This is a genomic window from Sphingomonas azotifigens NBRC 15497 (assembly GCF_002091475.1).
GTDB lineage: Bacteria > Pseudomonadota > Alphaproteobacteria > Sphingomonadales > Sphingomonadaceae > Sphingomonas > Sphingomonas azotifigens.
In genome coordinates, this window is sequence record NZ_BCTR01000021.1 from 1 (window position 1) to 113,728 (window position 113,728).

99 protein-coding genes and 1 tRNA gene (1 of these 100 cut by a window edge) are annotated in these 113,728 nt (G+C 68.0%); 58 read left to right on the forward strand and 42 right to left on the reverse strand.

The annotated features are described in order from the left end of the window. The 3 genes from SAZ01S_RS08930 to folK all read right to left on the reverse strand — a co-directional run. Nucleotides 1-6,109, reverse strand: a 6,109-nt coding sequence (locus SAZ01S_RS08930; protein ID WP_167693120.1) for a GLUG motif-containing protein, incomplete at its 3' end; no start/stop codon positions are given. A gap of 555 nt (nt 6,110-6,664) precedes the next feature. Continuing rightward, nucleotides 6,665-6,740, reverse strand: a tRNA-Lys gene (locus SAZ01S_RS08935). A 12-nt stretch (nt 6,741-6,752) separates the two neighbouring features. Further along, nucleotides 6,753-7,229 (reverse strand): 2-amino-4-hydroxy-6-hydroxymethyldihydropteridine diphosphokinase, encoded by a 477-nt coding sequence (gene folK / locus SAZ01S_RS08940; RefSeq protein ID WP_084581928.1) that lies wholly within the window; start codon nt 7,227-7,229, stop codon nt 6,753-6,755. A gap of 23 nt (nt 7,230-7,252) precedes the next feature. On the opposite strand from folK, the gene SAZ01S_RS08945 reads away from it, so the two are divergent. Continuing rightward, complete coding sequence (locus SAZ01S_RS08945) at nt 7,253-7,858, forward strand: uracil-DNA glycosylase family protein (RefSeq protein ID WP_084582077.1); 606 nt, start codon at nt 7,253-7,255, stop codon at nt 7,856-7,858. Here the strand turns inward: SAZ01S_RS08945 and SAZ01S_RS08950 are convergent. The 3 genes from SAZ01S_RS08950 to SAZ01S_RS08960 are packed head-to-tail and all read right to left on the reverse strand — an operon-like array spanning nt 7,845 to nt 12,237. Next, on the reverse strand, nt 7,845-8,750 hold the full coding sequence (locus SAZ01S_RS08950) for a flagellin family protein (RefSeq protein WP_084581929.1): 906 nt from the start codon (nt 8,748-8,750) through the stop codon (nt 7,845-7,847). The two genes, SAZ01S_RS08945 and SAZ01S_RS08950, sit on opposite strands and share 14 nt — an antisense overlap. A 12-nt stretch (nt 8,751-8,762) precedes the next feature. After that, nucleotides 8,763-10,868, reverse strand: a complete 2,106-nt coding sequence (gene flgK / locus SAZ01S_RS08955; RefSeq protein ID WP_084581930.1) for a flagellar hook-associated protein FlgK — start codon at nt 10,866-10,868, stop codon at nt 8,763-8,765. Between the two features lie 25 nt (nt 10,869-10,893). Continuing rightward, complete coding sequence (locus SAZ01S_RS08960) at nt 10,894-12,237, reverse strand: flagellar hook protein FlgE (protein ID WP_084581931.1); 1,344 nt, start codon at nt 12,235-12,237, stop codon at nt 10,894-10,896. 196 nt (nt 12,238-12,433) lie between these two features. Between SAZ01S_RS08960 and SAZ01S_RS08965 the strand changes: the two genes are divergently transcribed. From SAZ01S_RS08965 to SAZ01S_RS09015, 11 genes are all read left to right on the forward strand, one after another. Further along, on the forward strand, nt 12,434-12,835 hold the full coding sequence (locus tag SAZ01S_RS08965; protein ID WP_084581932.1) for a flagellar biosynthesis repressor FlbT: 402 nt from the start codon (nt 12,434-12,436) through the stop codon (nt 12,833-12,835). A gap of 13 nt (nt 12,836-12,848) precedes the next feature. Further along, nucleotides 12,849-14,216, forward strand: coding sequence for a flagellar protein export ATPase FliI (gene fliI / locus SAZ01S_RS08970; RefSeq protein ID WP_084581933.1), 1,368 nt, complete (start codon nt 12,849-12,851; stop codon nt 14,214-14,216). Continuing rightward, a complete protein-coding gene (locus SAZ01S_RS08975; protein WP_084581934.1) occupies nt 14,213-14,644 on the forward strand; it encodes a hypothetical protein in 432 nt (143 codons plus the stop codon). Before fliI ends, SAZ01S_RS08975 begins: the two co-directional genes overlap by 4 nt. After that, entirely contained in the window at nt 14,641-15,705 is a 1,065-nt protein-coding gene (locus SAZ01S_RS08980; protein ID WP_084581935.1) for a lysozyme family protein, read from the forward strand. The genes SAZ01S_RS08975 and SAZ01S_RS08980 overlap by 4 nt, the downstream gene beginning before the upstream one ends. A 237-nt stretch (nt 15,706-15,942) precedes the next feature. Then, nucleotides 15,943-16,995: a sigma factor-like helix-turn-helix DNA-binding protein gene (locus SAZ01S_RS08985; protein WP_084581936.1), complete on the forward strand. Its 1,053-nt coding sequence runs from the start codon at nt 15,943-15,945 to the stop codon at nt 16,993-16,995. A gap of 94 nt (nt 16,996-17,089) precedes the next feature. Further along, nucleotides 17,090-17,566: a hypothetical protein gene (locus SAZ01S_RS08990; RefSeq protein ID WP_245824733.1), complete on the forward strand. Its 477-nt coding sequence runs from the start codon at nt 17,090-17,092 to the stop codon at nt 17,564-17,566. 90 nt (nt 17,567-17,656) lie between these two features. Then, nucleotides 17,657-18,313 carry a dTMP kinase gene (locus SAZ01S_RS08995; RefSeq protein WP_084581937.1) on the forward strand — a complete coding sequence of 219 codons (657 nt, stop codon included), beginning with the start codon at nt 17,657-17,659 and terminating at the stop codon, nt 18,311-18,313. Between the two features lie 119 nt (nt 18,314-18,432). Further along, nucleotides 18,433-19,545, forward strand: coding sequence for a fumarylacetoacetate hydrolase family protein (locus tag SAZ01S_RS09000; RefSeq protein ID WP_084581938.1), 1,113 nt, complete (start codon nt 18,433-18,435; stop codon nt 19,543-19,545). 8 nt (nt 19,546-19,553) lie between these two features. Beyond that, nucleotides 19,554-20,351, forward strand: coding sequence for a D-xylose 1-dehydrogenase (gene xylB, locus SAZ01S_RS09005; protein ID WP_084581939.1), 798 nt, complete (start codon nt 19,554-19,556; stop codon nt 20,349-20,351). A gap of 1 nt (nt 20,352) precedes the next feature. Beyond that, nucleotides 20,353-21,246 (forward strand): SMP-30/gluconolactonase/LRE family protein, encoded by an 894-nt coding sequence (locus SAZ01S_RS09010; protein WP_084581940.1) that lies wholly within the window; start codon nt 20,353-20,355, stop codon nt 21,244-21,246. Nucleotides 21,247-21,418: 172 nt separating this feature from the next. Beyond that, nucleotides 21,419-23,191 (forward strand): retroviral-like aspartic protease family protein, encoded by a 1,773-nt coding sequence (locus SAZ01S_RS09015; RefSeq protein ID WP_084581941.1) that lies wholly within the window; start codon nt 21,419-21,421, stop codon nt 23,189-23,191. A gap of 16 nt (nt 23,192-23,207) precedes the next feature. Here the strand turns inward: SAZ01S_RS09015 and SAZ01S_RS09020 are convergent, their stop codons facing one another. From SAZ01S_RS09020 to SAZ01S_RS09035, 4 genes are all read right to left on the reverse strand, one after another. Continuing rightward, a complete protein-coding gene (locus tag SAZ01S_RS09020; protein WP_084581942.1) occupies nt 23,208-23,840 on the reverse strand; it encodes a TetR/AcrR family transcriptional regulator in 633 nt (210 codons plus the stop codon). A 248-nt stretch (nt 23,841-24,088) separates the two neighbouring features. Next, nucleotides 24,089-25,867, reverse strand: coding sequence for an IlvD/Edd family dehydratase (locus tag SAZ01S_RS09025; RefSeq protein ID WP_245824748.1), 1,779 nt, complete (start codon nt 25,865-25,867; stop codon nt 24,089-24,091). A 149-nt stretch (nt 25,868-26,016) separates the two neighbouring features. Next, nucleotides 26,017-27,423: a sugar porter family MFS transporter gene (locus SAZ01S_RS09030; protein ID WP_084581944.1), complete on the reverse strand. Its 1,407-nt coding sequence runs from the start codon at nt 27,421-27,423 to the stop codon at nt 26,017-26,019. 130 nt (nt 27,424-27,553) lie between these two features. Continuing rightward, on the reverse strand, nt 27,554-28,600 hold the full coding sequence (locus SAZ01S_RS09035) for a LacI family DNA-binding transcriptional regulator (protein ID WP_084581945.1): 1,047 nt from the start codon (nt 28,598-28,600) through the stop codon (nt 27,554-27,556). Nucleotides 28,601-28,766: 166 nt separating this feature from the next. Between SAZ01S_RS09035 and SAZ01S_RS09040 the strand changes: the two genes are divergently transcribed. Beyond that, on the forward strand, nt 28,767-31,166 hold the full coding sequence (locus SAZ01S_RS09040; RefSeq protein WP_084581946.1) for a glycoside hydrolase family 3 N-terminal domain-containing protein: 2,400 nt from the start codon (nt 28,767-28,769) through the stop codon (nt 31,164-31,166). A gap of 1,240 nt (nt 31,167-32,406) precedes the next feature. On the opposite strand, the gene SAZ01S_RS09050 is transcribed toward SAZ01S_RS09040, so the two are convergent. The 3 genes from SAZ01S_RS09050 to SAZ01S_RS09060 form a co-directional block, all read right to left on the reverse strand. Continuing rightward, complete coding sequence (locus tag SAZ01S_RS09050; protein WP_084581948.1) at nt 32,407-32,829, reverse strand: hypothetical protein; 423 nt, start codon at nt 32,827-32,829, stop codon at nt 32,407-32,409. Nucleotides 32,830-32,957: 128 nt separating this feature from the next. Continuing rightward, nucleotides 32,958-34,781: a glycoside hydrolase family 9 protein gene (locus SAZ01S_RS09055; protein WP_084581949.1), complete on the reverse strand. Its 1,824-nt coding sequence runs from the start codon at nt 34,779-34,781 to the stop codon at nt 32,958-32,960. 12 nt (nt 34,782-34,793) lie between these two features. Beyond that, nucleotides 34,794-36,950: an alpha-glucuronidase family glycosyl hydrolase gene (locus tag SAZ01S_RS09060; protein ID WP_084581950.1), complete on the reverse strand. Its 2,157-nt coding sequence runs from the start codon at nt 36,948-36,950 to the stop codon at nt 34,794-34,796. Nucleotides 36,951-37,068: 118 nt separating this feature from the next. On the opposite strand from SAZ01S_RS09060, the gene SAZ01S_RS09065 reads away from it, so the two are divergent. Then, nucleotides 37,069-38,226, forward strand: coding sequence for an endo-1,4-beta-xylanase (locus tag SAZ01S_RS09065; protein ID WP_084581951.1), 1,158 nt, complete (start codon nt 37,069-37,071; stop codon nt 38,224-38,226). A gap of 84 nt (nt 38,227-38,310) precedes the next feature. Then, nucleotides 38,311-39,318, forward strand: coding sequence for a P-loop nucleotide/nucleoside kinase family protein (locus tag SAZ01S_RS09070; protein ID WP_084582079.1), 1,008 nt, complete (start codon nt 38,311-38,313; stop codon nt 39,316-39,318). Between the two features lie 64 nt (nt 39,319-39,382). Here SAZ01S_RS09070 and SAZ01S_RS09075 read toward each other — a convergent pair whose 3' ends face one another. Next, nucleotides 39,383-39,733, reverse strand: coding sequence for a helix-turn-helix domain-containing protein (locus tag SAZ01S_RS09075; protein ID WP_084581952.1), 351 nt, complete (start codon nt 39,731-39,733; stop codon nt 39,383-39,385). Nucleotides 39,734-39,921: 188 nt separating this feature from the next. Between SAZ01S_RS09075 and SAZ01S_RS09080 the strand changes: the two genes are divergently transcribed. Next, nucleotides 39,922-40,530 (forward strand): alpha-ketoglutarate-dependent dioxygenase AlkB, encoded by a 609-nt coding sequence (locus tag SAZ01S_RS09080; RefSeq protein ID WP_245824734.1) that lies wholly within the window; start codon nt 39,922-39,924, stop codon nt 40,528-40,530. A 30-nt stretch (nt 40,531-40,560) separates the two neighbouring features. Here the strand turns inward: SAZ01S_RS09080 and SAZ01S_RS09085 are convergent, their stop codons facing one another. From SAZ01S_RS09085 to hemN, 3 genes are all read right to left on the reverse strand, one after another. Then, nucleotides 40,561-43,146: a TonB-dependent receptor gene (locus SAZ01S_RS09085; RefSeq protein ID WP_084581953.1), complete on the reverse strand. Its 2,586-nt coding sequence runs from the start codon at nt 43,144-43,146 to the stop codon at nt 40,561-40,563. 355 nt (nt 43,147-43,501) lie between these two features. Continuing rightward, nucleotides 43,502-46,819, reverse strand: a complete 3,318-nt coding sequence (locus SAZ01S_RS09090; protein WP_084581954.1) for a trifunctional glycoside hydrolase family 18/polysaccharide deacetylase/glycosyltransferase family 2 protein — start codon at nt 46,817-46,819, stop codon at nt 43,502-43,504. Nucleotides 46,820-46,952: 133 nt separating this feature from the next. After that, complete coding sequence (gene hemN, locus SAZ01S_RS09095; RefSeq protein WP_084581955.1) at nt 46,953-48,275, reverse strand: oxygen-independent coproporphyrinogen III oxidase; 1,323 nt, start codon at nt 48,273-48,275, stop codon at nt 46,953-46,955. Between the two features lie 90 nt (nt 48,276-48,365). On the opposite strand from hemN, the gene SAZ01S_RS09100 reads away from it, so the two are divergent. From SAZ01S_RS09100 to SAZ01S_RS09135, 8 genes are all read left to right on the forward strand, one after another. Beyond that, entirely contained in the window at nt 48,366-48,620 is a 255-nt protein-coding gene (locus SAZ01S_RS09100; protein WP_084581956.1) for a hypothetical protein, read from the forward strand. A gap of 156 nt (nt 48,621-48,776) precedes the next feature. Then, the gene (gene paoA, locus SAZ01S_RS09105) at nt 48,777-49,418 is read left to right on the forward strand and encodes an aldehyde dehydrogenase iron-sulfur subunit PaoA (RefSeq protein ID WP_084582081.1); all 642 of its coding nucleotides are present in this window, start codon (nt 48,777-48,779) and stop codon (nt 49,416-49,418) included. Beyond that, complete coding sequence (locus SAZ01S_RS09110; protein ID WP_084581957.1) at nt 49,415-50,365, forward strand: FAD binding domain-containing protein; 951 nt, start codon at nt 49,415-49,417, stop codon at nt 50,363-50,365. The genes paoA and SAZ01S_RS09110 overlap by 4 nt, the downstream gene beginning before the upstream one ends. 3 nt (nt 50,366-50,368) lie before the next feature. Beyond that, nucleotides 50,369-52,576 carry an aldehyde oxidoreductase molybdenum-binding subunit PaoC gene (gene paoC, locus SAZ01S_RS09115; RefSeq protein ID WP_084581958.1) on the forward strand — a complete coding sequence of 736 codons (2,208 nt, stop codon included), beginning with the start codon at nt 50,369-50,371 and terminating at the stop codon, nt 52,574-52,576. A gap of 208 nt (nt 52,577-52,784) precedes the next feature. Beyond that, nucleotides 52,785-54,125 (forward strand): chloride channel protein, encoded by a 1,341-nt coding sequence (locus SAZ01S_RS09120; protein WP_084581959.1) that lies wholly within the window; start codon nt 52,785-52,787, stop codon nt 54,123-54,125. Nucleotides 54,126-54,172: 47 nt separating this feature from the next. Beyond that, a complete protein-coding gene (otsB, locus tag SAZ01S_RS09125) occupies nt 54,173-54,931 on the forward strand; it encodes a trehalose-phosphatase (protein WP_084581960.1) in 759 nt (252 codons plus the stop codon). Next, nucleotides 54,928-56,721, forward strand: coding sequence for a glycoside hydrolase family 15 protein (locus SAZ01S_RS09130; RefSeq protein WP_084581961.1), 1,794 nt, complete (start codon nt 54,928-54,930; stop codon nt 56,719-56,721). The genes otsB and SAZ01S_RS09130 overlap by 4 nt, the downstream gene beginning before the upstream one ends. Beyond that, a complete protein-coding gene (locus SAZ01S_RS09135; protein ID WP_084581962.1) occupies nt 56,718-58,127 on the forward strand; it encodes an alpha,alpha-trehalose-phosphate synthase (UDP-forming) in 1,410 nt (469 codons plus the stop codon). The genes SAZ01S_RS09130 and SAZ01S_RS09135 overlap by 4 nt, the downstream gene beginning before the upstream one ends. On the opposite strand, the gene SAZ01S_RS09140 is transcribed toward SAZ01S_RS09135, so the two are convergent. After that, the gene (locus SAZ01S_RS09140) at nt 58,078-59,172 is read right to left on the reverse strand and encodes a mechanosensitive ion channel family protein (protein ID WP_084581963.1); all 1,095 of its coding nucleotides are present in this window, start codon (nt 59,170-59,172) and stop codon (nt 58,078-58,080) included. The genes SAZ01S_RS09135 and SAZ01S_RS09140 overlap by 50 nt on opposite strands. Nucleotides 59,173-59,407: 235 nt before the next feature. Here SAZ01S_RS09140 and SAZ01S_RS24000 point away from each other — a divergent pair, with 235 nt between their 5' ends. Then, the gene (locus tag SAZ01S_RS24000) at nt 59,408-59,566 is read left to right on the forward strand and encodes a hypothetical protein (RefSeq protein ID WP_167693121.1); all 159 of its coding nucleotides are present in this window, start codon (nt 59,408-59,410) and stop codon (nt 59,564-59,566) included. 88 nt (nt 59,567-59,654) lie between these two features. On the opposite strand, the gene cydX is transcribed toward SAZ01S_RS24000, so the two are convergent. From cydX to SAZ01S_RS09155, 3 genes are read right to left on the reverse strand one after another with little or no spacing between them, the layout of a single operon-like run. Then, a complete protein-coding gene (cydX, locus tag SAZ01S_RS09145) occupies nt 59,655-59,771 on the reverse strand; it encodes a cytochrome bd-I oxidase subunit CydX (protein WP_084581964.1) in 117 nt (38 codons plus the stop codon). Between the two features lie 12 nt (nt 59,772-59,783). After that, on the reverse strand, nt 59,784-60,929 hold the full coding sequence (gene cydB, locus SAZ01S_RS09150; protein ID WP_084581965.1) for a cytochrome d ubiquinol oxidase subunit II: 1,146 nt from the start codon (nt 60,927-60,929) through the stop codon (nt 59,784-59,786). Between the two features lie 21 nt (nt 60,930-60,950). Continuing rightward, complete coding sequence (locus SAZ01S_RS09155) at nt 60,951-62,540, reverse strand: cytochrome ubiquinol oxidase subunit I (protein WP_084581966.1); 1,590 nt, start codon at nt 62,538-62,540, stop codon at nt 60,951-60,953. Nucleotides 62,541-62,659: 119 nt separating this feature from the next. Here SAZ01S_RS09155 and SAZ01S_RS09160 point away from each other — a divergent pair, with 119 nt between their 5' ends. Genes SAZ01S_RS09160 through SAZ01S_RS09175 form a run of 4 tightly spaced genes read left to right on the forward strand, consistent with a single transcriptional unit; the run spans nt 62,660 to nt 68,386 of the window. Then, nucleotides 62,660-64,360: an ABC transporter ATP-binding protein/permease gene (locus SAZ01S_RS09160; RefSeq protein ID WP_084581967.1), complete on the forward strand. Its 1,701-nt coding sequence runs from the start codon at nt 62,660-62,662 to the stop codon at nt 64,358-64,360. Next, nucleotides 64,357-65,928, forward strand: coding sequence for an ATP-binding cassette domain-containing protein (locus tag SAZ01S_RS09165; protein ID WP_084581968.1), 1,572 nt, complete (start codon nt 64,357-64,359; stop codon nt 65,926-65,928). The genes SAZ01S_RS09160 and SAZ01S_RS09165 overlap by 4 nt, the downstream gene beginning before the upstream one ends. 49 nt (nt 65,929-65,977) lie before the next feature. Continuing rightward, entirely contained in the window at nt 65,978-66,331 is a 354-nt protein-coding gene (locus tag SAZ01S_RS09170; protein ID WP_084581969.1) for a hypothetical protein, read from the forward strand. Between the two features lie 60 nt (nt 66,332-66,391). Next, complete coding sequence (locus SAZ01S_RS09175) at nt 66,392-68,386, forward strand: TonB-dependent receptor (protein WP_084581970.1); 1,995 nt, start codon at nt 66,392-66,394, stop codon at nt 68,384-68,386. 157 nt (nt 68,387-68,543) lie between these two features. Here SAZ01S_RS09175 and SAZ01S_RS09180 read toward each other — a convergent pair whose 3' ends face one another. Genes SAZ01S_RS09180 through SAZ01S_RS09195 form a run of 4 tightly spaced genes read right to left on the reverse strand, consistent with a single transcriptional unit; the run spans nt 68,544 to nt 71,063 of the window. Next, on the reverse strand, nt 68,544-69,551 hold the full coding sequence (locus SAZ01S_RS09180; protein ID WP_084581971.1) for a nucleotidyltransferase domain-containing protein: 1,008 nt from the start codon (nt 69,549-69,551) through the stop codon (nt 68,544-68,546). Beyond that, nucleotides 69,548-70,399 carry an HprK-related kinase A gene (locus SAZ01S_RS09185; RefSeq protein ID WP_084581972.1) on the reverse strand — a complete coding sequence of 284 codons (852 nt, stop codon included), beginning with the start codon at nt 70,397-70,399 and terminating at the stop codon, nt 69,548-69,550. Before SAZ01S_RS09185 ends, SAZ01S_RS09180 begins: the two co-directional genes overlap by 4 nt. After that, on the reverse strand, nt 70,387-70,662 hold the full coding sequence (locus SAZ01S_RS09190; RefSeq protein ID WP_084581973.1) for an HPr-rel-A system PqqD family peptide chaperone: 276 nt from the start codon (nt 70,660-70,662) through the stop codon (nt 70,387-70,389). Before SAZ01S_RS09190 ends, SAZ01S_RS09185 begins: the two co-directional genes overlap by 13 nt. A gap of 11 nt (nt 70,663-70,673) precedes the next feature. Further along, nucleotides 70,674-71,063 (reverse strand): hypothetical protein, encoded by a 390-nt coding sequence (locus SAZ01S_RS09195; protein ID WP_084581974.1) that lies wholly within the window; start codon nt 71,061-71,063, stop codon nt 70,674-70,676. 84 nt (nt 71,064-71,147) lie between these two features. On the opposite strand from SAZ01S_RS09195, the gene SAZ01S_RS09200 reads away from it, so the two are divergent. The 11 genes from SAZ01S_RS09200 to SAZ01S_RS09250 all read left to right on the forward strand — a co-directional run bounded on the left by SAZ01S_RS09200 (nt 71,148) and on the right by SAZ01S_RS09250 (nt 81,658). After that, nucleotides 71,148-72,356, forward strand: coding sequence for an ATP-binding protein (locus SAZ01S_RS09200; protein ID WP_084581975.1), 1,209 nt, complete (start codon nt 71,148-71,150; stop codon nt 72,354-72,356). Between the two features lie 82 nt (nt 72,357-72,438). Continuing rightward, nucleotides 72,439-73,470, forward strand: a complete 1,032-nt coding sequence (locus SAZ01S_RS09205; RefSeq protein WP_084581976.1) for a substrate-binding domain-containing protein — start codon at nt 72,439-72,441, stop codon at nt 73,468-73,470. Nucleotides 73,471-73,531: 61 nt separating this feature from the next. Next, nucleotides 73,532-74,908, forward strand: coding sequence for a phosphate ABC transporter permease subunit PstC (gene pstC, locus SAZ01S_RS09210; RefSeq protein ID WP_084582082.1), 1,377 nt, complete (start codon nt 73,532-73,534; stop codon nt 74,906-74,908). Beyond that, nucleotides 74,901-76,211 carry a phosphate ABC transporter permease PstA gene (gene pstA, locus SAZ01S_RS09215; RefSeq protein WP_084581977.1) on the forward strand — a complete coding sequence of 437 codons (1,311 nt, stop codon included), beginning with the start codon at nt 74,901-74,903 and terminating at the stop codon, nt 76,209-76,211. The genes pstC and pstA overlap by 8 nt, the downstream gene beginning before the upstream one ends. Further along, entirely contained in the window at nt 76,211-76,987 is a 777-nt protein-coding gene (gene pstB / locus SAZ01S_RS09220; RefSeq protein ID WP_084581978.1) for a phosphate ABC transporter ATP-binding protein PstB, read from the forward strand. Before pstA ends, pstB begins: the two co-directional genes overlap by 1 nt. Then, nucleotides 76,987-77,688 carry a phosphate signaling complex protein PhoU gene (gene phoU / locus SAZ01S_RS09225; RefSeq protein WP_084581979.1) on the forward strand — a complete coding sequence of 234 codons (702 nt, stop codon included), beginning with the start codon at nt 76,987-76,989 and terminating at the stop codon, nt 77,686-77,688. The genes pstB and phoU overlap by 1 nt, the downstream gene beginning before the upstream one ends. A gap of 9 nt (nt 77,689-77,697) precedes the next feature. Further along, nucleotides 77,698-78,390 carry a phosphate regulon transcriptional regulator PhoB gene (gene phoB / locus SAZ01S_RS09230; protein WP_084581980.1) on the forward strand — a complete coding sequence of 231 codons (693 nt, stop codon included), beginning with the start codon at nt 77,698-77,700 and terminating at the stop codon, nt 78,388-78,390. Between the two features lie 126 nt (nt 78,391-78,516). Beyond that, nucleotides 78,517-78,792: a hypothetical protein gene (locus tag SAZ01S_RS09235; protein WP_084581981.1), complete on the forward strand. Its 276-nt coding sequence runs from the start codon at nt 78,517-78,519 to the stop codon at nt 78,790-78,792. A gap of 141 nt (nt 78,793-78,933) precedes the next feature. Continuing rightward, the gene (locus SAZ01S_RS24005) at nt 78,934-79,371 is read left to right on the forward strand and encodes a hypothetical protein (RefSeq protein WP_084581982.1); all 438 of its coding nucleotides are present in this window, start codon (nt 78,934-78,936) and stop codon (nt 79,369-79,371) included. Nucleotides 79,372-79,588: 217 nt separating this feature from the next. Then, a complete protein-coding gene (locus tag SAZ01S_RS09245; protein ID WP_084581983.1) occupies nt 79,589-80,479 on the forward strand; it encodes an SDR family NAD(P)-dependent oxidoreductase in 891 nt (296 codons plus the stop codon). Nucleotides 80,480-80,551: 72 nt separating this feature from the next. Beyond that, nucleotides 80,552-81,658 (forward strand): hypothetical protein, encoded by a 1,107-nt coding sequence (locus SAZ01S_RS09250; RefSeq protein WP_084581984.1) that lies wholly within the window; start codon nt 80,552-80,554, stop codon nt 81,656-81,658. A 218-nt stretch (nt 81,659-81,876) separates the two neighbouring features. Here SAZ01S_RS09250 and SAZ01S_RS09255 read toward each other — a convergent pair whose 3' ends face one another. Both SAZ01S_RS09255 and epsC read right to left on the reverse strand, forming a co-directional pair. Continuing rightward, nucleotides 81,877-82,215, reverse strand: coding sequence for a DUF2794 domain-containing protein (locus SAZ01S_RS09255; RefSeq protein ID WP_084581985.1), 339 nt, complete (start codon nt 82,213-82,215; stop codon nt 81,877-81,879). Further along, complete coding sequence (gene epsC, locus SAZ01S_RS09260) at nt 82,215-82,904, reverse strand: serine O-acetyltransferase EpsC (RefSeq protein ID WP_084581986.1); 690 nt, start codon at nt 82,902-82,904, stop codon at nt 82,215-82,217. The genes SAZ01S_RS09255 and epsC overlap by 1 nt, the downstream gene beginning before the upstream one ends. Before the next feature lie 154 nt (nt 82,905-83,058). On the opposite strand from epsC, the gene SAZ01S_RS09265 reads away from it, so the two are divergent. The 5 genes from SAZ01S_RS09265 (at nt 83,059) to SAZ01S_RS09285 (ending at nt 87,889) form a co-directional block, all read left to right on the forward strand. Beyond that, entirely contained in the window at nt 83,059-83,835 is a 777-nt protein-coding gene (locus SAZ01S_RS09265) for a sulfite exporter TauE/SafE family protein (protein WP_084581987.1), read from the forward strand. A 116-nt stretch (nt 83,836-83,951) separates the two neighbouring features. After that, nucleotides 83,952-84,332, forward strand: coding sequence for an avidin/streptavidin family protein (locus SAZ01S_RS09270; RefSeq protein WP_084581988.1), 381 nt, complete (start codon nt 83,952-83,954; stop codon nt 84,330-84,332). 268 nt (nt 84,333-84,600) lie between these two features. Beyond that, nucleotides 84,601-85,164 carry an alkyl hydroperoxide reductase subunit C gene (gene ahpC, locus SAZ01S_RS09275; RefSeq protein ID WP_084581989.1) on the forward strand — a complete coding sequence of 188 codons (564 nt, stop codon included), beginning with the start codon at nt 84,601-84,603 and terminating at the stop codon, nt 85,162-85,164. 134 nt (nt 85,165-85,298) lie between these two features. Then, complete coding sequence (gene ahpF, locus SAZ01S_RS09280) at nt 85,299-86,879, forward strand: alkyl hydroperoxide reductase subunit F (protein ID WP_084581990.1); 1,581 nt, start codon at nt 85,299-85,301, stop codon at nt 86,877-86,879. Nucleotides 86,880-86,935: 56 nt separating this feature from the next. Next, nucleotides 86,936-87,889 carry a hydrogen peroxide-inducible genes activator gene (locus tag SAZ01S_RS09285; protein WP_084581991.1) on the forward strand — a complete coding sequence of 318 codons (954 nt, stop codon included), beginning with the start codon at nt 86,936-86,938 and terminating at the stop codon, nt 87,887-87,889. Here SAZ01S_RS09285 and SAZ01S_RS09290 read toward each other — a convergent pair. From SAZ01S_RS09290 to SAZ01S_RS09315, 6 genes are read right to left on the reverse strand one after another with little or no spacing between them, the layout of a single operon-like run. Next, nucleotides 87,886-88,200, reverse strand: coding sequence for a type II toxin-antitoxin system RelE/ParE family toxin (locus SAZ01S_RS09290; RefSeq protein ID WP_084581992.1), 315 nt, complete (start codon nt 88,198-88,200; stop codon nt 87,886-87,888). The genes SAZ01S_RS09285 and SAZ01S_RS09290 overlap by 4 nt on opposite strands. Then, nucleotides 88,197-88,466, reverse strand: coding sequence for a ribbon-helix-helix domain-containing protein (locus SAZ01S_RS09295; protein WP_439951221.1), 270 nt, complete (start codon nt 88,464-88,466; stop codon nt 88,197-88,199). The genes SAZ01S_RS09290 and SAZ01S_RS09295 overlap by 4 nt, the downstream gene beginning before the upstream one ends. A gap of 28 nt (nt 88,467-88,494) precedes the next feature. Then, nucleotides 88,495-88,932, reverse strand: coding sequence for a molybdenum cofactor biosynthesis protein MoaE (locus SAZ01S_RS09300; protein ID WP_084581993.1), 438 nt, complete (start codon nt 88,930-88,932; stop codon nt 88,495-88,497). Beyond that, on the reverse strand, nt 88,929-89,186 hold the full coding sequence (moaD, locus tag SAZ01S_RS09305; RefSeq protein WP_084581994.1) for a molybdopterin converting factor subunit 1: 258 nt from the start codon (nt 89,184-89,186) through the stop codon (nt 88,929-88,931). Before moaD ends, SAZ01S_RS09300 begins: the two co-directional genes overlap by 4 nt. Then, the gene (gene pgsA, locus SAZ01S_RS09310) at nt 89,186-89,740 is read right to left on the reverse strand and encodes a CDP-diacylglycerol--glycerol-3-phosphate 3-phosphatidyltransferase (RefSeq protein WP_084581995.1); all 555 of its coding nucleotides are present in this window, start codon (nt 89,738-89,740) and stop codon (nt 89,186-89,188) included. Before pgsA ends, moaD begins: the two co-directional genes overlap by 1 nt. Nucleotides 89,741-89,795: 55 nt before the next feature. Continuing rightward, nucleotides 89,796-90,620: an APH(3') family aminoglycoside O-phosphotransferase gene (locus tag SAZ01S_RS09315; protein ID WP_084581996.1), complete on the reverse strand. Its 825-nt coding sequence runs from the start codon at nt 90,618-90,620 to the stop codon at nt 89,796-89,798. A gap of 89 nt (nt 90,621-90,709) precedes the next feature. Between SAZ01S_RS09315 and SAZ01S_RS09320 the strand changes: the two genes are divergently transcribed. Next, nucleotides 90,710-92,005: an MFS transporter gene (locus SAZ01S_RS09320; protein WP_084582084.1), complete on the forward strand. Its 1,296-nt coding sequence runs from the start codon at nt 90,710-90,712 to the stop codon at nt 92,003-92,005. A 7-nt stretch (nt 92,006-92,012) separates the two neighbouring features. Here SAZ01S_RS09320 and SAZ01S_RS24010 read toward each other — a convergent pair whose 3' ends face one another. The 3 genes from SAZ01S_RS24010 to rnr form a co-directional block, all read right to left on the reverse strand. After that, nucleotides 92,013-92,177, reverse strand: coding sequence for a hypothetical protein (locus SAZ01S_RS24010; RefSeq protein ID WP_167693122.1), 165 nt, complete (start codon nt 92,175-92,177; stop codon nt 92,013-92,015). A 107-nt stretch (nt 92,178-92,284) separates the two neighbouring features. Then, the gene (locus SAZ01S_RS09325; RefSeq protein WP_084581997.1) at nt 92,285-93,295 is read right to left on the reverse strand and encodes a LacI family DNA-binding transcriptional regulator; all 1,011 of its coding nucleotides are present in this window, start codon (nt 93,293-93,295) and stop codon (nt 92,285-92,287) included. A gap of 133 nt (nt 93,296-93,428) precedes the next feature. Further along, nucleotides 93,429-95,672, reverse strand: coding sequence for a ribonuclease R (rnr, locus tag SAZ01S_RS09330; RefSeq protein WP_084581998.1), 2,244 nt, complete (start codon nt 95,670-95,672; stop codon nt 93,429-93,431). Nucleotides 95,673-95,813: 141 nt separating this feature from the next. Between rnr and SAZ01S_RS24015 the strand changes: the two genes are divergently transcribed. After that, nucleotides 95,814-95,960, forward strand: coding sequence for a hypothetical protein (locus SAZ01S_RS24015; protein ID WP_167693123.1), 147 nt, complete (start codon nt 95,814-95,816; stop codon nt 95,958-95,960). Here the strand turns inward: SAZ01S_RS24015 and SAZ01S_RS09335 are convergent. Both SAZ01S_RS09335 and SAZ01S_RS09340 read right to left on the reverse strand, forming a co-directional pair. Next, a complete protein-coding gene (locus SAZ01S_RS09335) occupies nt 95,944-96,543 on the reverse strand; it encodes a TIGR02466 family protein (protein WP_084581999.1) in 600 nt (199 codons plus the stop codon). The genes SAZ01S_RS24015 and SAZ01S_RS09335 overlap by 17 nt on opposite strands. Beyond that, complete coding sequence (locus SAZ01S_RS09340; RefSeq protein WP_084582000.1) at nt 96,543-97,787, reverse strand: threonine ammonia-lyase; 1,245 nt, start codon at nt 97,785-97,787, stop codon at nt 96,543-96,545. The genes SAZ01S_RS09335 and SAZ01S_RS09340 overlap by 1 nt, the downstream gene beginning before the upstream one ends. 57 nt (nt 97,788-97,844) lie before the next feature. On the opposite strand from SAZ01S_RS09340, the gene SAZ01S_RS09345 reads away from it, so the two are divergent. Together SAZ01S_RS09345 and SAZ01S_RS09350 are read left to right on the forward strand one after the other, a co-directional pair. Beyond that, on the forward strand, nt 97,845-99,500 hold the full coding sequence (locus SAZ01S_RS09345; protein ID WP_084582085.1) for an amidohydrolase: 1,656 nt from the start codon (nt 97,845-97,847) through the stop codon (nt 99,498-99,500). A 5-nt stretch (nt 99,501-99,505) separates the two neighbouring features. Then, the gene (locus SAZ01S_RS09350) at nt 99,506-100,153 is read left to right on the forward strand and encodes an HPP family protein (protein WP_245824737.1); all 648 of its coding nucleotides are present in this window, start codon (nt 99,506-99,508) and stop codon (nt 100,151-100,153) included. A gap of 304 nt (nt 100,154-100,457) precedes the next feature. On the opposite strand, the gene SAZ01S_RS09355 is transcribed toward SAZ01S_RS09350, so the two are convergent. The 4 genes from SAZ01S_RS09355 to SAZ01S_RS09370 form a co-directional block, all read right to left on the reverse strand. After that, a complete protein-coding gene (locus SAZ01S_RS09355; RefSeq protein ID WP_245824738.1) occupies nt 100,458-100,862 on the reverse strand; it encodes a diacylglycerol kinase family protein in 405 nt (134 codons plus the stop codon). Nucleotides 100,863-100,968: 106 nt separating this feature from the next. After that, nucleotides 100,969-101,676 (reverse strand): response regulator transcription factor CtrA, encoded by a 708-nt coding sequence (gene ctrA, locus SAZ01S_RS09360; protein WP_084582002.1) that lies wholly within the window; start codon nt 101,674-101,676, stop codon nt 100,969-100,971. 135 nt (nt 101,677-101,811) lie between these two features. Beyond that, on the reverse strand, nt 101,812-102,882 hold the full coding sequence (locus tag SAZ01S_RS09365; protein ID WP_084582003.1) for an AI-2E family transporter: 1,071 nt from the start codon (nt 102,880-102,882) through the stop codon (nt 101,812-101,814). Continuing rightward, nucleotides 102,879-103,790, reverse strand: coding sequence for a LysR family transcriptional regulator (locus tag SAZ01S_RS09370; RefSeq protein WP_084582004.1), 912 nt, complete (start codon nt 103,788-103,790; stop codon nt 102,879-102,881). Before SAZ01S_RS09370 ends, SAZ01S_RS09365 begins: the two co-directional genes overlap by 4 nt. Nucleotides 103,791-103,903: 113 nt before the next feature. Between SAZ01S_RS09370 and SAZ01S_RS09375 the strand changes: the two genes are divergently transcribed. From SAZ01S_RS09375 to SAZ01S_RS09415, 9 genes are all read left to right on the forward strand, one after another. Further along, entirely contained in the window at nt 103,904-104,602 is a 699-nt protein-coding gene (locus SAZ01S_RS09375) for a pirin family protein (RefSeq protein ID WP_084582005.1), read from the forward strand. Nucleotides 104,603-104,657: 55 nt separating this feature from the next. Continuing rightward, nucleotides 104,658-105,260 carry an NAD(P)H:quinone oxidoreductase gene (gene wrbA / locus SAZ01S_RS09380; RefSeq protein ID WP_084582006.1) on the forward strand — a complete coding sequence of 201 codons (603 nt, stop codon included), beginning with the start codon at nt 104,658-104,660 and terminating at the stop codon, nt 105,258-105,260. Between the two features lie 169 nt (nt 105,261-105,429). After that, nucleotides 105,430-106,089 carry an RluA family pseudouridine synthase gene (locus tag SAZ01S_RS09385; RefSeq protein WP_084582007.1) on the forward strand — a complete coding sequence of 220 codons (660 nt, stop codon included), beginning with the start codon at nt 105,430-105,432 and terminating at the stop codon, nt 106,087-106,089. Next, nucleotides 106,082-106,483: an alternative ribosome rescue aminoacyl-tRNA hydrolase ArfB gene (gene arfB / locus SAZ01S_RS09390; RefSeq protein ID WP_084582008.1), complete on the forward strand. Its 402-nt coding sequence runs from the start codon at nt 106,082-106,084 to the stop codon at nt 106,481-106,483. Before SAZ01S_RS09385 ends, arfB begins: the two co-directional genes overlap by 8 nt. Before the next feature lie 174 nt (nt 106,484-106,657). Continuing rightward, complete coding sequence (gene msrC / locus SAZ01S_RS09395) at nt 106,658-107,146, forward strand: free L-methionine (R)-S-oxide reductase MsrC (RefSeq protein WP_084582009.1); 489 nt, start codon at nt 106,658-106,660, stop codon at nt 107,144-107,146. 160 nt (nt 107,147-107,306) lie between these two features. Beyond that, nucleotides 107,307-109,649, forward strand: coding sequence for an alpha-N-acetylglucosaminidase (locus tag SAZ01S_RS09400; protein WP_245824739.1), 2,343 nt, complete (start codon nt 107,307-107,309; stop codon nt 109,647-109,649). Then, nucleotides 109,646-110,794: an acyltransferase family protein gene (locus SAZ01S_RS09405; protein WP_084582011.1), complete on the forward strand. Its 1,149-nt coding sequence runs from the start codon at nt 109,646-109,648 to the stop codon at nt 110,792-110,794. Before SAZ01S_RS09400 ends, SAZ01S_RS09405 begins: the two co-directional genes overlap by 4 nt. 113 nt (nt 110,795-110,907) lie before the next feature. Continuing rightward, nucleotides 110,908-113,670: a cyanophycin synthetase gene (gene cphA, locus SAZ01S_RS09410; protein WP_084582012.1), complete on the forward strand. Its 2,763-nt coding sequence runs from the start codon at nt 110,908-110,910 to the stop codon at nt 113,668-113,670. Next, nucleotides 113,663-113,728: the 5' end (the start) of an isoaspartyl peptidase/L-asparaginase family protein gene (locus tag SAZ01S_RS09415; protein ID WP_084582013.1), read on the forward strand. The gene runs 831 nt beyond the window's last position; the window shows 66 of its 897 coding nt (coding positions 1-66); its start codon is at nt 113,663-113,665; its stop codon lies beyond the right edge, outside the window. The genes cphA and SAZ01S_RS09415 overlap by 8 nt, the downstream gene beginning before the upstream one ends.

Genomic DNA, 113,728 nt, shown 5'->3' on the forward strand with positions numbered 1-113,728 from the left:
GAACGCCCGCGTCGCTGGCCCAGCCGGCGGTGCCGGTGAGCGCATCGCCATTGACCAGACCATCCGCCGACACCGTGCCGGTGAGGGCCGGGTTCGCGTCGCCATAGGTACGGCTGGCGGTACCGGCCGCGTACGTGACGGTAAGCCCGCGCGGGTTGATCGTCAGCGCGGTGGCGTTGCCGTCGGCCTGCACGCTGGTCAGCGTGTAGTTGGACGAAGCGCCGATGCCGCTGCCGATCACGCCGTAGCTGCCGACATTGCTGCGGACCCCCGCATCGCTGGCCCAGCCGGCGGTGCCGGTGAGTGCGTCGCCGTTGACCAGACCATCGGCCGACACCGTGCCGGTGAGCGTCGGATTGGCATCGCCATAGCTACGGCTGGCGGTGCCGGCCGTGTAGGTGACGGTAAGCGCGCGCGGGTTGATCGTCAGCGCGGTGGCGTTGCTGTCGGCCTGCACGCTGGTGAGCGTGTAGTTGGACGACGCACCGATGCCGCTGCCGGTCACGCCATAGCTGCCGACATTGCTGCGGACCCCTGCATCGCTGGCCCAGCTTGCGGTGCCGGTGAGCGCATCGCCTGCTACCAGGCCATCGGCCGAAACCGTGCCGGTGAACGCGGGATTGACGTCGCCGTAGGTGCGGCTGACGGTGCCGGCCGTGTAGGTGACGGTGAGCGCGCGCGGCGTGATGGTGAGCGTGCTGGCGTCCCCTGCCACCAGGTCATAGCCGAGCGGACCCGAATAGAGGCCGCCGGTGTACCCGACCGAATAGCTGCCGACGTCGCGGCAGTTGCCCCCGGCGCACGAGGTCGTGGCGGTGCCGTACACCAGGTTGCGGTCGGCGCTGACGCCGCCGTCCAGCGTGATCAGCGTGCTGCCCGACTGGACCGTGCCGTCATAGACCGTCGTCCCGCCGCTGGTGACCGTCGCGCGGGTCAGGAAGCTCTTCAGCAGCGGCCCGGTCGCACCTTCATAGATGCGCCAGGTCGCGCTCTGCGAACCGCCGACGCTGTCGATCGACCAGTTCGCGAAGCTCGCCGCGCTGTGCATCTGTTCCGTCGTCAGCCCGGTCACGCCGGCCATCGAACCGCCCTGGGAGGCGGCCGTCTGGCCGGAGGCCGTCATGTCCCAGACATTGTCTTGATTGCTGATCGGGGCGTTCAGCTGCACCATGCCCGCGAAGCCGCCGACAGAGTCGCTCCCGCGCACGGCGCCGCTGGCATAGCTGCGAACGATGCCGCCGCCTTCCTGATCGCCGACGAAGCCGCCGACGCTGATGCCGGTCGATACCGCGCCGGTGGCAAAGGCATCGGAAATGCTGCCATAGCTCATCCCGACGAACCCGCCGATGCTCCGGCTTTGATCGCTGACGCCCGAAACCGCGCCAGTAGCGAAGGCCGACTGCACCGATGCTTCGTCGGACTGCCACCCAATGAGGCCGCCGACATAAGCGTCGCCCGTCACCGCACCATTGGCATAGGCATCGAGGATGCTCCCCCTATTGGCGATGCCGATCAGGCCTCCGACGTTAGCGTCTCCACTGACCGCACCGTCGGCATGGGCGTTGGTAATGTCGATACTGGAATAACCGACCAGTCCACCGATCGCATAGGTTTGTGAGGATGCATCCCCGCGGACCCCCGTCACCGTGCCGGTTGCAAAGGAATCCCGCAGTGAACCGCTGTCCGCATACCCGATCAGGCCGCCGACATATTGCTCGCCCGTTACTGCACCGCTGGCGTGGATACCGCTTGCCTGCACCTCGCCCCAATTGCCGGCAAAGCCACCGACCGCGGTACCGCCGGAAACATTGCCCGTCGCGAACGAATTGGAAATCGCGGCATCGGAAGCGCCGACGAATCCGCCGACCGCGTTGCTGCTATAGGTGTCGCCACCGATGGTGACCGCCACGCCCTCGACCCGGCCGGTCGCGGACGAGCCGGAGATCCGGGCGCCAGTGACAGCAAACCCGACCAGCCCGCCGAGGGACGACCTGCCGGTGACGCTGCCAGTTGCCGACGAATTCTCGATCGTGCCGCCCCCATCGAGGACGCCGACCAGGCCGCCGACCGTGTCAAAGCCGGCGACGGTGGCGTCCGAATGGCTGTTCGCAATCGTCCCCGAGCTCCCGCCAACCAGACCGCCGACCTCCTGGCCGCTGCCGTGGCCGTTGGCCGCGCCCGTCACGGAACCGGAGACCGCCACGTCGCGGATCGTGCCGTAATTGTATCCGGCGAGCGCGCCCACATAGTAAGCGCCGCGGATATTGACGTTGCTCAAGGTCAGGTTCGAAACCAGCCCGTCCCCTCCGATCGTGTTGAACAGGCCCACGCGGCTTCCGCCGTCCTGCGCAATCGTCAGGTCCCGGATGGTGTGGCCGGCACCGTCCAGCACGCCGGCGAAACTGCCGTGCGTGCCGATCGGCAGGAATCCGGCACCGCCGTTCCAGTCACGCGTGACGCTGGCATCGATGTCGTTGCCCAGCACATAGGATCCGTACAGGTTGCGATCGATGCCGCTGAGATGCGCGACCGTGGTGATCACGCCGTACAGCGGCTGGGCCAGCGGGCTCGGGCCGGACGAACCGGGCGTGCTGGACGGAGGCGAACCCGGCGTGCCGGAACCCGACGTATCGAACACCGCGTCGCGCAGGAACACCGGGCCGCCCGTCGCCATGCCCGCATGGCTGAGCAGATAGGGCGTCATCATGTTGCCGCCATTGGCCCAGGCGCCGGCAGAGAAGCCGGCGGGCAGCGCGCTCGCCATCTCGGCATTGGTGAGGCCGCTGATGCCGCTGGTACCGCCCGTGCCGACGCCGGTGTCGGTGCCCGACGCGCTGGTGTTCCAATAGGCTGCCGTCACGGCGGCACCGTCGGCACGCTCGCCGATCAGGCCGTTGAAGCTGCCGCCGCTGCCGTCGGGTCGGCTGAGCGAGAAGGCCTGGCTCAGCGTAGCATCACCGTCCATTTCGCCGATCAGACCGCCCACGCGAGCATAGCCGCCGACCGTGGCTGCGGCGTAGGATTGCGATACGGTACCTCCGTCATGACGGCCGACAAGGCCGCCGATCGCGTCGTATCCGCCCACCGTGCCGATGGCATAGGATTGCGCGATCGAGCCGCTGTTCAGGCCTACCAGGCCGCCCGCAGAAGATCCGGAAACACGGCTATCGGCATAGCTGACCGAAACCGCTCCGGTGTTTGCGCCCACCAGACCGCCGACGGACTCGGTGCTTGCCCGCACGGTCGTGCTGCCGAATACCGAACTCTGGGTGATGGTGCCGTCGTTGCTGCCGGCCAGGCCGCCAACCACCGAGAAACCTCGCACCGAGCCGTTCGAAACCGAGCTTCCGATGACGCCGCCGCTGTTCAGGCCCACCAGGCCCCCGACCAGGTTATTCCCTTCGACCGAGGCCCTTTCGAGCGAGACGTTGCGGATGGTGCCCTGGTTCCACCCGAACAGCCCCACCTTGTCGTCGGACCGCGCAATCACGAGGCCGCTGATGGTGTGGCCAAGCCCTTCGAACGTGCCCGAAAACGCGGTGTCCTGGCCGATCGGCGCGAAGTTGGAGCCGTTCCCCTGGGGATAGTCGAAGCTGAGATCGGTGCCGAGAACGAAGTTGCCCTGCAGGTTCTGGTTGACCGCCTGCAGCTGATCCACCGACAGCAGCATGTTGTACCGCATCGGCGTGGCGGACGCATCGTTGCCGAGCAGCACGCTGCCGCTGATCGGCGCAAAGCCGAAGCCGTTCAGATAGGGCGTGGTTGCATTGTTGGCGTTGCCCCAGACCGCCGAATCGAACCCTGCGGGCAGCGCTGCCGCGAGCTGGGCGGTGGTAAGCCCGCTCACCCCGCTGTCATTACCGCTGCCCACGCCGCTGGCGACGCCGGCGGTGCTGGTGTTCCAATAGGCGTTGGTGATCGTCCCGTTCCCGTTCTGCCCGACCAGTCCGCCCAGGGACGATGCCGAACCGGCATTGATCACGGTGCCGGTCGCGAAGACCTGGTCGATCGTGCCTGCCGGCATGCTGCCGACCAGCCCGCCCGCCCATCCGCCGGTGGCGGTGACGGTGCCGGTCGCGTAGGACTGGCTGAGCGTGGCTTGATTGAAGCCCACCAGGCCGCCGACAGTCTTCGTGCCCGTAACAGCGCCGCTGGCGAAGGCGTTACGGATGGGGCCGCCGTTCACGCCGACCAGGCCGCCGGTAAATTGATCCGAGCCGGCAACAGCGCCGGTGGCATAGACTTGATCCAGCGTGCCCCCATTCAGGCCCACCAAGCCGCCGACCTGTTTCGAGCCGCTGACATTTCCGGTCGCATAGGAGCGAGTGATGCTGCCGCCGCTCGCGGTGCCGACCAGACCGCCGGCGCTATAGCCGCCAGTGACGTTCACGCCCGCGTGCGACTGGTCGATCGTGCCTTGATTGTACCCGACCAGACCGCCATAGCTGCGGCCGCCGTTGACTGTGCCGCTTGCCGACACGTTCTGAATCACGCTGCCGGAAGCTGCCGAGCCGACGAGGCTGCCGACGTTGCCGTCGCCGGTGATCGCGACATCGGTGAGGTTGAGATTGCGGACCGTGCCCGCCAGATTCGCGAACAGGCCGATTTGGGCGCCGTTCGGCCGGTTGATCGTCAGCGACTGGATGGTGTGACCGAGGCCTTCGAAGATGCCCGAGAATCCGACGAACGGCTTGAAGCCGCCGTTCCAACCTGCGGTCGCCGACGCATCGATATCCGCACCGATTGCGATGTTTTGCGGGCTGTTGTCGACGAGCCCCTGCAGCGAGCCGTCGGAATAGGAATTTTCCTGGCCGAGGGCGGTGAGCACCAGCCAGTTGGTCAGCTGGCCGTCGCTGCCCAGCTTGGTGGTCAGCGTATTGCCCGCGGGCAGGTTCAGCTTGCCGCCGGCGCCGAAGGTCAGCCGCGCAGCATTGCCCGCCGCAGCCGCGCCCTGGCCGTAGAGCAGCGAAACGTTGCCCGTGGCGCCGGCGTCCACCACCGCGTTGATCGCGATGTTGTTCCAGGCGTTCAGCGTCAGCTTCGCGCTGCTGCTCCAGGCGACATTGCCGGTGACGGTGATGTTGCCGTCGCCGTAGTCGCCGTAGCCGTAGCTGCTGTCAGTGTCGTTGGTATAGATTTCAACGTCTGTCCCGCCGTTGAGCGACTGGGAAAGAGCATCTGCCATGCCCTGGGTGAGCGTCAGGTCGATGGGATCGAGCAGCCACTTGCCGCCTGCGGCCGTGACGCTGGCGGTGCCGATGTCGAGCACATGGCCCGAGGTCTCGACGAAGCCGCCCGTGCCGCCCGCCCCTTGCGCGGTGATCGTGCCCGCCACCTTGGTGGTGCCCGCATCGCTGACCAGCCACACCTTGCCCTGGCCGGCGCGCACGCCGGTGGCGTTGATCGTGCCCGCGCTGTTGCCGGCGAGCGCATAGACGTTGCCCTGCTGCGCGTGCAGCTCGGCGCTGGCGGCGCGGATCAGGCCGCCATTGGCGACGCTGGTTGCCGCATCGCCGTAAAGCACGCTGATCAGGCCGCCCGCGTCGTTGGCGGTGTCGCGCAGCAACACGCGTGACCCCGCGGCGAGCAGCGCGCTGCCATTGGCCGCGCCGATCTCGCCCTGGTTCACCACGGTCATGCCGATCAGCGCGACGTTGCCGCCCAGCGCGCCGACCTTGCCGAGGTTGATCACGCTCGCCCGCGCGGTGCCGGTGAATTCGAGCGAACCGCCGCGCAGGAACGCCGCATCCGCGACGTCGAGCGTCGAACCGACAAAGGTCCCGCCCGTCTCGACCACGCCGGTCTTGCCGACGACGATGCCGTTGGCGTTGATCAGATAGACCGAGCCTGTGCCGCTCAGCCGCCCGTCGATCTGCGAGATCTGGGTGCCGGTGACGCGATTCAGCGTCGCGCCGCTGCCATTGTCGAACGTGACCGCGCCGCCCTGGCCGATCGAGAAGTCGCTCCAGTTGATGATCGCGCGATCGGAGGTTTGGTGGATCGTGGTGGCGCCGTTTCCGGAAACGATCGAGGCGCTGCCCGCGACGACCGAACCGCCGCTCGGCAGCGTCTGTGCGTGCGCGGCCGGCGTTGCCAGACCAGCGAGCATGGTAGCGCACAGCAGCGCGGCATGCCGCCGCGAATGGGCGCGACGATGCGACACCGGCTTGGCGAAAGCCCGTCCAATTCCAACCATTTAGTCCATACCCCCTATGCAGAATGCGGCGGGAAATGGGACGCGCAGCACACGCGACGCCATCCCCCGATGCGCCGCTTGGCTATTTCGTATCTCTAGCGAAATGATTAACGATCAGCGGCAAGCTTGCCGCGTTGCCAAAGCTTGTCTTCAGGCTCGTTCAGCTAGATTCACAAAGGGCTGGAAGCAATTTCTCGATGAATCTGAATTATCTGAGCAGAAGACCAACAGGTTAACTACACGTGCAACTGGAGAGCGCGGCCGCTTCCCCTTTGCGTTTGCGATCAAAAATGATCGCCATCGACCGCGCCTCGGCGCCAATGCCGCTCAACCGGGCAATTATTCCGTGAAATAAACGACTTCCTATCCGCATAGCAGCGCATATGCGGGCGAAGAAAGAACGACGATGGCGCAGGCTGCAAGCGTCGAGGATCGGCTCGCGGCGCGGGTCTCGACGGAGAGAGGCGGTGGTGGGTCCGCCGGGATTCGAACCCGGGACCTCTCGATTAAAAGTCGCTTGCTCTACCGACTGAGCTACGGACCCACATCGCGCCACCTAGGCGCAGGGGCGTCGCCGGTCAACCGCGTGCAGTAAAGGAAGCGTCGCGCGGCCGGTCACCGGGTCCCGCCAGTGTGGCGCGATTTCGGCCAGCGGCGCCAGCACGAAACGGCGTTCGCGATAGCGCGGATGCGGGACGACCAGTCCGGGCGCGACCTGGCAGCCGCCCGACCACAGCACGATGTCGAGATCGATTACCCGCGCGCCCCAGCGCTGGCCCCGCCGCCGCCCGAAGGCACGCTCGATCGCCTTCAGCCTGACAAGCAGCGCCCCGGGCGTCTCGTCGCTGTCGATCCATGCGACGGCGTTGGCGAATCGGCGGATCGAGGGTCCTAGCGGCGCGGTCTCGTGCACCCGCGACCACGCGCGCACGCCACCGATCGCCGCCAGCGCCGCATGGACCTCCGCACGCGGGCTGCCGTGGCGGCCCCGGCGGTTCGAGCCCAGGGCGATGATGTAGCTTGAAGCAGGCACGACCGCGCGCCTATCGCGCCGCCATGTCCGCGCCAAGCCCAGAACCCGATCACGACTGCCCGCTCTGCCCGCGCCTGGTCGCGCTGCGCACCCAATTGCGCGCCGAGCAGCCCGACTGGTGGAACGCGCCCGTCCCGGCGCTGGGCGCGCCGGACGCGCCGATCGCGATCGTCGGCCTCGCCCCCGGCCGCCTCGGCGCCAACCGCACCGGCACGGCCTTCCACGGCGATGAATCAGGCGCGTTGCTGTTCGCGGTGCTGGAGAAGCTGGGTCTAGCCGAAGCCGGCGCGCCCAAGGACGTGCTGATCCTCAACGCGGTGCGCTGCCTGCCGCCGGAAAATCGCCCGGCCCCAGCCGAGATCCATGCCTGCCGCCCCTTTCTCGCCGGGCAGCTGCGCGCACCCATCGTCGTCGCGCTCGGTGAGATCGCGCACCAGTCCGCGGTGAAGGCGTTGGGTGGCAAGCTGCCCAAGGCGCGCTTCGCCCACGGCGCCGAACACCGCCTGCCCAAGGGACAGGTGGTGCTCGATAGTTATCACGTCTCGCGGTACAATCAGAATATCGGCCGGCTGACCGAACCGATGCTGACCGCCGTGTTCGAGCGCGCCATCGCGCTCAGAGATACTTGACCAGGCTCAGGCTGCTCAGCTGCGAGAAGACGGAGTAGCTCGCCTCGAGCACCGTCTTCTGCTGCGCCAGATCTACCGCCACCTGGCCCAGATCGGCATCCTCATTGTCCTGGATCACCTGCTGGAGCAGCAGCCCGCGATCGTCGCCGCGCTGGGTCAGGTCGTCGACCTGGTTCTGCTTGCGGCCATTGTCGGCATTGACCGCGTTGAGCTGCTTGGTGCCGTCGTCCAGCTGCGCGACCGCCTTTTGCAGCGCCGCCTGGTTGGCGGGCGTGAGGGTCGAACCGATCTGGCCTGCCTGGGCGAGCGTGCGGAATGCCTCGTACAGGCCCTTGCCGATCGAGCTGGCGTTGATGCCATAGGTCACGTCGACGCCGTCGGCGACGCGCGCAGTGGACAGCACATCGTCATCCCGGAAGGCCTGGTCCGCCGGCACATTGGCGGCATCGGCCAGCGTGTTGACGGTGAACGGGAACTGATCGGTCTGCGATCCGGCGAACATCGGCACGCCGCCCTCGGAGGCGTTGAGCGAGGCACGCATCTGCGCGAAGCTGCTTTCGATCGCCTCCTGCAGGCCCGCCGACTGGCCGGTGCCGATCGCGGTCATGATCTGCTTGCGCAGGTCGGTGGTCGAGGTGGAGATGCCCTCGATATGGCCCTGGTACAGCGACATCGTCGTAGACACGCGCTTCGACACGGTCGACTGCGCCTTCTGCTGCTCGAGCAGCGTGTGCGCGGAGAGGTTGCGCACGGTTTCGGTGCCGAGCGCCGCGAAATCGGCCGCCTTCTTGCCGGTGGACAGCTGCTTCTGGGTGATCGCCAGCTTTTCCTGCGCGGTCGAAATCGCGCTGGCCATGGTGCGCTGGAGCGGGATGGTAGCAACACGAGTCATGAAGGAGCTCCCTTAACGAACCATCTGGAGTAGCGTGTCGTACATCTGCGACGCGGTGCTCATCACGCGGGCAGAGGCCGAATAGCTGTTCTGCAGCACCACCATCTGCGACAGTTCCTCGTCGATGTTGACGCCGGAATAGCTGTCGCGCCGGTTCACGGCATCGGACTTGCGGGCATTGGCATCGTCGAACCGGCTCGCCGCCTGGCTCGCCTCGAGCCCCGCTCGGCCGAGCAACTGGGTGGAGAAGCGGTTCACCGTGGTGACGCCGTCCTTGCCCAGATCGAGCGGGGCGGCAAGCTTGTCGACGAACGCGGTGGCGCCGCGCGTGTCGCCGGCGCCGAGCGCCCGGGTGTTCACCGCAGCGGTGGCGTTGAAGCGCGCGAGCCCCAGCTGGTTCGGACTGGCGGCGATGTCGTTGCGCACCTTCGCGGTATCGAGGCCGCTGTTGACGCCGCTCAGACCCGAAAGCGAGGAGAAGCTGCGACCGCTGTTGAAGCGGTCGGTCGAATCTGCGGCGATCGACAGCGATGCGCCGGACAGGCCGCTGGCCGGATCGAACCGCATGCGCCCGCGGCTGTCCATCGAGAAGCTGCCGAAATTGCCGAGCGGGCTGCTGTTCAGCGCAGTAACGATGTCGCCCATCGTGCCGCCGGTCTGCGGCTGCAGCGTGTAGCTGGTCAGGGCCAGACCCGATGCATCGCGCAGCACGATGCGCGCGGTCTCGCCGGTCGTGAAGCCATGCGGGTCCGATGTATTGAAGCCGGTGGGCACCAGGCTGCTGGTGCCGCTGGTGACCAGATCGTTCATGCCGAAATATTGCGAAACGCCCACGCCGGCGCGCGAGCTGGGCGTGGTGGCCGGCTGCGCGATCAGCACGCCGTTGCCGGTGCCCGCTGCGGCGAAGCTCAGCACGCCGTTGTTGAAGCTCGCCGTTGCCGCGCCGCCCAGGCCGCTGTTGATGGCGTTGACCATGTCCGACACGGTCGCGGTCGACCCAAGTGCGTCGAAATCGATATCCGTCTTGGCGATGAGCGTGCCGTCGCTCTTGGTGACGGCAAAGGTAGCCTTGCCGGTAAAGCCGAGCCGGTCGCCGGCGACCAGCCCGGTCTGCCGGCCGGTCATGCTGGCGGGCGGCGGCACGGTGGTGCCTTCGTTCGACACGGCGTTGAGTGCCTCCGAGAGGCCGCTGAACACGGTGCCCAGCTGCTCGGAAAAAGCGGGCAGCGCGCGATCGCGCAGATCGAGCAGGCCGCCCAGCTTGCCGCCGACCGCTGCCGAGTCGAGCTTTTCCCCGGTCAGCGCGCCCATCGAGCCGCTCTTGTCGGCGAAGCGGATGCTGATGTCCGGATAGGTGGTCTGCGAGCTGCCGGTGCCGTTGCCGCTGTTCGGATAGTCGAGCTGCCGCAACCGCGAGTCGAGCAGCATCTGGCCGGAGGTGGTCTCGATATACACCTGACCGTTCGGCTGGTCGCGCACGTTGACCGAGAGCATGCCGCTCAGCTCTTCAATCGCGTTCATCCTCTGGTCGGCGGCGCCGCTGGCGCTGCGGCCAAGGCCGGTGGCCTGTGCGACGGTGCCGTTCAGGTCGTTGATGCGGCGAAGCAGCGTGTTGATCTTGTCGACCGAATAGCCGACCTCCGATTCCACGTCCGCGCGCAGCCCGTCCACGTCATGCGTGGTCTGCTGCATCGACGAGATTGCGTCGGAGACGTTGCCGACGAACACTGCCTGGGTCTGCGCCGACGACTGGGAACCCGTCATCGCGTTGGCCGAGGCGCTGATCGCGTCCAGGCGCGCCGGCAGGCCCGACTTGGAACCCGGCTCGCCGAGCAGCGCCTGCAACCGGTCGAGATAGCTGGAAGTCACCTCGGCGCGACCATAGTCGCCGGCCCGGCGATAGACCGTCGCTTCGAGGAAGCGGTCGGCGACGCGCTCGGGCTCGCCTACATTCACGCCGCTGACCTGCCCGGTCACCACCTGGGTGGAGAGCGTCACACGCTCGCGAGCATAGCCGGTGACGCCGACATTGGCGATGTTGTTCGATACCGCGCGCAATCCGGCCTGGGCTGCTGCCAGGCCGGAGACGGCGGTTCCAAGGATATCGTTCAGCGCCATGTCGTGCGTCCCCCGGCCTTAGTCGTCAGCGCTTCAGATCGCTGACTTCGCGCAGCATGTCGTCGACGGTCGTGATGATCTTCGACGACGCGCTGTAGGCGCGCTGGAAGCGGATCATGTTGGTGAACTCGCTCGCGAGATCGACCGTCGAAGCCTCGAGGGTGTTCGACAGGAGCTTGCCGGCGCCGAGCTGGCCCGGCGCGTTCATCGTCATCGTGCCCGAGGAACGGTTGCCGCTATAGGCGTTGCCCGACACGCGGGTGAGCCCGTTCGGATTCGGGAAGGTGGCGATCGGCAGCTGGAACACCTTGCGGGTCGATCCGTCGTCGAAGATCGCGCTGACCACGCCCTCCGGCGAGATGTCGGTTGCCGCGATGTTGCCCAGGATGCCGCCATCGGCGCCGCCGCGGATCATCGAGGACGGCTGGCCGAACGAGGTGATGCCGTTGATGCCCTTGTCGTCGCCGAGGGCCATGGTGATCGGAACGGAGGTGGCCCCGTTGGTGTACGAAACGTTCAGCGGCGCGAAGAGGGATGGCGACGAACCGGTCGTCGGCGTTCTATCGAGGCTGCCGTCGCCGTTGAACTTCAGGGTGCCGCTCGCCAGCAGGCCGTTCGCCGCGGTAACGTCGCTCGCGGGCGTCACATAGGTTTCTACCTGCCAGGTGTTCGGCGCGGTCTTCAGGAACGACATGTTGAGCTGGTGGCTGCCGCCCTGCGAATCATAGATCGTGAACGGACGCGAGAAGGTGGGCGCGACGCCCGTCGCGTTGTTCGCAGCATATGCTGCCATCTGGCCGGGAGCAGCGGGCGTATAGCTCGCCGCTGCGGTCGAGATATCGGCGTCCGACTGAAGGTTGATGCGCGCTTCCAGCTTGGTGGTCGGCGCCGCCGTTCCCACCAGATCGCTCAGGCGGACCGGCTGCAGCGCATCGACGCTGCCGGTGTTGGTGTAGTTGCCGGTCGCATCCAGGCGCCAGCCATACAGGTACATGCCCGACGGGTTGCGCATGAAGCCCTGCTCGTCCGGCTTGAACGATCCGGCGCGGGTATAGGCAACCGGGTCCGTGCCCGAGGTGCCCGTGCGGGTAATGAAGAAGCCGTCGCCGTTGATGGCGAGGTCGGTGCTGCTGCCGGTTGCCTGGGGCAGACCCTGTTTGGTGACCTGCGAAATCGGCGTCGCCGCCACACCACCGGCCGCATAGCTCGACGTGGTGCGACCATCGGTCACCAACGTGCGGAACTGCGCATCTACCCCCTTGTAGGCGACCGTGTTGATGTTGGTGATGTTGTCGGCAACCGTGGCCATGGCACTCGACTGCGCGCTCAGCCCGGAAACGCCAGCGTAAAGAGCGGAATAGAGGCTCAAGTTCAAAACTCCTCGAGATGCCCGCGCGATCCCACGCCGGCGACATCCCCATTGTAGAGGGGTGGCAGGGCCGTCCAAATCGAAGGGGCGATTTTGCCGCTTTCCGCGTCCCGGGCGGCAAAATTTGCCGGGTAATCGCCGCGGCGCCGGGAAACGCACCTATAAGTTGAGGAACGCTTATCGAAAGGCCCGTTCCATGTTGCGCATCACGCTTCGCGATGGCGAAAAGGCGATCGTCAACGGCGCCGTGCTGCGCGCCGTGGGGCGGACGCAGATCGCCGTGGAGAACAAGGTATCCATCCTGCGCGGCCGCGAGGTGATGCGGCCCGAAGAGGCGACCAGCCTGGCGCGCCAGCTCTATTTCGCGACGATGCTCGCCTATATCGATCCGGCGGGTCGCGATGCCCATCAGGACTCGGTCGTGCAACTGCTCGGCGTCCTGATCGCCGCGCTCGGCACGCCGGAGGCGAAGGATATCTGCGTCCGCTTCGCCAGCGAGCTCGCCCAGGGCGAATATTACAAGGCCCTTGCCGTCGCGCGCGAGGTGATCGCGCTGGAAGACGCCGCCGCCGCACCCGCGACGACGCAGGCCGCCTGAGGAGGGACGCGCGATGCAGACGCTCGCCAGTGCCGCCCGCGCGATCCGGGACATGGTCCCGGACCGTCGCTTCGGGCGCGTGGTGGCGGTGCGCGGCGCGCTCATCGAAGTCGAAGGGCTGACCGGCGTCGCCCAGATCGGCAGTCGCGTCGAAATCCAGTCCCCCACCGGCACGGTCGAAGCCGAAGTCACCGCACTCGATCGCGGCGTCGCGCTGTGCCTGCCGTTCGTGGATCCGCAGGGCGTCGGCCTCGGCGCGGTTGCCGAACTCGGCGCCGGCCAGTTCACCGTCCGCCCCTCCAAGGCATGGCTCGGCCGGATGATCAACGGCCTCGGCCGGCCGGTCGACGGACAGGGGCCGCTGGCCAATGGCGCGGATCCGCAGCCCATCAAGGCTTCCCCGCCGGCCGCTGCCGGCCGCGCCCGCGTCGCCGAGCGGATCGAGACCGGCGTGCGCTGCCTCGACACCTTCGTGCCGCTGTGCCGCGGCCAGCGCCTCGGCCTGTTCGCCGGCTCGGGTGTCGGCAAATCGGTGCTGCTGTCGATGCTCGCGCGCTGGACGCAGTGCGACGTCGCGGTGATCGGCCTGATCGGCGAACGCGGCCGCGAAGTGCAGGAATTCATCGAGGACGATCTGGGGCCCGAGGGCATGGCCCGCTCGGTCGTCGTCGTCGCCACTTCGGACGAACCGGCGCTGATGCGCCGCCAGGCAGCCTGGACCACCCTCGCCGTCGCCGAGCATTTCCGCGACCAGGGCCTCAACGTGCTCTGCCTGATGGATTCGGTCACCCGCTTCGCCATGGCGCAACGCGAGATCGGTCTCGCCTCGGGCGAGCCGCCGGCGACCAAGGGCTATACGCCTACCGTCTTCGCCGAACTGCCGCGCCTGCTGGAGCGCGCCGGCCCAGGCGCACCGGGAGCGGGCATGATCACCGGGCTGTTCACCGTCCTCGTCGATGGCGACGACCATAACGAGCCGGTCGCCGATGCGGTGCGCGGCATCCTCGACGGCCATGTCGTGATGCGCCGCGCGATCGCCGAACGCGGCCGCTACCCCGCGATCGACGTGCTCAAGTCGGTATCGCGTACCCTGCCCCACTGCCTCGAGCACGAGCAGAACGAGATCCGTCTCGCCGCGCGCAAGCTGCTGTCGACCTATGCCGACATGGAGGAGATGGTGCGGCTGGGCGCCTACAAGGCCGGCTCGTCGCCCGAGGTGGACCGCGCCGTCGCACTGGCACCACGAATCGAGACGCTCCTGAACCAAGGCAAAAACGACCAGGGCCATGCCGATGCGGCGTTCGCCGAGCTGGCGGCAATCCTCACGGGCGAAGCCTCGGGCGATCCGGGCCATGGCCATGACGTGGGTCTCGCCGCATGAGGACGCCGTTCGATACCGCGCTTCGCATGCAGCAGCGCACCGTCGACGACCTCAAGGTCGCGATCGGCGCGGCGATCGAGCGCATTGCCAGCTATGAGCAGCAGGCGCGCGACCTCACCGCGCGGACGCGCGAGGAGCGCATCCTCGCCCACGCCCTGCCCTTCGCCTCCGATGCCTGGCTGGCCACCGCCAAGCTCGCCCAGGCGCGGCTGGCCGAGGAGATCCAGGCGGAGCAGGCGCGATTGGTCGCGCTGCGCGAACAGGCGCGCGAGGCCTATGGTACGTTTCGCGCGATCGAAGGCGCCGCCGAACGCTTCCGCACCGATGCGGAACGCGAAGCCGAAGCCGCCGAGCAGGCGGCGATCGACGACATTGCCGCCGCGCGCTTCCTGCGCGAGCGCAAGCGGATGCCGGTGAAGGCAGCATGATCCACCGTACCGATCTTGCCGCGCTCACGCCGGCGCAGCGCGCCAACGTGATCTACGCGCAGGCGCAGTCCGAGCTCTCCACCCGGTTGTGGCGCGCCGCGATCGGCGATGGCGAGCGCGACTCGGCCAAGACGCGCAATCCGCTCGGCGGCGGATCGGACATGGCGATGGATTCGCTGCTCGAACTGCTCGGCACCCAGGCGCCGCGTTCGGCCAAGGGGCGCTGCAACTGCCAGTGCGCCTGTTCCTGCCACGACGAGGACGCCACCGACGAAGCGGCCGCGCTGTCCAAGGGCGCGCTGCCGACAGCCCGCACGAATGCGGTGGCCGATCGCGCTGCCCTGCCCGCTTCGGTACCGGGCATCCGCCTGCTTGCAGGCTCCGGCGGCTCGCAGGGCGCAAGCGGCGCCTCCGGCACGCTCTCGCTAGGCGCCAACACCCGCTATGCGGATACCCTCGCCGCCGCCGAGGCGCGCAGCGGCGTCCCCGCCTCTGCGCTCGCGGCGATCGTCGATGCCGAAGCCGGCAAGGGCCATGACGGCAGTTGGAACCCGCTGTCGCGCAACCCCCGCTCCAGCGCGGCCGGGCTCGGGCAGTTCCTCAGCGGCACCTGGCAGACGCTCGCCGAACAGAGCGGCACCTGGCTCAACGATGTTGCCAAGGCACGCGGCTGGTTGAAGGAAAACGGCAAGGTCGATCCCGCCCGCCGCAGCGAGCTGCTGTCGCTGCGTTACGATCCGCAGGCCTCGATTCTCAGCGTTGCCGACATGGCGCGCAACAACCTGCAGCATCTCGAATCGGCCGGCCTTGCCGTACGGGCCGATTCGGAAACCTTGGCCAAGGCGGCCTATCTCAGCCACCATCTCGGGCTGGGCGATGCAAAGAAATTTCTTGCCGGAAATATTGATGCAGCCCGCGCCCGCGAATTGCTCGCGGCACAGGTCGGCGGGTCCGCGGCCGAGCACCGGATCGCCACCGCTGGCGACGCCACCCGCGCCCACCGGCAATGGTTACTCGATTTCATCGATCGCCACGTCCAACCGGACAAATTTTCCTCGTAAAACTGCCGTTTTCGGCCATTCGAGGCGTGGTTAGCGATTCTGCTCACCGCCCGTTAACCATCATTTTTTCAAGCACTTGCCTCGCCAAGCGAATCGGCCTTGCTATAAGGTTTGGGAGCGTGCTTTCGGAAACTACCTAAGCCCCGGATTAGCACTCCCTTAAAGGTTTCAGACGAAATGTGTCCCCTGTCGACGGCGCCGAAACGATCGGACCGGCGCTGAAACAGGGGAATACGCATGTCGAAGATCACGATCGCTCTCGAGGCCGCAGTCCAAACCGTCATCGAGAACTCGCCCAAGGACAGCAAGCAGACTGCCCGTCAGCGCGCCGAAGTCGATCGGGCCTTCGCTCGGATCCTCAAGCTCATCGCTCCCCGCATCCGCCACTTCATCCGCCAATATGGCCTGACCGCGCACTGGGATGATGCCGAGCAGTGCTGCGCCATCGCCGTGCACCGCGCCATCCAGGCCTATGAGCCGGAAAAGGCCCAGTTCACCACCTTCGTCAACTGGCAGATCCGCGGCGAGCTGCAGAGCCTGCGTTTCCGCCTGATGACCGACCAGCGCCCCTCGGCGAAGAAGGTCGAAGCCACCACCGTTTCGCTCAGCGCGATGGTCAGCTCGGCGGACGGCGACGAGATGTCGCCCGAGGCGATGATCGAGGACGAGGACGCTCTGGAGCGCACCGAGAGCGCTGCTTCGGATTACCTCGCCGACGGTGCGATCGCCTCGCTGATCGAGGCCTATGTCGATCATCTCCGCAAGGTCGGCATCGAGCAGCTCCGCCGCCGCCCCCGCCCGAAGCGGGAGGAAGCCGCGATGCGCCGCGACGGCCCGCGTCTCCGCACCGCCACCCACGGTATCGATCCGTCGGAGCTGGAAAAGCTCGAAGCCAAGCTGGAGCGTGATCGCGAGATCGTTGCCCGCCGCGTGTTCCAGACCGCCACGCTCGACGATCTCTCGCTCGAGACCGGCGTCACCAAGGAGCGCGTCCGCCAGATCACCAAGCGCGCCGCCAAGGTGATTGCCGAGATCGCCGCTGCCGACCCGCGCTTCTCGGTGATGGCCGAATATGGCGCGCCTGCCGCAACCAAGCGCCGCCAGCCGGCCCCGATCAACGCAACGCCGATCCTGCCGGACGCCAACCAGCCGCACAACCTGCTCTCCAGCGTCGTCGCGATCCAGCCGGCGAGCATCGACACGGTCGTCGCCGCCGAGGCGAACCGCGAGACCATCGAAGCGATTGCAATCGTTGCAGCACCGGTGCCGAACAGCGCAGCACTGCATTGATACCACTCGGGGCGTAATCATTCTATAATGCGAGGGTAACCCTTCGCGGAATGACCCGATGTCCCGAGATTCCCAGCCTACCGGCCGAGGTGCGATGCAGATGCTGCCCCGGTCGAACTACAAGCTTACCGAACTGGCCGCGGAGATGGTGCGCTGTGCGCAGCCCTTGCTCCCGGCCGACGGTCGGCTCTTTCTGGGTCTCCAGCAGGAACTCGATGGTTCGTTGCGGATGATCTGGTGGCGCGGCGACGATTTCCGCGTGATCGCCGAAATCGATGCCAGCCCCGAAGGCTTCTGCCCCGAGGACAGCGACGAAGGCGCGCTGCAGGATGCGGCCTGTGCTTGCCTCACCTATCTCGCCGGTCGCTGGCCCAGCCCACCGCGGCGGCTGGGCGTGATCACCGACGGGATCGGGGTCGCCTTCTCGCCGCAGCGCCCCGCCATCGCCGAGCCCAACTGGCTGCTCGACCATGCCGGGGGCGCCGCCACGCTTACCGCGATCCTGCCGCTCGACGGCGAAGGCCCCTGCGCATTGCTCTGCACGCCGCCGGAGACGGCTTCGCTGCATTGACCGTCTAATCCCCCTCCCGCTTGCGGGAGGGGAGTTTAGGCGCCCGGGGAGTCTTGATGACAACCCGCCGCAGCATGCTATGGCGCCCGCATGGGTGAACTCATCGCGATCGAGGGTGCCGACGGCGTCGGCAAGAACACCGCCGCGCGCGGGCTGTGCGCGGCGCTGCAGGCATCGGGGCGCACCGCCACCGTGCTCGGCTTTCCGCGCTATGGCGAGACCGTCGCCGGGGTGACGATCGGCAAGATGCTCGCCGGCGAACTCCCCGTCCCCGTCACGCCCCACGCCGCCGCCGTGCTCTATGCGCTCGATCGGTTCGAGTGGCGCGACGCGCTGCTCGAGGCGCAGGCGACGCACGACGTGGTGGTGCTAGATCGCTACATCGCCTCGAACATGGCCTATCAGGGCGCCAAGCTGGGCGGCGGCGAGGGCCGCGCGCTGATGGACTGGATCCTCGCGCTGGAGACCGGCCAGTTCGCCCTGCCCCGCCCGCGCCTGTCGATCTATCTCGACACGCCCTGGGACCTCGCCCGCGAACTCATCCTGCAAAAGGCGCAGCGCAGCTACACCGATCGCAGTTTCGACGAATATGAGGCAGACATTGCCCTGCAACAGCGGGTGCGCGGCAACTACGAGGCAATCGTCGCCGCGAACCTGCTCGGCCCGTGGCGCGTGGTTCGTGCCAGCGAGGGGGGCGCGATGCGGGCGCCGGAGGTAATCGTGGCGGAAATCCTTTCTCACATTTGAAATCGCGGGACGGACGCGTATTTCGGATGCTTGACATTTGCGTTGGCGGAGCGGCAATGGTAGCGCTATCACAATCAGACACAAACTTGGCGAGAGGTCCCTTGGAAGCGCTTCGTGACATGCTGCCTGCCGATCATGCGCAGGCCATCCTGGTCGGCCGCGTGGCTACGCCCGCCGGCCCCAGCCCCGTGATCCTGCGCGACGGCCAGGTGATCGACGTATCGGCCACCGCCCCCACCGTCGCCGACCTGCTGGAGCGCGACGACATCGCCACGCTCAGCGGCGAGGTGCTGTGCAGCATCGAGGCGCTCGGCACCGACTCGGCGCCGGCGATTCTGGCGCCGGTCGACCTGCAGTGCGTGAAGGCCTGCGGCGTCACCTTCGCCGTTTCGGCACTGGAGCGGGTGATCGAGGAACGCGCCCGCGGCGATTCGGCCAAGGCCGCCGAGATCCGCGGCGACCTCGAAGCCAAGGTCGGCTCGGGCATCCGCTCGGTCGTCCCCGGCACGGCGGAAGCCGCCAGCCTCAAGGCCGCGCTGATCGATGCCGGCATGTGGTCGCAGTACCTCGAAGTGGCGATCGGGCCGGACGCCGAGGTGTTCACCAAGGCGCCGGTGCTGTCGTCGATGGGCTGGGGTGCCGAGATCGGAATCCGCTCGGACAGCGACTGGAACAATCCCGAACCCGAAATCGTCCTCGCGGTCGATCGCAACGGTACGATCAAGGGCGCGACGCTCGGCAACGATGTCAACCTGCGCGACTTCGAGGGCCGCAGCGCGCTGCTGCTCGGCAAGGCGAAGGACAACAACGCCTCGACCGCGATCGGCCCGTTCATCCGCCTGTTCGACGACCATTTCACCATGGACGATGTGCGCGGCGCGGTGGTCGACCTCACCATCGACGGGCCGGAGGGCTATCGCCTCTCGGGCACCAACAAGATGAGCGAGATCAGCCGCGATCCCACCGATCTCGTCCGCCAGACGCTGAGCGAGCACCAGTATCCGGACGGCTTCGCGCTGTTCCTCGGCACGCTGTTCGCGCCGGTGCAGGATCGCGACCACCCCGGCCGCGGCTTCACCCACAAGCCGGGCGACATCGTCCGCATCTCCACGCCGAAGCTCGGCACGCTCGTCAACCGCGTCACCACGTCGAAGGCCGCCGCGCCCTGGACGTTCGGCATCCGCGATCTGATGCGCAACCTCGCCGCGCGCGGCCTTCTCTCGAACGCATAAGGGTCTTCATGTCGCAAGCCGATCTCCAGCAGGGCCCGATTCCGGCCGCTGAGCGTGCCGTCTATCCGAGCCTGAAGGGCAAGCGCATCCTGATCACCGGCGGTGGTTCGGGGATCGGCGCCGGGCTGGTCGAAGGGTTCGTTCGCCAGGGCGCGGACGTGACCTTCTTCGACATCGCCGAGGACGATTCGAAGGCGCTGGTCGCCAGCCTGTCGGGCGCCGCCATCGCGCCGCGCTTCTACAAGGTCGACCTCACCGACATCCGCGGCGCGCAGGCGCAGGTACAGGCGCTGATCGAGGCCGAGGGCGCGTTCGACGTGCTGCTCAACAACGCCGCGAACGACGACCGCCACACGATCGAGCAGGTGACCCCGGAGTACTGGGACAACCGCATGAACGTGAACCTGCGCCACCAGTTCTTCATGGCGCAGGCGGTGATCCCGGCGATGAAGGCGAAGCGCGCCGGCGTGATCATCAACCTCGGCTCGATCTCCTGGCACCTCGCACTGGAGGAACTGACGCTCTACCAGACCGCCAAGGCGGCGATCGAGGGTCTCACCCGCAGTCTCGCGCGCGAGCTGGGTCCCGATGGCATCCGATCGGTCTGCATCGTCCCCGGCAACGTCAAGACGCCGCGCCAGATGAAGTGGTACACGCCCGAGGGCGAGGCCGAGATCGTCAAGGCGCAGTGCCTGCCCGGCCGGCTGGTGCCCGACGATATCGCCGCGCTGGCGCTCTTCCTTGCATCCGACGACGCCCGACTGATAACGAGCCACGAATTCTTCGTGGATGCAGGCTGGAGATAAGATGACCGACAAGGTGGTGGTTTCGGCGCCGGAGAGCGTGTGGGGGCTCGCAGCCCCGCTTCTTGAAGGCCCGGTGTGGGTGGAGCGCGACGCCGCGCTGTGGTTCGTCGACATCAAGAGCCACAAGATCCACCGCTATGATCCCGCCACCGGCGACAAGCAGAGCTGGGACGCGCCGGCGCAGGTGGGTTTCGCGCTGCCCTGCGCCAGCGGCGGCTTCGTCGCAGGCCTGCAGACCGGCCTCGCGCGGTTCGACCCGGCAGACGGCAGCTTTACCCCGCTGGTCGATCCCGAGCCCGGCCTGCCCGGCAACCGCCTCAACGACGGCACCGTCGATCCGCAAGGCCGACTGTGGTTCGGCACGATGGACGATGGCGAAAGCGATGCCACCGGCACCATCTATCGCCTCGCGGCGGACGGCAGCTGCGTGCCCTCCACCCCCAAGGTCTCGATCACCAATGGGCCGGCGGTCTCGCCCGACGGCAAGACGATCTACCATGTCGATACGCTGGGCGCCGTCGTCTATGCCTGCGACATCGCTGCAGACGGCACGCTGGCGAATCCCCGGGAGTTCGTCCGCATCGCCGAGGGCGAAGGCTTCCCGGACGGCCCGTGCGTCGACAGCGAAGGCTTTGTGTGGGTTAGTCTCTATGCCGGCTCCGAAGTGCGCCGCTATTCGCCCGCGGGCGAACTGGTCGAGACCGTGTCGTTCCCGGTCGACGCCATCACCAAGATCGCGTTCGGCGGACCTGACCTGAAGACGGTGTTCGCCACCACCGCCAACAAGCATCTTTCCGCCGAAGACAAAGCGGCTCGGCCGACCTCGGGCGACCTGTTCAGCTTCCGCGTGACGGTGCCGGGCCTGCCCGGCACGATGATCCGCGTCGGCGCCTGACCCCCCTTCCCTCCCCGACACCGTTCTGGGGAGGGCCCCTACCGGCGGCCTGCACTTTCACAACAATCGCGCCCAAACCCGCGATGCGTAAGGCTCGCGTCATCTTGCCGCCCTAGGCTTTCTCCTGCCAGAACCCGAAATCCGCGCGGGCGGGCACCAAGGGGGGAAGTCGATGAACGGCCAGCGTATCGCACGCCTGTGGGTTTCGGCATTGCTTGCGGCGAGCGGCGCGACCCCAGCGCTTGCCGGCAGTTGCCAATTCGCCAAGGTCGCCGAACTCAAGGTCACGATGAAGGGCCTGGAGCCGATCGTCGAGACTACGGTCAACGGCAAGCCGGCGCCCTTCCTGCTCGACAGCGGCGCCTTTTACAGCCTGATCCCCCAACCGGTAGCCAGGGCGCTGGATCTTCCGCTTTCTGCCGCTCCGCCGGGCTTCCAGCTTCGCGGCATCGGGGGAAGCGTCAATACTCAAGTCGCGCGCGTGGCGCATTTCGGCCTTGCCGGCGCAGACATTCCCAATGTGGAATTTCTCGTCGGCGGGTCCGACACCGGCCAGACCGGGCTTATCGGCCAGAACGTCCTCGGCCTCGGTGATGTCGAATATGATTTCCCGAATGGCGCGGTCCGGCTGTTCCGGCCGAAGAATTGCGGCAAGATCGCCTTCGCCTATTGGACCGAAGGCAAGCCGTTCTTCGAGATCCCGATCCAGTCCAAGGAGGAAGCGCGCAACCATACGGTCGGCACGGTCGAGCTGGACGGCGCGAAGCTGAAGGCGACGTTCGACACCGGCGCCGAACGCACCGTGATCTCGCTGCGCGCGGCCGCACGGGCGGGGGTGAAGCCTGGCGATCCGGGGGTAGAGCAGGCCGGCTGGTCCTTCGGTGTCGGCAAGCGCGCCCAGCAGGGCTGGATCGCCAGTTTCAAGCTGCTCAGGATCGGCAACGAGGAACTGCACAATGTGCGGCTGCGCATGGCCGACATGGGCGACCTCGATACCGACATGCTGCTCGGTGCCGACTATTTCGTCTCCCACCGGGTCTATGTCTCGAACGTCCAGCACCGCATCTACTTCACCTATACCGGCGGCCGCCTGTTCGACGCGAATGCGAAGCTGGACACCGCCAGCGGCTTCAGCACCCAGGGCGCCCCCGCAGCCGGTGCGACACTGGACGCGGAGGGCTATGCCCGCCAGGGCGCGATGTACCAGACGCAGCGCGACCTGCCGCACGCGATCGAAGCCTATTCGCAGGCCGTGACACTGGCGCCGAAGGATCCGCGCTATCTGCGGCAGCGGGCGCTGGTCTATCTGGCCGCGGGCCGGCCGATCCTGGCGATGGACGACCTCGATGCGTCGCTCGCGCTCGATCCAGCCGACACCGGCACTCGGCTCACCCGTGCCGAGGTGCGCGAGCGGGCCGGCAATGCCCGGGGCGCGATGGAGGACCTCGATCTGGTCGCCGGGCAGTTGCCGCGCGAGGCGATGCAGCGGCTGCGCGTCGCGCATCTCTACACCTCGCTCGACGCGTTCGATTCGGCCGTCGGCCAATATGACCTGTGGCTCGCCACGCACCGCGAGGATGGCAGCCGCGCCGACGCGCAGAACGGCCGCTGCTGGGCGCTGGCGCTGGCCAATCGCGACCTGAAGCGGGCCCGCAGCGACTGTGACGCGGCGGTGCGTGCGCTCCCCTCCAACGCCGCCTATCTCGACAGCCGGGCCCTGGTAGCGTTTCGCGAGGGCGATTGGGCAGCCGCGCTCGCCGACCTCAACGCCGCGCTGGCGATCCGCCCGCGCCAGGCCTGGACGCTCTATCTGCGCGGCGTGGTCGAGGCGCGGATGGGCCAGAGCGAGACCGCCGCCAAGGACATCGCCGCGGCGACCGCGATTGCACCGCGCGTCGCCACCCGCGCCGCCAAATACGGGATCGCGCCCCCGCCGAAAAGCTGAAGCACTACCCGTTGACCTATTGGTACATCGCCCGGGTGAGGCCGGCGATGCCACCGCGTACCCGCTCCCAGCCGGCGTCGTTCGACAGGTCGAGCCCCAGGAAGCGGCCGTTGGTCGCGCCCGAGAGCACGAGTTGCTGGATCGACGCGATCAGCAGCGCATTGAGCACCGGCGCGTCGATGCCCGCCGGCCGCTGCAGCGTGCCCCGCTCGCGCGCGATCCAGGCGCTCAGCGCCTTGCCCCGCGCTTCGGTAAAGGCGGTGGCGAGCTTGGAGGGGGCGGAGAGCTCCCAGGCGAGGATCTTCTGCGCCAGCGGGTCGCTGCGCAGCGCATCGAGCAGCGCGACCGCGACGCGCGCCATCATTTCGGCATAGGTCGCCGGCGGCGGCACATTCTCGGGACGGACCAGCGCGGTTTCCATCCAGGCGGAAACATCGGCGGCAATCGCCTCGGCGAGCCCGTCCATCCCGCCGAAATAGCGGTAGATCAGCTGCTTGTCATAGCCCGAAGCGCGCGCGATCGCGTTCACGCCCCAGCGGGCAAAGCCCTGTTCGGCGAGCAGCGTCTTGGCCGCCGCCAGAATCACGCCCCGCGTATTCGCCGCATTGCGCGGCCGCTTCGCCGGTGCCGTTTCGTCCACCCCGTCCATCCCCTGTTGTTGGCGATGGTTAACTATCACTGGCGGGTGACACTTTCCATCTCCGGAATGGGCCGGAGGGGGATTGAGTCTTAGACAAGCGGACGCCGCTCGCCACGCCACCATCGTCATCCCCGCGCAGGCGGGGATCCATTGGCGCTGATGCCGAGGCTCTTTCCCCCGGCGTCCTGGCAAATGGATTCCCGCCTGCGCGGGAATGACGGAGGACTGGTGGAAAGGGTGACCCCCACCCCACCCGATCAATGGTTGTGCCGCGGCACCTTCAGCCCAGTCCCGCGATATTTGGTCGCGAACTCGAGCACCCCGCCTTCGTGCAGCTGGCCCGACTTCTCGCGGTACAGCTCTTCCCACGGCGTATTGCTCGGCGGGATCGGCGGCGCGGGCTCGCCCTTCCGCCGCGCGATCTCGTCCGCCTCGACCAGCGCGTCGACGCGGCCCGCATTCAGGTCGATCCGGATCACGTCGCCGGTGCGCAGCCACGAAAGCCCCCCGCCCGCCGCGCTCTCCGGCGAGGCGTTGAGGATCGACGGGCTGTCCGACGTGCCCGATTGGCGACCGTCGCCCAACGTCGGCAGGCTCTGGATGCCCTTTTGCAGGATCGCGTCGGGCGGCTGCATGTTGACGACTTCCGCCGAGCCCGGCCAGCCCAGCACGCCCGCGCCGCGGATCACCAGGATGCAATTGTCGTCGATGGCGAGCGCCGGATCGTTGATACGGTGGTGATAATCGTCCGACCCGTCGAACACCACCGCGCGGACCTCGAACACGCCCTCCTGCCCCGGGGTGGAGAGGTAGCGCGCGCGGAACTGCTCGGAGATCACGCTGGTCTTCATGATCGCCATGTCGAACAGGTTGCCGGTGAGCACCAGGAATCCGGCCTTCTCCATCAGCGGCTTGTCGATCGGGAAGATGACCTCCTGATCGAGAACGCGCGCCTCGGCGACATTCTCCGCCATGGTCTTGCCGGTGCACGTCGCGACGCTGCCGTCGAGGATGCCGGCATCGACCAGCAGCTTGAGCACCGCGGGGATGCCGCCGGCGCGGTGGAAGCGCTCGGACAGATATTGCCCCGCCGGCTGCATGTTGACGATCAGCGGCAGGTCGTAACCGGTCTGCCAGTCCTCGGGGGTGATGGTGATGCCGGCATGCGCGGCCATCGCGTTGAGGTGCGGCTGGGCATTGGTCGAACCGCCGATCGCGGTGAGCAGCTTGATCGCGTTGAGGAAGCTCTGCTTGGTCAGGATCTTCGACGGGCGGAGATCCTCGTACGCCATCTCGACGATGCGCTTGCCGGTCTCGTAGGCGATCTGCCCGCGCTCGCGATACGGCGCCGGGATCATCGCGCAGCCGGGCAGCGACATGCCTAGGCCCTCGGCCATGCTGTTCATCGTCGAGGCGGTGCCCATGGTGTTGCAATGGCCCGACGAGGGCGCGCTCTCCATCGCGCGGCGGAGGAACTCGGCCTCGTCGATCTCGCCCGCCGCCATCTTGCGGCGCGAGCGCCAGATCACCGTGCCCGAGCCGACCAGCTCGCCTTCGTGCCAGCCGTCGAGCATCGGCCCGCCCGACAGGACGATCGCCGGGATGTCGACGGTGGAAGCGGCCATCAGCGACGAGGGCGTGGTCTTGTCGCAGCCGGTCGTCAGGATCACCGCGTCGATCGGATAGCCGTTGAGGATCTCGACCAGGCCGAGATAGGCGAGATTGCGGTCGAGCGCCGCAGTCGGCCGCCTACAATTCTCGAAGATCGGGTGGAGCGGGAATTCCATCGGAATGCCGCCCGCCGCGAGGATGCCCTCACGGGCGCGCTTCACCGTCTCCAGATGGATGCGGTTGCACGGCGCGATGTCGCTGCCCGACTGCGCGATGCCGATGATCGGCTTGCCCGAGGTCAGCTCCGCCGGCGTGATGCCGTAGTTCATGAAGCGCTCGAGATAGAGCGCGGCCATGTCGGCGCGGCCGGGGGCGGCGAACCATTCGCGCGATCGGAACGGACGGGCAGGCGTGCGGGTCACGATTTCAAACTCCCCAAACAAAATCCCCCCCCCGCTTGCGGGAGGGGTCGGGGGAGGGGCTGGAACAACCCCGCCCGCCAAGATCAAAACTCCCCTCCCCCAGCCCCTCCCGCAAGCGGGAGGGGAGCACAGAAGGAAGGGGCTGGAGGGTCTTACCCCTCCATCGCCTCCAGTTCCTTGCCCTTGGTTTCCTTGATGAACCGCAGGACGAGGAAGAAGCTGACCGCCGCGCAGACGGCGTAGAAGGTGTAGCTGGCAGCCAGGCCGAGCTTGGACGCCATCACCGGGAAGCTCTGCGCGATCAGGTAGTTGGCGAACCACTGGGCAAAGCCGCACACCGCCAGCGCCGAGCCGCGGATCTGGTTCGGGAACATCTCGCCGAGCATCACCCACATCACCGGGCCCCAGCTGATGTTGAAGAAGATCACGTAGAGATTGGCAGCAACCACGGCGGTCTTGCCGAGATCGGGCGAGAGCACCAGCTTGCCGGCCGGATCGAGCGAGCCATGGCCGAAGGCATAGACCAGCACGAACAGCGTCACCGCCATGCCCGCCGAGCCGATCAGCAGCAGCGGCTTGCGGCCGATCTTGTCGACCAGGCCGATGGTGACGAGGCAGGCGGCGATCGACACCGCGCCCGAGACGATGTTGATCAGCAGCGAATCCGCCTCCGTGAAGCCGGCCAGCTGCCACAGCGTCGAGCCATAGTAGAAGATCACGTTGATGCCGACGAGCTGCTGGAACACCGCGATCACCAGGCCCGCCCACAGGATCGGGCGGATGCCGCCGGTGCGCGGATCGATCAGGTCGCGGAAGCTCGGGCGGTGATCGGCGCTGAAGCTCGCGCGGATTTCCTCCAGCTTGGTGCGGGCGGTGTTCGGGCCGAACAGGTCGGTCAGCACCTTGGTCGCTTCCTCGGTGCGGCCCTTGGCGACGAGGTAGCGCGGGCTCTCCGGAATGAAGAACAGCGCGACCAGGAACACCGCGGCCGGGATCGACTGCATCAGGTACATCCAGCGCCAGGCTTCGAGACCGGCCCAGAAGGGCTGGGTCGAGGCGCCGGCGGCGGCGGCGAGGTAATAGTTGACCACGAACGCGGCGGTGAGGCCGGAGATGATCATGATCTGCTGCACCGTCGTCATCCGGCCGCGAATGTTCGCGGGCGCGACTTCGGAGATATAGGCGGGCGAGAGGACCGATGCGGCGCCGACCGCGATGCCGCCGGCGATCCGGGCGACGACGAACACGCCGTGGAGGTGCGCGAAGCCCTGCGCCAGCGCGCCGACGAGGAAGATGAAGGCGGCGAGCCGCATCACGTTGCGGCGGCCGATCGCGTCGGCCAGCGTGCCGGCGAAGAACGCACCGATGAAGCAGCCGATCAGCAGCGAGCCGACCGTGAAGCCGAGCCCGGCCTCGTCGAGCTGGAACGCGGCCTGCAGGCCCGGCTGGGTGCCGTTCACCGCGCCGCTGTCATATCCGAAAAGCAATCCGCCGATCGTGGCCACCGCCACGATCGCGCCGATCAGGCCGATATTGGCCTTCTCCGCTGTCTGGTTCATCCGATCCCTCTCCTAGTCGCCCCGGAATGTGGGGCGATTTGTTAGCGGTAACGCTGGCCCGTGCAACCCGGAAAAGCAAGGGGGCAGATGCGCAGGCGCAACTTTCTGCCAACGTTGTCGTCCGCCGTGGTTACGCCTTGGGCGGCGGGGCGCAGGATTCGCGCACGATCAGCTGATGTGCAAGCACTTGTTCGGCATGATCGGTGCGAACCGGCGCGCGCAGCTCGTCGAGCAGCATGGTCAGCGCCGCCTCGGCCATCGCCGCGATCGGCTGGCGCACCGTGGTCAGCTCGGGCCACATGGTGGTGGCGAGCGCGGTGTCGTCGAAGCCGACCACGCTCAGATCCTGCGGCACGTGCAGGCCGCGGCGATGCGCGACGCCCACGGCGGCCGCGGCCATGTCGTCGTTGCTGGCGAAGATCGCGGTCGGCGGCTTCGGCAGATCGAGCATCGCCTCGCTGGCGACAATGCCGGAGCGGAAGGTGAAAAAGCCCTGCTCCACCGGCATCGCGGCAAGCTCCAGCCCCGCCTCCTCGATCGCGGCGCAGAAGCCGCGGTAGCGCTCGGCGCTGGAGGTCTGGTTGGGGTTGCCGCGGATGAAGCCGATATGACGGTGCCCCATGTCGATCAGGTGCCTGGTCATCGCGGCGGCAGCGGCAAAATCGTCGATGCGGACGTTGAGGCTGCCCTCGGGCGGCAGGCCCATCGCGACCGACACCCAGGGGATCCCCGCCGCTTCCAGCTCGGCGCGCACCGGGCCCGATTCGGACAGCGGCGGCGGCAGGATCACGCCCTGGACATGCGTCTGCACGAAGCCGCGGGTCGCCTCCGCCTGCTCCTCGGGCCGCTCGCCCTCGCAGGCCTCCAGCACCAGATGGCAGCCCGCGCGCCGGGCGGCGGCAAGGGCGCCGATCAGGAATTGCGAGAGATAGGCAGCCGACGGGTTCGAGTAGAGCAGCCCGATCTGCGTCGCCTCGCCCGCGGCAAGGCTGCGCGCCGCGCTGTTCGGCGAATAGTTGAGCTTGGCGATCGCCGCGAGCACGGCCTCGCGGGTTGCCTCGCGCACATTGGTGCCACCGTTGACGACTCGCGAAACGGTCATCGCGGATACGCCCGCCTCACGGGCTACGTCCTGTACGGTGATGCTGCCCCGGCTACGCCGGCTAGGTTTGCTCATCCCCCCTCCTGCACAATCGAATAAGTGCGCGCCACTCCGAATGCAATCGTTCGCGAGCGCCCGCACGGCCGGTTGACCGGCATTGTTTGCGCCCCTTATAGCTGATAGCGCTACCATCATGGCAAGAGGCGACAGCAGATCGTCGCCGGCCTTCAGGGAGAGGAACATGCGCCATTTTCGCCGCTTCGCCGCGCTTGCCATCGCCGCGAGCGCCTTGACGCCTTTTGCAGCGGCCACGCCCGCCGCCGCCCAGACCGAACGCGCGGGCAAGCCGCTCTACAAGGACGCGACCCAACCGATCGAGGCGCGCATCGACGACCTTCTCGCCCGCATGACGCTGGAGGAAAAGGTCCAGCAGCTTCAGGCGCTGTGGCTCAACAAGGGGCTGATCCAGGACACCAAGGGCGAGTTCGATCCCGTCAAGGCCAGCGCCAACTTCCCCAACGGCCTCGGCATGATCTCGCGCCCCTATGACCGCCGCGGCGTCGCCGCCGGCCAGGGCGATGCGGCCGGCGCGGTGGCGGGCGCGGTCAACCGCAGCCCCGAAGAAACCGCGCGCTACATCTATGCCGCGCAGAAATGGGCGATGGAGAAGACCCGGCTCGGCATCCCGATGCTGATGCACGAGGAGTCGCTCCACGGCCTGGTCGCCCCCGGCGCCACCAGCTTCCCGCAGTCGATCGGCCTCGCCAGCAGCTTCGACCCCAAGCTGGTCGAGAACATCTTCTCGATGGCCGCCAAGGAAGCCCGCGCCCGCGGCGCCAACCTCGTCCTCGCCCCCGTCGTCGACGTCGCCCGCGATCCGCGCTGGGGGCGCATCGAGGAAACCTATGGCGAGGATCCGTATCTCGTCACCCAGATGGGCCTTGCCGCGATCCGCGGTTTCCAGGGCACCACGCTGCCGCTCAAGTCGGACAAGGTGTTCATCACGCTCAAGCACATGACCGGCCATGGCCAGCCCGAGAACGGCACCAATGTCGGCCCCGCCTCGCTCGGCGAGCGCACGCTGCGCGAAGATTTCTTCCCGCCGTTCGAGGCCGCGGTGAAGACGCTGCCCGTCCTGTCGGTGATGGCCAGCTATAACGAGATCGACGGCATCCCCAGCCATGCCAACAAATGGCTGCTCACCGACGTGCTGCGCGGCGAATGGGGCTTCCAGGGCGCCGTGGTCAGCGACTATTTTGCGATCCGCGAGCTGATCACCCGTCACCACATGTTCAAGGATCCGAAAGACGCCGCCCAGCGCGCGCTCGACGCGGGCGTGGACGTCGAGACCCCGGACGGCGAGGCCTATACCCATCTCGTCGAGCTGGTGAAGGCAGGCCGGGTCAGCCAGGGCGAGATCGACAACGCCACCCGCCGCGTGCTGCGGATGAAGTTCGAAGGCGGGCTGTTCGAAAATCCCTATCCCGAGGTGAAGCTGGCGGCGTCACGCACCAACACGCCGGAAGCGATCGCGCTCTCCCGCCAGGCGGCGCGGGAATCGATCGTGCTGCTCAAGAACGCGCAGGGCCTGCTGCCGCTCGACGCCAAGGGCATCAAGCGGATGGCGGTGATCGGCACCCACGCCAAGGACACCCCGATCGGCGGCTATTCGGACCTGCCCAACCATGTCGTCAGCGTGCTCGAAGGCATGCAGACCGAAGGCAAGGGCAAGTTCGCGGTCGATTATGCCGAGGGCGTGCGGATCACCGACCATCGCGAATGGTCGAAGGACGAAGTGCAGCAAGTCCCCGCATCGGTGAACGACCAGCTCCGCGCCCAGGCCGTGGAGACGGCGAAGAACGCCGATGTCGTCGTGCTGGTGCTCGGCGGCAACGAGGCGGTGAGCCGCGAGGCCTGGGCCGACAACCATCTGGGCGACAGCGAGACGCTCGACCTGCCGGGGCCGCAGGACCAGCTCGCCAAGGAGATCTTCGCGCTCGGCAAGCCGGTCGTCGTGATCCTGCTCAACGGCCGCCCCTATGCGGTGAACTATCTAGCGGAGAAGGCGCCGGCGCTGATCGAGGGCTGGTATCTCGGCGAGCAGACCGGCAACGCGCTCGCCGACGTGGTGTTCGGCCGCTACAATCCGGGCGGCAAGCTGCCGGTGTCGATCGCCCGCAACGTCGGCCAGCTGCCGATCTACTACAACAAGAAGCCGAGCGCGCGGCGCGGCTATCTGTTCGGCGACACCAGCCCGCTCTACCCGTTCGGCTATGGCCTGAGCTACACGAGCTTCGACATCGCGGCCCCGCGCCTCGGCACGCCGACGATCGGCATCGCCGACAAGGCGACGGTCGAGGTGGACGTGACCAATACCGGCAAGGTCGCCGGCGACGAGGTCGTCCAGCTCTACGTCCATGACGACGAGGCTTCGGTGACGCGGCCGGTGATCGAGCTCAAGCGCTTCGAGCGCGTCACGCTCAAGCCGGGCGAGAAGAAGACGGTGCGCTTCACGCTGACGCCGGACGATCTGGCGCTGTGGAACAGCGACATGCGCCATGTCGTGGAACCGGGCACCTTCACGATTTCGTCGGGCCCGGACTCGGCGACGCTGAAGAGCACCACGCTGACGGTGCGGTGATTGCCGCAGGGAGGCTGCGGGCAACCGCGGCCTCCCTGTCGACTTTGCCCGGGGCAGTTGGGCGGCACCAATGGTCTCGCGCTATTTCGCGGAACGACCTTGGGTGGAGGGCCGCGGCGGATTCCGCCAGCCGAAGTTTAGGAAGTTGAGGCCCGCGCGCGTTTGCGCGGCTTTCTCCAGGCGCCCCTGTACGGCTGCAAAGTTTAGGAAGTTTAGACCAGGCTGCATGGACACCGACTCCTCCAGCCTCTCTCCGTCATCCCGGCGAAAGCCGGGATCCATTCGCCTATCGGTCTCAGCAAATGCCGATAGCAAGACCCCAATGGACCCCGGCTTTCGCCGGGGTGACGATGTGGGGGCGAGGATGGGTTCTTCTCCGCGCAGGTTGGTATTAGGCGCGTGCACATTCTGCGCGTACTTCCGCCGAGGCAGGAGGCAACGATCTGCGGCGTGCCGCCCCGCGCGCGAAAAGGGGGTATCGAACGAGATCAAAGAGCGGCCGACCAAGGGCGGCCGACACCAGCACATATAGGGAACACCGTTGCCATCGCAAGGAAGAGAGCGCGGTCTTCCGAGGTGTGGACAACGATCGCCGTCAATGCCCGGATTTGGTGGGAATCGGACTGGCGGCTTTCCGTGTGACGGGGCGACAAGCGGACGTTAATCGAACCCTACCCACAATTTGGAAGCGGAAGAGCGCCACGGTCCTGGGGCACTTCGATGATCCGCCACCGTTTCGATAGCTCAGCCACGGCAGCGTTCGCGAATTCTCGCGCTGCCGCCGTATCATGACCGTTGAACCCGATCGCCATTTGCCGCGTAGGCAGGCCTAAGTTACCCGCCCCAAAGCTGAAGTCTCCGTTCCGGTCCGCACCGATGTTCACATGTGGATGCGCAATCTGCACGTATTTGTTCTTGATTGAGCGTAGCTCAGCCTCGCTTTGACCACTTCGATCCGTGAACTTCATCTGATGCTGTTGAGCGATGGCGTTCATGACGTTGACGAAAGCAGGGACCTCCTGCGAGCTAGCGAGGCAAAGCTGGACCGTTCTGAATGGCGCTTGCCCCTGCGAACACCCGTTAGTCAGGGCAGCGACAGCGACCATTGCACCCGCCATCCGAACGATCTCGCGCCTCGTCATCCATTGCTCCACGTCTGCTTTCGGGGAAGTTGCATGAAATAGCGAATGCCCGGAAGTGGGGCGGGAGCCGCAGTGGCGGAAAATGGTGGTTAGTTGCCCTATGATCGGCTCTGCCGCCGGGCCATTTGTTTGGCCGCCAGTGCCGAATAGTAAACTGCTATCACGACGACGGAGGAAAGCAGCGAGGGCATGATGGGTGCACCCAAGGTGCTGTCGAAATCGGAATCGACAACCGTTGACCCCATGATCCGCCAACCCGCCAGAAGAAGCGCATAGAGGCATGGAAGCAGCAGGAGATGCAGCAACCAGCCCTTTGGCTTTCGGTCCGCCCATCTCCAGAACACTGCCGCGACTAGGATTGGACCAAAGCTGGCGATCGCCCATCCCCCGATCGCCACTGGGATCTCCCGAGCGGTAATTTCCGGTGCGTACAAACGGAAGATCGGGCCTGTGGCAAACAAGACGCCTTGGCACGACATGATAATCGTTCCAGCCAAAGCCAGCGTGTCGCTTCGCCTCATCCAAAAGCCCCCTGTTCGTCGTCACCGCCCTGTCTATGAGATGAGACGCTATCACGATCCTTGGATCGTCCGCTATTGGGGCGCAAGCGGACACGTCGTCTTCGCGAGCCAACGATCCGGCGGTCCGCTCAATCGTTCATCCATGCCGCCACCCAGAACAGCGGCGCATTCCAGTTGATCGCGACTTCGTTCAGCGCATAGGCGTGGATATTGTCCACCCAGCAGGTCTGGGCGACGCACTTGCCCTTGCGCTCGGCCGCGACCGGGTCCGCGAACGCCGTGTCGTTCGGGCCGCCCGAGAGCACGCCCGGCGGCGGCCCCGGCAGCTTGGCGTCGAGCGAATGCGCCCAGAAACGATGGTGCGGGTTCTGCAGCGATCGCGCGCCATAGCCGCTGACATAGGACGTCCGCAGCGGGTTGCGACCCAGCAGATAGTCGAGCGCCGAGACGATCCCCGCACGGTATTTGGGCGCGCCCGTCAGGTCGCTGGCTACCCCCAGCAGCATCGCCTGGTTCATCAGGTCGCCGTTCGACCCCCAGGGATAGCCCTGCGCCTTGTAGGGAATGGCATAGCCGTTCTGGCGGCGCTGCTCGAGAAACCCGTCGGCCGCCGCGATCAGCGTGGCGCGCAGCTTCTGCACCTCGGCGTCGCTGAGGCCCGTCTTCACCGTCGCCAGCGTGATCGTGCCGAGCGGCGCGGTGAAGCTCCAGCTCGGCGCGCGCACAGCCTCGCCGAAGTGCGGCGAACCGGTCACCGCCTTGCGGAACGCGTCCTCGCCGGTGGTCGCGTAGAGTTCGGCGGCGGCCCAGTAGAATTCGTCGCTCAGGCTGGCATCGCCATAGCCGCCGCTGCCGGCAAAGCTGCTGGTGGCATAGACTTGCGGGTTGCGCTGCGCCGCCGCCCAGGCCCGCCGCGCGGCGGCGAGGCAGCGGGCGGCGAAGGCATCGTCCACCCCGCGCCACAGCCGGGCACACTGCGCCGCGGTCGCCGCGAGGTTGAGGGTTGCGCCGGTGGTCGGCGGATAGAGCAGCCGCGCCTCGCGATCGTTCTGCGGCGGGGTGGGCAGCGTCGTCCAGTTGCGGTCGGCGACCTTCTGGTGCGCCATGCCGCCGGCATCGATCTCGGCGAACGGCGGGACGCTCGGCTCCCAGGCCGGCCGCCCCGGCTTGGGCGCACCGAGCGGTCCCGAGGGCACCGTCGCGCGGGCGCCGTCCGGGATCTGCATGCGCAGCAGGAATTCCATTTCCCAGCGCGCCTCGTCGAGCAAGTCGCTCGTGCCGTTGCCGCTTTCGGGAATGCGCAGCGATCCGTCCGGAAAGGCCTTGGGGCGGCGCTCATAGGCGTTGAGCAGCGTCCACAGCGCGATGCCGCCATTGACGACATATTTGCCGTGGTCGCCGGCATCGTACCAGCCGCCGGTCACGTCGAGCGTGTAGCTGCACCCGGGCCAGTCGGTGCCGCGCTCGTCCTTGCCGGCGAAGCAGCCCGCCACCTCGTGCGGATGGCCCGCCGGCCGCGCCCAGGCGGCGCCGGCGAAGCGCGCGTCGATCGGCGTGCCCGCCCGCTGCTGGTAGAAGAAATTGGCGGCGTCCCGCGCCAGCGGCTTGTAGAGGTTCGGCGCGATCGCGAAGGCATCGCTCGTCACCCCCGCGACCGACAGCCGATAGCCCTTCCCCTCGCGGCGGAAGCCGGAAAAGTCGATCCGCTGGACCACCGCGCCCGAGCTCGCGTCCGGCCCGTAGACCAAGGTCGCACCCCTGCCGACAGCGTTGCCATCGGCGTCGAGCAACTGCCAGGCGAGGGGCGCCGTCCCCGCCTCGCGCAGCACCGCGAGCTTCACGTCGCCGGGCTCGAAGCCGATCTGGTTGAGGTCGATCACCGGCCGTTGCTGCGCCGCCGCCGGGCTCGCCAGCACCATGCCGGCGAGCAGCCACGCTGTTCCCTTGTGCATCCTGCTCCCCTGTTATTTTCCGTTGCCGGGCGCGTGGGGCGTCCGGATGGCTTCGTAATAACTTAGCGGATGCGGCGACGCCAGATGGCCGGCGGGGAGCGGCCGCTTCGACAGCGACTGCCAATAGGCGATCGAGGCATCGCGCCACCACTGCGCCTCCTCGCGCTGGATGGCGAGGAAGTCGCGCACCTCGGCCCAGCGGCGCGCATCGACCTTGCCCTCCAGCCCGGCCCAGCGGCGCTGCAGGTCCGCCACCGTGGCGAGGCCCGTGTCATAGTGCACGATCAGGCTGTTCCACAGCGTTTCGCCCGAGCGCAGGCGATAGTCCCAGGGCACGTGGTGGAACCAGAGCAGCAGCGTGTCCGGCACCGTCTTGAGGTCGCCCCAGCGCTTCGCCACTTCCGGCGCATATTGCCCGAGCGCGTTGGTGCCGGTTGGCGTGCGATCGAAGCCGATCCCATTGGCATCGGCGCGGTGGTAATAGGTCGGGTTCCATTCGGGCCGGGCGAGGTTCGACACCCAGGGCCCCGGGCCGTAGTGATGGCCGGTCGCCATCACATGGCCGAGCCCGAGCGGCGTCATGTAGTTCACCACCGCCTCGCGCGATTCGAGCATCATCGCGACGATGGGATCGACCACGGCGGGGTCCGGGCTCCAGGTCAGCCGCGCCCAGTCGCGGGCGATGTCCGCCGCCTTGGCATCCGGATCCCAGGCGAGCCGGCCGAAGGCGTACCAGTTCGCCTGGTCGAACTGCGATCCGCTCCAGTTGATGTCGGTACCGATATTGGCGACGCCCGCCATCCCGGTGAGCGCCTTGGGGGCGACCGGCGTCTCCAGCACCCTGGCGACGGTGCTGCCGGCGCGCGGGCGGAAGGTGTCGCTTTCCAGCACCTCCTCCCACATCGTGCCCAGATAGGCGAGGTGGGTGGCGAAGCCGAGATACTCCTTGGTGATCTGCACCTCGAGCATCAGCGGCGTCTTGGGCATCGCGCCGAACAGCGGGTGGAAGGGCTCGCGCGGCTGGAAGTCGATCGCGCCGTTCTTCACCTGGAGGAGGACGTTGTCGCGAAACGTGCCGTCGAGCGGCACGAACTCGTCATTCGCCTGCTTGTGGCGATCGGCGTCGTTATGCTCGGAATAGACGAAGGCGCGCCACATCACCACGCCGCCATGGGGGGCGAGCGCATCGGCGAGCATGTTGGCGCCGTCGGCATGGCTGCGCTTGTAGTCGGAGGGGCCGGGCTGGCCTTCCGAATTGGCCTTTACGAGAAAACCGCCGAAATCGGGGATCACCGCGTAGATCTCGTCGGCCTTGGCCTTCCACCAGGCGCGCACCGCCGGGTCGAGCGGGTCGGCCGACTTCAGCCCGCCGATCTCGATCGGGGCGGAGAAGCGCGCGGTGAGGTAGATGCGGATGCCATAGGGTCGGAAGACCTCGGCCAGCGCCTTGACCTTCTGCAGGTACGGCGCGGTGAGAATGTCGGCGTTCGCATTGACGTTGTTGGGCACAACCGCGTTGATGCCGATCGAGGCATTGGCGCGGGCATAGTCGGTATAGCGCGGATCCTTGTAGCCCGGCAGCTTCTGCCAGTCCCACAGCGACTGGCCGGCATAGCCGCGCTCGACATACCGATCGAGATTGTCCCAATGGTCGAGCACGCGCAGCTGCAGCTTGGGGGCGTCCATAACGTCAAGCGCGTCGATGGATGCGCGGAGCTGGAGCAGCTTGAGCAGGCGAAAGCTGCCATAGAGCAGCCCGGTGTCGCTGTTCGCGGCGATCAGCGTCACGCGTGCGCCGCCGATCACCGTCGAGCGGATCAGGAAGCCCTCGCGGCCGAGCGACGCCAGCGGCAGCGTCATCCCCGCGAGCAGCGGCGATCCGGCGGTGGCGAGCACCACCCCGCCCTCGCCCTGCACGGCGCTGGCATGCACGGGAGCCGCCCCGATCAGCCCGGCAAGCCCCCGATCGAGCTCGTCGACCGCGGCGCGGATCGTCGGACGGCTGCCATCCGCCACCAGGTAGCGGAACTTCGGTGACACGCGCTGCACGGTGCCCATATCGAGCGGCTGGTAGCGCAGCCACAGATCATAGCCGGTTTCCGCCTGCGCCTGAGTCGCGCCGGCAATTGCCGCCAAAATCCAAAGGAATGCCTGGAATGCCGCCCGCATTGCGCCCTCTCTCGTTCGCGACCGTTCGCCGTCGTTGACAATGAAGTAGCAGGCCGAACATGGTATCGCTACCAAGTACATAGCGCCACCAAGGCGCGTTCAGGAGAGGGCGACCGTCATGTCCATCAGCGGAGTTTCGATCGATCGCCGCGCGCTGCTCGCCGGTGCCGCCGCCAGTGCCGCGCTGCCGCTGGTTGCCCGGGCGGCGGCCCCCGCGCCGGGCCTCAACGCGCTTGCCGGGCAGAAGCACATGCGGATCGGCTCCGCGCTTTCCTGGAGTCCGCCGGGCGCGGATGCGGGATCCTTCGCCAATCCTGCCTATGCCGCGCTCCTCCAGCGCGACTGCGGGCTGCTGGTGCCGGAGAACCAGCTGAAATGGCAGGCCGTCCGCCCCGGGCCGGACCGTTTCGATTTCAGCCACTTCGACGCGATGCTCGGCTGGGCCGAGGCGCACCGGATGGCGATGCGCGGCCACACGCTGCTGTGGCACAAGAGCCAGTATTTCCCGCGCTGGCTGAACGACTACGACTTCGGCGCGACCCCGCGGCGCGCGGCGGAGCAGCTGCTCACCCGCCATATCGAGACCGTCTGCACGCGGTATGGCAGGCGGATCGGCAGCTACGACGTCGTTAACGAGACGGTCGACGAAAAGACCGGCGGCTTGCGCGAGACCAGCCTCTCGCGCGCGTTTGGTGGGACCGAGCCGATGCTCGATCACGCCTTCCACGCCGCCCGCGCGGCCGCCCCGCACGCCCAGCTCGTGTACAATGACTATATGAGCTGGGAGCCCGGCAACCAGGCCCATCGCGACGGCGTGCTCCGCCTGCTCGAGGGGTTTCGCAAGCGCGGCGTGCCGGTCGATGCGCTCGGCGTCCAGTCGCATATCGAGCCGGTCAGCGGCGAATCGGCCGGGGTGCTGGCGGCGCGACAGGAAAAGCCATGGCGCGCCTTTCTCGATGCGGTCACCGGCATGGGCTATGCGCTGCTGATCACCGAATTCGACGTCGCCGACCAGCATTTGCCGACCGATATCACCGAACGCGACCGGCAGGTGGCGGACTATGCGGGCGCCTATCTCGACCTGATGTTCGGCTATCCCCAGCTGCGCGACCTGCTCTTCTGGGGGATGTGCGACAAATATAGCTGGCTGAACGGCTTCAAGCCGCGCACGGACGGCAGCCGCCCGCGCGTCGCGCCGTACGACGCCGACTTTCGCGCCAAGCCGTTGCGCGATATGGTCGCATCCAAACTGATCGGAACCACGCCGCGGCAGTGACGCTCGGTACGCTCCCGTTCAGGTTTCGCGACTATAGGAATGCTCCCGGCGAGTTGATCGCCCGAGCGTTCGGGGAGCAGGATGATGGCGGCACGGGCCGCGACACAGGAAGGACCAGGCGGCGAGGGCAACCTGCCGGATGACATCGATGTCGCCGCGCTGCACGCGGAGGCCGGACGTCTGGTCGCCCTGCACGGCAAGGCCACCGTCACCGCGGCCGGCGCCGCCTTCCGCCACTATCTGATCGAGCGCGCGCGCACCGGCGCCCAGCGCAGCACGATCGCGCTGCAAGGCACCGACATCGAACGCCGGGCGCGCGCCGGCCGCGTCCGGCGCCTCGCCGACGACACACCGGTCGACATCCTGTTCGACCTCGCCCGCCCGCTTGCCGCCCTGCTGGCGAGGGGGCGCGCCGTCGACGCCAGCATCATCGCCAACCGCTATCTTGATCTGTCGCCCCAGGGTGCCAGCGGCTGGGCATTGCTGCCGCTGATGCTGTCGCTGCACACCGAGGATGCGGCCCAGGCCGACGCGTTGCTCGAACCCTCGGTGCCGCAGCTGATCGTGATCGGCGGCCTGTCCGGCACCGGTAAATCGAGCCTCGCCCGGCTGCTCGGCGCGCAATATGGCCGGCGACCCGGCGCGCGCGTGCTGCGCTCCGACGTGTTCCGCAAGCGGCTGGCGGGATTGCCGCCGGAGACGCGGCTGCCGCCCGCGCATTATACCCGCCGCAACGACGCGGCGACCTATGAGGCGCTGTTCGAATCGGCCGACGACCATCTCGCCTGCGGCAGCACGGTGATCCTCGACGCGGTGTTCCTCAACCGCAGCGAGCGCGAGGTCGCCGAGGCGCTGGCACTGCAGGCGCGGGTACCGTTCACCGGCATCTGGCTGGAAGCACCCGATCGCGATCGCGTCGCGCGCGTGTCCGCGCGGACCGGTGATGCCTCGGATGCCACCGCGGAAATTGCGCGCGATCAGGCGCGGCGGCCGGTCGGCGACCTGTTCGGATGGCACCGCATGCGCGCGAACCGGGCGATGGACCTGATCCTGCCGGCAGCACGCGCCGCGATCGAGCGCGCGCGGCGCTGATCACGGGACGCTTCGTATACGCCGGTAAAAGGTGCGGCGCCTCGCGACCGAGGCCCCGCGGTTCTCAAGCGTTCTCGGCGAGCGCGGCCTGGAACAGCAGGCCCGGCGTGCCGTCGGTGGCGCAGAACAGATCGTTCAGCGCCTCGAGCATGCGCCGCGCTTCGGGGCTGGCGAGCGAGTAGAAGATCATCTGGCCGGCGCGCCGCGCGGCCACCATCCCCTCGCGCCGGAGCAGCGCAAGCTGTTGGGAAACCGCGGTATCGCGAGCCCCCGTCAGCCGGGCCAGTTCGCCGACGGACTTCTCGCCATCGAGCAAATGGCAGAGGAGCAGCAAGCGGCTACGACCGGACAGCGCCTTCAAAAATTGCGACGCGTTGTCGATGACGTCGATCATTTCGTTCTTCACGGCCACCATGGCTATGCATGTATCCTATGGCACGCAAGCCGTCATGAGGGAAAATTCCTAGGATTTTCATAAACCTGGATTAATATGAGACACAATAGCTATGCAGATATGCGGACTCGTTTAGGAACCGCATGGCTATCCGATTGTCGTACCAGTGATTCTAACGGGACTCGATGATGGCTGCGCAACAGCAAGAAATGTTCGGCACGTATCGGCCGCGCGGCATCCGGTCGCTGGAGGATTTCCTCAGCCCAGGCGAGGAAGCGGACGCGATTGACGCGATCGACTCGCTCGACCTCCAGCCCTTCCAGTTCCAGGGCTGGACCGGCCATCGGCGGACCGCCAGCTATGGCTGGCACTATGACTTTGCCGGCGGCGGCCTTGCGCCTGCGCCGCCTCCCCCGCCCTGGCTGGCACCGCTGCGCGCGCGTGCGGAGGCCTTTGCGGGGCTTCCCGCCGGCGCGATCGTCCAGACACTGCTGATCCACTATCCGGCCGGTGCGGGGATTGGCTGGCACCGCGACCGCCCGGTGTTCGAGGAAGTGCTGGGAATCTCGCTCGGTGCGCCTGCCACCCTGCGCCTGCGCCGGCGCACCGGACTGCGCGCGTTCGACCGCGCCGAACTGCCGCTGCCGCCCCGCTCCCTCTACCTGCTCGCCGGCGAGGCGCGGCACCAATGGGAACACGGCATCGCGGCGATGACGGCGCCGCGCTGGTCGATCACCTTTCGCACCCTGTCCGCGCTGGGCCTGCGCCAGACGCAGAACGGCCCGGACGGAGAATTCCGCCCGGGCCGCCCCGATTGATCGTCCCGCCGCCGAAGCGGCGGGGAGGCATCAGAACTTCACGCTCGCTTCCACGCCCCAGGTGCGCGGCGGGTTGAAGTTGGCGTAGTCGCCCAGGATGCCGCCGTAGCTGGTCGAAACCAGCTGGCCGTTCGCGCCATAGTTGTAGACCGGCGACGAGTTGGCCGACGAACGGCGATAGATATAGGTCTGGTCGAGCAGGTTGCGGGCCCAGACCGCGAAGGTGACCTTGTTGTGCTCCGACACCGCGATGTCGGCAAGCGCGATGCGGCCGTTCATGATGAAGCTGGCATCGGTCTTGGTCGGCTCGAGCTGGAAGCTGTACTGGCTGCTCGCATAGTTGCCGTCCAGGTGGAAGCGGACGCTGGCATCACCGCCGCCGATCGGCAGGACATAGTCGATCGAGCCCGACGCCGCATTCTTCGGCGTGTAGACGATGTACAGCTGCTGCGGCGGCGCACCCGGGGTCAGCGGGTTCACGGCCGAAGGCGCGCGCCAGTAGGTGTAGGCGTAGGACGCGGTCAGCGTCAGGCCCTGCACCGGCGCCACGGTCAGATCGGCTTCGATGCCGCGGATCTTGCTCTGACCGGCATTGGTGGTCTGCTCGATATGGCTGCCGTTGGTCGGGCTCGCACCGTTCGTATCGAAATAGTCGAAGTCGAACTGGGTGTTGTCGCGGTCCATGATGTAGCCCGCGAGGTTCAGGCGCGCCTTGTGGTTCCAGAAGTCCATCTTGGCGCCGACTTCATACGACTTCACCGCTTCCGGACCGAAGGCGTTGAACTGGAGCGAACGATCGTTCGCGCCGCCGGCGCGGAAGCCGGTCGCGTACTTGGCGTAGAGGTGGATGTCCTGGGTCGCGTCGAACGCGACGTTGATCATCGGATCGAACCGGCTGACGCTGTTGCTGAAGGTGAACGGCACGAAGTTGGGCTGGAAGACGCCCGCGATATAGTTGTTGTTGATGACATAGAGCTGGCCGCGGCGCTTGTCCTTCGTCCAGCGGCCACCGAGCGTGACATGAACCACGTCGTTCAGCGCGGCCGGCGTGAAGGTCAGGTTGCCGAACAGCGAATAGTTGTGATCATAGGCTTCGCTGGCCCGGGTGATGAACTGGCAGCTATTCGTGAACTGCTGCGCCAGCGGATTGTTGGCGGAAGTGGCCAGCAGGTTGTTACAGGCCGGATCGAACTGCTGATAGCCGGAGTTGTTGCCCGAGTTGATCGTTCCCGGGAAAATCTGGCTGCGGATGGTGTACGAGGTGCCGTCCGCGTTCCACAGGTTGCTCAGCGGCGTCGCGGCATATTCGGTGGCGTGCTCGGTGTAGTAATAGGCACCGAAGACGTAGTCGAGCTGCGGCACGCTGCCGACCGCCTGGAATTCCTGGCTGAACTGGTGCTGGCGCAGGTACGACAGGCTGTAGCGGCTGAAGTTCGAGCTCGGCGCGAAGCTGCTGCGCTCCGGACCACCCGAATTGTCCCACTGGTCGGTGCTGACGCCGCGCCATGCGGTGATCGAACGCAGCTCGATCGCGGGCGACAGCGTGTACTTCAGGTTCGACGAGAAGCCATGCGTGATGTCGACGCTCGGCTGCTGCGGCACGCCGACATCGGCCACGGTCTGGCGATCGGGGTGGATGCCGACGAGCGGCGCCTTGGGCGCGATGCAGATCGGCTTGGTGCTGCCGGCAGCGATGGTGCCGCCGCACGCGGTGGTCGTGCCCGGCAGGACCAGCGTGGTGCCGTTGAACGCACCGACGGTGTAATTGTTCGGGTTGTAGTTGACCAGCTGGCTGTACTGCGGGGTGTTTTCGTCCTTCGCATAGTCATAGGCGAAGTCGGCGGTGAAGCCGCTGACCGGCTTCCAGCGCGCCGCGACGCGGCCGCCCTTGCGATCGTAATAGTTCCAGCCGGTCGAGCCCGAGAGCGGATCGGCGACGGTCGGATCCTGGTGCTGGTAGACGCCGTCCAGCTTGAGCGCGACGTCGTGGAACGCCGGCAGGTCGAGGTGCACGTCGGCGCTGCGGCTGCCGTAATTGCCGACGCCGGCGTTGACGCGGCCGCCGAACTCGCCGGTCGGCGCACGCGTGACGAGCGACAGCGCGCCGCCTTCGGTGTTGCGGCCGAACAGCGTGCCCTGCGGGCCCTTCAGGACTTCGATGCGCTCGATGTCGAACAGCGCGGCGTTGAGGCCCTGGGTCTTACCCAGCGCGACGCCGTCGATATAGACGCCGACGCCGCCGTCACGCGCGGTCTGGTTCTGGTCGTAGGGGACGATGCCGCGGATGCCGATCGTCAGCGCCGACTGGCGCGCCTCGAACGTCGCGACGCGCAGCGACGGGATCGTGCCGTCGGCAAGGTTGAACAGGCTCTGGACGTGGCGGTCCTGAATGCCCTGGGTGCTGAGCACGCTGATCGAGATCGGCGTCTTCTGCAGATTGGTCTCGCGCTTGGTCGCGGTGACGACGATGTCGGCGAGGCCGCCTTCCTGGGGGGTCGCATCGGCTACGGGGGTGGCGTCGGCGACCTGGGTCTGCGCCATTGCAGGCGCGGCGGCGAGCGCGGCGGCAGTGGCGCCAGCCAGCAGCGCGAGTCGGAAGGTAGAACGATTAAGCATGAAGCTTTCCCCGAGGTGGATTTAATTGGTTCGGGGGCGCCCCTAGGCACGGGATTTGGCAGGATTGTTACATCGCGTGCAACATAACATCCCGCGTAAAATCATTTTCGCTTCATGTTCAAGATGAAGCCCTGAAAAGTGCGCCCTTGCGATCTATCCACCACGATTTTCGTCTTGGTTAACACGTCTCAACTTATGTGCAGCTAGTCGGAAAAATCGAAAGTGGTACCCAAAAGACACAGAAGCATCTGCATCCAGATGCAGTTTGAACCGTGCAGGACGAAAACCGCCCGCCTGCCTTGGGAGGGCGGACGGGCGGCATGGTTCGGACGTTTTGCGTTGGCGTGGAGGCGGCCTATCCGGCCGGCGCCGCAGATCCGGCCGCCCCGACTCGACCCGTGCGCTCTAGCTTGCCCCAGCCGACCCACCAGCCGCCGACCGCCGAGCTGATCGCGCGCAGCACCACCCAGTACATCAGCTGGCGATAGACGAATCGCTGCGCCACCAGCAGCAGCGCGGGATAGCGAATCCGGCGGCTGTTGAGCCGATAGGCGATCCAGCCGCAGCCGACATCGATCGCGGTGAATGCCAGCCAGTAGATGCCCATGGTGCTCACATCGCCGCGAGTCTGCTCCCAGCCATGCTGGCCGATGCGCACCGCGGTAGCGACGATCGCCGAGATCAGCGCCAGGTCGATGAGCGGCGAGATCGCCGCAAAGAGGATCTGGAACACCCAGGCCTGGGGCAGGCCGATCCAGGCGAGACCGCGCGCCTTCTTGTCGCGATACAGCCCGCGATGCTTCCACAGGCATTGCAGCGTGCCGAACGCCCAGCGATAGCGCTGCTTGGCGAGCGCCCGGAAGCTTTCCGGCGCCTCGGTCCAGGCCACGGCATCGGGATCGTAGGTGACGCGCCAGCCGGCGCGCTGGATGGCGATGGTGAGGTCCTGGTCCTCCGCCAGCGTATCCTCGGGGTAGCCGCCCACCGCGTCGAGCGCGGCGCGGCGCCAGGCACCCACCGCCCCCGGCACCACCGTGATCGCGTTGAACCCGGCAAGCGCGCGGCGCTCGAGATTCTGCGCGGTGACATATTCGACCGCCTGCCAGCGGGTGACGAGGTTGACGCGGTTGCCCACCTGCGCGCTGCCCGCCACCGCGCCCAGCTGCGGATCGACGAACCAGCGGGCGAGCCGCCCGATCGTCTCGGGCTCGAACTGGGTATCGGCATCGAGCGCGATGATCACCTCGCCGCGCGCCTGCTGCAGCGCGCGGTTGAGCGCCGCGGCCTTGCCGCCATTCTGGAGGGTGAGCAGCGTCACGCGCGGATCATCGCCGAACGCGGCCGCGATGATCGCACTGGTGCGGTCCTTCGAGCCGTCGTCGGCGACGATCAGCTCGATCGCCGGATAGTCGCTGGCGAGCACCCGGCGTACCGACGATTCGATCACCCGCTCCTCGTTATAGGCGGGAATGATGACCGAGACGCTGGGCGTATAGACCGGCGGCGTGCCGCGCTCGCGCCGCCGCTGGCGCAGCGCCAGGCCGGCGAGGATCACGGCGCGCAGGATGCCGAGGGTGATCGCGATGAAGAACATCCAGCGCAGCCCCGAGGCGATCGCCGCAAGCACCACGAAGATCGCCACGTCCGCCCGCACCGCGAGCAGGTCGCTGCCGCGGATCGGCGGCATCACCGCGTCATAGGGCAGTCCGGCGAGCTTCGAGACCGGCACGAAGGTATAGCCGCGCGCGCGCAGTTCGCGGATGATCACCGGCAGCGCGGCGACGGTCTGCTCGCGGTTGCCGCCGCCGTCATGGAGCAGGACGATATTGGCCGAGCGATCGGGCGTCGCCGACTCGACGCCGTCGACCGCGCGTTCGATGATCGCCTGCGTGCCCGGCCGCTTCCAGTCGTCCGGATCGGCGTGCAGGCCGACCACCGTATAGCCCTGCTTCTGCGCCACCAGCGCCGGATCGAGTTCGTCGGCGGTGGTCGGCTCGGCGTCTCCGAAATAGGGCGCGCGGAACAGCCGCATGCCACGCCCGGTATAGGCCTGCACCAGCCGCTGGGTGGCGTTGAGCTCCAGCGCGGTGCTGCCGGCCGAGGTCGTCGCGAGATTGGGGTGGGTGTAGGTGTGGTTGCCCACCTCATGCCCTTCCGCCACCAGCCGCCGCAGCAGCAGCGGATGCTGCAGCGCGTTCTCGCCGATGATGAAGAAGGTCGCCGGCACATGCTCGGCCTTGAGGATGTCGAGGATCCTCGGCGTATAGTCGGGATCGGGGCCGTCGTCGAAGGTCAGCGCGATCTGCTTGGGCAGCGCGCCCGTCCGCACCACCACATAGGGGGTGGGCAGCACCGGATATTGCACGTCGCGGATCATCTTGGCGGCATCGAAGGTGATCGCGCGCTCGCCCACCGTCGGCGTGGCGGTGATGCGCAGGATCTCGCCATTGCCTTCCACGTCGACATCGGTAGCGGGCACGATGCGGCTGAGATCGGGCGTTCCGCCATGGCGATAGGCGAGCAGCGCGGTCCACACGCCGGCGTCCTCGGTGCCGAGCCGCCACAGGGCGACGCTGCCGACGCCCGCCGCGCGCACCGCCTGCAGCTGGTTCCAGGTCGCGGTGGCGTCCACCATCCAGATCTCGTGATGCTCGCCGCTTTCGTCATAGGCGAAGGCGCTGTTGCCGCTGGCCTTGTCGAAGGTGACCTTGGCGTCGCTGTCGTGCGCGGCGGACCAGGCCTCTTCGATGCTCATCGCCTCGGCGCCGCCGCCGTGATAATCATAGGCATAGCTGGCCAGCGCGACGATCAGCTTGTCGGTGCCGACCTCGGCCACCGCGCGGCGCAGTTCCTCGACGAACCAGGGCTGCGAGGCGATCGGCCCGGCGGTGCCGCCCTGCCAATGCTCGTCATAGTCCATCAGGATCACGCGGTCGGTGACGGCCGCGAAGCGCTTGAGGTTCCAGCTGGCATCGCCCCCGGGAACGGTGACGGCGAGCAGCTTGTCCTTCGGCATCGCCTTGTTGATCTGGTCGAGCAGCTGGAGATAACCCGGCAGCGCGCTGTCCGGCAGGCTCTCGAAGTCCATCACCAGACCGGTATAGTTGCGCTGCTTGACCATCGCCGCCAGGTCGCGGGCCAGCTTGGCGCGCGCCGCCGGGCTGGCGATCAGCCGCGCGGCACCGGCGCTGTCCCAGGCCTCGTCGGAGACGTTCTGCACCATCGGCAGCACCCGCGGCGGCCGGCGCGCGCCGGCGAGGATGCTCGCGAGCCGCGGATCGTCCGTCACCTGCATCGCATGGTTGGCGCCGGTGACGGAGACCATCGCCGGCACCACCCAGTCGAGATCGCCGATATTGCGGCGGAGCGAGTCGGCGCTCGCGCCGTCCCAGGGCACATAGAAGCCGACGGTGAGCGGCGCGCCGGGCTTTTTCGACGCGGTGCCGGGCAGCCAGCGCTGCCGGCGCGGTTCGCCGCGGGCGCTCAGCGAGCGCAGCGCCGCCGGCTTGGCATTTTCCCAGCGCACCGGCAGGTCCTGCGCGGGCGGCACGTTCACGATCGTGGCGGCGAAGACGATCGCCGCGAGCAGCACCCCTCCGATCAGCGCGAACAGCGTTCGCATGGTCCAGCGCCTGCGGCTGCCGGTGGGATCGAAGAAAACGGGACGCGACATCAATGCTCTTTCGGAACGCGCGCAAATACCCCCGGCGCGGGTCGGGCGGCCGCCTTATACGGGGCCGCCTTAACCGACGCTATACTACGATGGCTTGGTAGTTTCCCGGGTACGGAGGGCTCCGGACCCGCCCTCAGACCGCGCTGCTGAAGCGGGTGGCCGCCGGACCGCGATACCGGTCGAGCGCGCTCGCGATGACCCGCGCATAGGGCAGTGCCTCGGGGGCGAGCAGCAGCACACTGCCCTCCCAGCGCACCAGCTTCAGCGCGGCGAACCGCGCGAGCCGCAGCGCAATCTCGCCGCGGCCGGCGATTCCGCCCAGATCGGCGCGGCCCTGGCAGAGCAGTTCCTCGATCGCCGCCGCCCGCCACTGGTCGTCGGTGGAGCGGCGCACGCCGCGCGCGGCCGCCAGCCGGCCGGACGAGACCGCCATGTGCCAGCGCCCGGCATTCTTCTCGTTCTGCACCAGCAGATCCGGGAACTGGCTGATCGCACTCGCGCCCAGCCCGATCAGCACCTCGGCCTCGTCTTCGGTGAAGCCCTGGAAGTTGCGCCGCAGCCTGCCCTCGCGCGCGGCACGGGCAATGGCGTCGCCCGGCGTGGCGAAGTGATCGAAGCCGATCGCGGCATAGCCATCACTGACCAGCAGGTCGTGGGCGAGCGCCGCCTGCTCGAATCGGGCCGCCGCATCGGGCAGCGCGCTGGCGTCGATCCGGCGCTGGCGCGGAATCAGGTGCGGGACATGGGCATAGCCGAACACCGCGAGGCGATCGGCACCCAGCGCGATGCTCGCCTCGATCGAGTCGCGCAGCAGCTCGGCGGTCTGGCCGGGCAGTCCGTACATCAGGTCGAAATTGATCGAGTCGATGCCGGCGCTGCGCAGCAGGGTCACCGTCGCGACGATATCCGCGTGCGGCTGGACGCGGCCGATCGCCGCCTGGATCGCGGGATCGAAGGTCTGCACCCCCAGGCTCACCCGGCGCGCGCCGCTTTCCACCAGCGCGCTCGCCCAGGCCGCATCGAACCCCCGCGGATCGACTTCCACCGACACGACCGGCGCATCGGCGCCGAACGCCGCCCTGGCCTGCGCCACCAGCCGCACAAAGGCCTCCGGCGCGATCGCGTTGGGGCTGCCGCCGCCAAAGGCAATGCGCCCGACCCGCCCGCGCCCGTCGAGGCGGCGGGCGACCAGGTCGATCTCTTCGGAAAGCCGGGCGAGATAGGCGTCGAGGCGGGCCGTGCGGTTCGCGGCGCCGGTGTTGCACCCGCAATACCAGCAGATCTCCCGACAGAAGGGGATGTGCAGGTACAGCGACAGCTCGGTCTCGGGCGATACCCGATCGAGCGCGGCGCCCATCTCTGCCGGCCCGACGCCTTCGCCGAACTCGGCGGCGGTGGGGTAGCTGGTGTAGCGCGGCACCGGCGTGGCGAGCAGATCGGCGTGATAGGTCCACATGCGCTCTCGCATGGACCCGCTGCGCGCACGAGTCGCTTGGGAATGTCCCGTATCCTTGCCGCCGGCCCGGGAGCGGCGTAGGCCCGGGCCATGCAACTCGACGACCAGCTTGTCCGCTATTTCGGCACCGCCGACCTTGGCGCCCTCACCCCGCCCGCGCTGGCCGCGGGCATCGAGCGGATGAAGGTCGACCTGGGCCTGGAGACCGATCGTGCCCGCCGCTTCGCGCTGTGGGCGCTGCTGTTCATGCTCGGCAACGCGCCCGACCTCGACGTCACCTTCGAGGATCCGGCGGATCGCGAAGCCGCCCGCAACTTCATGGACTTGTCCGACCAGCAGGACTGAACAGCGACGTCCGCGCTTCCCCCGCGGACATTTGCTACCGCTCGGTAAAGCCGGTAGAGATGCCTGCCAATCACACAGCCGTGCAGATCGCCGCCGGAACCAGCAGGACGTTCAGGCGATGACCGTGCGGGAGCATGCAAACAGGGGATGCCCAAGATGGATAGTCCAGGCGATATCGGCGTATCGCGACGGGGATTGCTGACGAGCGGCGCGGCCTGTGCTGCCGCGTCGGCGTTCCCGGCGAGCGCCAGCAGCAAGGAACCGATCGCGCCGATGGAGACGCCTCCCACCCTGCCCGTCCAGCTCAAGGTCAACGGCAAGCCGGCCGAGCTGACCGTCGACACCCGCACCACGCTGCTCGATGCGCTGCGCGAGCATCTGCACCTGACCGGCACCAAGAAGGGCTGCGACCATGGCCAGTGCGGCGCCTGCACGGTGATGGTCAACGGCAGGCGGATCAACAGCTGCCTCAGCCTGGCGGTGATGCACGACGGCGACAACGTCACCACCATCGAGGGCCTGGGCACCCCCGAGGACCTGCACCCGATGCAGGCCGCCTTCGTCAAGCACGATGGCTATCAGTGCGGCTATTGCACGCCGGGGCAGATCTGCTCGGCCGTCGCGGTGCTCGACGAGATCAAGGCCGGCATCCCCAGCCATGTCGCCGCCGACGTCGCCGCCTCGCCCGCCTTCTCCGAAATGGAGATCCGTGAGCGGATGAGCGGCAATATCTGCCGCTGCGGCGCCTATTCCAACATCGTTGAGGCGATCCGCGAAGCTGCGGGGAGGCAGGCATGAAGGCGTTCGAATACACCCGAGCGAGCAGCCCGGCCGATGCCGCGGCGCTCGCCGCCAAGACCCCCGGCGCCAAGTTCATCGCCGGCGGCACCAATCTGCTCGACCTGATGAAGCTGGAGATCGAGACTCCGGCGCATCTGATCGACGTCAACAAGCTTGCGCTCGACCGGATCGAGGAGACGAGCGACGGCGGGCTGCGCATCGGCGCGCTGGTCCGCAACACCGATCTCGCCGCCGACAAGCGCGTCCGCCGCGACTATGCGGTGCTGACCCGCGCGATCGTCGCGGGCGCGAGCGGCCAGCTGCGCAACAAGGCGACCACCGCGGGCAACCTGCTCCAGCGCACCCGCTGCCCCTATTTCTACGACCCCAACCAGCCCTGCAACAAGCGCAAGCCCGGCAGCGGCTGCGCGGCGATCGGCGGGTTCAGCCGCCAGCTCGCGGTGATCGGCACCAGCAAGGCGTGCATCGCCACCTATCCGGGTGACATGGCCATCGCGATGCGGCTGCTCGATGCGACCGTGGAGACGGTGAAGCCCGACGGCAGCACCCGCAAGATCGCCATCGCCGACTTCCATCGCCTGCCCGGCGACACGCCGCACATCGACAACACGCTCCAGACCGGCGAGCTGATCACCGCGGTTACCCTGCCCAAGCCGCTGGGCGGCAAGCATTTCTACCACAAGGTGCGCGACCGCGCGTCCTATGCCTTCGCGCTCGTCTCGGTGGCGGCGGTGGTGCAGAAGGACGGCACCGGCCGGGTCGCGTTCGGCGGCATGGCGCACAAGCCGTGGCGCGTCGAAGCGGCCGAGGCAGCGCTGCCCAAGGGCGCTGCCGCCGCTGCCAGGATCGCCTTTGCCGGCGCCACGCCGACGCACGACAATGCATTCAAGCTGCCGCTGGCCGAGCGCACGCTCGCCGCGGTGCTGAGCGAAGCAAGGGGCTGAGCCATGAAGTTCGATACCCCCGCCACGACCAACCCGATCGACCGCCTCAAGGTCGTCGGCAAGCCCACCGACCGCATCGACGGCCCGCTCAAGACCACCGGCCGCGCGCCCTATGCCTATGAGCGGCACGATGTCGCGCCGGGCGCGGCCTATGGCTATGTGCTCGGCGCGGCGATCGCCAAGGGCCGGATCACCGGCATGGACCTCAGCGCCGCCAAGGCAGCGCCGGGCGTGCTCGCGATCGTCACCGCCGAGAATGCCGGCAAGCTGACCAAGGGCAATTTCAACACCGCCAACCTGCTCGGCGGGCCCGAGATCGAGCATTATCACCAGGCGATCGCGCTGGTGGTGGCCGAGACCTTCGAGCAGGCCCGCGCCGCCTCCTCGCTGATCCGCGTCGACTATGCGCGCGGCAAGGGCCGGTTCGATCTCGAAGCCGAGATGGCAAGTGCCACGCTGCCCAAGGAAGGGTTCGGCGGCCCGGCCGAGAGCAAGGTCGGTAATTTCGAGGGTGCGTTTGCCAGCGCGCCGGTGCAGCTCGACGCGCGCTACACCACGCCGGACCATTCGCACGCGATGATGGAGCCGCACGCCTCCACCGCCAAATGGGACGGCGACCAGCTGCTGCTCTGGACCTCGAACCAGATGATCAACTGGGGCAAGGGCGACGTGGCGCGCACGCTGGGCCTGCCCGAGGACAAGGTGCGGCTGATGTCGCCCTTCGTCGGCGGCGGATTCGGCGGCAAGCTGTTCGTGCGCACCGATGCGATCCTCGCGGCGCTCGGCGCCAAAGCAGCGGGGCGGCCGGTCAAGGTGTCGCTTCAGCGCCCGCTGATCGCCAACAATACCACGCACCGTCCGGCGACGATCCAGCGCATCCGTATCGGCACCAGCAAGGACGGCAAGATCACCGCGATCGGCCATGAGAGCTGGTCGGGCGACCTGCCGGGCGGCGGCCCCGAGACGGCGGTGAGCCAGACCCGCCTGCTCTATGCCGGCGAGAACCGGCTGACCGCGATGCGGCTGGCGGTGCTCGACCTGCCCGAGGGCAATGCGATGCGCGCGCCGGGCGAGGCGCCGGGGCTGATGGCGCTCGAAATCGCGATGGACGAGATGGCCGAGAAGCTGGGGATGGACCCGGTGGAATTCCGCGCGCTCAACGACACCCAGGTCGATCCCGAAGCCGCCAACCGCCCCTTCTCGCAGCGCCAGCTGATCCAGTGCATGCGGATCGGCGCGGACAAGTTCGGCTGGGCGAAGCGCGCCAAGGCGCCGGGGGCGATCCGCGAGGGGCGCTGGCTGATCGGCATGGGCATGGCCGCCGCGTTCCGCAACAACCTCAACGGCAAGTCCGGCGCGCGGGTGCGGCTCGACGGCAAGGGCGTGGTCACGGTCGAGACCGACATGACCGATATCGGCACCGGCACCTACACCATCATCGCCCAGACCGCGGCGGAGATGATGGGCGTGCCGCTCGATACGGTCGTGGTGCGGCTGGGCGATTCCAGCTTCCCGGCCTCGGCGGGCTCGGGCGGGCAATGGGGCGCCAACAGCTCGACGGCGGGCGTCTATGCCGCCTGCGCGATGCTGCGCGACAAGGTGACCGCGGCGCTCGGCTTCAACTCGGCCGATGTGGTGTTCGAGGACGGCAAGGTCCGTGCGGGCAACCGTAGCGTCGCGCTGGCCGATGCGGCCAAGGGCGGCGAGCTCGTCGCCGAGGACCATATGGACTATGGCGACCTCGCCAAGAAGTACCAGCAGTCCACCTTCGGCGCGCATTTCGTTGAGGTCGCGGTGGATGCCGCCACGGCCGAGGTGCGGGTGCGGCGGATGCTGGCGGTGTGCGCGGCGGGGCGGATCCTCAACCCGAAGTCGGCGCGCAGCCAGGTGATCGGGGCGATGACGATGGGCGTCGGCTCGGCGCTGATGGAGGACCTCGCGGTCGACAAGCGCTTCGGCTTCTTCGTCAACCACGACCTCGCCGGGTACGAGGTGCCGGTCCATGCCGACATTCCGCACCAGGACGTGATCTTCCTCGACGAGACCGACCCCACGACGTCGCCGATGAAGGCGAAGGGCGTGGGCGAGCTGGGCCTGTGCGGCGTCGGCGCTGCGGTGGCGAACGCCATCCACAATGCCTGCGGGGTGCGGGTGCGCGACTATCCGGTGACGCTGGACAAGCTGCTGCCGGGGATGCCCGCGTTCGTGTGACGTCGCTCCCCTCCCGCTTGCGGGAGGGGTCGGGGGAGGGACTGACGTGGTAGAAGCGCCGTAAGGTTTCCTCCCCTCCCCTAACCCCTCCCGCAAGCGGGAGGGGAACGCATGTGGCGAGCCCCCACCTTTGTGGGAGGATCAAGGCTGGCGCTCCCCTCCCCGCCCCGCTACAGCACCCGCGCCGGGGGGCAGGCTGAGGGAGTGCATGGACCACCACCGGACCACCCGCCGCGTCCGCGCGATCGTGCGCCGGCATGGCCCCACCGCGCAGACCTGGCGGCGCCGCGTCGCCTTTCTGGGCGGTGCGATCGTCGTCGGCGTCGTCGCCTTCGGTTTCGCGGAAGCCGCCGACTGGGCCGCGCGCCGGTTTACCAGCCTCGAAAAGACCTGGTGGTGGCTGCCCCTGCTCCTCACCCCCGCCGGCTTCGCGCTGTTCGCCTGGGCCACCCGCCGCTTTGCGCCCGATGCCGTGGGCTCGGGCATCCCGCAGGTGATGGCAGCGACGCGCGACCCCGACGACGCGATGAACAGCCTCACCTCGGCGAAGACCGTGGTGTTCAAGCTGATCCTCACCATCGGCGCGGTGCTGGTCGGCGCCTCCACGGGCCGCGAGGGGCCGACGGTGCAGGTCGCCGCCTCGATCATGGGCTATGCGCACCGCCTCGCCCGGGTGCCGATCCGCGCCTCGGTGTTCATCGCCGGCGGCGCAGCCGGCGTCGCGGCGGCGTTCAACACGCCGCTCGCCGGGGTAGCCTTCGCCATCGAGGAACTCGCCGCCGCCTATGAGCAGCGCATGGCGGTGCTGGTGATGGCGGCGGTGCTGATCGCGGGAATGACCAGCCTCGGCATCGCCGGCGACTATGTCTATTTCGGCGTGATGCGCGACACGCTGCCGCTGCGCCAGGCGATCCTTGCCGCGCCCGTCGCGGGCGTGGTGGGCGGCCTCGCCGGCGGGCTGTTCGCGCGGCTGATGCTCGCGGCGGGCGGATCGGACTGGCGGCCGCTGGTCGCCGTTCGCCGCCACAAGCTCGCCTTCGCAGCCGCCTGCGGGCTGGTCGTCGCGGTGCTGGGCGTGACGACCGGGCTCACCTGGGGCACCGGCTATGACGCCGCCCGCAGCGCGATCACCAACGGCGCCATCCCCTGGTGGTATGCCCCCGCCAAGTTCACGACGACGCTCGCCACTGCCATCGCGGGCATCCCCGGCGGCATCTTCGCGCCCTCGCTCTCGGTAGGCGCAGGCGTCGGCGACCTCGTGCGGCCCATGTTCCCGACCGCGCCGGGCGGAACGATCGTGCTGCTCGGCATGGTCGCCTATTTCACCGGCGTGGTCCGCGCGCCGCTGACCGCCGTCATCATCATCGCCGAGACCACCGCCAGCCGCGGGCTGATGCTGCCGCTGCTCGCCGCCGCGCTGATCGCCGACTTCACCGCGCAGATCGTCTCCAAGGAACGCCTCTATCACGGCCTGTCGCTGCGCTTCGGTACTGCGCAGGTGCAGCATGAATCCGACGAGGCGGGGAACGGATCGGTCCCGCGCGCGTAACGATCCTGTGGCGGGCGCCCCTTCCTGGCGCCCCGATGAGGAGTTGCATGCCCGACCGGGACCCCGTTCTGCTGATGCCGCCCCCGGCGGATCTGCTCGATTCTGCCAGCCTGTTCCTCGATTTCGACGGGACATTGGTCGAACTCGCCGACCGCCCCGATGGCGTCGTGGTCGCCCCCGTGCTGGTCGACCTGATCGGCGCGCTGGAGGAAAAGCTCGACGGCCGGCTGGCGCTGGTCAGCGGCCGGCCCGCTGGCGATCTGGCGGCGCTGTTCGGCGATCACTCTCCCTCGGTCGTTGGCAGCCATGGCATGGAGTTCCGCTGGTCCGACGGTCGCCGCGAACAGGCCGAGCGCCCCGCCGGGCTGATCGCGGCGCTGGCCGCGATGCGCGCCTTCACCGAGAGCAACGATGGCGCGATCCTCGAAGACAAGCCGCTGGGCGCCGCCGTCCATTATCGACTGAACCCCGCGCTCGAACCCAAGGCCATGGCGCTGGGCGAACGGCTGGCGGCTGAGCACGGCCTGTACCTGCAGCACGGCAAGATGATGGTCGAGGTCCGCACCGCGGGCGGCGACAAGGGCAGCGCGATCCGCACGCTGATGGCCGATCCGCGCTTCGCCCCGGGCCGCCCCGTCTTCCTCGGCGACGACGTGACCGACGAGCCGGGCTTCTCCGCCGTCGCGCTGCTCGGCGGCGCCGGCGTGCTGGTCGGTGATCCCCGCCCCACCGACGCGCGCTACCGCATCGACGACGTATCGGGCGTGCTCGCCTGGCTGGCGGCTGCAACCGGAGTCCATGCATGACCACGCTCGACCTCTGGCCGATCGGCAACTGCCAGGTCAGCGCGCTGATCGATCGCGCCGGACGCTTCGTCTGGGGCTGCGTGCCCCGCGTCGACGGCGATCCGCTCTTCTCCGCCCTCGTCGGCGGCGAGGAGCCCGATTCCGGCTATTGGGACATCGCGCTCGAAGGCGTGGTCTCGGTCGAGCAGCGCTATCTGCGCAACACCCCGATCCTGGTCAGCCGGCACACCGATGCCGCCGGCAACGCGATCGAAGTCACCGATTTCTGCCCCCGCTTCGCCCGCCTCGGCCGCGTCTATCGCCCGGTTTCCTTCGCGCGGATCGTCAAGCCGGTGGCGGGAAGCCCGCGCATCCGGGTGAAGCTGCGCCCCACCTGCGGCTGGGGCAAGGGCTGCAAGACGCGGATCGGCGGCTCCAACCATCTGCGCTACCTAGTCGAGCCGATGACGCTCCGCCTCACCACCACCGCGCCGGTCGGCATGGTGGAGGAAGAGCGCGTGTTTCGCGTCGAGAAGCCGTTGCACTTTTTCCTCGGCCCCGACGAAAGCTTCAGCGGCGACGTCGCCGAGACGGTCGACGACATGCTGCTCAACACCATCGCCGAGTGGCAGCATTGGGTGCGCGGCCTCGCCATCCCGCTCGAATGGCAGGAGGTGGTGATCCGCTCCGCCATCACGCTTAAGCTCTGCCAGCACGAGGAAACCGGCGCGATCGTGGCGGCGCTCACTACCTCGATCCCGGAGCATGCCGGCTCGCAGCGCAACTGGGACTATCGCTACTGCTGGATCCGCGACGCCTATTACACGGTGCAGGCGCTCAACCGGCTCGGCGCGCTCGACGTGCTGGAGACCTATCTCGGCTATCTCCGCAACATCGTCGACGATGCCCGGGCCGAGCCGCGCGGCGGCCATATCCAGCCGCTCTATGGCGTGCTCGGCGAAGCGACGCTGGAGGAGCGCGAGGCGCCCGACCTGGCCGGCTATCGCGGCATGGGACCGGTGCGTGTCGGCAACCAGGCCTATGAGCAGGTCCAGCACGACGCCTATGGCCAGATCGTCCTGTCCAACGTGCAGGCCTTTTTCGACCAGCGGCTGTATCGCATCGCCAGTGTCGAGGATTTCGAATCGCTGGAGCGCGTCGGCGAGCGCGCCTGGCAGTATCACGATTCCCCCGATGCGGGCCTGTGGGAGCTGCGTACCCGCCAGAGCGTCCACACCTATTCGGTGGCGATGTGCTGGGCGGCGTGCGACCGGCTCGCCAACGCCGCGCATGTGCTGAACCTGCCCGAGCGCCGCGACTTCTGGCAGCACCGCGCCGACACGATCCGCACGACGATCTTCGACAAGGCGTGGCGCGCGGAGACGGACCGCTTCTCCGCCACCTTCTCGGGCGACGATCTCGACGCCAGCCTGCTCCAGCTGCTGGAGATGCGCTTCCTGACGCCCGACGATCCCCGCTTCGTCTCGACGCTCAAGGCGGTGGAGCAAGGCCTGCGCCGCGGCTCGACCATGCTGCGCTACGATACCGAGGATGATTTCGGCCTGCCCGAAACCGCGTTCAACTTCTGTACGTTCTGGTTGATCGAAGCGCTGCACATCACCGGCCGTACCGATGAGGCGCGCGCCTTGTTCGAAGAGATGCTGGGCAGGCGCACCGCCGCCGGCCTGCTCTCCGAGGATATCGACCCCGTCACCGGGGAATTGTGGGGCAATTATCCCCAGACCTACTCGCTGGTCGGCATGATCAACTGCGCCGTCCTGCTGAGCAAGCCCTGGAGTTCGATCCGTTGAGCCGCCTTATCGTCATCTCGAACCGCGTTTCCGCGCCCACCGGCTCCACTTCGGGGGCGCAGGGCGGACTCGCCGTCGCGCTCGCCGCGGCGCTGCGCGAAAATGGCGGCATCTGGTTCGGCTGGTCCGGCGAGCAGACCGACCAGTTTACCGGCCAGATCAGCATGCAGCGCAACCAGGGGGTTACCACCGCCACGGTCGACCTCGAAGAGCAGGACATCGACGAATATTATAACGGCTATGCGAACCGTACGCTGTGGCCGCTGTTCCACTACCGGATCGACCTGGCCGAGTATGAGCGCGGCTTTGCGGGCGGCTATCAGCGCGTCAACGAGCGCTTCGCCGAGACCGTGCGGCCGCTGATCGAGCCCGACGATGTGGTGTGGGTGCAGGACTACCACATGTTCCCGCTCGGCCAGGAGCTGCGCCGCCGGGGCTGCAAGAACCGCATCGGCTTCTTCCTCCACATCCCCTGGCCACCGCGTCGCCTGCTCTCCAGCCTGCCCAAGGCGCATGAGCTGATCGAGACGCTGTTCGCCTATGACGTGATCGGCTTCCACACCCAGGAATGGATGGAATCGTTCATCGACTTCGCCCGCGCCGAGATGGAAGCGGTGGTGCAGCCCGACGGCGTGCTGCGCATCGGCCTGAAGAGCGTGAAGCTGGTCGCCTGCCCGATCGGCATCGACGCCAAGGAATTCGCGGCGCTGGCGGAGAGCGACTCCGCCCGCGAGACGTACGAGCAGATGCGCACCAGCTCGGTGGGCCGCGCGCTGATCGTCGGCGTCGATCGGCTCGATTACTCGAAGGGGCTGGAGGAGCGGTTCCTCGGCTATGAGCGCTTCCTCACCACCTACCCCGAGCAGCGCAAGGAAGTGTTCCTGCTCCAGATCGCGCCGCCCTCGCGGGCGAGCGTCGAGACCTATCAGCGCATCCGCAACACGCTGGAGGGTCTGTCGGGCAAGATCAACGGCGCGCATGCCGATCTCGATTGGGTGCCGCTGCGCTATGTCAACCAGGGCTATCCGCGCGATGTGCTGGCGGGCGTGTACCGCGCCGCCAAGATCGGCCTCGTTACTCCCTTGCGCGACGGCATGAATCTTGTCGCCAAGGAATATGTCGCGGCGCAGGATCCCAAGGATCCGGGCGTGCTGATCCTCTCCAAGTTCGCCGGCGCCGCCGCGCAAATGGAGCAGGCGCTGCTGGTGAACCCCTATAGCGCCGAGGAAGTCTCCGACGCGATCTGCCAGGCGCTCAACATGCCGCTGGAGGAGCGGATCGAGCGCTGGCAGGCGCTAAAGGCAGGCGTCGACGAACAAGACGTGATGTGGTGGCTCAAGAAGTTCACCGACGAGCTCAGGAGCGTCCCGATGGAGACGGAGACGCGGCTTCCGGTCGAGGCGTGAAGTCGAGCAGCCCGCGGGTGCGGACCAGCGCCTCGGGCATCTCCTGCCGGATATAGGCGAGCAGCCCTTCGCGGATGTCGCAGCGCAGGTCGAAGGCGGTAGAGGCATCCTTGGCCGTCATCAGCCCGCGCACCTCGATCGCCTCGGGCTTGGTGTCGGTCACCTGCAGGTTGCAGAAGCGGCCGTCCCAGCGCGGATTGGCCCTGACCAGTTCCTCCAGCTTGGCGCGCAGCCGGGGAATGTCGGCGGCGGGATCGAGGTACCAGAACACGCTGCCGAGCAGCTGGCTGGTCTCGCGCGTCCAGTTCTGGAAGCTGTTCTCGAGAAACTTGGAGACGGGCACCACCAGCCGGCGTTCGTCCCAGATCTTCACGACGACATAGGTCAGGCGGATATCCTCGATCCGCCCCCACTCGCCTTCGATGATGACGACGTCGTCGAGCCGGATCGGCTCGGAGAACGCCATCTGGATGCCGGCGATCAGGTTCTTGAGCGCGGGCTGGGCGGCGGCGCCCACCGCCAGCGCGGCGAGGCCGGCCGAGGCGATCAGCGTCACGCCGATGCTGCGCACGCTGGGGATGCTCATCAGCATCAGGCAGAAGGTGATCGCCAGCACAACGAACACGATGATGCGGTGGAGGATCGAGGCGCGCGTCCGCCGCCGTCGCGCGCGCAGATTGTCCGCCACACTGATGTCGGCACGCAGCAGCACCCAGTCGAACACCACACCGAGCAGGGCTACCAGCATCCAGCCGATCAGGCCGGGCACCAGCAGGCCCGCCGCCTGCGCCCAGGCGCGGGTGCCGCTCGCGCCCAGGTCCAGCCCCGGCTGCACGAACGACAGGGCGATCGCGACCAGCAGCCAGCGCGCCGGCCTGCCAAGCCTCCGGATCACGATATCGTCCAGCTGCCCCTTGGTATGCGCCGCCGCGCGCCGGGCGACGATGAGGGCGAATCGATGGACTAGCAGCGCGACGAGGATCGCGGCGGCGATCAACACGATGCTCGTCAGCCAGCCGGGAAGATCCGCAACTACCCGTTCCAAGACTTGCTCCCGCGCGATTGGCACAAGCCCCCCAAACGGTGGCGGCGCGGAGCAGGTTCCGGTTTGGTCCCTGCGTCGCCGGGACTCATCGGACATCCGCCGTTCCGCGCCGGTCAAGCGCAGAGCGACCAGTCCCGTAGCGGTACATACCGTGACTTCTACGGAATGGTCCGCGGCCGCGGCAGCCACGACAATGGTGTCAATGCAATCAGTTGCGAGAAACGAGACCGGGTCGATGACCACGCCGAACCAGGCCCCGCTTGCGAATCACTTCCGGTTTCGCGCCGAGCAGGAGCGCGAGCGTGCCAGCCGTGCGCCCAATGAGCGCCACAAGCGGCTCCATCTGGAGCTTGCCGCCATCTTCGAGCGCCGCGCCGCCGGCGAACCGATGTAGCCACGCGAAAAGGGCGGACACTCCCCGCAGGAGCGCCCGCCCTTTCGAAAGGAACGGGGCAGCCGCCATGCGGCCGCCCCGTTGGCTGTCAGTCGAGAACAGTGAGGTCCGTTGCGGGATCGGAGTGGAACTCGTGCCAGATGCCGTTGAGCACGGCGACCGATACGGCCAGGCAGGTTCCGAGGATCCAGGCGAAATACCACATGGGTCGTACTCCTCAGTAGAGGTCGGGGTTGAGCTGCAGCTCTTCCGGCGTCACCCGGCCGAACATCACCTTGTAGACCCAGGCGGTGTAGGCCAGCACGATCGGCAGGAAGATCAGCACGCAGACCAGCATGATGAACAGCGTGAGGTGGCTCGACGAGGCGTTCCAGGCAGTGAGGCTGGAGACCGGATCGATCGAGCTCGGCAGGATGAACGGGAACATCGACAGGCCGACGGTGGCAATGATGCCGACATTGGCGATCGACGAGCCCGCGAACACCAGCGTGCCGCTGCGGCTGCGGATGCCGATCAGCGCCAGCACCGGGCCGAGGAAGCCGAGCGCCGGAGCGATCAGCATCCACGGGTACTTGCCGTAATTGTCCAGCCATGCGCCCGGCGCCTTCACCGCGCCGAGCAGGTGCGGATTGGACGGGCCGTTGGCATCGGCGATGCCGGCGAGGCGATAGCCCATGTCGCCATAGGCAACGAAGGCGCCACCCACCGCGAACAGGACGACCGCGAGGATCGCCGCCACGGTGCCGAAACGCTGTGCGCGCTCCACCACCTTGCCTTCGGCCTTCAGGCTCAGCCAGCCGGCGCCGTGCAGCACCAGCATCGCGACCGAGAGCAGGCCGGCAACGAGGCTGAACGGGGTGAACAGGCCGAGCAGCGTGCCTTCGTAGAAGGAGCGAAGGTCGCTATCGAGGCGGAAGGGCGCGCCGAGCAGCACATTGCCCACCGCGACGCCGAACACCAGCGCGGGCACGAAGCCGCCGACGAACAGCGCCCAGTCCCAGCGCGCACGCCAGCCGGCATCGGCGTGCTTGGAGCGGTATTTGAAGCCGACCGGACGCAGGATCAGCGCCGACAGCACCAGGAACATCGCGAGGTAGAAGCCCGAGAAGCTGACCGCATAGACGAACGGCCAGGCGGCAAAGATGGCGCCGCCGCCCAGGATGAACCACACCTGGTTGCCTTCCCAGGTCGGGCCGACGGTGTTGATCACCATGCGGCGCTCTTCATCGGTGCGGCCCACGAACGGCAGCAGCGCTGCCGTTCCCAGGTCGAAGCCGTCGGTCAGCGCGAAGCCGATCAGCAGCACTCCCAGCAGCGCCCACCAGATGAGGCGCAGGATCTCATAATCGAGCGGGATGGACATGTTCTTTCTCCTTGCTCGCGCTCATTCCGCAGGAACGGCGTGGAGCGGCCGCGGCTCGGGTGCGGTCGGCACAGGGTCGTGGCGGGGTTGCCAGGGCTCGTAGGTCTCGGGCCCGTGCTTGATCGCCGCCAGCATCAGGCGGAACTCGATCACCGCCATCACGCCGTACAGCGCGGTGAAGCCGATGATCGTGGTCCACAGCGCCGGAACGGTCAGGCTCGAGGTTGCCAGGAAGGTCGGCAGCACACCGTCGACCGCCCAGGGCTGACGGCCCACTTCGGCGACGACCCAGCCGAACTCGATGGCGAGCCAGGGCAGCGGGATGGCCCACATCGCCGCGCGCAGGAACCACTTGCGGTGGAAGCGGCGCGAATTGGCGTAGTAGAGCGCGGCAGCGAAGAAGGCGATGAAGAAGAAGCCGAGACCCGCCATGCCGCGGAACAGCCAGAACACGGCCGGCACGTTGGGAACGGTCGACCAGGCGGCCCGGTCCTTCTGCGCTTCATTGGCCTGGCGCGGATCGGCGACCCAACGCTTCAGCAGCAGGGCATAGCCCAGATCACCCTTGGTCGCTTCGAACTTGGCGCGCGCGGCGACGTTCTTGTGATCGGTCTTCAGCGTCTGCAACGCGTCATAGGCGGTGAGGCCGTTCTCGATCCGCAGCCGGGCCTTGCCCACCAGCGGATAGATGCCTTCCACCTGGCCGGTCAGGCTACGCGTCCCGATCAGGCCGAGCACATAGGGCACCTTCACCTGGAACAGCGTCTCGCGACCCTGGTTCGAGGGGAAGCCGACGACGGTGATGCCCGCGGGCGCCGCTTCGGTGTGCCATTCGGCCTCGATCGCGGCGAGCTTCATCTTCTGGTTGTCGGTCAGCGCATAGCCGCTCTCGTCACCGAGCACGACGACCGACAGCGAGGCCGCGAGGCCGAACGCCGCGGCGACCGCGAAGCTGCGCTTGGCGAGTTCCAGGTGCCGGCCACGCAGCAGATAATAGGCCGAGATGCCGAGCACGAAAAGGCTGGCGCAGACATAGCCGGCGCTCACCGTGTGGACGAACTTCGCCTGGGCGACGGGGTTGAAGATCACCGCCGCGAAGTCGGTGACTTCCATGCGCATCGTGTCGGCGTTGAATGCCGCACCCGCGGGGTGCTGCATCCAGCCATTGGCGACCAGGATCCACAGCGCCGACAGGTTGGTGCCGAGCGCGGTGAGGAAGGTGACCATCAGATGCTGGCGCTTCGACAGGCGATCCCAGCCGAAGAACATCAGGCCGACAAAGGTTGCTTCGAGGAAGAAGGCCATCAGGCCTTCGATCGCCAGCGGCGCCCCGAAGATGTCGCCCACATAGTGCGAGTAATAGGACCAGTTGGTCCCGAATTCGAATTCCATCGTCAGCCCGGTTGCGACCCCGAGGACGAAGTTGATGCCAAATAGCTTGGCCCAGAAACGGGTGATGTCCCTCCAGATCGGGCGATCGGTGACGACATAGACGCTTTCCATGATCACGAGGATAAAGGAAAGGCCCAGCGTCAGCGGCACGAACAGGAAGTGGTACATCGCTGTCAGCGCGAATTGCAGGCGCGACAGCTCTACGACTGCCATATCCATAGTTGTGTCCTCAGCAAAGAGCCGGTGATCTGGGGCCTAGGCGTTGGGGTCGGCTGCGCCTATGCGGGATATCCCCTATTCCGTTGCAGTGCCGAAATCGCTTGTACAAATTGTCTCATATGGCTCTTCAAAAACAGGCCGGGCTCGCCTGGATCATCGACTTGGGCGGCGCCGCGCTGTTTGCCTGGGGCATCGCCGACGGCGTTGCTGCAGCGGCGAACGGGCACCCGATGCCGGCGGCAGCGCTTGCGGCGATGCTCGGCGGCGGGCTGGTGCGTGCCGGCACCGCCTGGGGCGTCCCGGTCCTGGCCGTGCGCGGCGCGCAGGCGAGCACCGCGCCGCTCCGCCGCAGCCTGGTCGAACGGCTGCTCGGCAGCGGCGCGGCGCCGTCGAGCGGGCAATCGGCGGTGCTGGCGATCGACCATGTCGCGACGATCGAAGGCTATGAGACGCGCTTCGTCCCCGCCCGGATGGCGGCGGCAGCCGCGCCGCTGGTGGCAGTGGGGATCATTGCCTGCGCGAGCCTGATCGCGGCAGGGATCCTGCTCGGGACGCTCGTCCCCTTCATCTTCGGCATGATTCTCGCGGGGACGGCCGCCAAGCGCGCCTCCGAACGCCAGCTAGCGGCGCTGGGCGAACTGTCCGACCTGTTCGTCGATCGCGTCCGCACCCTGCCGATCCTGCGCCATTTCGGCGCGGAGGAGCGCATCGCGCGGCAGGTGGGCCTCGCCACCCGCGAGGTGGCCGCACGCACGGTCGAGGTGCTGCGCGTCGCCTTCCTGTCGAGCGCGGTGCTCGAGTTCTTCTCGGCGCTCGCGGTGGCGCTGGTCGCGGTCTATTGCGGGTTCAGCCTGCTGGGGCTCCTCCCCTTCCCGAACCCGGAGACACTGACGCTGCGCGAGGCGTTCTTCGCGCTGGCGATGGCGCCGGAATTCTACCTGCCGATGCGGCGGCTGGCGGCGGCGTACCACGACAAGCAGCTTGGCGAGGCGGCAAAGACGGCGATTGCGGCGGTGCCGGAAGTGGCGCCGCCCGCTGCCGCGCCGGAGGTGTTCGCGGGCGTGGCGGCGAAGGAGCTGGTGATCGCCTGGCCGGGGCGGACGATCGGCCCGGTCGACGTGTCGATCGGGACGGCGGGGCTCGTGGCACTCACCGGCCCAACCGGGAGCGGCAAGACCAGCCTGCTGGCGACGATCGCGGGGCAGATCGTACCCAGCGCGGGCAGCCTGCACTTCCTGTCGCCGGAAGAAGCGCCCGGCGCCCTCCCCGCTGCGTTCCCCTCCCGCTTGCGGGAGGGGCTAGGGGAGGGTGAGTCGGGCGAGCGGGCGACGTCGTCGGGGCCAGCCCCCCACGTCGCACCCTCCCCCATCCCCTCCCGCAGGCGGGAGGGGGGAATAGCCGCCGTCCCCGACCACAGCCCCATCGCCTGGGCGGCGCAGCACCCGCTGATCCTGCCCGGTACGCTGCGCGACAACCTCGCCCTCGCCGCCCCGCACGCCACCGATGCCGACCTGCTCGCCGCGATCGACCGTGTCGGCCTCGGCCCGATGCTCGCCCGACGCGACGCTAGCCTCGACCTGGTCCTCGACCATCGCGGCTCCGGCCTTTCCGGCGGCGAGCGTCGCCGCCTCGGCCTCGCCCGCGCGCTGCTCGCCGATCGCCCGCTGCTGCTCGCCGACGAACCCACCGCCGATCTCGACCATGCCAGCGCCGCGTCGATCATCGCGCTGCTCCGCGCCGTCGCGGCGGAACGCGCGGTGATCGTCGCCACCCATGATCCCTACCTGGTCGCCGCCGCCGATGCCGAGGTGACGCTGTGAACCCCTTCCCCCTCGCCGCCCCCGAACGGCGGACGCTGCGCCAGGCGCTTGCCTGCGCGACCCTCGCCGGGCTCGCGGCGATCCTGCTGCTCGCGCTATCGGGCTGGTTTCTCACCGGCGCCGCGATCGCAGGCGCAAGCGGCGCGGCAGCGGTTGCCGCATTCAACTACCTGATCCCCAGCGCCGCGATCCGCGGGCTCGCGATCCTGCGCACCGGCGGCCGCTACGGCGAGCGACTGCTGTCGCACCAGGCCGCGCTCACCGCGATGGCGGACCTGCGCGGCCGCCTGTTCGGCAAGCTCGCCGCGCAGGACAGCCGCACCGCACCCGACCTCGCCGGCGGCGACGCCAGCGCGCGGCTGATCGGCGACATCGAGGCGCTGGAGGATCTCGTCGTCCGCCGGCCGAGCCGCCCCGCCAGCCTCGCCGCCGCGTGCTTCGCGGTCGCGCTGGTCGCACTTGCCGGTTGGAAAGCCGCGCTGGCGCTCGCCATCCTGCTGGCCGCGCTGCCGCCGCTGCTCACCCTCGCCGCGCGCCGCCTGACCACGCGCCCCGCCGCCGACGCCGCCGAGGCGCTGGGGGCGCTGCGCACCGCGTTCGTCGACTATGCCGCCGCCCGGCCCGAGATCATCGCCTATGGCCTCGCCCCGCGGGTGGCCGACACGATCGCCGAGCTCGCGCGGCCGCTCGACCGCGCCCGGGCGGCGCTGGCGCGCGGCGACGGCGTGGTGGCGGGCCTGCTCGCCTTCTACGGCACGCTCGCCGCCGCGTTGGTGTTCGCGCTGAGCGAAGGCGCCGCGCCGATCCGCGCGCTGGCACTGCTCGCCGCCGCCGCCTCGGTGGAGGCGATGGCCGCCTTTGCCCGCACCGCGCTGCGCCAGGCGAGCGTCGAACAGGGGCTTGCCCGGCTGGCGACGCTGTCGGCGCTGCCCGGCGATCTTGCCCCGTCCCCCAACACGGCAGCGACTCCGCTGCCGATCACCCTCGGCGCGGAGCAGCTCGCCCCCGGCGCCCGCGTCGCCATCACCGGCGCATCGGGCACCGGCAAGACGCGGCTGATCGAGGCGCTGGCCGGACTGCGCATGCCGGTCCACCCGCTCGCCCTGGGCGACACGCCGCTCGCGCGCTGCACCGCCGACGCACTGCGCCGCCAATCGGCCCTCGCGCCGCAAAGCGCGGTACTGATCGCTGGATCAATCGGCGACAATCTGCGCGTCGCCCGCCCCGGCATCACCGAAACCGAGATGCTGGCAGCGCTCCACACCGCGTGCCTCGACACGACCGTCGCCGCGATGCCCGCCGGGCTGGATACGCCGATCGCAGAAGCCGGCGGCACGCTGTCCGGCGGCGAGCGCAAGCGGCTGTCGCTCGCTCGCGCGCTGCTTGCCCGGCGGCCGTGGCTGCTGCTCGACGAGCCGAGCGAGGGCCTCGACGCTGCGACCGAGGCGGAACTGGTCGCCCGCCTGCGCGGCTGGCTGGATGCGACCGGCACCGGGCTGGTCCTCGTTTCCCATCGGCACGCCCCCCTGGCGCTCGCCGACCGCCGGATCGACATCGCCACGCTTTAGCCTCGATGATATATTGCCACATTCGCAATGCTGCGATACGGCAACGCGAATGCGCTGTTTCCGCGTTCCTGGTCTCCTTGTCCGGCTGCTGCCGGCGCTGCTGCTGGCGTTCGCGCTGTGCTGGCAGGCGGGGATCGTGCGGGCGCATGTGCATGACCCGGCCGGCTGGAGCGCGACTCCCCATGCCAGCCACGCGCCGAAGCACAGCGGCGACGACCAGGATTGCCCGCTCTGCGCCGAAGGCGCGATGGCGGGCGCCTATCTCGCTGCCGCCGGTCCGGCGCTGGCGCTTCCCGCGCCCGCCATTGCCTGGCACCAGCCGCTTGTCGCCGACCCCGCCGCGCATCTGCGCCGCTCGCATGCCTGGCGCAGCCGCGCGCCCCCTGCACTCCGCACCGCCTGATCAACGATACGCACCGCCGGCCTGCCGGCGCGTGCCCCCAGGTTCACGGAGTTTCCTTTCATGCGTACTGCCCTTCTCGCCGGCGCCGCGATCGTCGCGTTCGTCCCCCATGCCTTTGCCGATCCCGATCCGCAGCAGGCCAACGACAAGAACACCATCATCGTCACCGCCGCGCCCTATGCCGTTGCCAGCGACGAGGTGCCGACCATCGTCACCCATGTCGACCGCGACCAGATCCTGCGCACGGGCGGCGCCAGCATCAGCGACGCGCTGGCGCAGGAGCCCGGCATCGCCGCGACCAGCTTCGCCAGCGGTGCCAGCCGCCCGATCATCCGCGGCATGGACGCGACGCGCGTCCGCATCCTCGAGAATGGCGCGAGCAGCTCGGACGTGTCCGATATCGGCCCCGATCACGGCATGCCGGTCGATCCCTTCGCCGCGCAGAGCATCGAGGTCGTCCGCGGCGCCGGCACGCTGCGCTATGGCAGCCAGGCGATCGGCGGCGTCGTCAACGTGATCAACAACCGCGTGCCGATGTCCCTGCCGAAGGAAGCCCTGTCCGGTGAAGCGGTCGGCAGCTACGGCACGGTCTCGAACGTCGGCGAAGGCGGCGCGCTGGTCGATGCCAAGCTCGGCTCGGTCGCGCTCCATGCCGACGGCTTCTACCGCGATGCCGGCAATTACGACACGCCGCTCGGCACCCAGCAGAACAGCTTCTTCCGCGGCCATGGCGGCTCGGTCGGCGGTTCCTATTTCTTCGGCGGCGACGATGCGAGCCATGTCGGCCTGTCGATCAGCCAGTACAACTCGAAGTACGGCATCCCCAGCGACACCACCTATATCGACATGCGCCAGACCAAGGTGATGTCGCGCGACGTGTTTGCGGTGAACGCTGGCCCGCTCAAGACGATCAACCTCGATGCGAGCTATGCCGATTACACGCATGACGAGAAGGAGCCGGACGGCACGATCGACACGACCTTCCGCAACAAGGAGTTCGACGGCCACCTCGAATTCCTGCTGAACCCGCTGGGCCCGATCCGCAATTCGGCAATCGGCTTCGAGGTGCAGAACCGCAAGTTCTCGGCGATCGGGCAGGACAGCAGCTACCTGTTCCCCACCACCACCCAGAGCGAGGCGGCGTACCTGTTCACCGAGGTGCCGCTGACCGACATCCTCCACCTCCAGGCGAGCGGCCGCGTCGAGCATGTCCGCGAGGAGGGCACGCCGGCCTCCAACGTCTACACCGCCCGCGACTTCACGCCGGTGAGCGGCGCGATCGGCGCGCTGCTCGATGTCGGCAGCCATGTGAAGCTCGGCTTCACCGGATCGAGCACCGGCCGTGCGCCGGCGATCACCGAGCTGTTCGCGCGTGGGGGACATGACGGTCCCAACACCTTCGAGACCGGCGATCCCAACCTCAAGATCGAGCGGGCCAACTCGGTCGAGGCGACGGTGCGGGTGAACCTCGATCGCTTCCACTTCGACGGCAGCGCCTATTCGACCTGGTTCGACAACTATATCTATGGCGACCTGACCGGCCGCACCTGCGACGACGACGGCACCTGCGCGATCGGCGGCGACGGCGACCTGAAGGAGCTCAACTATCGCCAGCAAGGCGCGCATTTCCGCGGGCTCGAAGGCAAGGCGAGCTACGACCTGCTCCATGCGCAGGACAGCACGCTGCAGCTGACCGCGCTGGCCGACTATACCCGCGCGACGCTGGACAATGGCGGCAACGTACCGCGCATCCCGCCCTATCGCCTGGGCGGCGGCGTCAACTGGCTGAGCCCGATCTGGGATGCCTCGGTGCAGTTCACCCATGCCGGCAAGCAGACCAAGTTCGGCGCCTTCGACACCGAGACGCCCGGCTACAACAACCTGAACGCGCAGATCGCCTGGCGGCCGTTCAAGTCGCAGCCGGGAATCGAGTTCGCGATTATCGGCCAGAACCTGACCGACGAAGTGCAGCGCAACGCCGCCTCGCTCAACAAGGACCTGGTGGTCCAGCCCGGCCGCAACGTGCGGTTCATGGTCAAGGTCGCGACCTTCTGATTGTCGAGAGGGGCGGGGTCGACCGGCATCGCCTCCGCCTCTCCTCGCTGTCATCCCGGCGAAAGCCGGGATCCATTCGCCTCAGGGTCCGCGGCAGGAGCCGAGCCGGTGAAGCCAATGGATTCCGGCTTTCGTCGGAATGACGGCCATTGGAGTATCAGGCCGGCCGATAGCCCTTTCGCCACTTGGTCCAGAGGTGCCGTGCGAGCATCGCCGGCGGCATCCGCAACAGATGCGAGCGGATGTAGAAGCCGAGCTGCACCGCCTTGCGGGTCGAGCGGCCCCAGTGGTCCCGTGCCGTCAGCCGGCGGTGGAACAGCGGGTCGAGCGCGTCCCAGCCCTGCCAGTCGCGCGGTGCCTCGGTGCCGTAGAGCCGCACCGCCTGCCGCACCGCCCGGCGCATCGCGGCGCTGAGCCCATGGTGCGCGGCGCGCTCGGCCAGCCCGTCAAAGCCGAACTCGCCGAGCAGGCAGTGGATGTCCCACAGGTTGCGCATGCCGCCCGCAAGATCGCCGTCGGCAAACAGATGCGCGGCGGCGTGGCACAGCATGTCCTGCGGCCCGAGCATCCGCAGCCCGTTCGCCAGCGCCACGCTGTCCGCGAGCAGCGCGACCGCGTCCGGACGGATCCGCGCGGTGAGCGGCAGGATCGTGTGGTGCACGTCGATCATCTTGTCGCGGTCGCGGTGGATCAGCGGCGGCAGCTCGTGCATCCAGCGGCGGTAATAGGCGTCGTCATAGGGATCGGGCTTCACCCATTCCCAGCCGGCCGCGAGCAGCGCCGCCTCGACCGCCCCGATGGCATCGCGCGGCACGAGGATGTCGAGATCGCCGATCGTCCGCCCGACCGAGGGCGACAGCCCCGCCGCCGCGAACGCCGTGCCCTTGAGCAGCACCACCGGCACGTCGAGCCCGGCGAGCGCCCGTCGCGCCATCTCGGCTTCCCATAGCGCGGCGGTGCGGCCCTGCTCGGCCGAGGCGATCGCGTCCGCCACCAGCCGCGCCACCGCGCCGGGCATCGGCAGGCCGGCGATGCGATAGGCGAGCGTTCCCGCCAGTTGCTCGGCGCGCGCGACCGCCCAGAGCGCATTCCAGTCCGGTGCGGAGAGCCCCACGACCGCCGCAGGATCGCGCAACACCCGGACGAGGAGCAGTGCCGGGTTCATGCCAGCGCCTCCACCATGGCGATGGCGGTGTCGGCATCGGGATAGTCGATCGCGCGGGCGGGCACCGTCTGCACCAGCCGGGTCAGCGCATCGAATCCGCGCTCGGCCAGCGTCACATAGTTGGTGGACGACTGGGTCAGCCGCACGAACGCCTCGCTCGGCAGCACCGGCCGTTCGGCGGCCGCGAAACCGAAGCGCGGGAACAGGATCAGGCTGGGCTCGGCCGGCCGGTCCATCGCGGCGATCGCGCGCGCATCGGGCACCAGATGCCGGATCACCCCCTTAGGCGTCCCTTCCAGCAGCGGCCCGAACCGGGCGTTCGGCAGCGACTGCGCGACCACGTCGATCGCCTCGTTCTTCAGGCTGACCAGCCGCGGGAAGGCGTGGGCAAGCCCGGTCGCGCAATCGATCAGCGCGAATTCGTCGCCCATCAGCCGCCAGCCGCGCGCCATCAGCAGCGCGGCGAGCGTCGACTTGCCCGCCCCCGAGATGCCGGTCATCAGCACCGCGCGGCCGTCCCGCTCGACCATCGAGGCATGGAGCAGCAGGTAGCGCCGCAGCCCCAGCGCCATCTGCAGGTTCATCCCCATCTCGGCCGCGAGCAGCCCCTGCGCGAGCGGCAGCGGCGCGGCATCGGGAATCACGAAGTCGCCGGCGATGTGCACCGAGGGGCGCAGCACCCGCCGCCATGGCCGCGCCGCGAACAGATGGACGTTGAAGTCCGCGATGCCGGCGTCCGGTGCCGGGTAGTCGCGGTAGAGATCGTCCAGCACCGCGATCGGCGCGCGCCAGTGGCTGCCGATGCGGAAACCGATCGGACCGATGCGCAGCAGCTTCAGATGGCGCATGTCCGCTCCACCAGCCCCGCGGCGACCAGCTCGTCGAGCCGCACCGCCAGCGCCGCCGGATCGGGATCGGCAAGGTCGAACCGCGCGGCGAGCACCGCCAGCAGGCCGGCGACGTCGCGCGGGCCCTCACCCAGAATGTCCAGGATCTCGGGCACCGGCGCGTCGACGATATGGGTGATGCCCGAGGCGCGGTGGTAGACGAGCGTCAGCGCATCCAGCGGTACGATGCGCAGGGTCGCGGGGTCGGCGGCGCGATAGAACACCGCCGAATCGCTCAGCCGCGCGGCATCTGCAGCGATGCGAAGCAGGTAAAGCCGCTGGTCCCGCGCTGCAGGCGGCGGATGTAATTGGCGTAGGCGCGGCTGGCTTGCGGATCGGTGCCCGGCAGCGTGCCGCCGTTGAGCGCCCGCTTGACGTCCTGCGCCTTGAAGTTGCGCCCCGGCGCCGGGAAGGCACCGGCGGTGTGCGCGGGCACGACGCGGCCGTCGGACGCGATATAGCTGCCGGCGCGCGCCGGATCGGTCACCGGGATGTCGCACTGCAGGATCGAGGCATTGGTCTGCGCCAGCGCCGGACGGATCGAGACGATCGCCGCGGCACTCGCCGCGCCCAGCATCAGCGCACGCCGACGGGTCGGCTGGTCTTGGGGTGTAGGATCGTCCATGCCGCTATTGTTCTGCGCTCGCGCCCATTTCGCAATCGTAAATACAGGCTCGTCTTGGGACGATCGCGCGCTAGAAGGCGCCCCATGCTGTCGGCCACCCGCTTCCGGATGATTCTCGCAATCGGCGTCGCCATGCTGGCCGCGCTGGTGGGATATCTCCTGAACCAGGATGTGCAGGTCGCGCTGGTGATGCTGGTCGGCGCGGTGGCCGCGGTGCTGATCGTGTCGATCGGCGGCGATCCGCCGCCGCCGCCGCGCAGCGACGCGGTCGCCAGCGATCGCGATCCGGCGTTCGGCGAAGTGATCGAGGCGATCGCCGAGCCGGTGCTGGTGATCGCCGCCACGCGCGTCATCGCCGCCAACGCCGCCGCACGCGGTCTGCTCGGCGAGCATATCCTCGGCGAGGACGTCCGGCTGGCGATTCGCCATCCCGCCGCCGCCGAGCGGCTGCTCGATCCCGGCGAGGCGCACTCCGCCGCGCCGATCCATCTGGTCGGCCTCGGCACGCGCGAGCAGCGCTGGGAGATGCGGGTGCGTACGCTGGAGACGGGCGAGCGCGTCGTCCACCTGATCGATCGCACCGGCAGCTACACCGCGGACCGGATGCGCGTCGACTTCGTCGCCAATGCTAGCCACGAGCTGCGCACCCCCCTCGCCTCGCTGCTCGGCTATGTCGAGACGCTGGCCGACGGTGCCGGCGAGGAGCCGGAGATTCGCGCGCGCTTCCTCAAGATCATGCACGACGAGGCGCGGCGCATGGACCGGCTGATCAGCGACCTGATCTCGCTCAGCCGGATCGAGGCGGAGAAATATCGCGCCCCGGCCGAATCGGTGCAGCTCGCCGAGCTGATCCCGCAGGTCTGCGCCGAACTTTCCGGCAGCCCGCGCGCGGCGGACCTCGTGACCGAGATCGAAGCCGTTCCGCCGGTGCGCGGCGACCGCACCCAGCTCAGCCAGCTGCTCCACAACGTCATCGGCAACGCGATGAAATACGGCAAGCACGGCACCCCCGTCACCGTGTCGCTGCGCAGCGAAGGCGCGACGATGGTGCGCTTCGCGGTCAGCGACCAGGGCGAGGGCATTCCCTCCGAGCATATCCCGCGGCTTACCGAACGCTTTTATCGTGTCGATTCGGGACGCAGCCGCTCGCTCGGCGGCACCGGGCTGGGGCTCGCGATCGTCAAGCATGTCGTCGAGCGTCACCGCGGCCGGCTGGACATCGCGTCGTCGGTGGGAATCGGCACGACCGTCACCGTACGGCTGCCGATCGAGCCGACTGTCATAAAGGCGTAACCGGATTGCCGGATGGGGCATCGTGCGGACGAAGGGCACGCCCGCAATCCAATGCAGCAATTCCCGAGGACAGGAGGTGACGATGCTGGGTCGTCTTGCTCTGATCGCAGTCAGTGCGCTTGCGCTTTCCTCGTGTGACGGCAGCGCCACACGCGAAATCCGTGTGGTCGGCTCGTCGACCGTCTATCCCTTCACCACCGCGGTGGCGGAAGCGTTCGTCAACGCCAAGAGCGGCCGCAAGGCGCCCGTCGTCGAGTCGATCGGCAGCGGTGCGGGCATCCGCCGGTTCTGCGAAGGCATCGGCGCACAGTTCCCGGATATCGCCAACGCCTCGCGACGGATGACGCGCAACGAATTCGATCGCTGCAAGGCGAACCATGTCGACGAGATCATCGAAGTGGTGATCGGCCTGGACGGCGTCGCGCTTGCCGAATCGAACCAGGGGCCGAAGCTCCAGCTGAGCAAGAAGGACATCTATCTGGCGCTCGCCGCCGATCCGAAGGGCCAGCCCAACACCGCCAAGACCTGGAAGGACGTCAACCCGGCGCTGCCGGCGATCCCCATCCTGGTGATGGGTCCGCCGTCCACCAGCGGCACGCGCGACGCCTTTATCGAGCTGATGCTGGAGCCGGGCTGCAAGGAAGCCTATCCGGATGCGGAAAAGCTGAAGGCCGGCGTCGACCCCGCTCCCTATGACAAGGCGTGCCGCCGCATCCGCGACGACGGCCCCTATGTCGACAAGGGCGAGAACGACAATCTGATCGTCCAGGGTCTCGCGCAGAATCCCAATGCGCTCGGCATCTTCGGCTATTCCTATCTCGAGGAAAACAAGTCGCGGCTGCACGGCGTGCCGGTCGACGGCGTCGAGCCGACCTATGACACGATCGCCAACGGCCATTATCCGGGCGCACGGCCGCTGTACCTCTACATCAAGAAGCGTCACATCAAGGCGGTACCGGGGCTGAAGGACTTCCTCACCCTCTACACCACGATGTGGGCGCCGAACGGTCCGCTGGTGAAGCGCGGGCTGATCGCCGCACCGGACAAGATGCGCGAGCGCATGGCCGAGCGCATCGAACTCGAACTTGCGCTCGATCCGGCCGAGCTGCACTGACATGAAACGATTCCGCTCCGGTGTTGGCCGGGCCTGGGCACAACGCTGAAGTGGTTGTTTGGTGAACGTTTTCGCGCTTTCCTTCATGATCCTGGGGCTGGGCCTGATCGGCTGGCTCACGGCCCGGGCGCGGGCGGCGCGCTTCGATCGCGGGGGGCGCAAGCGGCTGCATTCGCTGCCGGCCCAGCATGGCTGGTATGTCGGCATGTGGACGATCCTGCCGCCCTTGCTGTTCCTCGCCATCTGGTCGGCGGTGAGCCCGTCGCTGGTCCGCCAGACCGTGCTGCAGAGCCCCGCCGCGGCAGGCCTCTCCGACTTCGCGTTCGAGCGCGATTCGGTGCTCGCCCAGGCGCGCGCGATCGCCGAGGATCCCTTTGCCGGCGACGGCGATCCGCTCGCCCAGCAGCTCGCGCCGGTCGTCGGGGCGACGCGGACGCGCTACGCCTGGATCGGCAGCGCGGCGGCGATCCTGCTCGCCTTTGCCGGCGGGGCCTTTGCGATCAGCCGCATCCGCCCCGATTTTCGCGCGCGTTCGAAGGTCGAACGGACGCTGATGATGGGGCTGCTGGTCGCCTCGCTGATTGCCATCTTCACCACGCTCGGCATCTTCGTCTCGCTGTTCTGGGAATCGACGCGGTTCTTCGAACAGGTGCCGATCACCCAATTCCTGTTCGGCACCCATTGGAGCCCGCAGGTGATCGACGCCAAGAACCCCGGCGCCTCGCTGGGGGCGGTGCCGCTGTTCTGGGGGACCTTCTTCATCGGCGCGGTGATCGCGATGCTGGTCGCCATCCCGTTCGGGCTGATGAGCGCGGTGTACCTCACCCAATATGCGTCGGCGACGACCCGCCGCTGGATGAAGCCGACCCTGGAGATGCTCGCCGGCGTCCCCACCGTCGTCTATGGCTATTTCGCCGCGCTCACCGTCGCGCCGGCCGTGCGCAAGCTCGCGGTATTGCTCGGCGACCCCTTCGCCTCGTCCGAAAGCGCGCTGGCCGCCGGCCTGGTGATGGGCGTGATGATCATCCCGTTTGTCTCCTCGATGGCGGACGATTCGCTCGCCGCCGTGCCGACCGCGATGCGCGACGGCAGCCTGGCGATGGGCGCCACCACCAGCGAGACGATCTCGCGCGTGCTGGTGCCCGCCGCGCTGCCCGGCGTGGTCGCGGGCGTGCTGCTCGCGGTGAGCCGCGCGATCGGCGAGACGATGATCGTGGTGATGGCCGCTTCCGGCGCGGCGACGATCACACTCAATCCGCTGCAGAGCGCCACCACCGTCACCAAGCAGATCGTCGACCTGCTGACCGGCGAAGCCGAGTTCGACAGCCCGAAGACGCTCGCCGCCTTCGCGCTCGGCCTGACGCTGTTCATCATCACCCTGCTGCTCAACATCGTCGCGCTGCGCGTCGTGAAGAAGTATCGCGAAGCCTATGACTAAGCCCGCCTCCCCGGCTGCCCATGCGCCCGAGCGCCAGCCGACCGACTGGAAGAGTGCGGCGATGCAGAAGCGCATCCGCCGCCGCTACGCCGCGGAACGGCGCTTCCGCATGCTGGGGGCGGGCGCGGTGATCGTCTCCGCGGCATTCCTCGCCTTCCTGCTGGTCACCATGGTGGCGCAGGGCTGGCGCGGCTTCACCGCGACCGAGCTGGCGCTGCCGCTCGACCTCAAGGCGGCGCAGCTCAAGGTCACCCGCGAACAGCTGAACAGCCCCGCCGCCGATCTCGCGCTGGCGAGCGGCGGACTCGAAGAGGCGGTGCAGAACGCCGCCGTCACCGCGTTCGGCCCCGATGGCGCGAGCTTCCTCGCCCCCAGCGCCTGGGTGTGGGTGCGCGACGCGGTGAAGCGCGATCCGTCGCTGCTCGAGCGGCGTGCGACCATCAATGTGCCCGCCGCCACCGGCTTCGACCAGGCGCTGACCGGCGACGGCGATGCCGCGATGGAAGCGGGCGTCGCCCGGCTGACCCGGCAGAACGCAATCCGCCGCGGCTTCAACTGGACCTTCCTCCACGAATCCGACTCCACCGATCCGGTCGCGGTCGGCATCTGGGGGGCGCTCAAGGGCTCGCTGATGACGATGGCGATCACCTTCCTGATCGCCTTCCCGGTCGGCGTGCTCTCGGCGATCTATCTCGAGGAATATGCGCCGAAGAACCGCTGGACCGACCTGATCGAGGTGTCGATCAACAATCTCGCGGCGGTGCCCTCGATCATCTTCGGCCTGCTCGGGCTGGCGGTGTTCCTCGGCACCTGGGAAATCGGCGGCCGCGTCTATGGCCCGATGCTGCCGCGCTCGGCGCCGATCGTCGGCGGTGTCACGCTGGCGCTGATGATCATGCCCGTGATCGTGATCGCCAGCCGCAACGCGATCAAGGGCGTGCCGCCGTCGATCCGCGACGCCGCACTGGGCATCGGCGCGAGCCCGATCCAGGTGGTGTTCCACCATGTCCTGCCGCTCGCGCTGCCCGGCATCCTGACCGGCACGATCATCGGCATGGCCCGCGCGCTGGGCGAGACCGCGCCGCTGCTGCTGATCGGGATGCGCGCCTTCATCGTCACCCCGCCGGGCAGCTTCACCGATCCCGCGACCGTGCTGCCGGTGCAGATCTTCCTGTGGTCGGACGAAGTCAGCCGCGGGTTCGTCGAGAAGACGAGCGCGGCGATCCTGGTGCTGCTCGCGGTGCTGCTCGCGATGAACGGGCTCGCCATCTACCTCCGCAACAAGTTCGAGACCCGCTGGTAATGACCGCCCTCTCCCCTGCCCCCCACAAGATGTCGGCTCGCGGCGTCAGCGTCTTCTACGGCGACAAACAGGCCGTGAAGGACGTCTCGATCGACGTCGACATGGACAAGGTGACCGCGTTCATCGGCCCGTCGGGCTGCGGCAAGTCGACCTTCCTGCGCACCTTCAACCGGATGAACGACACCATCGCCAGCGCGCGCGTGACCGGCGAAATCACGCTCGACGGTGCGGACATCTACGCCGACGACATGGACGTGGTGCAGTTGCGCGCCCGCGTCGGCATGGTGTTCCAGAAGCCCAACCCCTTCCCCAAGTCGATCTTCGAGAATGTCGCCTACGGGCCCCGCATCCACGGCCTGGCCGCGTCCAAGAGCGACCTTGAGGCGATCGTCGAGCGCTCGCTGAAGCGCGCCGGGCTGTGGGAAGAAGTGAAGGATCGCCTGTCCGACAGCGGCACCGCGCTGTCGGGCGGTCAGCAGCAGCGGCTGTGCATCGCCCGCGCGATCGCGGTCGACCCGGAAGTGATCCTGATGGACGAGCCGGCGAGCGCGCTCGATCCGATCGCCACTGCCAAGATCGAGGAACTGATCCACGAGCTGCGCGGCCGCTACGCGATCGTGATCGTCACCCACAACATGCAGCAGGCTGCCCGCGTCTCGCAGCGCACCGCCTTCTTCCATCTTGGCCAGCTGGTCGAATATGGAGAGACCGACAACCTCTTCACGGCGCCCCGCGAGGAGCGCACGAAGGACTATATCACCGGAAGGTACGGCTGATGGCATCGGGCCACGAGCATACGGTCAAGGCATTCGATCAGGACATCAGCCAGCTGCGCGCGCTCATTTCGCAAATGGGCGGGCTTGCCGAGCAGGCCATCTACGACGCGATGAAGGCGCTGCAGCGCGGCGACCTCGCGCTCGCCAAGACGGTGCGCAAGAAGGACAAGCAGATCGACGCGATCGAGGCGGAGCTGGAAAAGCTGATCGTCCGCGTCATCGCCCTGCGTGCGCCGATGGCCGACGATCTGCGCGAGGTGATCGCCGCGCTCAAGATCGCCGCGGTGATCGAGCGGATCGGCGATTACGCCAAGAACATCGCCAAGCGCGTGCCGATGATCCATGCCGAGGGCGAGGAGCGGATCGAGGCGATCTCGATCCTGCCGGCGATGGGCCAGCTCGCCGCCGACATGGTGCACGATGCGCTCGACGCCTTTTCCGCCCGCGATGCCCAGGCAGCGGCGGACGTGCATGCCAGCGACAATGCGCTCGACGATTTCTACGATTCGATCTTCCGCACGCTGGTGACCTTCATGGTCGAGAATCCGCGCACGATCAGCCAGGTGGCGCACCTGCTGTTCGTCGCCAAGAACCTGGAGAGGATCGGCGACCACGCGACCAACGTCGCCGAAATGGTCTATTTTGCCGCGACCGGGCACTATCTCGCGGACGGAGAAGCCGGCGAGAGCAGCGGGAGCTAAGGGGAATATATGGCACGGGTCAAAATGCTGCTGGTGGAAGACGATGCCGCGATCGCGGAGCTCGTCACCTGGCACTTCAAGCGCGAAGACTATGAGGTGAAGCACACCCCCGATGGCGAGGAAGCACTGCTGCTCGCCAAGGAAGCGACGCCGGACATCGTCCTGCTCGACTGGATGGTGGAGGGGCTCTCCGGCATCGAGGTGTGCCGCCGCCTGCGCCGCATGCCGGAAACGGCGAACGTGCCGATCATCATGCTCACCGCGCGCGGCGAAGAGGAAGACCGCGTCCGCGGGCTGGAGACCGGGGCCGACGACTATGTCACCAAGCCCTTCTCGCCGCGCGAGCTGGTCGCGCGGGTCGGCGCGGTGCTGCGCCGCGTGCGCCCGGCACTGGCCGGCGAAGCGCTCACCTATGCCGATATCGAGATGGACACGGTGGGCCACAAGGTCCGCCGCGGCGGCGAGGTGATCGCGCTGGGGCCGACGGAATTCCGCCTGCTCAAGCATTTCCTCGAGCATCCGGGCTGGGTGTTCTCGCGCGAGCGGCTGCTCGATGCGGTGTGGGGGCATGACAGCGACATCGAATCGCGCACCGTCGACGTCCATATTCGTCGCCTGCGCAAGGCGATCAACAAGGGGAACCGGCCCGACATCATCCGCACGGTGCGCTCGGCCGGCTACGCGCTCGACGCGGGGAACTGACCTGTACCCACGATGAACCGCGGAACTTTTCCAGGCTCCGCGGTTTTTCGGGAAACTTTCGGCAACTCCGGCGTTCGGCAGGCGGGTGTGAAACTGCGCACCCGTGTAGCTTTGCAGGAGACAGCCATGAAGCTGATTGCACTTGCAGCCGCGTTGACGCTTGCCAGCCCGGCACTTGCCCAGACCTCCCCCGTCAGCACCGCCCCCACCGCCCGCCAGCCTGGCGGCCTCGCACCCGCGACCATGTGGGTCAATGGACAGCCGCAGCCCGGGGATCGCGTGGTCTTTGAGCCGAACCGGCTTACCCCCAGCGAGGCCTTCCCGCCCCCGCCCCCGCGCGACCATTACCCGCTGTGCAAGCGCGGCCAGACCGACGAATGCCTGCAGCGGCCGAACCGCTGATCGCCGCCTGACCTGGCGCAGGGGAGCGTCCGGCGGGCGCCTCCCCTGCCACCTTCCGTCGCCTTCGCAGAAATACAGGTGCAACAAATTGCGTCCTGCGGACGTTCGCACCCTCGTCTTTGATGAAGAAGGAGACACAAGATGAAGTGGATGCTTCTCGCCTCGGCGCTGGCCCTTAGCGGCACTGCCATTGCCCAGAACATGCCGGCCCAGACGACGCCGGACCAGAGCCAGGCCCAGCCGGCGCCGATGCCCGGCCAGCCGACGCCGCAGACCGATCCCGCCGCCCCGCCCCCGCCGGCACCGATGAACGGCACCACCGGCGCAGGCGAAGCCACGCCGCCGCCCCCTCCGCCGCCGCCGCCGCCGGGTTCGGGCGTGGCCCCCTCGCCGCCCCCGCCGCCGGGCACGATGGCACCGGGCGCACCGCCGGCGCCGCCCGCACCGCCGCCTGCCGGTGCTGGGTCGCCGCCCGCCGCCGCGATGGCCGCGCCGCCGCCGCCGCCCGCCGATCCGGCCAGCTACCCGCCCTGCTCGCGCAAGGTGCAGGACCATTGCCGCCAGCGCGGCGGCAAGTAACGCCCAGGTGCACGGATAAGCACCGGTCGCTGCTTCACCATCGTCACCCCGGCTTCCGCCGGGATGGCGAGGCTGGCAGGTTGAGTCCGCGCTGAAATCTGGGTGCAGCCCCTTCTGCCGTTGCTCCCCTCCCGTGCGCGAGAGGGGAGCAAGGTTGGCGATCCGGCCAACCTTCCCTAAGGCTCTCCGTCAAAACCATGTTTGGAGAGCTTGCCCCATGACCATCCGTTTTGACGACCGCGTCGCCATCGTCACCGGTGCCGGCGGCGGAATCGGCCGCGCCTATGCGCTGGAACTTGCCCGGCGCGGTGCGCGGGTGGTGGTGAACGATCTCGGCGCCAGCCGCGACGGCTCGGGCCATTCCGATGCCGCGCGGGCGGTCGTCGCCGAAATCGAGGCGCTGGGCGGCGACGCGATCGCCGATGGCGGCAGCGTCACCGACGCGGCCGCGATGCGCGCCATGGCCGATGCCGCCACGGCGCGTTGGGGCCGCATCGACATCCTGATCAACAATGCCGGGGTGCTGCGCGACAAGAGCTTCGCCAAGATGACCCCGGAGGACTTCGCTTTCGTCGTCGACGTCCACCTGATCGGATCGGCCAACGCGACCAAAGCCGTGTGGGAAACAATGCGCGCGCAGGGCTATGGCCGCATCCTGATGACGGCATCGTCCACCGGTCTGTTCGGCAATTTCGGCCAGGCGAATTACGGCGCGGCAAAGCTCGGGCTCGCCGGGCTGACCAAGACCCTGCACCTCGAAGGCGCCAAGCACGGCATCCGCGTCAACACCATCGCCCCGGTGGCGGGCACGCGCATGACCGAGGATCTCTTCCCCGAAGCCGCGTTCGCCGCCTTCGCGCCGGAGCATGTCGCGCCCGCCGCGCTGTTCCTCGTCTGCGAGGATGCGCCGAGCAACATGATCGTCGGCGCCGGCGCGGGCGTGGTGCAGGCCGCCTATATCACGCTGACCCCAGGCGCGGTGCTGGCCGAACCCACGCCCGAGGCCGTGGCCGCGCAATGGGCGCAGATCACCGATCGCACCGGCGAGATCGTGCCGGCCTCGGGCGCCGAGCAGACCATGGCGATCCTCAGCAAGGTGCAGCGCTGACCGCTCCGCGCAGCACCGTATTGCTTATGCAATACACTTGTGCGAGATTCGGCGCTTCGAAGGAGAGTGCCGATGTATAGCGAAAGCGAACTGGCAGGCGCCGTCGAGGCGGGGGCACTCACCCCCGAAGCCGCGACGGCGTTCCGCAACTATGTCGCCGCCAGCCGGGCAACACCCGCGGTCGACGAGGAGCATTTCCGGCTGCTGAGCGGCTTCAACGACATCTTTGTTGCCATCGCAGCGGCGTTGATCCTGCTGGCGGTTGGCGAGCTTGGCGGCGCGCTGATACGCGGTGTGCTGGATGCGCGCATCGGCTCGCGGGCGGATGGCGCGAACATGATCGGCGGCGGCATCGCGGTGGCAGGCACGAGCTGGATGCTTGCCGAATATTTCACGGCGCGGCGCCGGCTTGCATTGCCGTCCATCCTGCTGCTGCTCGGCTTTGTCGGCGGGGCGGGTGCGACGATCGCCGGCGTGTTCGTCTACAACATCCCCTGGATCGAGCGCGTCCTTCCCGACGGCGCGGATCGCGACCGGGTGGCAGCCGTCGCCGCCATGCTCGCCGGCGGGCTCACCGCGGTGGCCGCGTGGGTGCACTGGCGCCGATTCATGGTGCCGATCACTGTCGCAGCCGGCGCGCTCGCCGTGGTTGGCGTGGCGATCGGGCTCCTGCTGTCCGTGGTGCCCGCTGCCAAGGACTGGGTGAACCCGCTACTGCTGGTCGGCGGCATCGGCACCTTCCTCGCGGCGATGCGCTGGGACATGACCGATCTCGAGCGCCGCACCCGCCGATCGGACGTGGCCTTCTGGCTGCACCTCGCCGCCGCGCCGCTGATCGCGCATCCGGTGTTCCACATGCTCGGCGTGTTCGACGGCGAGATCAGCGCACCGATGGCGGCGCTGGTCTTCGCGCTCTACCTGTTCTTCGCCTTCGTGGCGCTGGCGGTGGACCGGCGCGCGCTGCTCGTCTCCAGCCTCGCCTATGTGCTGTGGGCGATGTACTCGCTGTTCCACCAGAGCGGATCGATGGAACTGAGTGCCGCCTTCACCGGCTTGGTGATCGGATCGGCGCTGCTGTCGCTCTCCGCCTTCTGGCACCCGATGCGCCGTGCGGCCGTGGGCCTGCTTGGCGATCTTGCCCGGCGGCTTCCGCCGACCCAGCAGGGCGCGCTGGCATAAGGAGGCGCGTGTGCGTGTCGGGTGCGGGGGAAGCGCGATTGCGCCCCGGCAATGCCGGCACCGCAAATACCATCGTCATTCCCGGGCAGGCGGGAATCCATTGCCCTCGGCGCTGGGGGAAAGAACCGCACCTTCAGCGCCAATGGATCCCCGCCTTCGCGGGGATGACAAGGTACATTGCCGGACGCGATGCCCTTCCGGCGCAAAGCGACCTTCCCCTATTCTTCTACCAGCTTCATCAGCCGGCGCTCGACCGGCGCGAGGACGGGCCCGAGTTCGTGCCCGCGCTTGAGCACCGCGCCGCTTTCGTTGACCAGCGCCCACATGCCCTGGCGATTGCGCAGGCTCGGCCGCTTCTCGATCCGATATTCCGGCCGCTCGGCCGCGCGGCGGAAGGCGGCGAACGCGGCGAAGTCCTTCTCGAATTGCATCGCATAGTCACGCCAATGCCCGGCCGCGACCATCCGGCCGTAGAGATCGAGGATCCGGTTGAGTTCGAGGCGGTCGAAGCCGACCTGCTCGGGGCGAACGATAGGAAGCGGGGTGACGGTCCCCATCAGGCCCGGTCGCGCCGATCGGCCTCGGCGTCGCGCTCGGCGATCATCGCGTCGAGCCGCTTGCGCAGCGTGTCGATCTCGCAGCGCATCAACTCCAGCTTCTGGGTGGAGGGATCGAACACGTCGCTGCACGGCGTGCCATAGGGCACGAAATCCTTCTGCCACGCCACCGCTTCGACCAGCGTCGGCTTGGCGGGAATGCCCACCATCACTGCGCCCGGCGCGACGTCCTTGGTGACCACGGCATTGGCGCCGATCCGCGCCCGCTCGCCGACCGTGATGGGCCCCAGCACCTGCGCGCCCGATCCGATGATCACCCCGTCGCGCAGCGTCGGATGGCGCTTGCCGCCCACGCCGTTGTCGGGGCTGGTACCGCCCAGCGTCACGCACTGATAGATGGTCACGTTGTCGCCGATCACCGCGGTCTCGCCGATCACGACAAAGCCATGGTCGATGAAAAAGTTGCGGCCGATCGTCGCACCCGGATGGATGTCGATCGCGGTCATCCAGCGCGACCAGTGATTGACCAGCCGGGCGAGGAAGAAGAAGCGCCGGCGGAACAGCGCATGGGCGATGCGGTGATAGCCCAGCGCCCAGACGCCCGGGTAAAGCAGAATCTCCAGCCGGCTCCGTGGCGCGGGATCGCGCGCGCGGATCGAATCGAGATAGCCCTTCAGACGCGTCAACATGGCCGGACCCCTTTATCACAGCGAAATAGGGCGGCATCCCCGGTTTTTCCAGCGCTGCCACGGCAAGGCCGGCAACCGCCATACACTATCGGGGTTGTAGGATTTGGCGGAACCGGCCATTTCGGGCAACCGAGCCGTCGCAACAGGGGCATGGATGTTCGCAGGAATCACGCTCGCCGAAATGCTGCCCTATGTCGCCGTCGGTTTTGCCGCCCAGTTGGTGGACGGGGCGCTCGGCATGGCCTTCGGGGTGATTTCCAGCACCCTGCTGGTGAGCGTGCTGGGCATCGCGCCCGCCACCGCCTCGGCCGGCGTGCATCTGGTGGAGACGATGACGACGGGCGTCTCGGGCCTCAGCCACGCGCTGCACCGGAACGTCAACTGGCGGCTGTTCGCGCGGCTGCTGGTCCCCGGCATGATCGGCGGCGTGCTTGGCGCCTATGTGCTCACCGCGCTCGACGCCTCGGTGACGCGGCCGTTCGTGATGGCCTATCTCTGCGCGATCGGGCTGTATCTGCTGTTCCGCGCCATCCGCTTCGCGCCGCACAACCGCGAGCCGAAGATCGTCGAGCCGCTGGGGCTCGCCGGCGGCTTCCTCGATGCCGCGGGCGGCGGCGGCTGGGGGCCGGTGGTGACCAGCAACCTGCTGGTGCAGGGCGCGCAGCCGCGCACCACGATCGGCACGGTCAATACCACCGAGTTCTTCCTGACGCTGACGATCTCCGCGACCTTCCTGTTCCACATCGGCGCGCAGGGCTTCACCCCCGATTTCTGGCACCCGGTGCTCGGCCTGCTGATCGGCGGGGTGGTCGCAGCCCCCTTCGGCGCGATGTTCGCCAAGCGCATGCCGGTGCGGCTGCTGCTCAGCCTGGTCGGCATCGTGCTGACCGCGACGAGCGCATTCAGCCTGTATCGGGCGATAACCGTATAGACATTCAAGAGAATCATCTTTTAACAACGTCTGTTTCTGACAAATATTTACCAGGTATCGACGAACAATCGCTTCCCATGATATTGTCCACACGACCTCGATGTGTGGAGTCGACAATGCTGCTCGAAAACACTCTGGCCCGTGCCACCAAGGGAACCGGCACCGCTTTCGACTTCACAGGGACGTGGACGAATGAGCTAGGCTCCACTGCAACCTTCGTGCAGACCGGTACATCCTTGAGCGGCAACTATGTTAGTGCGGTGAGCGAAGGCGGCAGCTCTGCCACCGGGACGATTACCGGGTTTGTCGATGGGGACCTGATCGCTTTTCTTGTCCAATGGGAGCAGTTCCAGGCAATTACTTCCTGGGTCGGGCAGCTCGTACCCAGCGCTGCGACGGCTACGATCACGACGCTATGGCAGATGACCAAGCAGGTCGACCCTGGAGACGAATGGGCTTCGATCAATGCCGGGGCAGATACCTTTCTGCGCACGTGAAGCGATCGCGGGACACCCCTTATCTTCTGCGCGGGCGACCTATACGCTCTAGACCCAGCTACCCGCGCAGTGCCGCCCAGCGCACCGCCAGTCGCCAGACGACGCCGTGTCGGTAGGGTTGGTCCATCTTTATGCCACTCTCGATCATAGCAGCCGCACTGAGTGACCCAGTCGATCACCCCAAGCGGGTCTTCCAATTTCACAGCGGGGTTGCAGCCGCCTATATCCGGCTTCGCAACAGCAACCCCCGTTCTGGAGGAACATACGCATGGCTCTTATCGGCAGCACCATCAAGCCGTTCACCGCACAGGCCTATAAGGAAGGCAAGTTCGTCGAAGTCACCGACGCCGACGTGAAGGGCAAGTGGGCGGTCTTCTTCTTCTACCCGGCGGACTTCACCTTCGTGTGCCCGACCGAGCTGGAAGACCTGGCCGATGTCTATCCGACCCTGCAGGGCATGGGCGTTGAAGTCTACTCGGTCTCGACCGACACCCACTTCAGCCACAAGGCGTGGCACGACACCTCGCCCGCGATCGGCAAGATCAACTATTACATGCTCGGCGACCAGAACCACACCATCTCGAACAACTTCGACGTGCTGCGTGCAGGCCAGGGCCTGGCCGATCGCGGTACCTTCGTGGTCGATCCGGACGGCGTGATCCAGATCATGGAAGTCACTTCGGAAGGCGTTGGCCGTAACGCCCAGGAACTGCTCCGCAAGATCAAGGCCGCGCAGTATGTCGCCGCCCACCCGGGCGAAGTCTGCCCCGCCAAGTGGGAAGAAGGCGCCGAGACCCTCGCGCCGTCGCTCGACCTGGTCGGCAAGATCTAAGACCCGATCCTCTTCGGAGGATCAAAGGCTACGGCGCCCGCCCCTGCCCCCCCCAACGCGGGCGCCGATCGCGGCCCGGAGCGGATCCCCCCTCCGCTTCGGGCCGTTTTAGTAGAAGATACAGGAGTTTCCCCATGCTCGACGCCACTCTGACGCAGCAGCTCAAGGGCTATCTCGTGAACATCCGCGAGCCGATCGAGCTCGTCGCCAGCCTCGGCGACGATGCCAAGTCGCGCGAGCTGGGTGAGCTGCTGGCGGCCATCGCCGCGCTTTCCGACAAGATCGACCTCGTCCACGCGGACGACCGTCGCAAGCCCAGCTTCCTGATCCGCCGCAAGGGCACCGATATCGGCGTGCGCTTTGCCGGCATCCCGATGGGGCATGAGTTCACCTCGCTGGTGCTCGCGCTGCTCCAGGTCGGCGGCCACCCCAGCAAGGCGGCGCGGGAGCTGATCGAGCAGGTCCGCAACATCGAGGGCGAGTTCAGCTTCGAAACCTATTTCTCGCTGTCGTGCCAGAACTGCCCGGACGTGGTGCAGGCGCTGAACCTGATGGCGGTGCTCAACCCCAATATCCGCCACGTCGCGATCGACGGCGCGCTGTTCAAGGACGAAGTCGAGGGCCGCAAGATCATGGCGGTGCCGACCGTGTACCTGAACGGCGAGCCCTTCGCCTCGGGCCGGATGGACCTGGAGCAGATCGTCGCCAAGATCGACACCGGCGCCGAAGCCCGCGCGGCCGAGAAGATCAAGCAGAAGGATCCGTTCGACGTGCTCGTCGTCGGCGGCGGTCCGGCCGGTGCGGCCGCGGCGATCTACACCGCGCGCAAGGGCATCCGTGTCGGCGTGGCGGCCGAGCGCTTCGGCGGCCAGGTGCTCGATACCATGGGCATCGAGAATTTCATCTCGGTCTCGCACACCGAGGGGCCGAAGCTCGCCGCCCAGCTCGAGCAGCATGTGAAGGATTATGACGTCGACGTCATGAACCTGCAGCGTGCCGAAAAGCTGATCCCGGCCAAGCGCGAGGGCGGCCTGCACGAAGTGGTGCTGGCGAATGGCGCGAGCCTGAAGGCCAAGGCCATCATCCTCTCCACCGGCGCGCGCTGGCGGCAGATGAACGTGCCGGGCGAGAACGAATACAAGAACAAGGGCGTGGCCTATTGCCCGCACTGCGACGGCCCGCTGTTCAAGGGCAAGCGCGTCGCGGTGATCGGCGGCGGCAACTCGGGTGTCGAGGCCGCGATCGACCTGGCCGGTATCGTCGCGCACGTCACGCTGATCGAGTTCGATAGCCAGCTGCGTGCCGACGCGGTGCTGCAGCGCAAGCTCGCCAGCCTGCCGAACGTGAAAATCCTCACCTCGGCGATGACCACCAAGGTCGATGGCGACGGCGAGAAGGTCTCGGGCCTCAGCTACAAGGATCGCAACAGCGGCGCCGAGCATGACATCGCGCTGGAAGGCATCTTCGTCCAGATCGGCCTGGTGCCCAACACCGAATGGCTGAAGGATGCGGTGGCGCTCACCAATCGCGGCGAGATCGAGATCGACGCGCGCGGCGAGACCAGCCAGCCGGGCATCTTCGCGGCGGGCGACTGCACCACCGTGCCGTACAAGCAGATCGTGATCGCGATGGGCGCGGGTTCCACCGCCGCGCTCTCGGCGTTCGATTACATGATCCGCCTGCCGGCCGAAGAACTTCAGGCTGCTGCTGCCTGAGCCCCTGCGCTCCCCCGATCGTCCCTAGCGGTCGGGGGAGCGGCTATTCGCTTTCCATGTTCGATCCGGCCACTATATACCCGCCCTACCATCGAGAGAGGCGATCAGTGGCGCAAACCTACCTCCCTACCCTCAAGCAGCTGCAATATCTGGTGGCGCTCAACGACGCCGGCCATTTCGGTCGGGCCGCGGAGGCATGCTTCGTCACCCAGTCGACCCTGTCCGCCGGCATTCGCGAACTGGAGACGCTGATCGGCGTGGTACTGGTCGAGCGCACCCGCCGGGTGGTGCGCTTCACGCCGCTGGGAGAGCGGATCGTCGAGAAGGCACGCCGCGTGCTGCGCGAGGCGGACGAGTTGGGCGACCTCGCCCGCGCCGCCGGTCGGCCGCTCTCGGGCGAGATGCGGATGAGCGTCATCCCCACCATCGCGCCCTTCCTGCTGCCGCGCATCCTGCCGCGGCTCCGCCAGCAATATCCGGACCTCAAGCTCTATCTGCGCGAGGAAACCAGCGGCCAGGCCTGCGAGGCGCTGAGCCATGGCCGCACCGATTGCGTGCTGCTCGCTTTGCCCTTCTCCTGCGGCGACGTGGAGAGCGCCCGGCTGTTCGACGATCGACTGTTCGTCGCCTTCCGCGATGGGGAAATGGACCCGACGCCCGCGATCCACCCGGATGCGATCGACGAGACGCGGCTGCTGATGCTCGAGGACGGCCATTGTCTGAAGGACCATGCGCTGGCCGCCTGCAACCGGCCGGAGATGCGCGCCGAGGCGACGATGCTCGGCACCTCGCTCCACACCATGGTGCAGATGGTCGACAACGGCCTGGGGGTGACGATGCTGCCGGAGATGGCGGTGGATGCGGGCATCCTGGAGCACACCTCGGTCACCGCGCGGCCGCTCGACGCCGCCAATGCCTCCCGGCACATCGCACTGGTCTGGCGCAAGGCATCCCCCCGCGAGCGGGATTTCCGTCTGCTCGCGGACGTGCTGGCGGCCGCGCGGACCTAGGGCTCCCAGACGGCGCGCAGTTGCTCCAGCTGGTGCATGCGCTCGTGGAGGATGGTGACGATGCGGAGCTGGTCGCCGCTGCTCAACCGCCAATAGACGAAGTGGTGCTCGCAGCGGCAGAAATAGCCGTCCGCGCCAAATTCGGCACCTATCCTGCGCCAGACCATCCGACGATCGGCGATTGCGTCGAAACAGTCGAATAGCTTTAGATAGTAACGATCCGCCTGCTCGCGGCCCCATGTCGCATGAGTATAGGCGTAGATCTCGGCGATCTGCTCCTTCGCGAGCGGCGAGAGCTGGTCGCGACTCACCCGTGGCGCTGCCGCAGCTCTTCGAGGAAGGCATCGCGATCCACCTCGACATAGTCCTCGTCCGGTGTCGCGAAGGCGCGCTGCAGCTCGGCCTTGAGCGTCTCGAACATCTCGCGCTCGACGCGTTCCTTGTCGCGGCGGATCAGGTCGCGGACATATTCGCTGACATTCTCGTACAGCCCGTGCTCGCCAACGTTGCGCGTGACGAAGTCGCTCAGCGGGCCGGAGACTCGGACGTTAAGGTTCATCGGCTTGGTCATGCGCATACAGATATCATGGAATATCGTGTATAGGCTATAACCAGTGCGAGGCGGCCTCCGCATCCGTACCGCGCGGTTCCACCCAGCGCGTGCCGTCGGCGAGCCATTCGCGCTTCCAGAAGGGCGCGTCGGTCTTGAGGCGGTCGATGAGATAGGCGCAGGCCTCCAGTGCCTCGCGGCGATGCGCCGCCGCCGTGCCGACGAAGACGATGCGCTCGCCAGCCACCATCTTGCCGACGCGGTGGACGATGGTGACGCCGAGGAGGTGCCAGCGGTCGATCGCCGCCTCGGCCAGCGCGCACAGCGCCGCCTCGGTCATGCCGGGATAATGTTCGAGCTCCAGCGCCTCGACCCCGTCGTCGGTCCGCACCACCCCGGTGAAGGTGGCAACCCCTCCCGCCCCGCGCGCCTCCAGTGCGGCAACTTCGACGCCCAGCTCGATCGGCGCGGCATCGACCGAGACGCGGATCATCCGCCCGTCACCGGCGGAAAGATCGCGACTTCCCGCGCGCTCCCCAGCAACGCATCGAGCGGCACGAAGGTCTGGTCGATGGCGGCACGCAGCCTGGCCGGCTCGGCGAAGGCCGCGGCATGGCCATCGCTCTGCTGCGACAGCCAGTCGATCAGATCCGCCACGTTGCGTACCGCCTCGGGGGGGGCGACCCGCTCCTCGCCGGTCCCGATCCTCTCGCGCACCCAGGCGAAGTAGAGCATCGTGATCGCCATCAGCTGTCCATATGGCGCAGGCCGACGCGGAGATAGTCCCAGCCGGTGATCGCGGTCAGCACCGCCGCGCCCCATAGTGTCGCCAGCCCCACCATGAGCACCCAGTGCCAGTCCGGCAGCGCGCCCGACAGGATCAGCGCACCCAGCGAAACCAGCTGCAGCGTCGTCTTCCACTTGGCCAGCCGCGAGACCGGCACCGAGACCTGGATGCCGCCCAGAAACTCGCGCAGGCCGGAAACCGCGATCTCACGCAACAGGATCACCAGCGCGGCGATGATGTGCCAGTCGGCGATCACGCCCTTGCCGACCAGGATCAGGATCACCGCCGCGACCATGATCTTGTCGGCGATCGGATCGAGGAAGACGCCGAGCTTCGACACCGTCCCCTGCGCGCGCGCCAGATAGCCGTCGAAATAATCGGTGATGCCCATCAGGCAGTAGAGCGCGAAGGCGATCGCGAATCCGGGCGCCCAGTGCGGCCACCACAGGAACCCCACCAGCAGCGGCACCGCGAAGATGCGCGACAGGGTGAGAATGTTCGGCAACGTCAACATCGGCAAAGCCCTAGCACCGGCATCTCCGCAGCGGGAGGGCCAAAGGCCTGTCGGCTCAGAAGAATTCGTCGAGCCGCAGATGGAAGTCGAGCTTGGCGGGATCGAGCGGGATTCCATAGGCGTCCAGCATCGCCTCGGCCGCCGCCTCGCCGAATTCGGCAAGACTGTTCCAGAGGATGGCGAGGTCCTGCCAGCGATCGGCGACGCCGACCCGTCCCAGATCGATGCAGCCGGTCACCGCGCCGTCGACCACCAGCAGATTGTCGAGCGAGAAATCGCCGTGCGTCACCACCCGATCGAACTGCGCGGGGAGCGCTGCCAGCATCTCGTCCCAGACCTGCCGGGCCGAACGGCCGAGGCGGCACGCGTCGAACTCGGTCTCGTCGACCAGGCCGGCCTCCATCCGCTCGCGCGCGGCGGCAAGGCGAAGCGCGTGATCGGCGTTGAACGGGCATTGTTCGGCAGGGATCGCATGCAGCCGGCGGAGGAAGCGCGCGAGCGATGCCGCCAGCGCAGGCGCGGCGGCGGGATCCGCGTCCAGCAGCTGATAGGCGGTGCGGCCAGGCAGGCGTTCGCTCAGCATCCAGCCGCTGTCCGCGCTCAGCCCGAAGCCGTGCAGCCGCGGCACCGGCACCCTTCCGCGCAGCCAGCGCAGCCGCACCATTTCGTCGACCAGATCACCGAGCGTCGCGTCCCCGGCCATCTTGAGATAGAGGTCCGGCACCCCCGGCCGCGCCAGCCGATAGACCTCGCAGCCGGACTCGCCGACCCGATCGCGGAACCACGCGCGCCCCGCCACCGCCTTCGCCAGGGCCGCCGGCACCAGCACGGCACCGACCGCTTCTTCCCTCGACACGTTCTCCACCCGTTCTCCATCCATACCGATTAATCGATTGAAGCCGCGCCCGCCGCTCGGTATGCCGCCCCTTCACCGTGCGGAACAACCGCAGCGAGGGGAGCTATTATCGAATGATCGGTGCGCTCGGGCTTATGAAGGAGCGCCGCTTCCTGCCCCTTTTCATCACGCAGTTCCTGGGAGCGTTCAACGACAACCTCTTCAAGAACGCGATGATTTTTTTCGCGACCTACCAGATCTTCAATTCGGTGGAGGAAGAGACCCGGTTCAGCGCCATCGCGACCGGCATCTTCATCCTGCCCTTCTTCCTGTTCTCCGCCCTTGCCGGGCAACTCGCCGACACGCATGACAAGGCGAAGATCATGCGGATCATCAAGGCCGCCGAGGTGGGCATCATGCTCGTCGGCGCGGCCGGCATCTTCCTCAAGAGCCTGCCGCTGATGCTGGTCGCGCTGGTCGGCATGGGCGTGCACTCGACCTTTTTCGGGCCGATCAAGTATGCGGTGCTGCCGCAGCACCTGGCCGAGGACGACGTGCTGGGCGGCACCGGCATGATCGAGGCGGGCACCTATGTCGCGATCCTGTGCGGCACCATTGCCGGCGGGCTGATCAGCGCGCATGCCGCCGCCTTCGCGGTGATCGGCGTCGCGATCACCGGCTGGCTGGCGTCGCTCAAGATCCCGCCCGCGCCACCGCTCACCCATCTCGAGATCGACCTCAACATCTTCCGCGCCTCGGCCCGGCTGATCTCGGCGACGATGCACATCCGCCGGCTGTTCCTGGCGATCGTCTCGATCAGCGTGTTCTGGTCGATCGCGGCGGTGCTGGGCGTGCTGTTCCCGCCGCTGGTCAAGAACGTGTTCCACGCCCAGAAGGACGTGGCGAGCGTGTTCCTCGGCATCTTCTCGATCGGCATCGCGATCGGATCGGTGATCATCAACAAGCTGCTGAAGGGCAATGTCTCGGCGCGCTACTGCGTGCCTTCGGTGCTGGCGATGACCGCGTTCGTCGTCGATTTCCACTTCGCCGCCAAATATTGGCCGGTGCACGACGGGCCGCTGCTCAAGACCATGGCCTTCGTCCAGATGCCGCAGGCGTGGCACGTGCTGGGCGATCTGGCGATGATCGCGATCACCGGCGGCATGTTCGTGGTGCCGCTCTACGCCTTCCTCACCACCACGGTCGAAAAGTCGCAGACCGCGCGTACGGTGGCGGCAAACAACGTCGTCAATTCGGGCGCGATGGTGCTGGGATCGGTCGGCATCTTCGCCTTCACGCGGATCCCGGGCGTGAGGGTCGAGGATTGCCTGTGGGTGGTGGTCGCGCAGGCGCTCGCCTCGGCCTGGTGCGCGCGGCGCCTGTACCGCGAAGGCGATGTCCCCCGCTCGGGCGACACCCCCGCGGCCTGAGCGCGGCCTACAGCAGGAACGTGTAGAAGCAGACGAAGAAGGCGGTGAAGCTCAAGGCGAAGAGCTTCACGTCGCCATCCTCGCTCGCCTTGCGCTGGCGGGCGATCACCTGCCGCACATGGCGGCGGAACGGATGGCGGCGGGCACCGCGCAGGGCGAACGGAACGGACATGGCGTAAGGTTAACGCGCCGTTTAGGATTTTGCCCAGCGACAATCATGGTTAACGCCGCGCCGGGGCGGGCGAATGTCCCGTTGCGGAACGGCAGCAGTGCCGCAGCTCAGCCCTTGGGCGCGGGCCCGGTGGTCGCGCGGACCTTGAGTTCGTGGTCGAGCATCACCTGCGGCGTCACCGCATTGCCGGCCAGCATCAGATCGGCGGCGGCATAGGCCAGTTCGCGCACCGGCTGGCGGATGGTGGTGAGCGGCGGCCACACCGCGCGTGCCAGATCCGAATCGTCGAACCCCGCGATCGACAGCGAGTCTGGCACGGCGATGTCCGCCTCGTGCGCCGCGGCCAGCGCGCCGGCGGCCATGTCGTCATTGCCGGCGAAGATCGCGGTCGGTCGGGGCTCGCGTGCGAACAATGCCCGTGCCGCCGCCCCGCCCGACTGGAAGCTGTAGTCGCCCGCGATGACCAGCGCCGGATCGAAGGCGATGCCGTGCGCCTCCAGCTCCTGGCGATAGCCGGCAAGGCGATCCGCCGACGAGACATGGCTCTCCGGGCCGCGGATGAAGGCGATGTGGCGATGGCCGAGGTCGATCAGGTGCCGCGTGATCTCGCGGGCGGCGGCAACGTCGTCCATCGTGGTTGCGAGACCGTGATCCTTGCGCAGGCCGGGCGCGATCCGGACATAGGGCAGCTTGCGCTTGTCGAGCGCCTCGAGCAGTTCGGGCATCTCGGTCAGCGGCGGCGACAGGATCAGCCCGTCGAGATGCGCCTCGTCGACCAGCGCCAGCACGTCCGGCACCAGATCGCGCGCGGCGCTCTCCACCGGCTGCATCAGCAGGCGGTAGCCAAGCTCGTGGCAGCGCTCCAGCGCGCCGGCCTGGATGTGGAACACATAATAGGGGCTGGGATTGTCATAGAGCAGCGCCACCTGGAACGAGCGCCGCCCCGCCAGCGTCCGCGCGGCGTGGCTGGGCCGGAAGTTGAGCTGCGCCACCACTTCCTCGACGCGCCGCCGCGTCTCGTCGCTGACATGCTTCTCGTTGTTGAGCACCCGGGAGACGGTCTTGAACGACACACCCGCGATCTTCGAGACTTCCTTGATCGTCGGGCGGCTGGACATCGGCACTCCTCGTTGGCTTACGCACATTTCGGCATTGCAACATGCTCTCTTTGACAGCTTGTAGCGCGCCTGTTTCGGCTTTGCACTGACTTTGGACAGCGCTGCCAAGCGAGCGGCCCGGCAGCGCCCCGCCTCAGCGCTTGCGGCCCTGGTGGCGGATGTTGCCGGGGCGGCCGCGGCGGTGGATCACCCGCTTCGGCGCCCCCTTGCCCGGGCGGCCGGTGCGCTGGGGACCGCCCGCCGATCCCTTGCCGTCGGGCAGCTCGAAGCGCAGCGCGCCGGACACGGGGTTCGCCTCGACCAGCCGCAGTTCGATCCGCTGGCCGAGGGTGAATTCCTCGCCGCTATGCTCGCCGACCAGCCGCTTGCCGGCCTCATCATAGTGGAAATACTCGGCTCCCAGGTCACGTGCCGCGACCAGTCCATCCCCGCCGATGCCCTCGACGGTGGCGAAGAAGCCGAAATTCTGCACCCCGGTGATCCGCGCCGACAGGACCTCCCCGACATGCGCGGCGAGATAGGCGGCGACATAGCGGTCGATCGTCTCGCGCTCGGCCTCCATCGCGCGCCGTTCGAGCTGACTGATCGACTGGCCGATCCGGTCCATGCTGCCCGCTTCCTCGGCAGTCAGACCGCCCGGCCCCAGCCGATAGGCATCGACCAGCGCACGGTGCACGATCAGATCGGCATAGCGGCGGATCGGCGAGGTGAAGTGGGCGTAGGAACCGAGCGCCAGCCCGAAATGGCCGACATTCTCCGGGCCGTAATAGGCCTGGGTCTGGGTGCGCAGCACCTGCTCCATCACCTGCGGGCGGAAATCCTCCTCACCGATGCGATCGAGAATGCGGTTGAACGTCGCCGGGCGAATCACCTGGCCGAGCGCAAACTCGATCTCGAAGGTCTTGAGATATTCCTTCAGCGCGGTGAGCTTCTCGCGCGCCGGCGGCTCGTGGATACGGTACATCACCGGGGTCTTCTTCGCCTCCAGCGCCTTGGCGGCGGCGACGTTGGCGGCGATCATGTAATCCTCGATCAGCTTGTGCGCATCGAGCCGCTCGCGCGGTGCCACCGAAAGGATGCGCCCCTTCTCGTCGAGCACGATGCGGCGCTCCGGCAGGTCGAGATCGAGCGGCTCGCGCTTCTCGCGCGCGGCGTTGAGCGCGTGCCAGCAGTCCCAGAGCGGGCGCAGCGCCGTTTCGGTTAGCGGGTTGTCGAGATCGCCATCAATCGCCGCCTGCGCATCCTCATACGCGATATTGGCCGCCAGCCGCACGACCGCGCGGGTGAAGCGCCAGCTCTTGAGCGAACCGCCCTTGGTCACCTGCAAGTGGCAGACGAGCGCGGCGCGATCGACGTCTTCCTTCAGCGAGCAGACGTCCGCCGACAGCACTTCCGGCAGCATCGGCACGACACGATCGGGGAAATAGACCGAATTGCCGCGTTTCCGCGCCTCGCGGTCCAGCTCCGAGCCGGGGCGGACGTAGAAGGACACGTCGGCAATCGCGACGATCGCCTTCCACCCGCCCTCGTTGGCGGGATCCTCGTCGGGCGTCGCCCAGACGGCATCGTCATGGTCACGCGCATCGGCGGGGTCGATCGCGACGATCGGCAAATGCCGCAGATCCTCACGTCCCTCGCCCAGCGGCTGCCGGGCGACGCGCTCGGCCTCTTCCAGTAGTTCTTCCGAAAACACGTTCGGGATGCCGTGGCGATGGATCGCGATCAGCGAGAAGCTGCGCGGCGCGAAGGGATCGCCCAGCCGTTCCACCACCCGCGCGGTGATCCGCGGCGGCCGGCCGGCCTTCTCGGCCAGCACCAGGTCGCCCACTTCGGCGCCGCCGGCATCCGACACCGGCCAGTTGCGCCGCTCCTTCTTCTCCACGCCCTGCAGCCAGAGCTTGCCGCCCTCCTCGTGCAGCACGCCGAGCATCAGCTCCTCGCCGCGGGCGAGGGTCTTCATCGGATGCGCGATCCAGCCGTTGCCGGCCTCTTCGGTGCGGGCGAGGATGCGGTCCCCCACGCCCAGCGCCGAGCGCTTGCCGCGCATCTCGCGGACACGGAGCCGGGGTGCCGGCACATGCTCGGCCTCCCAGCGCTCGGGCACCGCCCAGGTGGTGTCGCCGTCGGCATCGGTGATCCGCAGCACGGTCACCTTGGGCAGCCCGCCCATCTTGTGGAAGGCGCGGCCGGGGGCGACGTCGATCAGCCCCTCGTCGCTCATGTCCTTCAGCAGCGCCTTGAGCAGGATCTTGTCCTGCGCGCTCAGCCCGAACGCCTTGGCGATCTCGCGCTTGCCGGCGGGCGTGTTGGAGGATGCGATGAAATCGAGAATCTGCTGCCGCGTCGGCAACCCTGCGCTTGTTCTGTTCTTAGCCATTGACCGCCAACATAGGCGCGATCCGGGCAGACGTCACCTGCGCCAGCGCCCTGGCCTCCGTAAAAGCGCGGGACAGACCGAAGTTACCACCCTCTTCACTATAATGGACTGTGGATCCTGTGTGTTTTGAGGAGTCCGTCCATGGCTATTTCGCGTTGTCTATTGATCGGTGCCGCGCTCGGCACCTGCGTGGCGTTCGTTGCGCACACCACGAAACCGCACCACGCCAAGCCCGTGCGGCCGGTGATGCAGGTCGCGGCGCTGGAGCGCGTTACCAGCGATAGTTGAAGCTGACGCTGATCCGCTTGTCCTTGCCGTTTCCGGGCGGGACTTCGTGGCGCAGCCAGCTTTCCCAGAGCAGCACCGTGCCGACGTCCGGCACCACTTCGATGAATGGTTGGAGTGATTCCGGCGCATCGGGCCGCCGCGTCGGCGCGGCCATCATCATCGCGAGGCGCGGATCCTCCAGCTTGAGCCCGCGCGCACCCTGCGGCAGCGCCACATAGACGGTGCCCGAGACGACGCTGTGCGGGTGGATATGCGCGCCGTGCCCGCCCTTGCCGTCGAGCACGTTGACCCAAAGGCTGTCGAGCTTGAGCTTGCGCCCGCCCAGATCGAACGCGCAGGCCTCGGCGAACTTCGCCACATGCTTGTCGAGCAGCCGCTTCAGGTCCGCAAAGGCCGGATCGCGGATCGGCAGGTCGTTCAGCGAGGCATAGCTGGTATAGCCGCGATAGTGATTCTCGCGGCACCAGCGGCGGCCGGCGCTGTCGTCCTCGGCCAGTTGCAGGCACGAGGCTTCGAGATCTGCAACCAGCGCATCGTCGCCCAGCGGCTGCTGGTAGAGCAGGGTCGAAAACAGCGTGCGCATCAGGCGGACTCGACCATGCTCACTTCATACTGCGCACGGCGCAGCGCGGTGATCAGTCGATCGAGATGGTTGCGGTCGCGCGTCTCGCACTCGATGTCGGTCACCAGCCCCTTGGCGGGCAGCGAGGTGAACACCCGCTGGTGATACACCTCGATGATGTTGACGCCCTGCTCGTGGAAGATCCGCGCGACATGGAACAGCGCGCCGGGGCGGTCCTGCAGGCGGATGCGCAGCCGTGCGAGGCGACCTGAACGGGCGAGGTCGCGCAGCAGCACGTTCGCCAGCAGCCGCGTATCGATATTACCGCCGCACAGGATGGTGCCGACGGTCTTGCCCTTGAAGCGCTCGGGCTCGGAGAGCAGCGCGGCGAGGCCCGCGGCCCCTGCCCCTTCGACCACCGTCTTCTCGATCTGGAGCAGCAGGCTCACCGCCTCTTCCAGCCGCCGCTCGCCGACCAGCACGATATCGTCGACCAGCGCCTCGACGATCTTCGCCGTCATGGTGCCGGGATACTTCACCGCGATACCCTCGGCGAGCGTGTCGCCTGCGCATGGCATCTCGGTATGGTGGATACGGTTGTACATCGACGGATAGAGCTCGGCCTGGACGCCCAGCACCTCGATCGGCCGGTCCTGCGCCTTGGCGACCACCGCCGCGCCCGAGATCAGCCCGCCGCCGCCGATCGGCACGACCAGCGTGTCGATGCCCGGCACGTCCTCGAGCAGTTCCAGCGTCGCGGTGCCCTGCCCCGCGATCACACGGGGATCGTCGAACGGGTGGATGAAGGTGAAGCCGCGCTCCGCTTCCAGTTCGCGCGAATGCGCATAGGCGGCGTCGAAGGTCTCGCCGTGAAGCACGACATTGGCGCCGTGGCCTTCGGTCTGGGTGACCTTCACGATCGGCGTGTTCTTGGGCATCACGATCGTGCTGGGGATGCCCAGTCGCGTCGCGTGATAGGCGAGGCCCTGCGCATGGTTGCCGGCCGAAGCGGCAATCACGCCCTTGGACCGCGCCTCCGCATCCAGTTGCAGCAGCGTGTTGAGCGCGCCGCGTTCCTTGTAGGCGGCGGTGAACTGGAGGTTCTCGAACTTGAGGTACACGTTCGCGCCGGTGAGCTGCGAGAGGGTGCGGCTGTGCAGCGTCGGCGTGCGCACCACCGCGCCCGAAATTCGCTCGGCCGCCGCACGAACATCGGCGATGGACACGGGGAGCGATGCGGGCGCTGGTGCTGCTTTGGTAGCCATAGCCTTCCCGCCTAGACCATCTGGCGCGGCAGGGGAACAGGCCCTATGCCCTCGCCCATGTTCACCCGCCTCAAGCGGCTTGCCGCCGCCACCGCCCTGCTGCTCGCGCCAGTGGCGCATGCCGATGGAATCGTTGACAATGTCAACGGCATCACGCTCGACGCGCACGGCGCGGTGGTGCGCTTCGAGGCGCTGCAGATCGATCCCTATGGCAAGGTCGTCGCGGTCTATGCCAAGGGGCAGAAGCGGCCGAAGAAGCTGGTCTGGCGGCTCGACCTCAAGGGCGCGACGATCGTGCCGGGCATGATCGACGCGCATGGCCATGTGATGGACCTCGGCTTCCAGCTGCTCCACCTCGATCTCGCCGCCGCGACCAGCCTGGACGACGCGCTCGCGCGTACCCGTGCCTATGCGGCGAAGAGCCGCGGGCAGTGGATCGTCGGTGGCGGCTGGAACCAGGAGAGCTGGCGGCTGGGCCGCTTCCCGACCGCGGCCGAGCTGGATCGTGCGGTCAGCGATCGGCCGGTGTGGCTCGACCGGGTAGACGGCCATGCCGGCTGGGCGAACAGCAAGGCGCTGGCGCTGGCCGGCATCACCGCCGCCACCAAGGATCCCGCCGGCGGACGCATCGAGCGCGATGCCGCCGGCAATCCGACCGGGGTGCTCGTCGATGCCGCGGCCGATCTGGTGATCAAGGTGATCCCCAAATCGACCCCGCGCGAACGCAACGCTGCCTTCCTCGCCGCGCAGGAGCAGTTGCTCTCGCTTGGCATCACCGCCACCGCCGACATGGGCACCACGATCGACGATTGGGAGACGATGCGCGCCATGGCCGATATCGGCCAGCTGCACCTGCGAATCCTGAGCTATGGCCGCGGCGTGGAGACCGCGCTGCGCGTGGCCGGTGCCGGGCCGACGCCGTGGCTCTATGACGATCGGCTGCGGATGGGCGGCATCAAGCTGCTCGCCGACGGCGCGCTGGGGTCGCGCGGCGCATGGCTCAAGGCCGACTATTCGGATGCGCCGGGCAACAAGGGGCTGGGCTTCTACAGCGACGACCAGCTGCTCAACCTGATGGCGCGCGGCGCGATGGACAATTTCCAGATCGCCGTCCACGCGATCGGCGACCGCGCCAACCAGCAGGTATTGGACGCCATCGAGATCCTGTCCGAGACCTACAAGGGCGATCGTCGCTGGCGGATCGAGCATGCCCAGATCCTCGATCCCAAGGACCTGCCGCGCTTCGCCAAGCTCGGCACCATCGCCTCAATGCAGCCGGTCCATCAGACCAGCGACCGGCTGATGGCCGAGGCGCGGCTGGGGCCGGACCGGCTTGCCGGCGCCTATGCCTGGCGGACGCTGCTGCAGGACGGCACGCACCTCGCCTTCGGTTCGGACTATCCGGTCGAGAGCCCCGACCCCTGGGCCGGCTGGGCGGCGAGCTTCACCCGACAGGATGCGAGCGGCAACCCGCCGGGCGGCTGGCGCCCCGAGGAGAAGCTCACCCGCGAGCAAGGCTGGGCCGGCTTCACCATCGGCGCGGCCTATGCGAGCTTCGCCGAGGACAAGATCGGGCGGCTGGCGCCGGGGCTGTGGGCGGACTTCCTGATCCTCGACCGCGATCCGCTGACCGCCTCGCCCGCCGAACTGCGCGGCACCAGGGTGGTCGAGACCTGGGTCGGCGGGCGCCGCGCCTGGGGGAAGAAGCCGTAACGCGCATGTTCCGGCTGGTGATGGCCGGCGCGCAGTGGCGCGACCGGATCGGCGCGGCGCTGGGCGGCGCGATCGGGATCGGGCTGACGGCCTGGGTGTCGGCGCTGGCCGAATTCGACCGTACGACCGCGATCCTGCTGGCGGCGCCGATCGGGGCCTCGGCGGTGCTGGTGTTTGCGGTGCCCTCAAGTCCGCTGGCGCAGCCGTGGCGGGTGATCGGGGGGAATGTCATCTCGGCGCTGGTCGGGTTGGTCGTGGCGCAGGGGCTGGGGCATGGCGCGCTGGCGGCGGGCGTTGCGGTGGGGCTGGCGATCCTCGTCATGTCGCTGACCCGCAGCCTGCATCCGCCGGGCGGCGGGACGGTGCTGCTGCCCGTGCTCGCCCCGACCGTGCTGGCGAAGGGGCTCGGCTTCGTGCTGCTGCCGATCGGCGTCAACGCCGTGCTGCTGACGCTGTGCGGGGTGCTGGTCCATCGCTTCACCGGGCATAGCTATCCGCACCGAGCACGCCCCGCCCCGCCGGCGCCGGGATTGCTGCCGGAGGACGTCGACGCGGCGCTGGAGGAAGCCGGCGAGACTTTCGACGTCGGCCGGGAAGACCTGCTGGCGTTGCTCGCACGGGCGGAACACCATGCAGCGGCGCGGCGCGGGTAAAACCTTCTAAGCCCCTCCCCTTCAGGGCAGGGCTATCGCATTTGGCAAATTTGCTCCGTCATCCCGGCGAAAGCCGGGATCCATTGCCCTCGACGCGGGGGGAAAGAACCGCCATTTCAGCGCGAATGGATCCCGGCTTCCGCCGGGATGACGATTGTTTTGGACGTGCCGTCGTCGCGAGGTTCCAAATGCGATTGCCCTGCCCTTCAGGGGAGGGGTTGGGGGTGGGGCCTGAGCTGTGAGCGAATCCCGCGCTGGCCTGTCATCCCCCACCCCAACCCCTCCCCTGAAGGGGAGGGGCTTTTTAGAGAAAGGCCCTCACCAACGGCGGTCCCAGCGTCAGCAGCCCGATCGCTGCGGCTGCCAGCGACGCGACCAGCACCCCGCCCGCCGCAAGGTCCTTGATCCGGCCGATCGCGGGATCGAAATCCGGGCAGATGCGGTCGCACAGATCCTCGATCGCGGTGTTGAACGCCTCCGCCAGCCACACCAGCGCGATCGCGAGGACGAGCCAGCGCCATTCGGGAAGCGACAGCCCCAGCGCGGCACCGGCAGCCACCGCTCCCAGCGAGGCCGCGAGGTGCACCCGCGCATTATGCTCCTCGCGCACCAGCACGCGCAGCCCGCGGATCGCATAGCGAAAGCTCTTCAGGCGCGCGGAAATGCGAAAGGCCTTCGGCACGGTTTGGTGGTCGCTGGGGTCCCTCACGCCGTCAACCTGGCCGATCCCCCTGCGCCCCGCCAGCCCCGAAACGAAAAAGCCGCCGCCACCCGGAGGTGACGACGGCTCTATCCTTGCGTGCGCTGCGGAAAAATCAGGCGACCTGGGTGTCCGCCTGCAGCGCCTCGTCCGGCTCGCGCAGCACATAGCCGCGGCCCCAGACGGTCTCGATATAATTGTCGCCCTCGCAGGCCATGCTCAGCTTCTTGCGCAGCTTGCAGATGAACACGTCGATGATCTTGAGTTCGGGCTCGTCCATGCCGCCATAGAGATGGTTGAGGAACATCTCCTTGGTCAGCGTGGTGCCCTTGCGGAGCGAGAGCAGCTCCAGCATCGCATATTCCTTGCCGGTCAGGTGCACGCGGGCGCCGTCGACCTCGACGGTCTTGGCATCCAGGTTCACCGCCAGCTTGCCGGTGCGGATCACCGACTGCGAATGGCCCTTCGAGCGGCGCACCACGGCGTGGATGCGGGCGACCAGCTCCTCGCGGTGGAACGGCTTGGTGACATAGTCGTCGGCGCCGAAGCCGAACGAGCGCACCTTCGAATCCATTTCGTTGATGCCGGACAGGATTAGCACCGGGGTCTGCACCCGCGCGGTGCGCACCTTCTTCAGCACGTCATAGCCGTGCATGTCCGGCAGGTTCAGGTCGAGCAGGATGATGTCGTAATCATACAGCTTGGCGAGGTCCAAACCCTCCTCGCCCAGGTCCGTGGTATAGACGTTGAACCCTTCGCCCGAGAGAATGAGCTCGATCGCCTTGGCTGTGCTAGGTTCGTCTTCGATCAGCAGCACGCGCATTGCCGGTTCCCCTGTCCACACCACACGGCGGAGCCCCGTTGCCCGACGCGCTTGGACGCTTCATTAACCTAAGCGTCAATGAAGCCGAAAGGTTAATTTCTCGTAAGCCGGGCGGTTCCGCAAGCCCTGTGGAATCTACGCAACGGGATCGGCCGGAGGGGCCTGATCCTCGGGCTTTACCGCGACATCCTCACCCAGAACCTCACGTAAATAGAGGCTTCTGACCAGCGTGAAGATCACCACCAGCAGCGCGGCCGAGAAGAACAGGCCGAACAGCCCGAACACGAAGCCGATGCCGATGATCGCGAACAGCGTCACCGCCGGCGGGATCGCGATCACCCGGCTCTGGACGAAGGGCGTGAGGAAATTGGTCTGGATGATTCGCACGCCCGCGAACACCAGCAGGCAGCCGATCAGCGCCCCCGAACCGCCGGTGGCGGCAAGGCCCAGCGCCGGCAGCATCGCCGCGGTGGGGCCGACATAGGGGATGAACTCGCTCAGGCCGGCGAGCAGCCCGAGCGCCGCCGGGGACGGCACCCCGGCGATCCACAGCCCCACGCCCACCAGCAGCCCCATGCTGGTCATCAGGATCAGCTGGGTGCGCAGCCACAGCCGCAGCGTGGTGCCGACATCGGCCAGCGCATCGGCGACGGCATCGCGCGTGTTGCCCTTCGGCACCAGCAGCAGCATCCCGCGCAGGTAGACGCCAGGATCGGCCGCGATGAACAGCGCGCCGACCAGCAGCAGCAGCGCATTGAGGAACAGCTCGAACGAGCCGAGCGCGAAGCCGCTGGCATCGCGCGCCACCCGCGATCCCGCGAACGCCGCCTCCGCCGCGTCGTACAGCTTGGCGGCGACCGGGCTGCCCTGCGCCCATTCCTTCAACCGCACCACCAGCTGCGGGATCGAGCGGACCAGCGCCTCGACCTGCGGGCCGAACTGCACCGCGAACAGCCAGACGAGAAAGGCGATCGCCGCCAGCACGCTCAGCATCGCGGCGACGACCGACCAGCGCTTCGCCACGCCCAGCTGGACATAGCGATCGGCGATCGCACGGATCACCACCGCGCCCAGCACCGCGCCGAAGGTGAGGATCAGCAGGTCGGCGGCGCGCACCAGCGCCACCACCACCGCGCCGACGGTGAGCAGGATCAGGACGCGGCGGATGAACCGCGCATCGGCATCGTCGGGAACGAGACGTTTCACGCGTGCCGAACGCAGATACTGCGCAACCGCTCCGTCAGAAACGCGATCAGCGCCTCGACGCGCACCGGCCGCCGCGATCCCGGCGGGGTGACGAGGTGGAGTCCCGCCGCACCGGCGACCCAGTCGGTCAGCACCGCCTCCAGCCGTCCGGCGGCGATGTCGGCGTCGACCAGAAAGCCCGGCAGCCGCGCGACGCCCAGCCCTGCCCGCAGCGCCGGCAGCATCGCCTCGCCATTGTCGGTGCGCAGCGGCCCTTCGACGCGGACCGCCGCCTCCTCGCCGCCGACCTTGCGGAAGCGCCAGGTGCCCGGCGTCGCGGTGTTGGTGTAGACGAAGCAGGCATGGCGGGCGAGGTCGGCAGGATGCTGCGGCCGCCCCACCCGCTCGAAATAGCTGGGCGCCCCGACGACATGAATGTTCACCGGCCCCAGCCGCCGCGCGCGCAGCGAGCTGTCCGGCAGCTCGGCGATGCGGATCGCGACGTCGATTCCTTCGCCGACGATGTCGACGAAGGCGTCGGAGAGGGTCAGTTCCACCTTGATCTGCGGGTGCGCGATCATGAACTCGGCGAGCAGATCGGAAAGGTGCCGCGACCCGAAGGTCAGCGGCGCCGCCAGCCGGACCACGCCCGAGGGCGCGCTGGCGCTCTCGAACGCGGCTTCCTCAGCCGACTGGCCGTCCTCGAGGATGCGCTGGGCATGTTCGGCAAGCTGCTGGCCGCTGTCGGTGAGCGTCAGCCGGCGCGAGGTGCGGTGGAACAGCGCGGTGCCCAGCCGCTCCTCCAGCCGGGTGATCGCCTTCGAGACCGTCGCCTTGGACACGCCCAGCGCCAGCGCCGCGCCGCTGAACGAGCGATGCTCGACCACGCTGGCGAACACCGCCCAGGCCTCGAAATCCGGTAGCTTCATCCCCGCCTCTCCTGCTCGCGCGAAGCCATATCACGAAACGATCAGTTTCCAACGTTTCCGTTTACGCGGTGATCCCGATCCCTATCTTGGCGGCAACACTTGGGAGATCAGCGATGATCGACAAACGCAGTTTCGATAGCCTGGGCGGTGCCGATCACGGCTGGCTCAAGGCCAAGCATCATTTCAGTTTCGCGGACTATTACGATCCGTCCCGCATGGGCTGGGGCGCGCTCCGCGTGTGGAACGACGACGAGATCGCCCCCAATTCGGGCTTCCCGCCGCATCCGCACCAGAACATGGAAATCATCACCTATGTCCGCCAGGGTGCGATCACCCACCAGGACTCGATGGGCAACAAGGGCCGCACCGAGGCCGGCGACGTCCAGGTGATGAGCGCCGGCACCGGCGTGCGCCATGCGGAGTATAATCTCGAGCCGGAAACGACCCGGATCTTCCAGATCTGGATCCTCCCGCGCGAGGCCGGCGGCCAGCCGAGCTGGGGCGCCAAGCCCTTCCCCAAGGGAGATCGCTCGGGCCGCTTCGTAACGCTGGCGTCGGGCTTCGCCGAGGACAAGGACGCGCTGCCGATCCGCGCCAATGCCCGCGTGCTGGGCGCCACGCTGAAGGCCGGCGAGAGCCTGCCCTATACCGTGGGTGAGGGTCGCCATGCGTATCTTGTACCGGCGGCGGGGTCGATCAGCCTTGCGGATGATCGCATCGAGGCCCGCGATGGTGCAGCGCTGACCGGCGGCCAGACCGTCACGATCACGGCGATCGAAGACGCCGAAATCGTCCTCGTCGACGCCGAGTAAGCTTTTTCCCCGGGGGGCGGCAGGCCCCCGTCCCTACCAACACAGGAACATTGCCATGACCAAGATCCTCGTTCTCTATTACTCCTCCTACGGCCACCTCGCGACGATGGCGGAAGCCGTTGCCGAGGGTGCCCGTAGCGCCGGTGCCACCGTCGACGTTCGCCGCGTCGCCGAGACCGCGCCGTTCGAAGTCGCCCAGGCTGCCGGCTTCCGCGTCGACGAGAGCCATGCGGTGCTCGACGACGTCAACCAGCTCGCCCAGTATGACGGCATCATCGTCGGCTCGCCGACCCGCTTCGGCCGCCTCGCCAGCCAGATGGCGGCGTTCTGGGACAAGGCCGGCGGCGTGTGGTTCCAGGGCCAGCTGAACGGCAAGGTCGGCGCAGCGTTCACCTCGACTGCCTCGCAGCATGGCGGCCAGGAAACCACGCTGTTCTCGATCCTCACCAACCTGCTTCACTTCGGCATGACCATCGTCGGCCTCGACTATGGCTTCCAGGGCCAGGGCGGCGTGGACGAAGTGAAGGGCGGCGCGCCCTATGGAGCGACGACGATTGCGGACGGCGACGGCAGCCGCCAGCCGAGCGCGGTCGAGCTCGACGGCGCCCGCTACCTCGGCGCCCGCGTGGCGACCACCGCCGCCAAGCTCAAGGCGTAACCTTCTCGTTCCCCTCCCGCTTGCGGGAGGGGCTAGGGGAGGGGCTGACGTGGCAGCCCGCGTAGCGTCTCGGGGCAAGAGCTTCCACGTCGGTCCCTCCCCCAACCCCTCCCGCACGCGGGAGGGGCTTTTTGCGTGCACCGCCCGCTACACCCGCTATATCGCGCCCATGTTCCAGGACCGGGTACTCTTCATCGACGGCGAAGCGCTGATCATCGACAAGCCGGCGGGCCTCCCCGTCGATCGTCCGCGCGACCGCAGCGAGAGCCTGGAGGACCTGCTCGACCAGCTGACCTTCGGCTTCCAGCGCCTGCCCGTCCCCGTCCACCGGCTCGACCGCGACACCAGCGGCTGCCTGCTACTCGCGCGCAATCCCAAGGCGATGAAACGCTTCGGCCAGGCGTTCGAGGCGGGTCAGGTCACCAAGCGCTATGTCGCGATCCTCGACGGCGTGCCCGAGCAGGAGAGCGGCGAGATCGACCTGCCGCTCGGCAAGGTCTCGACGATCGAGGAAGGCTGGCGGATGACCCACGATCCCAGAGGCAAGTCCGCGCGCACCCGCTGGCGGCGGATGGAGGTGCAGGACGGCCGCGCGCTCGTCGCCTTCTATCCCGAGACCGGCCGCACCCACCAGATCCGCGTCCATGCGCTGGAAGGCATTGGCATCCCCATTGTCGGCGATCCGGTCTATGGCCGCGGCGGCCCGGCGCTGATGCTCCACGCCCAGTCGATCACCGTGCCGCGCCCCGGCAAGCCCGACGTGCATGGCGACGCGCCGCTGCCGGCGCGCTTCCATCATATCGGCTTCGGCCGCCCGGCACATGGCTGAGATCCCGGAAGCGGCGATTATCGAGGAGAAGTTCCTCGCCGCCACGGGACCGGGCGGGCAGAACGTCAACAAGGTGGCGACCGCGGTGCAGCTGCGGGTGGACGTGTTCCGGCTGGGGCTGTCGCCCTATGCCTATGAACGGCTGAAGGAACTCGCCGGCACGCGGCTGACCTCGGCCGGCGAGCTGCTGATCACCGCCCGGCAATACCGCACCCAGGACGCCAACCGCACCGACGCCCGCCAGCGCCTGTCCGAGCTGATCGACAAGGCGCACGAGCGCCAGGCGAAGCGGATCAAGACCAAGCCGAGCAAGGCGGCCAAGGCGCGGCGCGTGGATGCGAAGAAGGGCCGATCGGCGGTGAAGGCGGGTCGGGGCAAGGTCAGCTTCGACTGAGGGGCACGACGAGTCTGGCCGTCATCCCGGCGAAAGCCGGGATCCATTCGCCGCTCCGCCGCGGCAAGACTCTCGACGGTGACCACAATGGATTCCGGCTTTCGCCGGAATGACGGCGGTGGGGGCGTGGAACGCCCCCTCGCACGCCGCGCTACAATCCCCTACATCGCGGCCATGTACAGCTTCACCATCACCGCCGACACCAAGGCCGAGCTCTATCGCGACCTCGCCGCCGCCCTCGATTCGCTGACCGCCGACGAGCCCGACCCCATTGCCAACATGGCGAACGTCTCCGCGCTGATCGGCCAGTATCTGCCTGATCTCAACTGGGCCGGCTTCTACCGCAACGTGAACGACGAGCTGGTGCTCGGCCCGTTCCAGGGCAAGGCGGCGTGCATCCGCATCCCGTTCGGCAAGGGCGTGTGCGGCGCCGCCGCGGCGACGCGCGAGACGCAGCTGGTCGAGGACGTCCACGCCTTTCCCGGTCACATCGCCTGCGATGCCGCCAGTCGCTCGGAACTGGTGGTGCCGATCGTCCACCAGGGCGCGCTGCTCGGCGTGCTCGACCTCGACAGCCCCCTGCCCGCCCGCTTCGACGCCGGCGACGCCGCGGGTTGCGAGGCGCTGATGCGCATCCTCGGGCCGCGTCTTGTCGGCGGCTAAGAGGTAAGGCCAATCGGCAATTTGTTATAAATTGGCCTTGACAGAACAAGACCGATACCTGCCAATACGCCCCATCCTGCCCCCGCGCCGACGCCCGCAAGACGGAGCCGGCGCGGGCTTCGTGCGAGCCGAGCGGCCGGGATTGGTTGGAGGAGAGTCCGTGTTGGCCGTAGCTGGTGCCCGTCATTTCCGCCCTCTCGGCCGCATGGCCGGGGCGCTGCTGCTCGCGAGCCCGGCCCTCGCCGCGCCGCTCGGCACCGCCGTCGCCGCGCCCGCAGCCCCGCAAGCGGAAGCCGCCGCCGCCCGCGCCGTGCTGACGCGCCTCGGCGTCGATACCCGCCGGATCGATCTGGCGCTGGTCCCCGGCGCCACCCCGCAGTTCCGCGCCCGCGTCGCCGCCGGTCGCCTGCGCATCGAAGGCTCCTCGCCGGTCGCGCTGGTCCGCGGCGCCGCCCGCACGCTGGGCCAGCAGGGCAGCCTGTTCGTGTCGTGGGAAGGCGTGCGCACCCGGCCGCTGGCGCTGCGCGACGGCTATGACAGCGGCGTCGTCGCCTCGCCCTTCTCGCTGCGCGCGTATCTGAACACCTGCACCTATGGCTACACCACCCCCTGGTGGAACTGGGGCCGCTGGGAGCGCGAGATCGACTGGATGGCCGCGCACGGTGTCGACACGCCGCTGGCGATGGAGGGGCAGGAGCATGTCTGGCGCGCGCTGTGGCGCGAGCAGGGCATGAACGACGCCCAGATCGCCGCCGGCCTCTCCGCCGCGCCGTTCCTTCCCTGGCAGCGCATGGGCAATATCGCCGGCTATCGCGCCCCGCTCTCGGCCAACTGGATCGAGAAGAAGCGCGTGCTCCAGCGCCAGATCCTCGCCCGGATGCGGTCGCTCGGCATGAAGCCGATCCTGCCCGCCTTTTCGGGCTATGTCCCCGAAGCCTTTGCCAAGGCGCACCCGGAGGCGAAGATCTACCAGATGCGGCAATGGGAGGGCTTCCCCGGCACCTATTGGCTAGACCCGTCCGACCCGCTGTTCGCCAAGCTCGCCGCGCGCTTCCTCCAGCTCTACACCGCCACCTATGGCCCCGGCGAATATTACCTCGCCGATGCGTTCAACGAGATGGTCCCGCCGATCGCCGAGGATGGCAGCGACGCCCGCGCCGCCACGTACGGCGATGCCATCGCCAACACCGCCGCCACCCGCGCCGCCGCGCTCCCCAAGGAGGTGCGCGACGCCCGCCTCGCGGCCTATGGCGAGCGGCTCTACCGCTCGATCACCGCCGCCGCGCCGAACGCGACCTGGGTGATGCAGGGCTGGCTGTTCGGCGCCGACAAGGCGTTCTGGACGCCCGACGCGATCGCCGCCTTCCTCTCCAAGGTGCCCGACGAGCGGATGCTGATCCTCGACATCGGCAATGACCGCTATCCCGGCATCTGGAACGCGACCAAGGCCTTTTACGGCAAGGGCTGGGCGTACGGCTATGTCCACAATTATGGGGGCAGCAACCCGGTCTATGGCGACTTGGCCTTCTACCGCAGCGACGTGACCGCCGCGCTGGCCAATCCGGGCCATGGCCGGATGCGCGGCTTCGGGCTGTTCCCCGAAGGGCTGCACAGCAACGGCATCGCCTATGCCTATGCCTATGACCTCGCCTGGGGCGAGATCGACGCAAGCGGCAAGGCGCGCCCGCTCGATGCCTGGATCACCGACTATACCAAGGCGCGCTACGGCAAGACCTCGCCCGCGCTGGTCGCCGCCTGGGACCAGGCGATCGCCGGCGCCTACACCACCCGCTACTGGACCCCGCGCTGGTGGCACGAACAGGCGGGCGCCTATCTGCTGTTCAAGTTCCCCAGCCTCGACGGCGCGGACTATCCCGCTGCCCCGGGCGACCGCGGGGCACTGCGCGCCGGAATCGAAGCGCTGCTCGCCCAGGCGCCGCAGCATGCCGGCGAGCCGCTCTACACCTATGACGTGGTCGACCTCGTCCGCCACTATGCCAGCGTGCAGCTCGACGGACAGCTCAAGGCCGCCGTCGCCGCCTACAAGGCGGGCGACCTCGCCACCGGCGACCGCGCGACCGCCGCCGCCGAGAAGCTGGCCAAGGACATCGACGCCATCGCGGGCAATCAGCAGGAAACGCTGGGCAGCTGGCTCGCCGACGCCGCCGCCTATGGCGACACGCCCGCCGAGAAGGCAGCGTTCGTCGAGCAGGCCAAGGCGGTGGTAACGGTGTGGGGCGGCACCGCCCATCTCTCCGACTATGCCTCGCGGGCCTGGCAGGGCCTCTATGCCGGCTATTACTGGCCGCGCTGGCAACGCTTCCTCGCCGCCCAGCGCGCCGCCGCCGCCGCGCACCAGCCGTTCGACGACAAGGCGACGGCCAGCGCGATCCGCGCCTGGCAGAACACTTGGCTCCGGGATGGCCGCATGTGGCCTCGCGCACGCCCCGTCGCCCCGCTAGCCCTAGCCCGCACGCTCCTCGCAGAAAGCGACGCCCGATGACCGAGACCCAGGCCAACACCGTCGCCGCGCTCGCCGGCAAGCCGCGCTTCCTCGCGCTCGACGTGTTTCGCGGCGCGACGATCTTCCTGATGATCCTGGTCAACACCTCGGGCCCGGGCGCGGCACCTTACCCGCAGCTGGTCCACGCCAAATGGTTCGGCTTCACCCTCGCCGACCTGGTGTTCCCCACCTTCCTGTTCGCGATGGGCAATGCGATGAGCTTCGCCTTCCGCAAGCCGGTGGCGACCGGGCCGTTCCTCGCCCGGCTGTTCAAGCGGGGCGCGATCATCTTCGTGCTCGGCTATCTGATGTACTGGTTCCCGTTCGTCGACCACGGACCGGACGGCTGGGTGCTCAAGCCGTTCGCGCTGACCCGGGTGCCGGGCGTCCTCCAGCGCCTCGCGCTCTGCTATGTGCTGGCCGGGCTGCTGATCCGCTGGCTGCGCCCACGCCAGCTGCTGCTCGCCGGCATCGTGCTGCTGCTCGGCTATTGGACGATCCTGCTGGCGTTCACCCCGCTCGACCTCGCCTATGACAAATATGCGAATGTCGGCACCCGCCTCGATCTTTGGCTGCTCGGCCCGGGGCATCTCTACAAGAAGGATGCCGGCTTCGACCCCGAAGGCCTGCTCGGCACCCTGCCCGCGACGGTGAACGTGATCGCGGGCTATCTGGCGGGCCTCGCCATCGTGGCTGGCGGCGACCTGCGCCGCACGGTGCGGCGGATGGCGGGCATCGGCGTGGTGCTGATCCTCGCCGCGCTCGCCTGGTCGCCCTGGTTCCCGATCGCCAAGAAGCTGTGGACCGGCCCCTATGTGCTGCTCACCGTCGGGCTCGACCTGCTGCTGCTGGGGGCTGCGATCTGGCTGATCGAGATTGCCGGGTTCAAGCGTGGGACGCGCTTCTTCACCATCCTCGGCCGCAACCCGCTGGCGATCTACCTGTTCTCCGAGCTGTTCGTGACGGTGCTCGCCATGATCCCCGTCGGCGGCTATGACGGCATCTATGCCGCGGTTGGCATCGGCGTCTTCCAGGCGATCGCGCCGGGGCCCTTGGGCTCGCTGCTCTGCGCCTTCGCCTACACGATGCTGTGCTGGGCGGTGGGCTGGTGGATGGACCGCAAGGGGCTGATCCTCAAGGCCTGACAAGACAGTTTTATTTCAAATAGTTGATCCGCATCAGTCGGGGAACGCCGGGAAATCTGGGCCGTTGGAGCGGCTCAGGCGCTGGTTCTCGGTGCCCCTTCTAGAGGTCCACTATGACAGCGTTGGTGCAGCCGGCCGATTTCGTGCGCCCGGCTTCGGCAAACGGAATGCGGGTGCTCGAGCGGAGCGTCTATCGCGGCCCGCATCTGTTCAGCACGCGTCCGATGATCCGCATCCAGGTCGATCTGCGCGATCTCGAGCAATGGCCCAGCGACCGGCTGCCGGGCTTCACCGATGCACTGCTCGCCCTCCTGCCCGGCCTGGGCGTGCATGGCTGCAGCTATCAGCGCCCCGGCGGCTTCGTCGAGCGGCTGCGCGAGGGCACTTGGGCAGGCCATATCATCGAGCATGTCGCGCTGGAGCTGCAGACGCTCGCCGGATCGCGCGTCACCCGCGGCAAGACGCGCTCGGTCAAGGACCGGCCGGGCGTGTACAACATCCTCTACACCTATCGCGACGAGACGCTGGCGCTCGCCGCCGGCCTCGCGGCGATCCGGCTAGTCGCCGATCTGCTGCCCGAGCCGCTGCGCAAGGTGGAAGGGCTTCAGCTGCTAGGCACGCCGCCGCTCGATGCGCCGCAGGAGGTGCGCGCGATCATCGCCTCGCTGCAGGCGATCCTGAGGGCCAATGCCCTCGGCCCCACCACCCACGCGCTGGTCGAGGCGGCGGAGCGCCGGGGCATTCCGGTCACCCGGCTCAACGAGCAGAGCCTGATCCAGTTCGGCCATGGCAGCCGCCAGAAGCGCATCCGCGCGAGCATCACCGGCGACACCGCCCAGATCGCAGTCGACATCGCCGGCAACAAGGCAATGACCAAGCAACTGCTCGCTGAGGCCGGGCTGCCCGTCCCGCGCGGGGCGGTGGTGCGCCGCGTCGAGGAAGCGCTGGCCGAGGCCAGGCGGCTGCGCTGGCCGGTGGTGGTGAAGCCGCTCGACGGAAATCACGGCCGCGGCGTCTCCACCGGCATCGCCGACGAGGACGCGCTGCGTACCGCCTTCGCGCTCGCCGCCCAGCATAGCCGCCGCGTGATCGTCGAGCAGCAGGTGCCGGGCAACGACCACCGCATCCTCGTTGTGAACGGCAAGGTGGTGGCGGTGGCCGAGCGCGAGCCGGCGCAGGTGATCGGGGACGGCTTCCACTCGATCGCCCAGCTGATCGACGACCTCAACCAGGATCCGCGTCGCGGCATGGGCCATGAGAATGTGCTGACCCGCATCGTCATCGACGACGCGATGCTGGCGCTGCTCGCAAAGACGGAGCGCACCCCCGCCACCGTGCCGATGGCCGGCGAGCGCGTGGTGCTGCGCGATACTGCCAACCTCTCGACCGGCGGCACCGCGGTAGACCGGACCGACGTGATCCACCCCACCAATCGCGCGATCGCCGAGCAGGCGGCGGCGGTGGTCGGGCTCGACGTGTGCGGAATCGACTTCCTCTCGCCCGACATTCGCCGCCCGGTGCGCGAGACCGGCGGCGGCATCGTCGAGGTCAATGCCGCGCCCGGCTTCCGCATGCATCTGGAACCGTCGAGCGGGACGCCGCGCGACGTCGCCACGCCGGTGATCGACATGCTGTACCCGCGCGGCAGCCGTGCCCGCATCCCGATCTTCGCGATCACCGGCACCAACGGCAAGTCGACCACCGCGCGGATGGTGTCGCGCATCCTGCAGCAGGCCGGCAGGAATGTCGGCATGACCTCGACCAGCGGCATCTATTTCAACGGCCATCTGATGGTGGAGGCCGATGCCAGCGGGCCGAAGAGCGCGCGCACCGTGCTGCGCAATCCGGCCGTCGATGTCGCGGTGCTGGAAACCGCGCGCGGCGGCATCCTGCGCGAGGGGCTCGGCTTCGACGGCGCCGATGTCGGCGCGGTGCTCAACGTCACCGCCGATCATCTCGGGCTCAAGGGCATCGACACGGTCGAGGACCTTGCCAAGGTGAAGGGCGTGGTGGTGGAAAGCGTCGCGCGGCGCGGGCATTCGGTGCTCAACGCCGACGACCCGATGTGTCATCGCATCGCCCGCCATGCCCGCGGCACCATCGTGTGGTTCTCGCTGGCTGGCGGGTCGGACCTGTCCGGCCATCTCCGCCGTCACATCGCCGAGGGCGGCATGGCGGTGGTGCGCGAGCCCGGCAGCTATGGCGGCTGCATCGTCCTGCATCAGGCAGGCGAACGGACCGAGCTGATGCCCGCCGCCGACATTCCCGCGACGCTGGGCGGGATCGCCGAGTTCAACATCGCCAATGCGCTCGCCGCCGTCGCCATGTGCCACGCCCAGCGCGTGCCGCTGGAGGCGATCCGCGAAGGCCTGCGGGCGTTCAGCTCTTCGTTCGAGGATTCGCCGGGCCGGCTCAACATCCACGACGCGCATGGCCGCCGCCACATCCTCGACTATGCCCACAATCCCGCCGGGCTGCGGGCGCTGGGGCAGGTGATCGATCGGATGCGCGGGCGCTACCACCGGGTGATCGGCATGGTCAGCATCCCCGGCGACCGGCGCGACTGTGACATCGTCGAGATGGGCCAGCTCGCCGGCAGCATCTTCGACGAGATCGTGTTCCGCGAAGCCCCCGACGGCCGCGGCCGCCCGCGCGGCGAGACCAACGGGCTGATGTCCGAAGGCGCGATGGCGGCGGGCGTGCGGCCCGAGCAGGTCCACCGCATCGTCGACGAGATGGAAGCGGTGGACAGGGTGCTGCAGCTCGGCCGCCCCGGCGATCTGCTGGTGCTCATGCCCAGCGCCATCCAGGCGGTGTGGGACCGGATCCTCGCCTTCCAGCCCGAAGCCGCCGTTCCGGAGAAGCTCCATGCCTGAAGCAACACGCTGGGCGATCATCGTCCATGGCGGCGCCAAGACGATCGATCCGGCGCTC

What these genes read in the sequence shown, in the direction of transcription:
- moaD (WP_084581994.1), bottom strand. Translation starts at nt 89,186, where the DNA reads ATGGCGATCACGATGCTCTACTTCGCCTGGGTGCGCGAGAGGATCGGG.
- SAZ01S_RS09080 (WP_245824734.1), top strand. Translation starts at nt 39,922, where the DNA reads ATGTTCGGCACGTATCGGCCGCGCGGCATCCGGTCGCTGGAGGATTTC.
- SAZ01S_RS09110 (WP_084581957.1), top strand. Translation starts at nt 49,415, where the DNA reads ATGAAGGCGTTCGAATACACCCGAGCGAGCAGCCCGGCCGATGCCGCG.
- cydB (WP_084581965.1), bottom strand. Translation starts at nt 60,929, where the DNA reads ATGTCCATCCCGCTCGATTATGAGATCCTGCGCCTCATCTGGTGGGCG.
- SAZ01S_RS09200 (WP_084581975.1), top strand. Translation starts at nt 71,148, where the DNA reads ATGCTGTCGGCCACCCGCTTCCGGATGATTCTCGCAATCGGCGTCGCC.
- hemN (WP_084581955.1), bottom strand. Translation starts at nt 48,275, where the DNA reads ATGTGGACCTATCACGCCGATCTGCTCGCCACGCCGGTGCCGCGCTAC.
- SAZ01S_RS09265 (WP_084581987.1), top strand. Translation starts at nt 83,059, where the DNA reads ATGTTCGCAGGAATCACGCTCGCCGAAATGCTGCCCTATGTCGCCGTC.
- SAZ01S_RS09015 (WP_084581941.1), top strand. Translation starts at nt 21,419, where the DNA reads ATGAACGGCCAGCGTATCGCACGCCTGTGGGTTTCGGCATTGCTTGCG.
- SAZ01S_RS09405 (WP_084582011.1), top strand. Translation starts at nt 109,646, where the DNA reads ATGACCGAGACCCAGGCCAACACCGTCGCCGCGCTCGCCGGCAAGCCG.
- SAZ01S_RS08985 (WP_084581936.1), top strand. Translation starts at nt 15,943, where the DNA reads ATGTCGAAGATCACGATCGCTCTCGAGGCCGCAGTCCAAACCGTCATC.
- SAZ01S_RS09035 (WP_084581945.1), bottom strand. Translation starts at nt 28,600, where the DNA reads ATGAGCAAACCTAGCCGGCGTAGCCGGGGCAGCATCACCGTACAGGAC.
- SAZ01S_RS24015 (WP_167693123.1), top strand. Translation starts at nt 95,814, where the DNA reads ATGGCTATTTCGCGTTGTCTATTGATCGGTGCCGCGCTCGGCACCTGC.
- phoB (WP_084581980.1), top strand. Translation starts at nt 77,698, where the DNA reads ATGGCACGGGTCAAAATGCTGCTGGTGGAAGACGATGCCGCGATCGCG.
- flgK (WP_084581930.1), bottom strand. Translation starts at nt 10,868, where the DNA reads ATGGCGCTGAACGATATCCTTGGAACCGCCGTCTCCGGCCTGGCAGCA.
- SAZ01S_RS09000 (WP_084581938.1), top strand. Translation starts at nt 18,433, where the DNA reads ATGCTGCCTGCCGATCATGCGCAGGCCATCCTGGTCGGCCGCGTGGCT.
- SAZ01S_RS24000 (WP_167693121.1), top strand. Translation starts at nt 59,408, where the DNA reads ATGACCACGCCGAACCAGGCCCCGCTTGCGAATCACTTCCGGTTTCGC.
- SAZ01S_RS09020 (WP_084581942.1), bottom strand. Translation starts at nt 23,840, where the DNA reads ATGGACGGGGTGGACGAAACGGCACCGGCGAAGCGGCCGCGCAATGCG.
- SAZ01S_RS09385 (WP_084582007.1), top strand. Translation starts at nt 105,430, where the DNA reads ATGTTCCAGGACCGGGTACTCTTCATCGACGGCGAAGCGCTGATCATC.
- SAZ01S_RS09320 (WP_084582084.1), top strand. Translation starts at nt 90,710, where the DNA reads ATGATCGGTGCGCTCGGGCTTATGAAGGAGCGCCGCTTCCTGCCCCTT.
- SAZ01S_RS09090 (WP_084581954.1), bottom strand. Translation starts at nt 46,819, where the DNA reads ATGTCGCGTCCCGTTTTCTTCGATCCCACCGGCAGCCGCAGGCGCTGG.
- SAZ01S_RS09170 (WP_084581969.1), top strand. Translation starts at nt 65,978, where the DNA reads ATGCGCTGTTTCCGCGTTCCTGGTCTCCTTGTCCGGCTGCTGCCGGCG.
- SAZ01S_RS09030 (WP_084581944.1), bottom strand. Translation starts at nt 27,423, where the DNA reads ATGAACCAGACAGCGGAGAAGGCCAATATCGGCCTGATCGGCGCGATC.
- paoA (WP_084582081.1), top strand. Translation starts at nt 48,777, where the DNA reads ATGGATAGTCCAGGCGATATCGGCGTATCGCGACGGGGATTGCTGACG.
- SAZ01S_RS08965 (WP_084581932.1), top strand. Translation starts at nt 12,434, where the DNA reads ATGTTGCGCATCACGCTTCGCGATGGCGAAAAGGCGATCGTCAACGGC.
- SAZ01S_RS08980 (WP_084581935.1), top strand. Translation starts at nt 14,641, where the DNA reads ATGATCCACCGTACCGATCTTGCCGCGCTCACGCCGGCGCAGCGCGCC.
- SAZ01S_RS08945 (WP_084582077.1), top strand. Translation starts at nt 7,253, where the DNA reads ATGTCCGCGCCAAGCCCAGAACCCGATCACGACTGCCCGCTCTGCCCG.
- SAZ01S_RS09250 (WP_084581984.1), top strand. Translation starts at nt 80,552, where the DNA reads ATGTATAGCGAAAGCGAACTGGCAGGCGCCGTCGAGGCGGGGGCACTC.
- SAZ01S_RS09340 (WP_084582000.1), bottom strand. Translation starts at nt 97,787, where the DNA reads ATGGCTACCAAAGCAGCACCAGCGCCCGCATCGCTCCCCGTGTCCATC.
- SAZ01S_RS09205 (WP_084581976.1), top strand. Translation starts at nt 72,439, where the DNA reads ATGCTGGGTCGTCTTGCTCTGATCGCAGTCAGTGCGCTTGCGCTTTCC.
- SAZ01S_RS09370 (WP_084582004.1), bottom strand. Translation starts at nt 103,790, where the DNA reads ATGAAGCTACCGGATTTCGAGGCCTGGGCGGTGTTCGCCAGCGTGGTC.
- SAZ01S_RS09130 (WP_084581961.1), top strand. Translation starts at nt 54,928, where the DNA reads ATGACCACGCTCGACCTCTGGCCGATCGGCAACTGCCAGGTCAGCGCG.
- SAZ01S_RS24005 (WP_084581982.1), top strand. Translation starts at nt 78,934, where the DNA reads ATGAAGTGGATGCTTCTCGCCTCGGCGCTGGCCCTTAGCGGCACTGCC.
- SAZ01S_RS09060 (WP_084581950.1), bottom strand. Translation starts at nt 36,950, where the DNA reads ATGCGGGCGGCATTCCAGGCATTCCTTTGGATTTTGGCGGCAATTGCC.
- paoC (WP_084581958.1), top strand. Translation starts at nt 50,369, where the DNA reads ATGAAGTTCGATACCCCCGCCACGACCAACCCGATCGACCGCCTCAAG.
- SAZ01S_RS09010 (WP_084581940.1), top strand. Translation starts at nt 20,353, where the DNA reads ATGACCGACAAGGTGGTGGTTTCGGCGCCGGAGAGCGTGTGGGGGCTC.
- fliI (WP_084581933.1), top strand. Translation starts at nt 12,849, where the DNA reads ATGCAGACGCTCGCCAGTGCCGCCCGCGCGATCCGGGACATGGTCCCG.
- xylB (WP_084581939.1), top strand. Translation starts at nt 19,554, where the DNA reads ATGTCGCAAGCCGATCTCCAGCAGGGCCCGATTCCGGCCGCTGAGCGT.
- SAZ01S_RS09285 (WP_084581991.1), top strand. Translation starts at nt 86,936, where the DNA reads ATGTTCGATCCGGCCACTATATACCCGCCCTACCATCGAGAGAGGCGA.
- SAZ01S_RS09185 (WP_084581972.1), bottom strand. Translation starts at nt 70,399, where the DNA reads ATGCGCCATCTGAAGCTGCTGCGCATCGGTCCGATCGGTTTCCGCATC.
- epsC (WP_084581986.1), bottom strand. Translation starts at nt 82,904, where the DNA reads ATGTTGACGCGTCTGAAGGGCTATCTCGATTCGATCCGCGCGCGCGAT.
- SAZ01S_RS09155 (WP_084581966.1), bottom strand. Translation starts at nt 62,540, where the DNA reads ATGGATATGGCAGTCGTAGAGCTGTCGCGCCTGCAATTCGCGCTGACA.
- msrC (WP_084582009.1), top strand. Translation starts at nt 106,658, where the DNA reads ATGTACAGCTTCACCATCACCGCCGACACCAAGGCCGAGCTCTATCGC.
- cydX (WP_084581964.1), bottom strand. Translation starts at nt 59,771, where the DNA reads ATGTGGTATTTCGCCTGGATCCTCGGAACCTGCCTGGCCGTATCGGTC.
- SAZ01S_RS09255 (WP_084581985.1), bottom strand. Translation starts at nt 82,215, where the DNA reads ATGGGGACCGTCACCCCGCTTCCTATCGTTCGCCCCGAGCAGGTCGGC.
- SAZ01S_RS09120 (WP_084581959.1), top strand. Translation starts at nt 52,785, where the DNA reads ATGGACCACCACCGGACCACCCGCCGCGTCCGCGCGATCGTGCGCCGG.
- SAZ01S_RS24010 (WP_167693122.1), bottom strand. Translation starts at nt 92,177, where the DNA reads ATGTCCGTTCCGTTCGCCCTGCGCGGTGCCCGCCGCCATCCGTTCCGC.
- SAZ01S_RS08995 (WP_084581937.1), top strand. Translation starts at nt 17,657, where the DNA reads ATGGGTGAACTCATCGCGATCGAGGGTGCCGACGGCGTCGGCAAGAAC.
- SAZ01S_RS09065 (WP_084581951.1), top strand. Translation starts at nt 37,069, where the DNA reads ATGTCCATCAGCGGAGTTTCGATCGATCGCCGCGCGCTGCTCGCCGGT.
- SAZ01S_RS09195 (WP_084581974.1), bottom strand. Translation starts at nt 71,063, where the DNA reads ATGGACGATCCTACACCCCAAGACCAGCCGACCCGTCGGCGTGCGCTG.
- SAZ01S_RS09100 (WP_084581956.1), top strand. Translation starts at nt 48,366, where the DNA reads ATGCAACTCGACGACCAGCTTGTCCGCTATTTCGGCACCGCCGACCTT.
- SAZ01S_RS09085 (WP_084581953.1), bottom strand. Translation starts at nt 43,146, where the DNA reads ATGCTTAATCGTTCTACCTTCCGACTCGCGCTGCTGGCTGGCGCCACT.
- SAZ01S_RS09070 (WP_084582079.1), top strand. Translation starts at nt 38,311, where the DNA reads ATGGCGGCACGGGCCGCGACACAGGAAGGACCAGGCGGCGAGGGCAAC.
- phoU (WP_084581979.1), top strand. Translation starts at nt 76,987, where the DNA reads ATGGCATCGGGCCACGAGCATACGGTCAAGGCATTCGATCAGGACATC.
- ahpC (WP_084581989.1), top strand. Translation starts at nt 84,601, where the DNA reads ATGGCTCTTATCGGCAGCACCATCAAGCCGTTCACCGCACAGGCCTAT.
- SAZ01S_RS09270 (WP_084581988.1), top strand. Translation starts at nt 83,952, where the DNA reads ATGCTGCTCGAAAACACTCTGGCCCGTGCCACCAAGGGAACCGGCACC.
- SAZ01S_RS08975 (WP_084581934.1), top strand. Translation starts at nt 14,213, where the DNA reads ATGAGGACGCCGTTCGATACCGCGCTTCGCATGCAGCAGCGCACCGTC.
- arfB (WP_084582008.1), top strand. Translation starts at nt 106,082, where the DNA reads ATGGCTGAGATCCCGGAAGCGGCGATTATCGAGGAGAAGTTCCTCGCC.
- SAZ01S_RS09180 (WP_084581971.1), bottom strand. Translation starts at nt 69,551, where the DNA reads ATGAACCCGGCACTGCTCCTCGTCCGGGTGTTGCGCGATCCTGCGGCG.
- SAZ01S_RS09315 (WP_084581996.1), bottom strand. Translation starts at nt 90,620, where the DNA reads ATGGATGGAGAACGGGTGGAGAACGTGTCGAGGGAAGAAGCGGTCGGT.
- SAZ01S_RS09300 (WP_084581993.1), bottom strand. Translation starts at nt 88,932, where the DNA reads ATGATCCGCGTCTCGGTCGATGCCGCGCCGATCGAGCTGGGCGTCGAA.
- SAZ01S_RS09375 (WP_084582005.1), top strand. Translation starts at nt 103,904, where the DNA reads ATGATCGACAAACGCAGTTTCGATAGCCTGGGCGGTGCCGATCACGGC.
- pgsA (WP_084581995.1), bottom strand. Translation starts at nt 89,740, where the DNA reads ATGTTGACGTTGCCGAACATTCTCACCCTGTCGCGCATCTTCGCGGTG.
- SAZ01S_RS09245 (WP_084581983.1), top strand. Translation starts at nt 79,589, where the DNA reads ATGACCATCCGTTTTGACGACCGCGTCGCCATCGTCACCGGTGCCGGC.
- SAZ01S_RS08950 (WP_084581929.1), bottom strand. Translation starts at nt 8,750, where the DNA reads ATGACTCGTGTTGCTACCATCCCGCTCCAGCGCACCATGGCCAGCGCG.
- SAZ01S_RS09325 (WP_084581997.1), bottom strand. Translation starts at nt 93,295, where the DNA reads ATGTCCAGCCGCCCGACGATCAAGGAAGTCTCGAAGATCGCGGGTGTG.
- pstB (WP_084581978.1), top strand. Translation starts at nt 76,211, where the DNA reads ATGACCGCCCTCTCCCCTGCCCCCCACAAGATGTCGGCTCGCGGCGTC.
- SAZ01S_RS09295 (WP_439951221.1), bottom strand. Translation starts at nt 88,466, where the DNA reads ATGCGCATGACCAAGCCGATGAACCTTAACGTCCGAGTCTCCGGCCCG.
- SAZ01S_RS09175 (WP_084581970.1), top strand. Translation starts at nt 66,392, where the DNA reads ATGCGTACTGCCCTTCTCGCCGGCGCCGCGATCGTCGCGTTCGTCCCC.
- SAZ01S_RS09050 (WP_084581948.1), bottom strand. Translation starts at nt 32,829, where the DNA reads ATGAGGCGAAGCGACACGCTGGCTTTGGCTGGAACGATTATCATGTCG.
- wrbA (WP_084582006.1), top strand. Translation starts at nt 104,658, where the DNA reads ATGACCAAGATCCTCGTTCTCTATTACTCCTCCTACGGCCACCTCGCG.
- otsB (WP_084581960.1), top strand. Translation starts at nt 54,173, where the DNA reads ATGCCCGACCGGGACCCCGTTCTGCTGATGCCGCCCCCGGCGGATCTG.
- SAZ01S_RS08990 (WP_245824733.1), top strand. Translation starts at nt 17,090, where the DNA reads ATGCAGATGCTGCCCCGGTCGAACTACAAGCTTACCGAACTGGCCGCG.
- SAZ01S_RS09160 (WP_084581967.1), top strand. Translation starts at nt 62,660, where the DNA reads ATGGCTCTTCAAAAACAGGCCGGGCTCGCCTGGATCATCGACTTGGGC.
- SAZ01S_RS09345 (WP_084582085.1), top strand. Translation starts at nt 97,845, where the DNA reads ATGTTCACCCGCCTCAAGCGGCTTGCCGCCGCCACCGCCCTGCTGCTC.
- SAZ01S_RS09040 (WP_084581946.1), top strand. Translation starts at nt 28,767, where the DNA reads ATGCGCCATTTTCGCCGCTTCGCCGCGCTTGCCATCGCCGCGAGCGCC.
- SAZ01S_RS09075 (WP_084581952.1), bottom strand. Translation starts at nt 39,733, where the DNA reads ATGGTGGCCGTGAAGAACGAAATGATCGACGTCATCGACAACGCGTCG.
- cphA (WP_084582012.1), top strand. Translation starts at nt 110,908, where the DNA reads ATGACAGCGTTGGTGCAGCCGGCCGATTTCGTGCGCCCGGCTTCGGCA.
- pstA (WP_084581977.1), top strand. Translation starts at nt 74,901, where the DNA reads ATGACTAAGCCCGCCTCCCCGGCTGCCCATGCGCCCGAGCGCCAGCCG.
- ctrA (WP_084582002.1), bottom strand. Translation starts at nt 101,676, where the DNA reads ATGCGCGTGCTGCTGATCGAAGACGAACCTAGCACAGCCAAGGCGATC.
- rnr (WP_084581998.1), bottom strand. Translation starts at nt 95,672, where the DNA reads ATGGCTAAGAACAGAACAAGCGCAGGGTTGCCGACGCGGCAGCAGATT.
- ahpF (WP_084581990.1), top strand. Translation starts at nt 85,299, where the DNA reads ATGCTCGACGCCACTCTGACGCAGCAGCTCAAGGGCTATCTCGTGAAC.
- SAZ01S_RS09235 (WP_084581981.1), top strand. Translation starts at nt 78,517, where the DNA reads ATGAAGCTGATTGCACTTGCAGCCGCGTTGACGCTTGCCAGCCCGGCA.
- SAZ01S_RS09335 (WP_084581999.1), bottom strand. Translation starts at nt 96,543, where the DNA reads ATGCGCACGCTGTTTTCGACCCTGCTCTACCAGCAGCCGCTGGGCGAC.
- SAZ01S_RS09350 (WP_245824737.1), top strand. Translation starts at nt 99,506, where the DNA reads ATGTTCCGGCTGGTGATGGCCGGCGCGCAGTGGCGCGACCGGATCGGC.
- SAZ01S_RS09055 (WP_084581949.1), bottom strand. Translation starts at nt 34,781, where the DNA reads ATGCACAAGGGAACAGCGTGGCTGCTCGCCGGCATGGTGCTGGCGAGC.